This window comes from Pimelobacter sp. 30-1, from assembly GCF_018831735.1.
GTDB lineage: Bacteria > Actinomycetota > Actinomycetes > Propionibacteriales > Nocardioidaceae > Nocardioides.
Map to the genome: position 1 here is coordinate 502915 of NZ_NHTS01000003.1, position 111403 is coordinate 614317.

Sequence of the window (111403 nt, forward strand, 5' to 3'; positions counted from 1 at the left end):
CCGTCTTGGCCGGGTCGTAGGCGTCGTCGCGCACGATGAGCTCGATCTTGCGGCCGTGCACACCGCCGTCGGCGTTGACCTTCTCGAAGTACGCCTGCATCCCCTTGGCGAAGTCGCCGTACGAGGCCCCGGGACCGCTGAGCGGTGCCGTCATCCCCAGCCGGATGACGTCGTTGGTCACGCCGACGTCGTCGGATCCGGCCTCCCCCCGGGCTCCACCGCACGCGGCGAGCACCAGCGCGGCCGCTGCCGCCATGAGCACGTTGGCTCTCCTCATCCTGCTTCTCCTTCTCGTGTTGCGTCGTGCATGGGTGGATTCGCTGTTTCGACGACGGACCGAGACGGGCGGTCGTCGAGGCGCCCTGCTCTGTGGCCTCGCCGGCCATCGGCCACGAGGGTGCGCATCCGCTCCGGCAGCCCGGCCAGGCCCGACGGGGCCAGCAGGAGCACGAGGACCAGGACCAGCCCGAACACCGCCTGGGGCCCGAGCGGCACCTCGTGGCCGCCGCCGACGGGGATCGCGATCTCGCGCAGGTGGACCTGCAGCAGGTGGACGGCGCCGGCGCCCAGGAAGGCGCCGGCCATCGAGCCGCTGCCGCCGAGCACGACCATCACCAGCAGGTGGATGCCGAGCAGCAGGCCGAAGCTGTCCGGGCTGACGAAGCCGACCGAGAGCGCGTAGAGGCCACCGGCGAGCCCGGCCAGCAGCGCGCTGACCAGGAAGGCCTGCATCTTGGCCCGGCGCAGGTTGATCCCGACGCCGCGCGCCGCGACCGGGCTGTCGTGGAGCGCACGCAGGGCCAGCCCCACCGACCCGCGGGTCACGTTCCAGGTGAGGCCCGCCGCGACCGCCGTGGCAGCCAGCACCAGCAGGTAGAGGTACTCGTCGTCTCCGAGCAGCGGCGTCGGCGACTCCGGCAGCCATACCGAGATGCCCTGCACCCCGCCGGTGAGTCCCTCGAAGTACTTGAGCAGGATCGGGACGACGATGGCGAAGGCGCCGGTCAGGATGACCAGGTAGACGCCGTCGAACCGGGCCGCCACCCCGCCGAGCAGCCATCCGACGGCGCCGGTGACGACGACCGCCACCGGCAGCGTGGCCAGCGCCGGCCAACCGTGGTCGGTGACCAGCACCGCGGTGGTGTAGCCGCCGAGCCCGAGCATCGTGCCCTGCGCCAGGCTGAGCTGGCCGCTCGTGCCGAGCAGCACCTGCAGCCCGAGGGCCGCGATCCCGAGCACCAGGACCTGGACGAGATCGGTCGGCGCGACCACCTGCGGCGCGAGCAGCGCCGCTGTCGCGACCGGGCACAGCGCGGCCGTCCTCGTCGTCAGGCCGAGGGAGCGGCCGGCGGCCGCCCCGACGAGCACCGCCACGGCGAGGACGACGAGTCCCGGGACCCACACGACGGCGTACAGGAGCGCGAAGGCGGCCGCGGTCGCCCCCGCGCCCGTGGCGCTCGCGAGGAGCATGCGATGCCGGCTCATACCTTGACCACCGCGACCTTTCCGAAGAGACCGCCTGGGCGGACCACGAGGACCAGCACCAGGACGAGGAGGGTGACGACCGTGCTGAGGTCGGTGCCGATGACCTCCACGCTGCTCGCGACTGCGTTGAGCAGACCGAGGAGCACACCGCAGGTGACCGCGCCGACGGGGCTCGTCATCCCGGCCAGCACGAGGGCCGCGAAGGAGAAGAGCAGCAGGGCGAAGGCCGTGCCCGGATCGAGCAGGAGCAGGCTCGCCGCGAGCATCGCGCCGATGGCGCCGACAGCGGAGGCCAGTCCCCAGCCGAGCGAGATCACCCGACGGTTGGAGATCCCCATCAGTGCGGACGCGGTGGGGTTGTCGACGACCGCGCGCATCGCGAGCCCGACGCGCGTCAGGCGGAACAGTGCGGAGAGCGCGGCCATGACGCCGGTCGCGACGACCAGGATGCCGATGCTGACCCAGCTGACCTGCGCGCCGAGGATCGTGACCGTCCCTGCGGGGAAGGGCGACGGGAACGCCCGCGGGCCGCCGGCCCACCAGTCGCGCTGGAGGCTGTTGAACAGCATGAAGAGGCCGATCGTCACGATCATGACCGTCAACGGCCGACCGGTCCCCGCCGGACGCACGAAGACGCGCTCGACGACCACGCCGAGGACGAAGGCGAGCACCACGGCCGCGAGCAGGCCCAGCCACAGCGCGAGTCCCGCGCCGACGATGAGCGACCAGGCGACGTACGTCGAGAAGGACGCCATCTCCGCCTGGGCGAAGTTGAGCACGCCCGTGGAGCGGTAGACCATGAGCAGGGAGAGGGCGACGAGGCCGTAGATCACGCCGATCGCGACGCCGTCGACGACCAGCTGCAGGCTGAGGCTCATGACCGGGCCCCCAGGTAGATCTCGCGGAGGGACTCGTCGTCGCCGATCTCCGCAGCGCTGCCGGAGACCCGGATCCTCCCCGCCTCCATGACGTGCGCCCGGGCGGCCACCGACAGCACGGCCGAGATGTCCTGCTCCACCACGAGTGCGGTGAGGTCGAGGTCCCGGCAGACCTGGCGGAGGGTCGCGTACACCTCGGCGACGATCTTGGGAGCCAGGCCGAGCGAGGGCTCGTCGAGCAGGAGCAGCTCCGGGCGAGCCATCAGCGCCCGCCCGATGACGAGCATCTGCTGCTCGCCACCGGACAGGGTGCGCGCCGCCTGGCCCGAGCGGGCGGCGAGCACCGGGTAGTAGTCGAGCACCTGGTCGAGCGCGGCCCGGTCGCCCGCGCCGCGCCGGCCCAGGCGGTAGGACCCCAGCTGCAGGTTCTCCGCGACCGTGAGTCCGCCGAACACCTCGCGGCCCTCCGGGACGGAGACGATGCCGGCTCGGGCGATGCGGTCGGGCGACCAGTCGTGGACGGCACGGCCGTCCCAGACGACGGTGCCGCCGATCGGGCGCACCAGCCCGTTGATCGCCTTGACGACGCTGGACTTGCCGGCGCCGTTGGCGCCGAGCAGGGCGACGACCTCTCCCCGGGCGCAGTCCAGGTCGACGCCGCCGACCGCGGCCACGGCGCCGTAGGACACGGTGACCTCACGCAGCTCAAGCACGGCCGCCTCCCGCGGGTACGCCGAGGTAGGCCTCGATCACGCGCGCGTCCTCACGGATCTGGGCAGGCGTGCCCGTCGCCAGTGGACGCCCCGAGTCGAGGACGTTGATGCGATCGCTGATCGCCATCACCAGGGGCATGTGGTGCTCCACGAGCAGCACCGACATGGCGAGGTCGGCGCGCAGGCCGAGGATGAACGCACCCAGGCCGTCGAGCTCGTGATGGGTCAGCCCGGCCGCCGGCTCGTCGAGCAGCAGCAGCGCAGGGCGGCCGACGAGAGCGCGGCCGATGTCGACGCGCTTCTGCACTCCGTAGGGCAGCGTGGTCACGGGGACGTCCCACAGCTCGGTCATCGAGAGCCGCTCCGCGATCTCGCGCGCCGAGGTGCGCGCGGCGCGGTCCACTCCGGCGCCCCGTCGCACCCGCAGCGCGGCGGCGACCAGGCCGCACCGGTCCACCGCGTGGTGACCCACCATGAGCGTCTCGCCCACCGTCATCGAGGCGAAGAGCTCGAGCCCCTGGTAGGTGCGCCCGATGCCGAGCCCGGGGACGGCGTGCGCCGGAAGGGCGAGCACGTCCCGGCCCCGGAAGCGGACCGCGCCGGCCTGGGGCCGCACGATCCGGGTGATCACGTTGAAGGCGGTCGACTTGCCGGCCCCGTTGGGGCCGATGAGCGAGACGACCTCGCCCTCCCCCACGGTGATCGTCAGCCCGTCGAGCGCCCGGACGCCGCCGAAGCGGACCTCCACGCCGGATACGTCGAGCATCCGTCCTCCTTGATGGCCTCTTGGTCAGTTTGTTGACTCTAAAGTCATTCTTTGATGTGATCGAAACCATATGAACGACTTTGAAGTCTGTCAACGCTCGGCGTCACCGACGCCGGCCTTCCCCCGAGGAGCCCGGATGCGCGTCTTCACCACCCCACCCGTCGAATCGATCACCTTCGGAGCCGGAGCACTGGACGCGCTGCCGGCCGTGCTCGACGGCCTCGGCGCCGCCCGGCCCCTGGTCGTGATGTCGGGGTCGTTGGCGCGCGGCGAGATCGGCGCGCGCCTCCGCACCCTCCTCGGCGACCGGTCGGCCGCCGTGGTCGACGACGTCCCCCAGCACGTCCCGCGCTCCGCGGTGGTCGCCGCCGCGCGGACCGCGCGGACGCAGGGCGCGGACAGCGTCGTGAGCCTTGGCGGCGGGACCTCCATCGACTGCGCCAAGGCCGTGGCGCTGTGCCTCTCGGCGGGCATCGACGACCCCGAAGCGCTCGACGGCTACCGCGCCCGCCGCGAGGCCGACGGGACGACGACCCTCCCCCGCGACCTCACGACCGCGGTTCCGCACGTCGCCGTCCCGACCACGCTCTCGGGTGCCGAGCTGACCGACATCATCGGCATCACCGACGACGCCACCCGGGCCAAGCACATCTACCGCTTTCGCGCGCTCGCACCTAGGTCCGTCGTCCTGGACCCGGAGGTGGCCGCGCAGACGCCACCCTGGCTGTGGGCGGCGTCCGGCGTCAGGGCGCTCGACCACGCGGTCGAGAGCATGCTGGCGACGGGGAGCATGCCGTTCGTCGACGCGCTGGCCGCCCGCGCGATCCGGCTCCTGGACGAGAACCTGCCCCGCAGCGTCGCGGATCCGGGCGACCTCGACGCCCGCTCGGCCTGCCTCCAGGCCGCCTGGCTCGCGATCTACGGCATCACGAACACGGGCGCGGGCCTCTCGCACGCCGTCGGCCACCAGCTCGCCACCCGGTTCGACCTGCTGCACGGGGTCTCGTCGGCGATCATGCTGCCGCGCGTGATGGCGTTCAACGCCGCAGCGACGCGGCCCGGCCTCGCACAGGTGGCCGCCGCGTTCGGCCGCCCCGATGACGGAGCGGAGTCGATCGCGCCCGGTCTCGTCGCCGAGCTCATCGCCCGGCTCCCCGTGCCCACGCGCATCTCCGAGGCCGGCGGCAGCCGGGCCCCCTTCGCGGAGATGGCGGCCGAGATCGCCGGCGACATCTCCATGGCCGGCAACGCCCGCCAGGTCACGGAGTCCGACATCGTCGGCCTCCTCGAGTCCGCCTGGTGAGCCGCCCTGCGCCGCTCACGCGTAGTCGGCGTGCACCGTCCGGCTCGCACCGTCGACCGTGACCGATCCCCCGTGGGGGAGGATCCACTGCGGCCGGGTGTGGCCGAACGGGACGCCGACGCACACGACCGCCTCCGGGTTGTAGCGGGCGACGAGGTCGACGACCACGTCGCGCTGCTCGGCCCGGAGGCGCGCCCGCTCGGCCGGGTCGGGACGTCGTACGAAGTCGGAGACGGGCGGCCGGGCCAGGAGCACGGCGTCGGCAGCGGCGAGGAGTCCGCGCTCGCCGAGGTTGCGGATGATCCAGCCGACCTCGCGGGCCGGCATCAGCTCCTCGGACGTCTCGAGCAGGAGCACGCCGCCATCCAGGGCGCTGGGCGCAGCGGTGAACCGGCCGGCCGCGAGCACCCACTCGAGGACCTCGACGCACCCGCCCCAGGTGGGGCCGGTGACCTCGCGGGCCGGGCCCGCCCAGTGCCAGGGCTCGGTGGGCTCGCGGTCGCCGTACTCGGTGAGGGCGAGGGGGTCGTTCCAGTCCTTGCCGACGTCCTCGGACTCCCCCGGGTCGGTGATCTCCAGCCGGCCACCGTCGACGAGCGCGGCCCGCAGGGACGCCGTGTGCTCGGGGTCGAGGTCCGGACCCGGCCCGACATGAACCTGCGTGGAACCCCCGTAGAAGCTGGCGATTCCCTGCGACCACAGCCACTGGTGCAGGTTGGTGTTGTCGCTCGTGCCCAGGAACGGCTTGGGGTCGCGGCGTACCGCGTCGGCGTCGAGGTGCGGGATCACCGTGATCTGGTCGTCGCCGCCGATCGTCGCGATCACCGACCGGATGTCCGGGTCGGCGAACGCCGCATTGAGATCGGCCGCCCGCTCCTCCGCCGTCGCCCCCAGCTTGCGGGTGGTCGGGTACTCCACCGGCACCAGCCCGGTCACCTCGGCCAGCCGCCGCATCGCCTGCTCGTGGACCTCGGGGGCGACCGCCGGCGCCGCGAAGGACGGCGACAGGACGGCGATCCGGTCGCCGGGGCGGGCCTTGGGTGGGTGCACGAGGTCACGAGACATGACGCCAGCAGACCACGCCCCGGCGGACCGGCGCACCCGAGTTCTTGCCACCCTGCCTAGGGTTCAGGCATGTCGCAGCCCCCCGAGGTCGTCACGTACGACGGCCTGCCCGCTGCCGCCGGCGGCGCCCACTCCCTGCGCACCAAGCGGCCCGCCCAGGCCCTCGACCGCGTCCAGACCTTCCTCGACGCCTGCACCGCTCCCCTCGGCGCACCCACCTGGGGCTTCCAGGTCGCCGCCGGTGGCACGCCCGACGAGACCGCGCGCCTCGTTGCCGCCGCCACCGACTCCCTCGGCGGCCCACGCCAGCGCTCCCGCACCCACACCACCTGGAACGTCCGGCCCGACAACGTCGAGGCTGCGTTGGTGGTTCTCGACAGCGCGGGCACCGCCGTGACGGCCTACGGCGGCGCGCTGGCGGCGCTCACGCTGAGCGTCGCTGTGGACCTGGTCGACCCGGCCGACGGGACGCCGTACGCGGGGGTGGGGGCGGACGCCTACGGCGGCTTCGCCGTCGACGGCTACGGGCGGCTGCTCGGGCAGTCCGGCGTACGGGCGACCGTGGGGACCTCGGCGTCCTCACTGTCGCTGTGGCTCAACCTGCCGGGTGACTCACGGCTCGAGGCCGGGGCGCGGCACGTGCAGGACAACCTGTCGTTCAAGCTGTCCGGCAAGCACTGGCGGCGGTGGGTGCCGACGCGGGCGGGTGACGGGTGGCGGTCGGTGAAGCTGTCGTCGCCGCTGTCAGGCGGGAACGCCTGAGCCGTCCTCCTCCGCGCTCTTGCTGACGCTCCACAGCACCTCGAAGAAGTTCCGCTGCATCTCGGCGTACTCCTCGCTCTCGATGACCATCGCGAACGTCTCCCGCGCCGACGACAGGTTGACCACCTGGTGCTCGCCGATCACCGCGGTCATCGTGAACTCGTACTCCGGTGGCGCGTGCTTGACGACGCGGTAGTCGGCGGCGCTCGTGAGCCAGCCCTGGGGCCAGTCGTGGTCGCGGGTGCGGACGACGCGCAGGACCAGCTCGCGCTCACGCCGGCCGGCGATGTACTCCTCCATCGCGGCCTCCCCCGGGACGCTCATCAGGTCCCGCATCGAGAGGATCCCGCGGATGGGCGACGTCCACTCCAGCGTCTCGAACAGCGCGGCCCGGATGCCCGCCGCTCCCTCCAGGTAGCGGACCTTGGGCCGCGACCGGCTGGCCGAGAACAGCGCCCGCAGCTGCGGTACGACGTCGTCCAGGACGCGACGCCGGTTCGCCCACTCGTCGAGCAGGTGCTCGGGATCGTTGGCGACGAGGTGGCTCTGCGTGCGCAGGTCCTCGCTGTCGCTGGGACCTGACTCGACCCGTCCGATCAGGCCGCGGGCCTGCAGCCGGCGGGCGATGTCGTAGCCGCTGGTCCGGCTGACGTGGGCCTCGCGCGCGGCCTCGGCGACCGTCGTCCTGCCTCGGCGGAGGACGGCGAGGTAGAAGTGCGCGTCCTTCGGATCGAGGCCGGCTTCGACCAATTGCTGCCACATTTCGGGGATCTCCCTTGTTGTCGAAAAGCGTCGACACAGTTGCCGTAGACCGGTCTCGGCAAGCGGCCCTAGCGTCCGGTGACGTAGCCCACATCGCCGTTGACGGTCGCCTCAGTGTCGACTTCCGGCGACATAGTTAGCAAGGGATGTGTCCAACATGGTGAACGACCGTCTACCCCTCGTCCGGGTGGCCGCCGTCCAGGCAGCACCGGTCTTCCTCGACCGCGACGCGACGCTCGACAAGGTCGAGTCGCTCGTCGCCGAGGCCGCTGCCGGAGGCGCCGAGCTGGTGGTGTTCGGCGAGAGCTTCGTGTCCGGCTTCCCCATCTGGGGCTCGGTGCTGCCGCCGGTCGACCAGCACGAGCTGCACCAGCGGCTGGTCGAGTCCTCGATCACCGTGCCGGGACCGCACGCGCGGCGGCTCGGCGAGATCGCGGCCCGGCACGACGTCGTCCTGTCGGTCGGCGTCAACGAGCGGGCCGCGCACAGCCTCGGCCAGGTGTTCAACGCCAACCTGGTCTTCGATCGGACGGGCGCGCTGGTCAACCACCGGCGCAAGCTGGTCGGGACCTGGCACGAGCGCCTCACCTGGTCGCACGGCGACGCCCACGGCCTCGAGCCGATCGAGCTCGACGGCTGGTTCCTCGGCGCGTTGATCTGCGGCGAGAACACCAACACGCTCGCGAAGTACACCCTCCTCGCCCAGGGCGAGCGGCTGCACATCGCGACGTACCCGCCCGCCTGGCCGTTCGACCAGCGCACCGACGCACCGGAGTACGACCTCGCCGAGAGCATCCGGCTGCGCAGTGCGGCGCACAGCTTCGAGGGCAAGGTGTTCACGGTCGTGGCCGCCACCGTGCTCGACCAGGAGGCGGTCGACGCCGTCGCCCAGGGGGACGAGCGCGTCGAGAAGCTGCTGTGGGCCACGCCCACGGTGTCGATGGTCGTCGGCCCGCGTGGCGAGATCGTCGCCGGCCCGCCCGAGAATTCCGAGGGCATCGTCACCGCGACGGTGGACCTCAACGAGGAGATCATCCTCAAGCGCGCGCACGACATCGTCGGTACGTACAACCGCTTCGACATCTTCGACGTGCGCGTCGACAAGCGCCGTCGTCCCGCCATCACCACGATCGAGGACGATGCTCCTGCCGCTGCCGGCGCCCGCACTGCTGACGAGGAGGTGGGCCGCGATGTCCTCTGACGCCGAGATCCGCGAGACCGACCCGGTCCTCGCCCGCGAGGACGACCCCGAGTACCGCGCCAACGGCCGCAAGGCCCTGCGGGCCGCGATCGGCGGCTTCTTCGTCGACATGTACGACGTGTACCTGCCCGTCATCGCCCTCGCCCCGGCCATCGCCTACTTCATCCCGGACCACGCGTCGAAGACCCAGGCGGCCACCCTCACCGCCCTGATCTTCGCGGTCTCCCTGGTCGGCCGGCCGATCGGCTCGATCATCTTCGGCGTGCTCGGCGACCGCGTCGGGCGCCGCCGTACGACGGTGTGGGTGGCGGCCGGATTCACCGTCTGCACGGGCCTCATCGCCCTCCTGCCTGGCTACGCGACCGCCGGCTGGTGGGCCGCCGGGGCCCTGATTCTGCTCCGCCTGGTCGACGGCGTCTTCCTCGGCGGCGAGTACACCGCGGCCAACCCGCTGGCGATGGAGTACGCCCCGCGCCACCTGCGCGGGCTCTACGGCGCGCTGCTCAACATCGGCTATCCGGCGGCGCTGGGCTTCATGACCTTGCTGACCATGCTCATCCTCAAGCTGATGCCGTCCGGCGACGCCGATGCGGCGTACAGCGTGTGGGGATGGCGGATCCCCTTCGCCGTGGGCTTCGTGCTGTCCCTGATGGTGTTCCTGCACTACCTGCGCTCCGTTCCCGAGTCGGAGCTGTGGGCGGCGAGCGAGAACAGCACCACGAACCCGCTGCGTGCCCTGCTGAGCGGCCAGAACCTGCGGAACTTCGGGGTCGCCTTCGTGACGTCGACCGGCGCGTGGCTGATCCTCGACGGCACGATCGGCGTCTTCGCCGGTCACTTCAAGAAGCTCGGCACCGACCACGACGTCGTCAACACGACCGTCCTCGTGTCGGCCGTCGTCGGCATGGCGCTGTTCCCGCTGATCGGAGCGGCCGGCCAGCACTTCGGACGCCGGCACGTGATGATGGCGATCGCCCTGTTCAACCTGGTCCCCGGCACCATCGCCTTCGGCCTGGCCATCGGCGGCTTCGAGTCGTCGCTGACGGTCATCGCGGGCGCCGCCGTCGCGATCGTCGGCGGGCTCAGCGTGTTCGCGATGATCACCGCCTACATCATGGAGATGTTCCCGACCGAGGTGCGTTCCTCGGGGTACGGCATCGCCTACAGCCTCCCGAGCGTGATCCCGGCGTTCTACCCATACTACATGCTCTGGCTCGGCGGAGTGATGAGCTACGACTTCACGCCGCTGGTGATCCTGGTGGCCGGTGGGGTGTTCCTGCTCGCGGGGTCGTACATCAGCAAGGACCTGCGCCATGTCGACCTGTGAGTCGTCCCCTGGTCTGGTCTCGCCGGCGCGGCTGCCCTTCGGGGTGGCCGTGCTCGGCGGGCCGACCACGGTCCTCGACGTCCTCGGCCGGCGGATCGTCTGCGACCCGACGTTCGACCCGCCCACGGACTACGGCTACCTCCAGAAGACCGCGGGGCCTGCTGTCGGGCTGGATGCGGTCGGTGCTGTCGATGTGGTGCTGGTCAGCCACGACCTGCACCCGGACAACCTGGACCTCTCTGGACGGTCGTTCGCGCTCTCTGCTGGTTCGGTGCTCGCGCCTCCGTCTGCCGCTCGGCGACTCGGAGGTCCGGCAGTCGGCCTGGACGCCTGGTCGACCTGGACCAGCCCCGACGGCGTCCTGTCCGTGACCGCCGTACCCGCCCGCCACGGCCCCGCCGACGGCGAGGTGGGCGAGGACGGATTCGTGAACTGCGAGGTCTCCGGCTTCGTCGTCACCGCCGCCGGAGCGCCCACCGTCTACGTCAGCGGCGACAACGCCTCCCTCGAGATCGTGCTCGAGATCCGAGAGCGGCTCGGCTCCCCCGACGTCGCCGTCCTCTTCGCCGGCGCCGCCTCCGTCCCCGCCAAGTTCCGCGGCCGCCCCCTCACCCTCACCGCCGACCGCGCCGCCGCGGCCGCCGAGATCCTCGGGAGCCCGCACGTCGTGGTTGCGCACCAGGAAGGGTGGGCGCACTTCCGGGACGACGCTTCGGCGACGTACCGGGCGTTTGATGGGGTGGGGATTGCTGGGCGGTTGTGTCAGGCGAGGCTCGGAACGTGGTGCTCGGCTGCTCCTTGATTCCTGGTGTCGGACGCGGTGGCCGTGTCCGCCGTCTACTCGTGGATCGGACAGAGCACCTCCGCCAGCCCACCGACCTCCCGTCGTACGCCGGCGTCACCACAGACCTCACAGGTCTGGGCGGCCCGGAACACCGCCGCGCCGATCAGCGCGCGGAACACCTCGCGATGACGCCGACTCGATGGCTGCGCGTCGTACACCAGGTGGCCGCCGTCCCGGCTGACGCGGAAGAGCCCGTAGTCCGGATCGACCAGCGCCAGTCGCTCATCGAGCTCCACCACGAGCGGCGCCCAGCCGTCGCCGCACCCGACGACATGCCCCGTGACGACCATCCGGTCAACGATCGTTCTGAGCCCTGCGGCTTCGGCAACCAATCCGAGAGAAGCGTCCATAAACAGACGGTATGCTGATTTCGAACGTCCTGCAACCGCCTTCGTCTCCACGATCGGCCGATCCCCGTATGTTGTCTCCGTGGCCAAACCGCGCACGATCACGCCTCGGCGCCATCTGGAGCACCCCGACCTCTTCGGCCGCCCCGGCAACCACACCTGGCTCCAGCCCACGACGCCCGAGGAGTACGCCGGCCTCAGAGCCGCCGAGATCCAGCACCACTTCGGGCTGGCCCTCGTCAACCGGCTGACCGAGCTCGGCGAGCCGAAGTCATGGCTCGAGGAGCAAGCCGGGCTCGCCACCGGGCGGATTAGCAAAGTGCTCCGGGGACACGCTCAACTGACCCTCCGCGACGTCGCGGCGGTCGAAGGCGTCGTCGGCCCGATCCTGGCTGGGCTCGAGGTGGCTCGGCAGCCAATCAAAGACCAAGGGCTTCGCGGACGCTTCACACGCGAACGCTAGCGGCGGTTTGAGGCGCCAGAGGACCTTCCGGTGAGTTACCAAGATCGAACCGCTCAGGTTGTGACATGGCTACCCGGGCGTGGGTGCCTCCTCTTCGGCCGGCCGAAGAACCCCGATCGCTGTGTCCATCCACTGCTTCCACGACCGGTTGATCCGCTCCGGGTACGGGGCATTATTTCCGTACTTATCATTGAGGAACTCCCGCATCGGAACCAGTGGGTGTTCGATCGCCGCCTTCTCGGCCAGAAGGCCGAGGAAGCTTGCGCCATACTTCTCACACGCACCCTCGAGCGCATGGAGGTCTTCGAGTTCGAGAACCTCCAGCGGAGCGCAGTCGCCCGCCTGGAGGACCTCGGCAGCCTTCAGGCGTTCGCGAAGCATTGTGAAGGTGATTGGGTTCCCCGCGAAACGAGACGTGACGACAACAACCGGGTGGAAGCGCCGCGGTCCTAACGCAGCGGCACGACCCGTGAGTGCTCGTTCGTCCCTACGGATGTTGTCGATGGTTGCCTGAACTTGCTTCGCCTTTTCCACGATGTCATCCAGGTCCTGCTCGAGAGCATCCTCTGAAACACCAGCGGCTGTCGCCAACTGGAAGCTCCGCGTCGTCACTTCGACGACTACCCACGAGTGCCCGTAGTCGACCGCCGCGTCAGCCACCTTCCCGCGCCGCCCGTATGCACGGCGTAGGGCATCGTCACGGAACAGACGCTCCTGTCCCGTCTGCCCTTCAATCGTCTCCAACGCATACAGCTCGTAGGTGTGCTCTACGGAGGCAGAGACGCGACGGACCGTTCTGCGGTCCCCACGCTGTTCGAGCTCGCGACGAACATCAAGCAAGGGCCACAGCCCGGTGGACCTGGTCACCACCCAAGACGGATGGATCACCGTGACGAAGTCACCCCACCGCACGGCCGGGAACCGGTCGAACGTCTTCGTCGACCACAACAGCCCCAATTTGTCGGCGTCGGCCCGTAGCTCCTTCTTCAGCACCTCCGGCGTCGCCGACACCAACCCAAGCGCAGCCTCCAGACGCTCTGACTCCCATCTCAGAGCATCGAAGTACTTCAGCGGCATAGTCGCGTCGCTACCTACACAACGAGCCCACATGACTGCGCAGACTGTCACTAGGTCATCAAGCGGAACACCAGTCGCGTCCAGGTAAGCGTCCTCGAAGCTGACGATGTCCGGATGACTGGCCATTTCACTTGGCAGCTCCCGCAAACACCGGTAATAGGCCGCCCACGCGGTCCGCCAATCCAGTGTGTTGTTGAACATCTGGTTCGCGACCATGTACGTGCCCATGCGGCCAGCACTCACCCCCACGACGACCTCGTCTTCAGCGACCCCCTCCACGTCAGCCCCGAGGTGTGACGCAATCCCGAGTAGCGCAATCACCAGAGGCCTTACATTCGCGTCAGCGGGAGGCGGCCCCTGCCGCTCGCAGTGTTCCAACGCGATCTTGATGAGAACAGTCAATGCCTGGGTCACGACAATGACGCGCCGCTCTTCCCGCATGAAGCGGCGCACTTTTGCCTGTACTGGGCCAAGGAGGTGTGTGTTGACGAACTCCTCATCGACGTCACACTGGGAGCCTCTTGGGTGATGCGCCTTCGCGATCCAACTGGAACACCACGCCACCGCGAGTTCCAGCGAAACGCTGCGGACCTGATCGACAATTGCCGACAGCGACAAGGTCTGACTGAACAGATCCTCGAACGTCAGGTACACCAACACGCGACCCAAGGGATTCAGCCTGGGTGTCGCAGGTCCCGGGACCATGAGACCGCTTTCTGTGCGGAACATCTGCTCGCTCTGATCACTGGCCCTTTGCGCAGGAACGGACCATGGCCCAAAGCGCGACAGGAGCATCGCGTCCAAGTCCTGGCCCGAGGCAGCCAGCACGCGCGCAACATCCTCAGGTGTACCAAAAATCCCACCAGTTCCCATCGCACCGCCTCTCGATTGCAATCATCACATCAGGCACGACCGACACCCGAGAATTCGCTTTGGGTCCATTCAGCCTAAGTTCAGACCACTATGCCTGCAGTCGACGCCGCCCGTTGGCGGCGGATAGACCATGTACCGTTCCGTCCCTGCGGGTGTGCTCGTCCGGTATCGCACGCGGCAGAGAGCGGCCGGCCGCGACGCGACGAGCGCGACCTTAATCCGGCAAGCGAACTTGACGGCGCCTCTTGGTGGCGACATGGTGGCGCCGTGCCAGACCCGACGCGCCCGGCCCCCCAAAAAATCCGGCGATGTGTTCACTCGACACGTCAGCCAGCAACGTCTTCGCGCGGGAGTCCTCACAGGAGTGGTTCTCATCGGCACCGCGGTTACGCTGACACCTTTTGCGTTAACGTGGTGGAGCGACGACCCCGCCTACGGGGCTTGGCAGATCGTGCTGCTGACGACCCTCACCAATATCGGTACCGCGCTGCTTCTTGCCGTGGTGATTTTCGTCCTACAGCGCCACTTCACTCGGGACGTGCGCGGAACCATCGTGGAAGCAGCGAAGGACGAGGTGACTACACAGACCCGTGGCTTGCGCGAAGAGACTGAACAGTTGCGGACGCGTCTGGAAGACCTCACGCGACAGTTCGGACAACAGATAGAGCAGCGTGACCAAGAGATCTACGACGTCGTCACTCGGGCGCGTGACGATGTCACATTCGATACGGTGGCGGAACTCTTCGAGGCGGTGCCGACGTCAGGGCGTTGTGGTTCGGATCGGTCGTGATTCCTGGTGGCCAAGATCTCTACGGCCCAAGTGTCCGTATCAGGTGGGCCGACCTGTCGAACGTGTGGCGCGGTGGCAACGTCTTTGACAACTACGACGGGGTGGCCTCACCGGCGATCCAGATCGAGTTGGAACAGCCAGCTGGTGATCGCGGGTCTTGGTCCCCAGCCGAAACGCTGTGGTTCCCGTGGCAGCGTCCTGACGAAGCCTGGAGCGCTCTCGCCGAAGCGATGGTGACGGCCGGCCATGGCCCGTTAGTGCGGCAGCTCGATCCAACAGTCGCGATGAGTCATCTGATCGACGCGTTGGAGGCGGCAATCAACGGGCGGCGCCATACTCCTGGCAGCTGGATGCGAGGCGCGCTCGAAGAATGGGTGACGAATGGTTGGGCCGTATCGGAGTACGGGCTCGACAGCCGGGACCACGGATCGATCCCGTCGCGGTCCTTTCCCGAGCACAACACCTCCGCGCTCCGCCGTGCGACCGGCGGCAAAAAGGACGGGTTTGATCCGGGGTGCCCGGCTGGTGTCGACGCGTACCTTTGGCGGCGCGCGCTGGACGCGGCGGGCAGCAGGCACTATCGCGCTGTACCCCTCCCAGCCACCGCTGATCGCGGACCCGTCCCCTTCACAACCCAGACGACTCCGCGAAGCCATCCGGACTGGCCGCCGAGTCGCCCGTAGTCTTGATTGGCCAGACGATTCCGTCTAGTTGCTCACTCGACGACTGTTCGCCGCCCGGGTGCTCTGCCGCGAGTGATGGGTCCCGACGCGAATTGACGCGCTCTCCGGTGGACGGGCTCCCAGGCGAGGCTCGTTTGCGACATTCGGGATCATGCATGGCCCGTCGCCTCCAACTGTGCCCGCGCGCGTCCGACGCCTACGAGCCGCCCTGGTTCATAGGCCAATAGGGTGGGGCTCGCGTATGCCGGTTAGGCGCCTGCGCGTCGGGCGTAGGACACTGGTGTGCGAGGAACCTCGATGACAATCGCCCCAAGATGAAGAAGCATCAACACGTTGTTCCGCGTGCCTATCTACGCGGATGGGCGGATCGCGATGACCACGTAGCGGTTCTCGATCGCGGGGCTACGGCGCCGAAGCGGCTCTCCGTGTCAAACAGCGCGGTGCGGAGCCGGTTCTACAACTTCGCCGACGCCGACGGCGCTGAGACGGATGTCGTCGAGAACTGGCTCGACAAGCACATCGAGGCGCCGGTCGGCGTGACCCTGAAGGCACTGCGCGCTGGTGCTGACATCGATGACGTAGACAAGTCGGCGGTCATCAACTTCACAGTTGCACAGCTGGTCCGCACCCCTACGGTGTTTGCGTTCATGAAGCACTTCGACGAACACCTCGGCGCGGTGTTCACGCTGATGGAGGCGGCTAGAGAAGGCGGTTTCGATCTCTTGAAGCTGTCCGACGCCGACCGTGACCGCTACCTGGCTATCGCGCGGGACGCCTGGGCGGCGCACCGGGCTGACAGCGATGCGCGGGCATCCAAGCTGCGAACGATGGTCCGCAAGCTCGACGAGGTATCTACACTGGTGACGTCGTGGCATTGGAGCGTCTTGACATCGTCGGAACCGACCCTCATTTCCGGGGATTCACCGGTGGCGACGCTGAATCCGAGCGGATACCACTGGTCGGGCCTCATTCCGGAAGGCTCGTCGCTGTGGATGCCACTGAGCCCCACTGTGCTTCTGGTCGCGGACCCAGTGAAGCCGCTCGGACGGGCGACGAGCGGGCTGAGTCCCGATTTAGCGGTCTTCGTTACCAGCGCCTTGGCGCGGCAGGCCGACCGTGCACTGTTCAACGCGCCTGGTCTGCCGTGGCCGGCCGGGCTGGCCTTCCCGGTTCAGAAGCCGACGCTGCCGCAGCCGAGCGTGACGTGGCGCAAGTCGACCGGGCCACCGACGTTCCCGGCGACCTATCCGCCTGTGGCGTCGGCGGCGGTTGAGGCGCTGCTCACGGAGCTGGGGGCGGTCGGCATTGTGGAGTGATGCGCCGCGTCCGGTGGACGCCATCGCCGACAGCGCAGGTCGGGTGCCATGGGCCGACCGGGCAGAGTCGTCCCTCGACGTCTGCGTCGCTACGACCACCCCACGGCTTCTTGTGCAGGCTAGCTATCCAGGCTTCTGGTCAAGCTTGTCTCCCGTTTCGAACGGATGAGCTCCTCGAACGCGCCGACGTAGTGACGAGTACGAGTAACCGAAGACAGCAGGACTGCGCCGATGGCACTGCCCGGCGCGGAGTTGCCAGTTGCGGGCCGATCAACCCACTCGGGGTACTCGAGACGCGGGTGCGGGTACACGTTTGGTCCGCCGCGTCGCCAACGAGCATGCGTTTCATCCGCTCGGAAGCCGGTCGCGACGAGTCTGAGGGCTTCCATGTTCTTCAAGACGACGTCATAGATGTCCGCTGCATCCGCGACGGTCAGCGCGTCAAGGACTACCGATGCGAGGTAGCTGGATCGGCGCATCTCGATCGAGCTAAAGGTCGTCTTCCCTGCAACCAGACGTTCGAACTGGATCTTCTCCTCTTCGTCAATTGCCCCGAATCCCAAGCCATCTTTGTCCTCGTCGTGACCGTCCAGCAGCCACTTCGCGACCTTCCTTAGAAACACGCGGGCAGCCCCGGCGTCCGTTCCCACGAGAACAGCCGCGGCGGGCAGGATCGCCGCCGCGAACTGGTCAGAGGGCGGGCGAGAGGCTCCCGGATGATGGTCAGCTAATGTCCGCACGGCAGCCGCCGCACGTTGCGCACGATCAACGCTTGGCTCAACGAGAGCCAGCAGACTGAAGATCTCGGTCAGTCGGCTACAGAAGGCCGGATACGTGAACACGTACCCGATATCCATGACGGTATTGGCAAGCCTTCGCGAGTCGTCGAGCATCGGCTCGACCTGATTCAGTAGTTCGGTTGCGGTAAGGCTGAAAAGGCGAAGGGCGGCCTCCGCGGTTGCGGTGTGCAGGTCGTCAACCTTGGTCAGCACTGGCTCCCACGCGGCGCGGTACAGATGAAGCGCGAGTAGCGCTCCAAGGTCCAAGCGGCGCGCTTTGCGTAACTCGTGGGACAACATCGCCGTCTCGATCGAGGCGCGAGCAAGCCGCTTGCCGGCGATCTCCGGGGCAAGCCATGAGCGGGTATGGCGCTCCAGCATTGGCTCAGTCACCTGGTGGCGGGCTATTGAGTTGATAATCGCTACGAGATCGTCTTGGACGGTCAGTTCAGCAAGACCAAGGGAAGGGTTCTGGCAGAGCCAGTCCGCGATCGTGACTCGATCCCAGACGTCGAAATCAGCGAGGCCGCGGGTCGCGCACGCGGCCTTAAACTCCTGCGCGTCAACCGCAGCACCCCCCTTTAGTATCCCGGTTGTCACGAGCACCGCGACGCGCGGCAGAGCGGTGTCGAAATTCGGATGTGACCGCGTGTTGTACTCACACTCCTCTAGCTGGGGCCGGACAGCTCTCCATTCGCTTAGGCCCAGGTTGCCAGCCTTGGACTGGATGGAGTACTGCCGCAACGTTTTCCCATCTGCGTCGAGGCGCTTCGCGATAACATCTTTCCCGAACTCGAATCCTCCGTGGATGAAGTGGATGTCAGTGAAGCCCTGCGACGCCAAGAGGGCGAGCAAAGGTGCGTCGAATTCGCGCTCAGTTAACGTCTCAAGGTAGTTCGTGACGACGGCGCGAAGCATTCCACTCCTTCCGCCTGCGCTCGAGAACTTCCTTGACCTGTGCTTCTTGCTCGGGGGTTGGGATTTTGCTTTGGAGTTTCTGCGCAGTGTCGGGATTCATGACGATGGTCAGATTGTGTTCGCCGTTCTCGTCGAACGAAATGTCGATGGTTTCGAGAGTCTCGATCATCACGTCGAAGATGTCTCGCCCTTCGGTGCTGATCGTTTGACCGGATGCATCACATATGTCGCTGATGTGAGCCAGGATGCCGTTTGTAAGTTGAGATCCGAATGCATCCGCCAGATCGAAGATCATCGTCAAAAAGGAATCGACGTCGCCCTGCAGGGCAACTTGCACATCGACGGTGAGTTCATGACTGGCCTTGATACTCCGGAGCAGGGGCGAGGCAAGGTCTTTCGTTTCCGGTGCGTGCTCCTCCGGACGAGGAAGGTCGCCGATGGGCTCGCGGCGGATCTCCGCGATAAGGGGGTGAAGTTCACGGCTCCAGATGTCAACCGCGTTGTCCATCCAAGCTGACGCTGCAGCGCCGTACTCATACGGAGAGGCCCACACTTCGGGATCGTTCACGGTTCTCCTCAGTGGTTTTGACCGAGGGTAGTCATATGTGCCGACACTAACTGCTGAAGGTCCGGTCGCTCTTGAAGCAGGGCCGCGACGGAGGCGCCACCCGACGTACTGCTCGCCCACGCCCTGCTTGGCCCTCCGAGACAGCTCGGGGTGTGATGCAATCTGGGGCGCAACGTTGTGTGCGGCCCTCGGCCGATGGAGGCCTTGAGGCCGCGGCGACAAGTCTCCTCGGGGAGGATGCCCGCCCAACGCAAACCGCCCCCGCCCTGCGTCTCCACAGGTCAGGGGCGGTTCAGGCCGTGGCAGGTAGTGGATTCGAACCACTGTAGGCTACGCCGGCTGATTTACAGTCAGCTCCCTTTGGCCGCTCGGGCAACCTGCCGGGCTGTCGTCCCGCACCCCTCCGACCCCCACGAGGACGGTCCTGAGTTGGCGCGCTGGCGACGACGCGAAACAATAGCGCAGCAGCCCCGCCCGACTGAAAACGTAGGTGACACCATGGCCGACTCGTCCTTCGACATCGTGAGCAAGATCGACCGCCAGGAGGTCGACAACGCCCTCGGGCAGGCGGCCCGGGAGATCGCGACGCGCTTCGACTTCAAGGGGACGGGGGCGACGATCGAGTGGAAGGGTGAGGACGCGATCGAGATCACCGCGTCCGCCGATGACCGGGCGAGTGCGGTGCTGAGCGTGTTCCAGGACAAGCTCATCAAGCGCGACCAGTCGCTCAAGATCCTCGATGCGTCGGAGCCGCGGCCGTCGGGGCAGCAGTCCAAGATCGCGATCGCGCTCAAGGAGGGCATCACCTCCGAGGACGCCAAGAAGATCGCCAAGCTGATCCGCGACGAGGGCCCCAAGGGCGTCAAGACGCAGGTCCAGGGCGACGAGCTGCGGGTGTCGTCCAAGAAGCGTGACGACCTGCAGGCCGTCATCGCGCTGGTCAAGGGTCAGGACTACGACTTCGCGGTGCAGTTCACCAACTACCGGTGAACGTCGACCGCCACCTCGCCGCGGCGATCGGCCTCGTCGTCGTCGCGGTGGGTCTGGTCGTGGGGGTCGGTGTCGCCTTCGCGTACGACGTGAGCTCGGCCCCGCGCCGGACCCCGCCCGCCGCAGCGACCCAGCCGGGAGGCCCGGCGGGCCCCGCGGTCACCGGCGCCGCGCCGGCCCAGCCCCAGCAGCAGGCACCGCAGGAGCAGCAGCGGCCCGACCCGTACCGCCCCGACGACGCCTGGGTGGCGCGGGTGGCGGGGGCGACGGGGATCCCGCCGCGCGCCCTGGAGGCGTACGCGCGGGCCCACCTGCGGGCGGCGGACGAGCAGCCCGGGTGCCGGGTGGCGTGGAACAGCCTGGCGGCGCTCGGGGGGATCGAGTCGCGGCACGGGAGCGTCAATGACGCCGTGCTCGGCGACGACGGCGTCCCTCGGCCGCCGATCCTGGGGCCGCGGCTGGATGGGAAGGCGTTCGCGGCGATCCGGGACACCGACGGTGGGGCGCTCGACGGGGACACCGAGTGGGACCGGGCGGTGGGGCCGTTGCAGTTCATCCCGTCGACGTGGGCCCGGTGGGCCGCCGACGGCAACGGGGACGGGATCGCCGACCCGCACCAGATCGACGACGCGGCGCTCGCGGCCGGCCGCTACCTGTGCGCTGCCGGCGACCTCAGCACGCCCGACGCGTGGCGCCGCGCGATCTTCAGCTTCAACCACTCCGACGCCTACGTCGCGGACATCGCCGCCCTCGCCAACCGGTACGCCGCCGAGGCGGGCTGAGCGCCCGGTCCGCGGAATCGCTGCGCCGGAGCGCGCGCCGAGGTGAGAATGTTCCCGGAGGAGGGACACTCTTGCGAGGCGCCGCGGTCCGGGCCGGCTGGCCGGCATTGACGCGTGAGGTCGTCGCCCAGGTGGCTGACCTGGTGGCGGCCGGTACGAGCGTGCTCCTGTGCGGCGCGGCCGGCATCGGCAAGTCGTACGCCGCCCAGCAGGTCGCCGCCGCCGTCCCCGGGTGCGTCTCCGTCCTGTGCACCCCCTCGGGCCACCGCGTCCCGCTGGGCGCGCTGCACGGCTGGTTGGCCGAGCTCGGCCTGGCCGACGCGACCGGCGGGCCGTCCGTGAGCCCGCTGGTGCTGGCCGGGCAGGTGACGCCCCAGGGACCCGCCGACGAGCCGGTCCTCGTCCACGTCGACGACATCGACCTGCTCGACCCGGCGAGCGCCGAGCTGCTGGCGCTGCTGTGCCGGCGCGGCGTGGTCCAGCTGCTGGCGACCCTGCGCTCCCCCGGCGGCGGCGCGTTGCCGAGGCCCCTGGCGCGGCTGCTGGTGGAGGACCAGGTGGTCCGGGTCGAGGTGGCGCCGCTGACGCCCAACGAGGTCGGCGAGCTGGTCCAGCTCGCGCTCGACGGGCCGGTGCACCACGAGACGATCCGGTTCCTGCACCGCACCACCGAGGGCAACAACCTCTTCCTGCGCGAGCTCGTCCGGGCCGGCGCCGCGCAGGCGACGTTCGTGCTCGAGAACGACGTCTGGCGCTGGCAGGCGTCGTCCGCCCCCGAGGCGCTGCAGCTGCCGGCGCTGTTCAGCGACGAGCTCGACGCGCTCTCCGACGCCGAGCGCGAGACGGTCGAGCTGGTCGCGCTCACCGAGCCCATCGCGATCGACGCGCTCGCGCTGGCGGTCGGCCCGGCCGTGGTGACCGGGCTGGTCCGCGCGGGGCTCCTGGTCGAGGTCGAGCAGCACGTCCGGACCCACCACCCGCTGTTCGCCGAGTCCGCCCGCGGCCGGATCGGGCCCTGGCAGCGCCGGCAGCTCTTCGAGCGGCTGCACGAGACCCTGCCCGACCCGCCCACCGGCGCCGGCGGAGGACTCCTTCGCTGGCTGGCCTGGGGTGCGGAGAGCGGCGCCAAGATCGCGGCGAGCACCTGGCTCGACGGCGCCCGTACGGCGGCCGGTGCCGGGGACCTGCCCTACGCCGAGGAGCTCGCCGGGCACGCCCTCGCCAGCACCCCGCTGTCAGCACGCGACCGGCTCGAGGCGCACACCCTGCGCGCCGAGGTACGCCGCTTCCGGGCCCAGCGCGCCGAGGCGATCGCCGACCTCGACGCGGCCGCGACCACGCTCCCCGGCGCGACCCACGAGGCCGACCCCGACTGGCTCGCCGGCCAGGTGATCGCCGCCGCACGGACCCGCGCCGACCTCCTCCAGTACGTCGACGACGACCCCGCCGCGGCCCTGACCGCCCTGACCGACGGCTACGCCACCGCCGCCCGGCTCGCGCCCGGCCACTCCGGCCTGGCCCAGCAGCGCCTGGAGACGATGACCCGGCAGGGCTGGGCCGGGCAGTGCGCCGCGCTCCGTACCGAGACGCCCCGGCTGCTGGCGGCCCTCACCGCAGAGGACGTGGAGGCCGTCTCCCCCGCCCTGCTCGCCCTCGCCTGGGAGGGCCGGACCACGACCCTGCGCGAACTGGCCCGGGCCGGGCTCCGCGCGCTCGCCGACGTCGCCACCGGGCCGTCCGCGGCCCGTCCGCACCTGGCCGTCGAGATCGTGTGCACGACCTTCTTCACCGACCTGTACGGCGGCGTCCCGGCCGACGAGGTCGAGGGCCCGGACAGCCTGGCGCAGCTCGTCCCCACGGCGATCGCCGAGGACATCGACACCGGGCTCCTCGCCGCGGGCGCCGGACGACGGCTGCTCGCGGAGGGCGCCTGGGCCGAGGCGGACCGGGTCCTCGGCGACGCGCTCGCCCTGCTGGAGCAGCGCGACCCCAGCGGCTTCGGCGCCTGGACGCTGGCCGCAGCGGCGCTCGCCGCGGCGGGAGTCGGCGACCTCGACCGGTCCGCGACGCTGGCGACCGCCGCCGCGGCGTCCCCCTCGCGCACGAGCCGCTCGCTCGCCCCCGACCTGCGCACGCTCCTGGCCCGCGCCCGGCTGATCGGCGACCCCGAGCGCGCCACCGCCGAGATCGCGGACCTCCGCGACTGGGCCCGCGAGCACGCCCACCACCTGACCGAGCTCGAGGCGCTCCACCTGCAGGCGGTCGCGGCCCCCACCACCGTGACCACCGCGGACGCGGCCCGCGCCACCGACCTCGCGACCGGCATGGAGGCGCCCGTCGCCCGCCACCTCGCCGACCACGTCACCGCCGTCGCCCACGGCGACGACGCCGTCGCGGGCGCCGCGACCCGGCGCCTGGCCGAGCACGGCCGCTGCCTCCCGGCCAGGGGCCGGGAGGCAGCGGTGCTGAGCCGTCGTGAGCGCGAGGTCGCCTCGCTGGTCGCCGGCGGCCTGAGCACCCCGGAGATCGCCGAGCGCCTGCACCTGTCGACCCGCACGGTCGAGAGCCACATCGCCCGGATCTTCACCAAGCTCGGCATCAACCGCCGCGCCCAGGTCCGCGATCTCCTCGGCTAGGACGCAGGGCTCACCGCACGTTCATCACCGCACCACAGGCCGGAGCCTTGCCGCGCGGCTGGTACGCCACCGACACCAGGTACGGCGCCTGCGCCGCCCGGAAGCGGGCCGTGCCCTTGCCGCGGCTCGTCCCGGCCTTCGCGACCACCTTGCGGCCGTCGTACCGGACCACGAGTCGGCCCGCGCCCGACACCAGTCGCCCGTTGCGGCCGAGCACCCGCGCGTCGACCCGGTAGCCGCCGCCGGCCTCGGCCCGCAGCGCGCCGCGGATCGTGCACGAGGGACGCCCGCGACGGACGTCGACGATGACGACGTCGCTCTCCGCCACGGTGTACGGCGACCCCGCCGCCGGCGTGTAGCGCGCGACGATCCGGTGCCGGCCGGGCGAGAGCTTGCGCAGCACCACGCCGCCGTAGCCGTACCGGGAGACGGGCGAGGCCTTGCCGAGCGCCTTGCCGTTGTCGAAGTACTGCACGCCGCCGCGCGGCACCTCCACCCCGGCGTCCGGACGCGAGACGAGCGCCCGGATGTGCAGGTCCTGGCCGACGAACAGCGGCCGCGGGCCGGTGATGAGGGTGACGGTGGCTCGTCGCTCGGCGACCTTCTGGGCGAGCGGGGCGCTGGCCGCGGCGTCGTACCGCTCGTCGCCGAGGTAGCGCGCGAGCACGGTGTGCCCGCCGGCCGCGAGCGCCGCGGTCGTGACGCGCACCCGGCCGTCGGGGCCGAGCGCGACGGGCGCGTCCAGGGGGACGCCGTCGATCTCCAGGCTGACCTGCCCGGTCGGCGTCGCGGTCGCCGGGCGGACCGGGTCGACCTGGACGACGAACGTCAGCGGCGCCCCGGCCGGGGCCGGGTTGCGGTCACTGGTGAGCCGGACCGTGGTCGTACCGGGGTTGACGACCTGGTCGAGGAACGCGCTGCTGGCGTCGTACCTGTCGTCGTCGCCGAGGTAGACCGCGTGCACCCGGTGCGTCCCGACCGGCAGCTCGTCGGTGGTCAGCCGGGCGGTGCCGCGGTGGTCGAGGGCGACCGGGCCGCCGAGGGCCTGCGCCCCGGCGTAGAGCTGCACCTCGCCCGTCGGTACGCCGGCCCCGGCGGCGCTGGAGCGCACCGCCACGTCCAGGACGACGTCCTCCCCGGCCACGACCGGGTTGTAGGCGGAGGTCAGCTCGACGGTGACGTCGCCGCGGTTGACGACGACCGCCCGCGCCGGGCTGGTGGCGTCGGCGAACTCTGCGTCGCCGGAGTACACCGCGGTGATCTGGTGCGTCCCGACCGGGATCCGGGTGGTGACCAGGCGGGCCTGGCCCGCGCTGTCGATCGCCACCGGCTCGTCGAGCAGCGTGCCGTCGGCCTCGAACCGGACCGTGCCGGTGGGCGTGCCCCGGCTGGGGTCGCGCCGGGCGACGAGCGCGGTCAGCGTGGTCTCCTCGCCGCGCACCACCGGGTCCAGCGGTACGCCGAGCGCCACGTCGGTGCCGCCGCGGGCGACGGTGAGGCCGGCCTCGCTGGACGACGGGAGGAAGTCGCCGGCCGGCGCGTACGCCGCCTCGACCCGGTACTCCCCTGCCGGCAGGCCGCCGCCGAACACCGTCGCGGACCCGCCGCTCAGCGTCGCGGTGCCGAGCGTCGTGACGACACCGGTGTCGACGGAGCGGGCGCGCAGCGTGACGGTGCCGGTGGCCGGCCCGTCGGCGTTCGACTCGGGCGTCACGGTGACGTCGTAGCGGGCGGTCTGCCGGTTGACGACGGTCGGCAGGTCGACCTGGACCGTGGTCCGGAAGCGCTGGGTGTAGTCGATGACGACCCGGCCGTCGCCGGAGGCCGAGGTGCTCCAGGCCGAGACCAGCTCGGCGAGCGCAGGCTCGTGGAAGCTGCGGCCACCGCCGCCGCCTCCGCCGCCGCCACCGCCAGTACGGCCGCCGCCGCCACCGGAGCCGCCCGGGTAGCCGCCCCCACCGCCGCCACCGCCGCCTGCTCCGGTGCTGCTGCCGGCGTTGCCGCCGGTCCCGCCGCCGGGGCCGCCCGCGGCACCCGCGGTGCCGCCGCCCGACGTACCGTCGCCGCCGCCGTCAGACCCGTTCTGGTCCGCGCCGCCGCCGGTCCCGCCGGCGCCGTTGAAGCCGCCCTTGCCGCCACCGCCGGCACCACCGCCGGCGACCGCGACGACCGCGTCGTCGAGCACGAGCGCAGTGGCGCCGCCGCCGCCCGCACCGGCACCGCCGGAGGTCACCGTGATCGAGGAGCCGGTGTTGCCCCAGCCGCCCGAACCGAACGGCGACGGCCCGCCGCCGCCCGGCTCGTCCTTCTCGCCGCCGGCGTCGCGGCCCGCCGCGCCGACCAGCACCCGGAGGACGTCGCCCTCCTCGACCGCCACGCGTACCTTGCCGACCGCTCCGCGGCCGCCGGAGCCCCCGGACTTGCCGCCGTTGCCGCCGGAGGCGCCGCGCAGCTCGACCGTCAGCTCGTTGACGCCCGAGGGCACCACGAACTCCTGCGGTCCGCCGCTGTAGCCCATCTCGACGTGGCCCTGCGCGGCCTGCGCCGGCGGCGCCGCCACGGTCGCCACGGCGACCAGGCCCGATCCCATCACCGTGACGGCGACCAGCCCGGCCAGCCGCCTCTTGCCCGTGTCTCGGAGCACGTTCTTTCCCTCCCGTTGCCCACCTCGGCCTGCCAGCATCGGGGGAACGGGCGCGCGAGCGCTTCCGTAGGGACTACGTAAAAGTCACCACGCAGCGCGCAGGAGATCGAGCACCGCAGGGGCGTCGACCGGCCCCGGGTTCGGGTACGGCGCCGCCGCCACCCGGTCCGCGACCGCGGCCAGGCCGTCGGCGGGGACGCCGAGGTCGCGCAGCCGGCGCGGGCCGTCGTACGACGCGGCGAGGGCGGCGATCGCCGCCGCCGGGTCTGCCCCGGTGATCGCGGTGAGCCGTTCGACCGCGGTCGGTGCGAACGGCAGGTTGTGCCGCACCACGTGCGCCAGCAGCAGGGTGTGCAACGGCGCGTGCGGCAGGTCGAAGGTGCCGCCGAGGGCGTGCGCGAGCTGGTGGTGCAGGCCCATCGGGACCGTGGCCAGGCAGGTGCCGGCGAGCCACGCTCCCTGCTGGAGCGCCGCGCGTGCGGGGCGGTCGCCGGGCTCGGCGAGCACCTGCGGCAGGGCGTCGAGGAGCAGCCGCGCCGACTCGGTCGCCAGCGCGTCGCTGACCGCGGTGGAGGTCGCGGCCCAGAGCGCCTCGACGGCGTGGGCGAGCGCGTTGACGGCGCTGGTCAGGGTGAGCCCGACCGGCAGGGCGAGCGTGAGGTCGACGTCGTAGACGACGGTGCGCGGCAGCAGGGAGGGATCGCGCCGGGTCCGCTTGACGCCGTCCTCCGTCTCGCCGAGGACGGGGGTGACCTCGGAGCCGGCGTAGGTGGTGGGCATCGTGAGGTGGGGCAGGCCGGTGCGGGCGACGAGCGCCTTGCCGAGTCCCACCGCGGAGCCGCCGCCGATGGTCACCACCGCGTCGGCACGGGACGCCTCGACGAGCGCCAGGGCCTCCTCGGTCACCGCGACCGGCGTGTGCACGACCGGCCGGTCGAAGCGGGCGACCGCGCGCTCGCCCAGCGCGGCCGCCAGCTCGTCGGCCGCGGGGGCCGCGGAGCGGGTCGCGACGACCAGCACGCGCTGCGCGTCGTACCGGGTGAGCTCGTCGGGCAGGGCGTGCCGGGCGCCCGCCCCGAGCAGCACCCGGGACGGCGAGGTCTCGTGGACGACCACCATGACCCGACCGTATCGGCCATGATGCGGCCATGAACCCCGCGGCTGAGATCAGCATCGACGCGCCCCTGCCGACCGTCTGGGCGGTCATGCTCGACACCGCGCGCTACGGCGAGTGGAACCCCTTCGTCGAGCGCGCCGAGACCGCCGTACCGGCCGCGGTGGGCAACCCGATCGTGCTCCACGTCGTGTGGGCCAACGGCAAGCGCACCCGCTCGCCGGAGCGGATCACCGCGCTCGACGGGCCCACCACCGATCCCGCCACCGGTACGACGACCGCGCTGATGTCGTACGTCTACGAGGGCGTGCCGGCCCGGCTGGGCCTGGTCCGGGGGGTGCGCCACCAGCGGCTCACCCAGGAGCCGGGCGGGCCCACGACGTACGCGACGGTCGAGGAGTTCCGCGGCCCGCTCGTCGCCCTCGCGGGACCCGGGCGGGTGGCGGACGGCTTCCGCCGGCACGCCGAGGGGCTCAAGCGGCGGGCGGAGGCGGAGGCGGCTTCGCCCCCGGCGGGATGAGCTCGTCGGAGTTCTTCGCCGCCCAGAGCGCGAACCCGAACACCGCCGCCCCGCACAGGATGTCGGTCACCACGTGCGCCTGGCGCCACCAGACCATGCTGGTCGCGCCCGGCGCGAGGTAGTGCCCGATCCCGATCAGGCCCGAGATCGAGTAGCCGGTGAGCGCGATCGCCGCCGAGGTGATGTGCCGCCGGAACCACAGCAGCAGGCCCACCGCCCCGAACGCGGTGAACACGAACCACCCCACCGCGACCAGGGTCGCCGAGGGCGCGGGCACGGCTGCGTCGGGGCCGGGCACCGGGTAGTCGTCGTAGTTGACGTAGTTGTCGACGTAGTGGACGACCGACACCAGCACCGCGACCCCGAGCAGCCAGCACAGCACGCGGGTCGCTCGGAGATAGCTCACCCGAACAGGTTAGGCGGAGACCCCTCCCAAGAACGGCACCGACGCCGCGCCCGTCGTCGGGCTCAGCCACACCCGGCTGCCGAGCTCGAGGTCCAGGGCCCGCGCGTGCGCCCGCGAGAGGACGACGAGCGCCGGCTCGGACTGCCCTTCGACGTCCACGGTCAGCCGCACCTCGAAGCCCACGCGCAGCGCGCGCTGCACGACGCCGGCCGCCGAGCCGGGCACACCGGGCTCGACCGCGACCTCGATGTCGTGCGGGCGGAGCCGGAGGGGGCCGAGCTGGGTGACGGCGCCGAGGAAGCCCATGACGAAGTCGTTGGCGGGCTCGTCGTAGAGCTGGTCGGGGCTGCCGATCTGCTCGATGCGGCCCTCGTTGATGACGACGATCTCGTCGGCGACCTCGAGGGCCTCCTCCTGGTCGTGGGTGACGAAGACGGTAGTCACGTGGACGTCGTCGTGGAGGCGGCGCAGCCAGTCGCGCAGCTCCTTGCGGACCTTGGCGTCGAGCGCGCCGAAGGGCTCGTCGAGGAGGAGCACCGAGGGCTCCACCGCGAGGGCCCGGGCCAGGGCGAGGCGCTGGCGCTGGCCGCCGGAGAGCTGCGAGGGCAGCCGGTGGGCGAACTGGGAGAGGTGGACGAGCTCGAGGAGCTCGGCGACCTTCTCCTTGACCTCGGCCTTGGGGCGCTTGCGGATCTCCAGGCCGAACGCGACGTTCTTGGCGACCGTCATGTGCTTGAAGACGGCGTAGTGCTGGAACACGAAGCCGACGTTCCGCTTCTGGGGCGGCAGCTTCGTGGCGTCGACGCCCTCGATCTCGACCGAGCCGGAGTCGGCGGTCTCGAGGCCGGCGATGATGCGCAGCAGCGTGGACTTGCCGCCGCCGCTGGGGCCGAGGAGGGCGGTCAGCTGGCCGGTGGGCAGGGACACGTTGATGTCGTCGAGGGCGACGAAGTCGCCGTAGCGCTTGCCGACACCGCGTACTTCGATGCTCATGAGTGGTCTTCCTTGCGGATGAGCGACACCACGACGAGGGCCAGCACGGAGGCCAGCACGAGGACGAACGCGGCGGCGTACGCCGTGGGCTCCTCGAAGTTGGTGTAGCGGTTCTGGATGAGGATGGTGGCGGTCTCGCCCCGCAGGGCCGCGCCGGGGCTGACGATCTTGACCGCACCGAACTCGCCGAGCGAACGGGCCAGGCTGAGCACGACGCCGTACACGACGGCCCACTTGATGCTGGGCAGCGTGATCCGGCGGAAGATCTGCCAGCCGTTGGCGCCGAGGCTGCTCGCGGCGAGCTCGGAGTCGATGCCGACCTCTTCGAGCACCGGGACGACTTCTCGGATGACCAGGGGCAGGCTGACGAACGCGGTCGCCATGATCATGCCGGGCGTCGAGCCGATGATGAAGATGCCTGCCGACTCCAGCGCACCGCCGAACCAGCCCTGACCGCTGCTGTAGGCCAGCACCAGCGCGAGACCGACGACGACCGGGGAGACCGACATCGGCAGGTCGATGAGGACCGAGACGATCCGCCGGCCCGGGAAGCTGTAGCGGGTCAGGAGCAGCGAGATGCCGACGCCGAAGACGGTGTTGATGAGCACCGCCCAGAAGGCACAGGTCGCCGTCAGGCTGAACGCGTACGTCACGGTCGGGTCCTGGAGCCGCTCGAGGAAGGCGCTGAAGCCGCCCTCGGCACCGCGCTCCACGGGAGCGAAGGTCCGCGAGGTGACCTCCCACAGCGGCCACACGACGAGCACCGCGAGGTAGGCGATGACGAAGAACCGCAGGGCGTAGGTCACCGGCCCCTTGCGGGCCCGGATCTGTCGGGTGTCAGCCACGGCGCGCCACCCTCCGTGCCACGAGGTCGAGCACGACGATCGTCACGATCGCCACCAGGAGCAGCAGGACGGCGACCGCCGCCGCACCGGCCTGGTTGTCACCCTCGATGAACTTGAGGATCTTCAGCGACGCGACCTCGGTCTGGTACGGCGTGTTGCCCGAGATGAGGACCAGCGAGCCGAACTCGCTGATCGCGCGCGCGAAACCGAGGGACGAGCCCGCCGTGATCGCCGGCACCAGGCTCGGCAGGATGATCCGCCGGAACGTGGTGAGCCGGGACGCGCCGAGCGAGGCGGCTGCCTCCTCGACGTCGGCGTCGAGCTCGATGAGCACCGGCTGCACGGTCCGGACGACGAACGGCAGCGTCACGAACAGCAGCGCCAGGAAGATGCCCTGACGGGTGTTCACGATGTTGATGCCGACCGGGCTCTCCGGGCCGTAGAGCGTGAGCAGGACGAGGCCCGCGACGATCGTCGGCAGCGCGAACGGGATGTCGATGACGACGTCCAGGATCCGCTTGCCGAAGAACTGGTCCCGGACGAGCACCCACGCCACGACGGTGCCGATCACCGCGTTGACCACGGTCACCAGCGCCGCCTCGACGACGGTCAGGCGCAGCGCGGCGAAGGTCTGTGCGTCGGTCAGCGTGTTCCAGAAGGCACCCCAGCCGCCGGCCGCGGCGGCCCCCACCACCGCCGCGAGCGGGAGCAGCACCAGGACGCTGAACCAGACGAGGGCGACACCCAGCCCGATCCCCGAGGTCGGGGTCAGGCGGAACAGCCCACTGGACCGGCGCGTCGGGCGCGCCGGTCCAGTGGGTGCGACGAGTGTGTCCGTCACTGCTTGGTCGCTTCGGCGTACAGCTTGTCGAAGCGGAGCTTGGCGCCGTCCTTGCCGAACCACTCGGCGTTGATCGCCGACCAGCCGCCGAGGTCCTCGGCCGTGCTGAGCGAGGACGGGGTCGGGAACGGGTTGCTCGGGTCGTTCGCCCCCTCGACGCTCACGCCGGAGATGTCGACGTCACCGACCGGGCGGAAGCCCTTCTGCACGAAGGCGAGCTGGCCCTTGTCGCTGAGGATGAAGTCCAGCCAGTCCTTGGCGACCGGGTCGGAGTCCTTGAGGACGGCGCCCGGGTTCTCGATCAGGAACGAGTGCTGGGGAAGGATGTAGTCGAGGTTCTCACCGTTCTGCTTCGCGAGGATGGCCTCGTTCTCGTAGGTGAGGAGCACGTTGCCGACGCCCTTCTTGAACGACTCGGTCGCCTCACGGCCGCTGGCCGCCCAGGTGGTGACGTTCTTGAAGACCTTCTCGAGGAAGGCGTCGGCCTCCTTCTCGGTGGCGCCCTGCGACTTGGCGTAGGTGTAGAGCGCGAGGACGTTCCACTTGGCCGAGCCGGAGCTGGCCGGGTCCGGGGTCACGATCTTGACGTCGGAGCGGGTCAGGTCGCTCCAGTCCTTGATGCCGAGGGGGTTGCCCTTCTGCACTGCGATGACGGCGACCGACTGCGAGACGATGCCCTTGTTCGGGCCCGCGTTCCAGTCGTCGGCGACGAGGCCGGCGTCGACCAGGCGGGTCATGTCGGGCTCCAGGGAGAAGACGACGTAGTCGACGTCCTTGCCCTTGGTGTCCGCGACCTTGCGGCTCTGGTCGCCGGAGGCGCCGTAGGAGCCGGAGAACGTGACGTCCTTGCCGGCCTCGGTCTTCTCGAACTCCGTCGCGGCGGCCTTGTTGGCGGCCTCCGGCACGGCGAACCCGACGATGTTGATGGTCTTTCCGTCGTCCTTGCCACCGGCGGCGGAGCTGCAGGCGCCGAACGCCAGCACGCCCACGAGCCCCACGGCAACGGCCTTGATCGATCGCTTCATCGCACCCATTCCTTGCTTCGGCCCGGCGTCTCGGGTGCCGGGAACCATTTAAATCAGATCGAAACAATACACATTAGTGAGTTACTGAACCTGCTCGTTAGACAAATCGACGAGGAGAGGTGACCGAGCCCACAGGGCTCCCGGGGCCTCCGCGGTGCCCATCTGGCGGCACCGCCTCCGTCCGCGCACGCGGGCGGACTATCGTGGTGAGGCCGCGCCGACCGGGCGGCCAGGCGCGAACTGGACAGGTGTCCACCAAAAGTGGAACGTGTTCTAGATTGGCTCTAGACTCGCTGCACCTGTCGCTGCCGTCATTGACGCGGCCGACGCGTAGTCGAGAGAAGTGGAGCAGGTGTGAGCCAGACCAAGCAGGTCAAGCAGCTGGACCGGGTGATCATCCGGTTCGCCGGGGACTCCGGTGACGGCATGCAGCTGACCGGTGACCGGTTCACCCAGGAGTCGGCCGTCTTCGGCAACGACCTGGTGACGCTGCCCAACTTCCCCGCCGAGATCCGGGCGCCCCAGGGCACCATCCCGGGCGTCTCGTCGTTCCAGATCCACTTCGCCGACCACGACATCCTCACCGCGGGCGACCGGCCCGACGTACTGGTGGCGATGAACCCGGCGGCCCTCAAGGCCAACCTGGGCGACCTGCCCAAGGGCGCGACGATCATCGTGGACACCCACGACTTCACCAAGCGCAACCTCGACAAGGCCGGCTACACCTCGAACCCGCTCGACAAGCTGGGCGAGGTCGACGACATCCTGGCCGGCTTCCAGGTCCAGCCCGTCGACCTGACCGGCATCACCGTCGAGGCGGTCAAGGAGTTCGGCCTCTCCCGCAAGGACGCCGCCCGCGCCAAGAACATGTTCGCGCTCGGCCTGCTGTCGTGGATGTACGGCCGCCCGACCGAGCCGACGGTCGCCTTCCTCGAGAAGAAGTTCGCCAAGGTCGCCGACATCCTCGGCGCCAACCTCGCCGCCTTCAAGGCCGGCTGGAACTACGGCGAGACGACCGAGACCTTCGTCGTCCAGTACGAGATCAAGCCGGCCAAGATGCGCGCGGGCACCTACCGCAACATCACCGGCAACCTGGCGCTGTCCTACGGCCTCGTCGCCGCCGGCGTCCGCTCCGAGCTGCCGGTGTTCCTGGGCTCCTACCCGATCACCCCGGCCTCCGACATCCTCCACGAGCTGAGCAAGCACAAGGGCTTCGGCGTCACCACGCTCCAGGCCGAGGACGAGATCGCCGGCATCGGCGCCGCGATCGGCGCCGCCTTCGCCGGCCAGCTCGCCGTCACCACCACCTCGGGCCCGGGCATCGCGCTCAAGTCCGAGGCGATCGGCCTGGCCGTGATGACCGAGCTGCCGCTCCTGGTCGTCAACGTCCAGCGCGGCGGTCCCTCGACCGGTCTGCCCACCAAGACCGAGCAGGCCGACCTGCTCCAGGCCATGTACGGCCGCAACGGCGAGGCGCCCGTCCCGATCGTCGCGCCGCAGTCGCCCGGCGACTGCTTCGCCGCGGCCGTCGAGGCCGCGCGGATCGCGATCACCTACCGCACGCCGGTCTTCCTGCTCTCCGACGGCTACCTCGCCAACGGCTCCGAGCCCTGGGAGATCCCCTCGATCGACGAGCTGCCCAAGATCGACGCGAACTTCGCCACCGAGCTCAACCACGACGACGAGTTCTGGCCCTACCTGCGCGACGAGGAGACGCTGGCCCGCCCCTGGGCGATCCCCGGCACCGCCGGCCTCGAGCACCGCATCGGCGGTCTCGAGAAGGGCGAGGGCCACGGCAACATCTCCTACGACCCGGCCAACCACGACAAGATGGTCCGGATCCGCCAGGAGAAGGTGCAGCGCATCGCCGACTCCCTGCCGCCGCTCGAGGTCGACGACCCGTCGGGCGAGGCCAAGGTCCTCGTCATCGGCTGGGGCTCGACGTACGGCCCGATCGGCGCCGCGTGCCGCCGGGTCCGCCGGGCCGGCTACAACGTCGCCCAGGTCCACCTGCGCCACCTCAACCCGTTCCCGAAGGACCTCGGCGAGATCCTCAAGCGCTACGACAAGGTGCTGGTCCCCGAGATGAACCTCGGCCAGCTCTCCCGCCTGCTGCGCGCGGAGTACCTCGTCGACGCGATCGGCTACAACCACGTCTACGGCCTCCCGCTCAAGGCCGCCGAGCTGGCCGAGGCCGTCGGCGCGCTGGTCGGCCAGGCCGAGGGTCGCGACGTCGACCTCGGCGAACACGGAACCAACGCCCCTGCTGACCACGAGGAGGCTCCGGCCCGATGACGACCATCGACCTCGGAAACCCGTCCCTGCGCTCCGGCACCGAGCTGGTGCCCTCGCTCGGCGAGGGTGAGACCCAGACCGGCAAGGACTTCTCCAGCGACCAGGAGGTGCGCTGGTGCCCCGGCTGCGGTGACTACGCCGTCCTCAAGGCCGTCCAGTCCTTCCTGCCCGACCTGGGCCTGCGCCGCGAGAACATCGTGTTCGTCTCGGGCATCGGCTGCTCCAGCCGCTTCCCGTACTACCTCGACACCTACGGCATGCACTCGATCCACGGCCGCGCGCCGTCGATCGCGACCGGCATCGCCACCGCCCGCGAGGACCTCTCGGTCTGGGTCGTCACCGGCGACGGCGACGCGCTGTCCATCGGTGGCAACCACCTCATCCACGCGCTGCGCCGCAACGTGAACATGACGATCCTGCTGTTCAACAACCGGATCTACGGCCTCACCAAGGGTCAGTACTCCCCCACCTCCGAGACCGGCAAGGTCACCAAGTCCACCCCCGTGGGCTCGATCGACCACCCGTTCAACCCGGTCTCGCTCGCGCTCGGCGCCGAGGCGTCGTTCGTCGCGCGCACCATCGACTCCGACCGCAAGCACCTCACCGGCGTCCTCGCCGCGGCCGCCGCCCACCGCGGCACCTCGCTCGTCGAGATCTACCAGAACTGCCCGATCTTCAACGACGGCGCGTTCGACGCGATCAAGGACAACGACACCAAGGCCCACGCGATCATCCCGCTGGTCCACGGTGAGCCGATCACCTTCGGCACCCGCGACGAGACCACCGGCCTGGGCGACAAGGCCCTGGTCCGCGCCGCCGGCGGCGTCGAGGTCGCCGACACGGCCGCCGTGCCCGCCGACGCCATCCTCGTCCACGACGCCCACGACCCGGACCCGTCGACGGCGTTCGCGATCTCCCGTCTGACCGACGCGGGCTACCTCAACCGCAGCCCGATCGGCATCTTCCGCCAGGTCGACCGCCCGACGTACGACGACCAGGCGCGCGCCCAGGTCGCCGACGCGGTCGCCAAGGTCCAGGGCACCCCCGAGGACCGGCTCGCCGCGCTCATCAACGGCGGCGACACCTGGACGATCGACTGACGTTCCCGCACCCGCACGCACGAAGGGCCCCGCCGATCCGGCGGGGCCCTTCGTCGTCGTGCTCAGGCGAGGATCAGTAGCAGATGATCTTGCCGAGGGTGACGTTGGTCTTCGCGTAGCCGCCGCTCGGCTTGAGGACCAGGCGCCACTTGCTGCCGCACTTGCCACGGAACTTGAACTTGAACTTGCCCGTGGTGGCGTTGGTCCGCTGCTTCTGCGCGACGGTCCACTTGTGGGCGCCCTTGTTCTTGCGCTGCAGGATGATCTTCTTGCCCTTGTAGGTCACCGCGTTGCCCTTGGCGTAGAACCGACCCGTGTTGCGGATCTCGCCTGCCTGGAGGTTGGCGACCTGGTGCTTCGGCGCGGCGGCGGCACGGTCGGCCACGCCGGTCGCGGCCTGGCTGGGCGCCATCGTCAGACCGAGCATGGCCGCGGTGAACGCCGCGACGAAGGCGGTGATGATGCGAGTGATGCGCATGGGTGGAACTCCCCCTCGAGATTGGGATGGTGCAGGTGGACTAGAGGTTTCGTGCCCACCGCACGCGTCCCGAAACCTGGGGCGTCGTAAGGTCGGCACGTGCCCGACCAGCGACGCGGGCTCCTCCTCGGGTTCTCGGCCTACCTGATCTGGGGGGCCTTCCCGCTCTACTGGCCGCTGCTCGCCCCGTCCGGACCGGTCGAGATCCTCGCCCACCGGATCGTCTGGTCGCTGCTGGTGATGGGCGTCCTCCTCCTCGCCCTCCGCCGTACGGCGGCCCTGCGCGCGGTCCTGCGCGAGCGTCGTACGGCGGCGCTGCTGGGGGTCGCCGCCGTCACCATCACGATCAACTGGGGCACCTACATCTACGGCGTCAACAGCGACCGCGTGGTCGAGACGTCGCTCGGCTACTTCATCAACCCGCTGGTGACGGTGCTGCTCGGGGTGCTCGTGCTCGGCGAGCGGCTGCGCCGGCCGCAGTGGGTGGCGCTGACGATCGGGTTCGTCGCGGTCGTGGTGCTGACCGTCGACTACGGGCGGCCGCCGGTGATCGCGCTGGTGCTGGCGTTCTCGTTCGGCACCTACGGGCTGGCCAAGAAGTCGGCGGACGTGGGGGCCATCGAGAGCCTGACCTTCGAGACCGCGGTGATCGCGCCGTTCGCGCTGGGCTACCTGGTGTGGCTGGGGGCGGCGGGCGAGGGGCACTTCCTGGGCGAGGGGGCCGGGCACGTGGCGCTGCTGGTGGCGAGCGGGGTGGTGACGGCCGTCCCGCTGCTGTGCTTCGGCGCTGCCGCGACCCGGGTCTCGATGACGACGCTGGGGCTGCTGCAGTACCTCACCCCGACGCTGCAGTTCGCGCTCGGCGTGACCCTGCTCGGCGAGCACATGCCGCCGGGACGCTGGGTGGGCTTCGCGCTGGTCTGGCTGGCGCTGGCGATCTTCACCGCCGAGGCGCTGCGCCACCACCGGCGCCAGCTCGCGCTGGCCGCGGAGTGCACGGCGCTCTAGGAGGGCCGCGCTGGAAGGCCTCGTACGACGGCGGCGGGGTGCGCGCCACCGCCGTACGAGGCGATCGGGGGCGACCCTAGGCGGGTCGCTCGAGCCGGCCGAACCCGCTGCGGTGGAACACCAGCGGGTGGGCGGCGTCGTGCTGGGCGCCGTGCTCGACCGCGCGCACGCGCAGCAGGACGAGCACGTGGTCGCCGGCCTCGACCTCGCGGTAGAGGCTGCAGGTGAACCGGACCAGGCCCTCGTCGAGGGTGAGGGCGCCGCCCTCCCCCACGCTGAGCCGGACGCCGTCGAAGCGCGCCTCGACGGGCCCGGAGAGCTGGCGGCAGACGGCGTCGTGGTGGTCGGCGAGGACCGTGACGCCGTACTGCTCGGCGCGGCGCAGGTCCGGCCAGGTCTTGGACGAGGTCGCCACCGACACCGAGACCAGCGGCGGGTCGAGGCTCACCGAGGTGAACGAGCTCGCGGCCAGCCCCACCGGGCGTCCGTCGACCTCGGCGGCGAGGGCGACGACGCCGGTCGGGAACACCCCGAAGGCCTGGCGCAGGGCTGCCGGATCGAGGTCCTGATTCGTCGCCAACACGGTCATGACAACAAAGTTAACCGGACTAGTAGGATTTCACGAGGGCGGAGCGGCTCGGTTCGGCCGAGCCCGTGACAGGCGGGGCCTGTCACGCTGGATGAGGCGGCTCAGGCCGAGCGGACGGCGACCACGTCGGCGAACGCCTCGAGCGCCGACCGTACGGCGCCCGCGGGCAGCGCCTCGAGCAGCTGCTTGGCCTCCTGGGCCCGGGCGACGACGTAGGCCTGCGCCTCGGCCATGGCCGGGTGCTTGCGGAGCAGGTCGAGCGCCTCGGCGTGGAGCTCGCCGTCGGCGGCGAGGTCGGTGCGCTCGGGGTCGAGCAGCTCGAGGAGGCGGGCGTCGGCCGGGTCGGTCGAGGCGCGGGCCATGAGGACGGGGAGGGTCGGGACACCCTCCTTGAGGTCGGTGCCCGGGGTCTTGCCGGACTCCTCGGTCTCGGAGGCGATGTCGAGGATGTCGTCGGAGAGCTGGAAGGCGGTGCCGACGAGCTCGCCGTAGGCGGTGAGCGCCTCGACGACCTCGGGCGCGGCGCCGGAGAAGCGGGCGCCGTAGTGGGCCGAGGTGGCGATGAGCGAGCCGGTCTTGCCGGCCACCACGTCGAGGTAGTGGGCCAGCGCGTCCTCGCCGGGGCCGGGCTTCACGGTCTCGAGGATCTGGCCCTCGACGAGCCGGGTGAACGTCTCGGCCTGGATCTTGACCGCCTCGGGACCGAGCTCGGCGGTCAGCTCGGAGGACTTGGCGAACAGGAAGTCGCCGGTCAGGATCGCGACCAGGTTGTCGTAGCGCGCGTTGGCCGAGTCCTCGCCGCGACGCAGCGCGGCCTCGTCCATGACGTCGTCGTGGTAGAGCGAGCCGACGTGGGTGATCTCGACGACGCAGGCCGCGGTGAGCACCTCGGGCGCCTCGGGCCGCGGGCCGGCCTCGGCGGCGAGCAGCACGAGCAGCGGCCGGAAGCGCTTGCCGCCCGCGGCCAGGAGGTGGCGCGCCGCCTCGGTGACGTACGTCGTGCGGCTGGCCGCATGGCCGTAGAGCGCTTCCTCGACGGTCGCCATCCGCACCCTCAGCCGGTCGGCGAGGGCGGGGTCGTCGATCGGCAGGGCCAGGTCGGCGGGACGCGCAGCGGAGGTCACCTGATGAAGTCTCCCGCACTGGTGACCAGATCGAGAACCGGGCCCGGCAGGATGCCGAGTGTGAGAGTCGCCACGAGGCACACCACGATCGTCCCGGAGGTCAGCAGCGAGGACCGGGTGACCGTGCCCGCGCCGTCCGGGTGGGGGTCGGTGAAGAACATCAGCCGGATGTGGCGCACGTAGAACGTGATCGCCACGATGCTGCACGCGATGGCCACCAGGACCACCGGCCAGGCCCCCGCGGACATGGCCGAGGTGAAGACCGCCCACTTGCCGATGAAGCCCGCGGTGAGCGGGATGCCCGCCATCGAGAGCAGGAAGAAGGCGAAGGCGCCGGCCACCAGCGGTGAGGTCCGGCCCAGCCCGGCCCACCGGTCGTACGCCGTCGCCTCGCCGCCCGCGTCGCGCACCAGCGTGACGATGGCGAAGGCGCCGATCATCGCGAAGCCGTAGGTGGTCAGGTAGAAGAGCACGCCCTCGAGCGAGGTGTACTGGCCCTCGGCCAGCTCGCCCGCGCTCTGCACGCCGAGCACGCCGACGAGCAGGAAGCCGGTGTGGGCCACCGAGGAGTAGGCGAGCATCCGCTTGACGTCGCTCTGGACGATGGCCAGGACCGCGCCGAGGACCATCGAGGCGATCGCGATCACCCAGAGCATCGGCTGCCAGCTCCAGCGCTCGCCGCCGAAGGCGACGTACATGAGGCGGAGCAGGGCGCCGAACGCGGCGACCTTGGTGCCGGCCGCCATGAACGCGGTGACCGCGGTCGGGGCGCCCTGGTAGACGTCCGGGGTCCAGGCCTGGAAGGGCGCGGCGCCGACCTTGAAGAGCAGGCCGACCGCGAGCAGGCCGATGCCGGCCAGCAGCAGGACGTGGTTGTCCGCGCCCGCGCGGACCGCCTCGTTGATCCCGGCGAAGGTCACCGAGCCGGCGTAGCCGTAGACCAGCGCGGCGCCGTAGAGGAAGAAGCCGGAGGCGAAGGCGCCGAGGAGGAAGTACTTCATCGCCGCCTCCTGGCTCAGCAGGCGCCGGCGCCGGGCCAGGCCGCAGAGCAGGTAGAGCGGCAGCGAGAGGATCTCGAGCGCGACGAACATGGTGAGCAGGTCGCCGGAGGCCGGGAACATCAGCATGCCGCCGACCGCGAACAGCAGCAGCGGGTAGACCTCGGTGTGGTCGAGACCGCGGGTGGACGCCTCGCGCTCCCCCTCGGTGCCGGGCAGCGCCGCCGCCTGGCCGGTGAAGGCGGACACGCCGCCCTCGAGCCGCTGCTCCGCGAAGAGCGCGACACCGCCGAGGGCGAAGACCAGGATCAGCGCCCAGAGGTAGATCGTCGGGCCGTCGACCACGATGCTGCCCATCGCACCGACCAGGCCGCGCCCGGTCGCGCCGGCCGCGCCGGTGTGCTCCTCGAGGTTGGCGCCGACGAGCACCGTGGTGACCAGGGCGCCCACGACGACGAGCGCGGCGAGCACGATCTGGGGCAGGCGGCGCAGGCCGCGCGGCACGAACGCCTCGATCGCCACGCCCACGCAGGCGCCGCCGAGGACGATGAGGAGCGGCAGCAGCTCGACGTACTCGAGCTCGGGCTTCACGAACTCCATCAGTGCGCCTCCTCGGTCTCGTTGTCGGCATGCTGGACCGTGGGCGCCGGATCATGGACGCCCACCTGCTCCATCAGGTCGCCCACCATCGGGTTGCTCACGTCGAGCAGCGGCGCCGGGTAGAACCCGAAGAAGACCAGCGCCACCATCAGCGGGGCGACCGCGGCGATCTCGCGCACGCCGAGGTCCTTGGTGCCCTCGACCTCGGGCGGGGTCGGTCCGGTCATCGTGCGCTGGTACATCCACAACACGTAGATCGCGGCGAGGACGACGGCGGTGATCGCGATCGCGCCGACGTACCAGGCGTACTGGAAGGCGCTCATGAGCACCAGGAACTCGCTGATGAACGGCGAGAGCCCGGGCAGGCCGAGCGTGGCCAGGCCGGCGACGAGGAAGAGCCCGGCGAGCACCGGGGTGACCTTCTCGATGCCGCCCATCCGGCTGATGAGCGGGGTGCCGCGGCGCTCGGCGAGGTAGCCCGCGACCAGGAAGAGCGCGGCCGTGCCGAGGCCGTGGTTGACCATGTAGAGGATCGCGCCGGAGTTGCCCTGGGTGGTCATCGTGAAGATGCCGAGCGTGATCAGGCCGAAGTGGCTCAGCGAGGTCAGACCGATGAGCCGGAAGACGTCGTCCTGGCCGATCGCGACGAGCGCGCCGTAGACGATCGAGATCAGCGCGAGGGTGATCACCAGGGGCGTCGCCCACTGGGACGCCTCGGGGAAGATCCCGAGGCAGAAGCGCATCATCCCGAACGTGCCGATCTTGTCGAGGATGCACACGAGCAGCACGCCGGTGCCGGGCGTGGCCTTCTCGGTGGTGTCGGCGAGCCAGGTGTGCAGCGGGAACAGCGGCGCCTTGATCGCGAACGCGATGAAGAAGCCGAAGAACAGCCAGCGCCCCGGGCCGGTCGCGATGTCGAGCTGCTGCAGGTCCGAGAGCAGGTACGACGGCGTGCCCTGCTGGGCCGAGACGACGTAGAGGCCGATCACGGAGGCGAGCAGGATCAGGCCGCCGGCCAGCTGGAACATGAGGAACTTGAGCGCCGCCCCGCCCCGGCCCGCGCGGCCGAAGCCGCCGACCAGGAAGTAGGCGGGGATCAGCGTCGCCTCGAACACGACGTAGAACAGGAAGACGTCGGTCGCGCAGAAGACCGCGAGCGAGAGGCCCTCGAGCGCCAGCGTCCAGGCGAAGAAGGCGCGCGCACCGGCGCTGCCCTCGGCGTCCGCCTTGAACCACTCGGCACCCAGCACCAGCGGGACGAGCAGGACGGTCAGCAGCACCAGCAGCAGGGCCAGGCCGTCGACCCCGAACGCGTAGTGGACGCCGAAGGCCTCGATCCACTCGTGCTCCTCGCGCAGCTGCATGCCGCCGTCGAGCTTGTAGGAGGCCGCGACGACCACACCGATGACGAGGGTCGCGAGCGCGACGCCGAGGCCGGTGACCTTGACCAGGTGGCGCGGCAGCAGCGCGACCGCCACCGCACCCGCGATCGGGAGCCAGACGAGCAGGCTGAGGATCGGGAAGTCGTTCACAGGTTCACCGCCACCAGGGTCAGGACGAGGACAACGGCGCCGCCGAGGATGCCGAGCGCGTAGGACCGCACGTAGCCGTTCTGGAGCCGGCGCAGCAGCTCACCGGTGCCGGCGAGCACGGTGGCGCCGCCGGTGAAGAGTCCGTCGACGAGCGTCCGGTCGCCGGCCACGAGGCTGCGGACGCCGGCCTTGCCGGGCGCGACCACGAGCGTGTCGTTGATCGCGTCGCCGTAGAGGTCGGCACGAGCGGCGCGGGTGGCGAACGAGACGTCGGCCGGCGCGGTGCGCGGTACGTCGCGCTGCCCGACCAGGAACCAGGCCAGGGCCACACCGACGAGCACCACGGCGACCGTGATGAGCGTCAGCACGATGACCGGCAGCGGGGGCTCGGCGTGCTCGGCGTGGCCGACGACCGGGCTGAGCCAGTCGACGATCCAGTTGCCGGCGAGCATCAGGCCGCCGAGGGCCGACAGCGCGGCGAGGACCATCAGCGGGATGGTCATCGTCAGCGGGCTCTCGTGGGGGTGGACGCCCTTGTCCCAGCGCTTCTTGGTGAAGAAGGTCATCAGCATCATCCGGGTCATGTAGAAGCCGGTGATGCCCGCGCCGAGGAGCGCGCAGATGCCCACGATCGGGTTCTCGGTGAGCGCGACCTCGATGATCTTGTCCTTGGACCAGAAGCCCGCGAACGGCGGGATGCCGATGATCGCCAGGAAGCCGAGCGCGAACGTCGCGAACGTGATGGGCAGCGCCTTCTGCAGCGCGCCGTAGTGGCGCATGTCGACGTCGTCGTCCATCGCGTGCATCACCGAGCCGGCCCCGAGGAACATGTTGGCCTTGAAGAAGCCGTGGGTCAGCAGGTGGAAGATCGCGAAGGCGTAGCCCGCGACGCCGAGACCGGCGCCGAGCATCATGTAGCCGATCTGGCTCATCGTGGAGCCGGCCAGGCCCTTCTTGATGTCGTCCTTGGCGCACCCGATGATCGCGCCCCACAGGAGCGTCACCGTCGCCACGATCACCACGACCGTCTGGGCGGTCGGGGCGAGCTCGAAGATGAAGTTGGAGCGGGTGACGAGGTAGACGCCGGCGGTGACCATGGTCGCCGCGTGGATGAGCGCGGAGACCGGGGTCGGGCCCTCCATGGCGTCCAGGAGCCAGGCCTGGAGAGGGACCTGGGCGGACTTGCCGCAGGCGCCGATGAGCAGCAGGACACCGACCCAGTTGAGCGTCGTCTCGGTGGCGCCGCCGCTCAGCTCGCTGATGCCGCTGAAGCTGGTCGTGCCGAAGGTGACGAACATCAGGAAGATCGCCAGGCCCAGGCCCATGTCGCCGACCCGGTTGATGACGAACGCCTTCTTGGCCGCCGCGGCCGCCGAGGGCTTGTGCTGCCAGAAGCCGATGAGGAGGTACGACGCGAGGCCGACGCCCTCCCAGCCGAGGAAGAGACCGACGTAGTTCTCGGAGAGGATCAGCATGAGCATCGCCGCGACGAACAGGTTCAGGTAGGCGAAGAACCTGCGCCGGCGCGGGTCGTGCGCCATGTAGCCGATCGAGTAGACGTGGATCAGCGAGCCCACGCCGGTGATCAGCAGCAGGAAGAGCGCCGACAGCGGGTCGTAGAGCAGGTCGAGCCCGACGTCGAGGCCACCGGCCTGGATCCAGTCGTAGAGGTGCTGGCTGATCTGGCGCTCACCCTCGTCGCGCCCGAGCAGGTTGACGAAGAGCACCAGGCTGAGCACGAACGACCCTGCGGACGTCGCCGTACCGAGCAGGTGACCCCACTTGTCGGTACGACGGCCGCCGAGCAGCAGCACCGCGGCGCCGAGCAGCGGCAGCGCGATGATCAGCCAGAGCAGGTTGAAGGGACCGCTCGCATCGGTCGGAGCGACCACCGGGACATGGGTCTCGGTGGCCGCGAGGGACAGCGCGGAGAGTGCGTTCACTGGCCAGGACCTCTCAGAACTTCAGCAGGCTCGCGTCGTCGACCGAGGCCGAGCGACGAGTCCGGAAGATGGTCATGATGATCGCGAGGCCGACCACCACCTCGGCTGCGGCGACGACCATGACGAAGAACGCCGCGACCTGGCCGTCGAGATTGCCGTGCTGGCGGGCGAACGCGACGAAGGCGAGGTTGCAGGCGTTGAGCATGAGCTCGACGCACATGAACACCACGATCGCGTTGCGGCGGGTGAGCACCCCGATCGAGCCGATCGTGAAGAGGATGGCGCTCAGGACGACGTACTCAGTCATCGGACTCCTCCTTGGCCTCGTCGCTGTCGGCCTCGTCGACACCGAGCTGCGACTTGATCGCCTCGATGTCGGTCAGGCCGGTCGCCTGCATGGTGCCGCGGGCCGCGAGCACCCGTGAGACCGACGCCGGCGCCGGGCTGCCGTCGGGCAGCAGCGCCGGGGTGTCGACCGCGTTGTGGCGGGCGTAGACGCCCGGCGGAGGCAGCGGGCCGAGGTGGGCACCGGTCTCGCCGTAGGCCCGGATCCGCTCGGCGGCCAGGTCGGCCTGGGTCTTGCGGGGGGTGAGCCGCTCGCGGTGAGCCAGGACCATCGCGCCGACCGCGGCGGTGATGAGCAGGGCGCTGGTGGCCTCGAAGATGAAGACGTAGCGCGAGAAGAGCAGGTCGGCGAGCGCCTGGACGTTGCCGCCCCGGTTGGCCTCGTCGAGCCCTGCGGAGCTGGTGAAGGTCAGCTGGGTGAGCGCGACGACGAGCGTCACCACGAACACCAGACCGACGAACCAGGCGAGCGCGCGCTGGCCCTTGATCGTCTCGACCAGCGAGTCGGAGGCATCGACGCCGACCAGCATGAGCACGAACAGGAAGAGCATCAGGATCGCGCCGGTGTAGACGATGATCTGGACCGCGAAGAGGAACGGCGCCTCGAGCACGGCGTAGAGCACCGCGAGGCTGATCATCACGACCGCCAGCAGCAGCGCGGCGCGCACGGCCTTGCGGACGAACAGCAGGCCCAGCGCGGCGACCACCATGATCGGCGCGAGCACCCAGAACGCGATCACGACCGGTCCTCCTTGAACTCGCCCCGGTAGTAGTCCTCGTCGGTGCCGAGGAGCATCGGGTGCGGCGGCTGGTCCATGCCGGGCAGCAGCGGGGCGAGCAGGTCGGACTTCTCGTAGATCAGGCTGGCCCGGCTGTCGTCGGCGAGCTCGTACTCGTTGGTCATCGTGAGCGCCCGCGTGGGGCACGCCTCGATGCAGAGCCCGCACAGGATGCAGCGCAGGTAGTTGATCTGGTAGGTCCGGCCGTAGCGCTCACCGGCGCTGTAGCGCTGGGAGTTCCCGTCGGCATCGGGGGTGTCGACGTTCTCGGCACCCTCGACGTAGATCGCGTCGGCCGGGCAGGCCCAGGCGCACAGCTCGCAGCCGACGCACTTCTCCAGGCCGTCGGGCCAGCGGTTGAGCTGGTGCCGGCCGTGGAAGCGCGGTGCCGTGGGCAGCTTCTCCTTGGGGTACTGCTCGGTGACGACCTTGCGGAACATCGTCCGGAAGGTGACGCCGAACCCGGCCACCGGGTCCCACAGCTGCTCCTTGAGCGTGGGGCCCTGCTGGCTCTGGTCCGTGGGCTTGTCAGCCATTGCTCACCTCTCGGTCGGCCTCGGAGCGGAACACCAACGGCGCGGCGGCGCCGCGGACCGCTCCGCCCGCGGGCATCGGCGGCACCGGGAAGCCGCCGGTGCGAGGCGCGGCGCTCGTCGGCGCCACCTCGTCGGCGTCCTTCTCGGGCAGGAAGAACGTGAGCAGCAGGACCGCCAGCAGCACGCCGATCACGATCAGCCAGAACTGCGGGTTGCTGCCGAAGCCCTCGTCGAAGACGCCCTCGTTGCGGGCGACCCGCATCGTGGCGACGGCGACGATCCAGACCAGCGAGATCGGGATGAGGCGCTTCCAGCCGAACGCCATGAACTGGTCGTAGCGCAGCCGCGGCAGCGAGCCGCGCAGCCAGATGAAGATGAAGATGAAGAACAGGACCTTGCCGAAGAACCACAGCACCGGCCAGTAGCCCTCGTTGGCGCCGGCCCAGAACTCGTCGATCCAGAACGGCGCGCGCCAGCCGCCGAGGAAGAGCGTGGTCGCCAGCGCCGAGACCGTCGCCATGTTGATGTACTCGGCGAGGAAGAAGAGCGCGAACTTGAGGCTGGAGTACTCGGTGTGGAAGCCGCCGACCAGCTCGCCCTCGGCCTCGGGAAGGTCGAACGGCGCCCGGTTGGTCTCACCGACCATCGCGATCGAGTAGATGATGAACGACGGCAGCAGGATCAGGCCGAACCACAGGTTGTCCTGGGCGGCCACGATGTCGCTGGTCGACATCGAGCCGGCGTACATGAAGACGGCGACCAGGGCCAGGCCCATGGCGACCTCGTAGGAGATCATCTGGGCGCTGGAGCGCAGCCCGCCGAGGAGCGAGTACGTCGACCCGCTCGACCAGCCGCCGAGCACGATGCCGTAGATGCCGATCGAGGCGATCGCCATCACGAAGAGCACCGCGACCGGCATGTCGGTGAGCTGGAGCGGCGTCTGGTGCCCGAAGAAGTTCACCTCGGGCCCGAACGGGATGACGCTGAAGGTCACGAACGCCGGCACCACCACGATGACGGGCGCGAGCACGAAGACCACCTTGTCGGCGGCCTTGGGGATCAGGTCCTCCTTGAAGGCCAGCTTGACGCCGTCGGCCAACGACTGCAGCAGGCCGAAGGGGCCGTGCACGTTGGGGCCGATCCGGTGCTGCATCCGGGCCACGACCCGGCGCTCCCACCAGATGTTGAAGAGCGTCAGCAAGACCAGGATCACGAAGATCAGCAGCGCCTTGAGCCCGATCACCCACCAGGGATCGTTGCCGAACGCGCTCAGCGCGTCGCTCATCCGTGCACCCCTTCCGCTCCGGAGACGGTGACCCCGGTACCCGGGGAGGCCAGGTCGGCCAGGACGCCGTTGCCGACCGAGTTGGCCGGCACCCAGACGGTGCCGGCGACCAGGTCGTCGCAGATCTCGGCGGGCAGCGTCATCGACCCGCGGTCACCGGTGAGGGTGACGGTGGGCCCGAACTCGTCGTACAGGGCCGGTGGCACCAGGGCGACCGGCGTACGGGCGGTCGCCTTGAGGTACTTGTCGCCGTCCTGGAGCGAGCCGTTGTCGAGCAGCTGCTTCCAGGTCGACAGCGCCGTGCCGGAGGCCGGGCCGGACGCCGCGACCGTCGGGGCCGCGGCGCGGGCGCCGTCCCACAGGCCGAGCTGGGCCATCTCGGTACGGACCTCGTCGACGGTGCGGAAGCCCAGGGGGGCGCCCAGCTCGTCGGCGATGCCGGACAGTGCGCGCAGCTCGGGCAGCGAGGCCGGGTTGTGCAGCGCGGCCGCCCACGGGCGGACCCGCCCCTCCCAGTTGACGAACGTGCCGGACTTGTCGGTGGTCGGGGCGACGGGGAAGACCACGTCGGCCGCATCGGTGACCTCGGTACGCCGCAGGTCGAGCGCGACCACGAAGCCGGCCGCCGCGACGGCCGCCCGGGTGGCGGCCGGATCGGCGGTGTCGTCGGGGTCGACCCCGGCGACGACCAAGCCGCTCAGCTCACCGGCGACCAGTGCGGCGACGATCGCGTCGGCGTCGCGGCCGGGCGTCTCGGGCAGGCCGGCGACGCCCCAGGCGGTGGCGACGTCGACCCGGGCGCCGGCGTCGGCGACCGGACGGCCGCCGGGCAGCAGGGTCGGCAGGCAACCGGCCTCGATCGCACCGCGGTCACCCGCGCGGCGCGGCACCCAGGCCAGCCGGGCGCCGGTGGCCGCGGCCACCTCGGCGGCGGCGCTGAGCGCACCGGGGACGACGGCGAGCCGCTCCCCCACGAGCAGGACGCTGGTGGCGTCGAGCTCGCCGGCCAGCGCGCGCAGTGCGGCGGGCTCGTCGCCCGGCACGGTCGGGACCAGGCGGCCCGCGACCTTGTCGAGGCCGCGGGTGGTGAAGGGCGCGAGCGCGACCACCTCGGTGCCCCCCGCACGCACGGACTTGCGCAGGCGCAGGAAGATCGCGCCGGCCTCGTCCTCGGGCTCCAGGCCCACGAGCACGACCTTGGCGGCGGACTCGAGGTCGGCGTACGTGACGGCGCCGGACTCGGGCCCGGTCAGCACGACGTGGCTGGCCAGGAAGTCGGTCTCCTCGGCCGAGAGCGGCCGGGCGCGGAAGTCGATGTCGTTGGTGCCGAGCGCGACCCGGGCGAGCTTGGCGTAGGCGAAGGCGTCCTCGGCGGTGAGCCGGCCGCCGGTCAGCACGCCGACCCCGGCGCCGGCCTTGGCCTCGGCCAGGCCGCGGGCGGCGACCGCGAAGGCCTCGGGCCAGGACGCGGGCCGCAGGCTGCCGTCGTCGTCGCGGACCTGGGGGTAGGTGATCCGGTCGTCGGCCTGGGCGTAGGCGAAGGCGAACCGGTCCTTGTCGGTGATCCACTCCTCGTTGACCGCCGGGTCGTCACCGGACTGGCGGCGCAGGACCTTGCCGCGGCGGTGGTCGACCCGGATCGCGGAGCCACAGGCGTCGTGCTCGGCCACGCCCGGCGTGGAGACCAGGTCGAAGGGCCGGGAGCGGAAGCGGTACTGCTCGGAGGTCAGCGCGCCGACGGGGCAGATCTGGATGACGTTGCCCGCGAAGTACGACAGGAAGGGCGCGTCCTCGGCGATGCCGATCTGCTGCTGGGCACCGCGCTCGACGAGCGCGATGAACGGGTCGCCCGCGATCTCGTCGGCGAAGCGGGTGCAGCGCTGGCACACGATGCAGCGCTCACGGTCGAGCAGCACCGTGGGCGAGAGGTTGATCGGCTTGGGGAAGGTCCGCTTGACGCCGCGGTTGCGGTCGTCGGAGAAGCGCGACTCACCCTGGCCGTTGGACATCGCCTGGTTCTGGAGGGGGCACTCGCCGCCCTTGTCGCAGACCGGGCAGTCAAGCGGGTGGTTGATGAGGAGCAGCTCCATCACGCCCTGCTGCGCCTTGTCGGCGACCGGGCTGCTGACCTGGGTGTTGACCACCATGCCCTCGGCGACCGGCAGCGTGCACGAGGCCTGGGGCTTGGGGAAGCCGCGCCCGTTGCCCGCGTCCGGTACGTCGACCAGGCACTGCCGGCAGGCACCGACGGGCGCGAGCAGCGGGTGGTCGCAGAAGCGCGGCACCTGGACGCCGACCTGCTCGGCGGCGCGGATCACCAGCGTGTCCTTGGGGACGCTGACCTGGATGCCGTCGATGGTGACGGTGACCAGGTCGGTCTTCTCGATCTCGGGGGCGCTCATGCCGTCACCTCCTGGCCGGCCCAGGCCGTCGACGTCGCGGGGTCGAAGGGGCACCCGCCGTGGCTCAGGTGGGCGAGGTACTCGTCGCGGAAGTACTGGATCGAGCTGGAGATCGGGCTCGTCGCGCCGTCGCCCAGCGCGCAGAACGAGCGGCCCAGGATGTTGTCGCACTGGTCGAGCAGCTGGTCGAGGTCGGCCTCGGCGCCCTGACCGTTCTCGAGCCGGGTCAGCGCCTGCACCAGCCACCAGGTGCCCTCGCGGCACGGGGTGCACTTGCCGCAGGACTCGTGCTTGTAGAACTCCGTCCAGCGCAGCACCGCCCGCACCACGCAGACGGTGTCGTCGAAGATCTGGAGCGCGCGGGTGCCGAGCATGGAGCCGGCCGCGCCGACGCCCTCGAAGTCGAGCGGCACGTCGAGGTGCTCGGCGGTCAGCAGCGGCGTGCTGGAGCCGCCCGGCGTCCAGAACTTGAGCTGGTGGCCCTCGCGGACGCCGCCGGCCAGGTCGAGCAGCTCGCGCAGCGTGATGCCGAGCGGCGCCTCGTACTGACCGGGCTTCTGCACGTGGCCCGAGAGCGAGAAGATGCCGTGGCCCTTGGACTTCTCGGTGCCCATCGCACCGAACCAGGCCGCGCCGTTCTTGACGATGGCGGGCACCGAGGCGATCGACTCGACGTTGTTGATGACGGTCGGGCTGGCGTAGAGACCGGCCACGGCGGGGAACGGCGGGCGCAGTCGGGGCTGGCCACGGCGGCCCTCGAGGCCCTCGAGGAGCGCGGTCTCCTCGCCGCAGATGTAGGCACCGGCGCCGGCGTGGACGACGACGTCGAGGTCGTAGCCCGAGCCGTGGATGTTCTTGCCGAGGTGGCCCGCGGCATAGGCCTCGGCCACCGCCGCCTGCACCCGGCGGATCACGTGGACGACCTCGCCGCGGATGTAGATGAACGCCTTGTTGGCGCGGATGGCGTAGGAGCTGATGATCACGCCCTCGACGAGCACGTGCGGGTTGCCCATCATCAGCGGGATGTCCTTGCAGGTACCCGGCTCGGACTCGTCGGCGTTGACGACGAGGTACTTGGGCTTGGGGTTGTCCTGCGGGATGAAGGACCACTTCATGCCGGTCGGGAAGCCGGCGCCGCCGCGGCCGCGCAGGCCGCTGTCCTTGACCGTGGCGATGACGTCGTCGGGGCTCTGGCCGAACGCGACGTCGAGGGCGGTGTAGCCGCCCTTGGCGGCGTAGGCGGCGAGCTTCCAGCCCTGCTCGGCGTCCCAGGTGTCCGTGAGGACCGGGGTCAGCACGTCGCTCACGCGTCACCGTCCTTGTGTGCGGCCTCGACGGCCGGCAGCGCGGCCGGGTCGGGGGCGGTCCACCCGCGCTCACGGGCGATCTGGAGGCCGGCCAGGGACGCAGGGCCCGCGGTGGGTCCCTCGTCGGCGCGGCCGTCGGGGAAGCCGGCGAGCACGCGCTCGGCCTCGCGCCAGGTGCAGAGCCGCGGCCCGCGGGTCGAGCTCACCTCGTGACCGGCGCGCAGCGCCTCGACCACCTGGACCGCCGACTCGGGGGTCTGGTTGTCCATGAACTCCCAGTTGACCATCATCACCGGCGCGTAGTCGCAGGCGGCGTTGCACTCGATGTGCTCGAGGCTGACGGTGCGGGAGTCGCCCTGGCGCTGGACGGCGACCTCGTCGTTGCCGATCTCGAGGTGCTCCTTGAGCCGCTCGAAGATCGCGTCGCCGCCCATCACCGCGCACAGGGTGTTGGTGCAGACGCCGACGTGGAAGTCACCGACGCCGTGGCGCTTGTACATCGTGTAGAACGTCGCGACGCCGTTGACCTCGGCCGCGCTGATCTCGAGGATCGCGGCGCAGGCCTCGATGCCCTCGGGGGTGATCCGGCCCTGGGCCGACTGCACCAGGTGCAGCATCGGCAGCAGGCCCGAGCGCGGCTCGGGGTAGCGGGCCGCGATCTCGCGCAGCTCGGCGATCGTCTTGTCGTCGAGGGGCTGGGTGCTCATCGGTCGACGCCTCCCATGACCGGGTCGATGCTCGCGATGGCGACGATGACGTCGGCGATCTGGCCGCCCTCGCTCATCACGCCCATCGCCTGGAGGTTGTTGAACGACGGGTCGCGGAAGTGCGCCCGGAAGGGACGGGTGCCGCCGTCGGAGACGACGTGCGCCCCGAGCTCGCCGCGTGGCGACTCGACCGGCACGTAGGCCTGGCCGGCCGGCACCCGGAAGCCCTCGGTGACCAGCTTGAAGTGGTGGATCAGCGCCTCCATCGACTCCCCCATGATGTGGCGGATGTGGTCGAGGCTGTTGCCCATCCCGTCGCTGCCGATGGAGAGCTGGCTAGGCCAGGCGATCTTCTTGTCGCCCACCATCACCGGCGCGCCCTCGAGCCGGGCCAGTCGGTCGGCGGCCTGCTCGACGATCCGCAGCGACTCCCACATCTCGTTGAGGCGCACCCGGAACCGGCCGTAGGAGTCGGCGGTGTCCCAGGTCTGCACGTCGAAGTCGTAGGTCTCGTAGCCGCTGTAGGGCTGGGCCTTGCGCAGGTCGAAGCCGTAGCCGGTGCTGCGCAGGACCGGGCCGGTGAGGCCCAGCGCCATGCAGCCCTCGAGGTCGAGGTGGCCGACGTTCTCGAGGCGGGCCTTGAAGATCGGGTTCGCGTTGCACAGGGCGGCGTACTCGGGGAGGCGCTTCTTCATCAGCGCGACGAAGTCGCGGATCTGGTCGAGCGCACCCGGCGGCATGTCCTGGGCGACGCCACCGGGACGGATGAACGCGTGGTTCATGCGCAGGCCGGTGATGAGCTCGAAGAGGTCGAGCACCAGCTCGCGCTCGCGGAAGCCGATCGTCATCACGGTCAGGGCGCCGATCTCCATGCCACCGGTGGCGATGCACACCAGGTGGGAGGAGATCCGGTTGAGCTCCATGAGCAGGACCCGCATGACCTGGGCCTTCTCGGGGATCTCGTCCTCGATGTCGAGCAGCCGCTCGACGCCCAGCACGTAGGTCATCTCGTTGTAGAACGGCGAGAGGTAGTCCATCCGGGTGCAGAACGTGACGCCCTGCGTCCAGGAGCGGAACTCCATGTTCTTCTCGATGCCGGTGTGCAGGTAGCCGATGCCGCAGCGGGCCTCGGTGACCGTCTCACCCTCGATCTCGAGGATCAGCCGGAGCACGCCGTGCGTCGACGGGTGCTGCGGGCCCATGTTGACGACGACGCGCTCGGCGGCGTCGTTGTCGCCCATGCCGGCCGCGATCTCGTCCCAGTCCTGGCCCGAGACGGTGAAGACCTTGCCGTCCGCGGTGTCGGCGCCGTCGGCGTAGAAGTCCTGGTCGGTGCTCATCAGTGGTAGCTCCTCCGCTGGTCCGGCGGCGGGACGGTCGCGCCCTTGTACTCGACGGGGATGCCGCCGAGGGGGTAGTCCTTGCGCTGCGGGTGGCCCGGCCAGTCGTCGGGCATCAGGATCCGGGTCAGGGCCGGGTGACCGTCGAACTGGAGCCCGAACATGTCCCAGGTCTCGCGCTCGTGCCAGTCGGCCGCCGGGTAGATCGGCACCAGGCTCGGCACGTGCGGGTCGCTGTCGGGCGCGGCCACCTCGACCCGGATCCGGCGGTTCCAGGTGAAGGACATCAGGTGGTAGACCGCGTGCAGCTCACGACCGGTGTCGCCCGGGTAGTGCACGCCGCTGACGCCGGAGAGCAGCTCGAAGCGCAGGTCCGGGTCGTCGCGGAGCTTCTGGGCGACCTCGAGCAGGTGCTCGCGGCGCACGTGGAAGGTGATCTCGCCGCGGTGGATGACCACCTGCTCGATCAGCGGGTCGAGCCGGTCGGCCACCCCGTCGAACCAGCCGCCGTAGGGCCGCTGCGCGGCACCGGGCAGGACCACGGGGGCAACCAGGCCGCCGTACCCGCTGGTGTCGCCGGAGCCCTCGACCCCGAACATGCCGCGCCGCTCACCGACCGCGCGGACCTCGACCTCGACCTCGGCCGGGGTCGCCTCGGCCTCGGCGGGAACGTTCTCGTCGCTCATCGCAGCAGTCCTCGCTGGTCACCGGTCGGCAGCGCCACCAGCGCCTCGGCCTCGAGCTCGCGGATCTTGGCCGCGCGGTTCGCGCCGAAGGGGGTGTCGTGCTGGACCTTGTCGTGGAGCTTGAGGATCGCGTCAATCAGCATCTCCGGCCGCGGCGGGCAGCCGGGCAGGTACATGTCGACCGGAACGACGTGGTCGACGCCCTGGACGATCGCGTAGTTGTTGAACATGCCGCCGCTGCTCGCGCACACGCCCATCGCCAGCACCCACTTGGGCTCGGCCATCTGGTCGTAGATCTGGCGCAGGACGGGCGCCATCTTCTGACTCACCCGGCCCGCGACGATCATCAGGTCGGCCTGGCGCGGGCTGGCCCGGAAGACCTCCATGCCGAAGCGCGCGAGGTCGTACTTGGGCCCACCGCTGGTCATCATCTCGATCGCGCAGCAGGCCAGGCCGAACGTCGCCGGCCAGAAGCTGGCCTTGCGCATGTAGCCGGCCAACCCCTCGACCGTGCTCAGCAGGACTCCGCTCGGGAGCTTCTCCTCGATGCCCATGGGTCAGTCCCAGTCCAATCCGCCGCGGCGCCACACATAGGCGTACGCGACAAAGACGGTGGCGATGAACAGGACCATCTCGATCAGCCCGAACCAGGACATCGCGTCGAAGCGGACGGCCCAGGGGTAGAGGAAGATGATCTCGATGTCGAAGACGATGAAGAGCATCGCGGTGATGTAGTACTTCACCGGGAAGCGGCCGCTCAACGCCTGCGGCGTCGGCTCGATGCCGCACTCGTAGGAGTCGGACTTGGCGCGGTTGTAGCGCCGCGGCCCCACCATCGTGCTCATGGCGACCGATCCGACCGCGAACAACGCGGCCAGGGCCGCCAGGACGAGCACCGGCGTGTAGAGCTCCATGAGCCTCCCTCTCGTGATCTTGTGAACAGAATCACTAGTGGCGTGGAACACATACTGCCACCCCGGAACGGGCCCGTCACAGGGGGGTGGGCAATGCCACACCCGCCCCGCCTGTCACCTCGAAAACCGCGCCTGACCTGGGGATTTAGCGCACGAGAGGGTTGCGAAAATCAGCCCCCGCCGAAGTAGCAGGGTTCGCCCCTCGAAGTCGCAGGTTTGAGCCTTCGAGGTTGCAGGTCGGGTCGGATTCAGGCCTCGTCGGGTCGGCTGACGTGGGCGAGCCAGGCGTCCGGGAAGAGCTGGCGCGGGAACAGGAAGCGGCCGCGGGTCACCTCGTCCTTGCACGACACGTACGCCGGCGCGACCCGCGGCGCGCTCAGCCGGCTCCAGGGGTACGCGCAGACCGCGTGTGGGTGCACGATCCGGAGCCCGGCCTCGCTCGCCTCGGCCGCGGCCGGCAGGCCGGGCGGGAAGTCGGCCGCGAGCTGCCGGGCGATCCGCCGCCACTGCCGGCCGATCACGACGACCTGGAGGACGACGTACAGCGCCAGGACCGCGACGAAGTCCGTCTCGAGCAGGTAAGCGACCGCCGCTGCACCGATCAAGCCACCGACCAGGATCAGCGCGGCGTACGTGCGCACGCAGAGGAGCGCCGCCGCGCGGGCGTACGCCTTCGACTCGGCCGCGGTGGGGGTCCAGTCGGCGCGGAGGGCCTGCATGGGCGCGAGCGTAGGGGGCCCGGCGGGCTCTGTCAGGCGGTCGCCCGGTGCATCGCCACGATGCCGCCCGAGAGGTTGCGCCACTGCGGCTTCTGCCAGCCCGCCTCTCCGATCAGGTCCGCGAGGCCGCGCTGGTCGGGCCAGGCGCGGATGGACTCGGCGAGGTAGACGTAGGCGTCCGGGGCCGAGGAGATGGTGCGGGCGACGGCGGGGAGCGCCTTCATCAGGTACTCGATGTAGACGGTGCGCCACGGCGACCACGTCGGGTGGCTGAACTCGCACACGACCAGGCGGCCGCCGGGCTTGGTGACCCGGCGCATCTCGGCGAGGCCGGCGAGGGGGTCGACGATATTGCGCAGGCCGAACGAGATCGTGACGGCGTCGAAGGTCGCGTCGCGGAAGGGCAGCTTGGTGCCGTCGCCGGCGGTGAAGGGCAGGTGCGGCAGCTGCTTCTTGCCGACCTGGAGCATGCCGATCGAGAAGTCGCACGGTACGACGTCCGCCCCGGCGTCGCGGAAGGGCTGGCTGGAGGTGCCGGTACCGGCCGCGAGGTCGAGCACCCGGTCGCCGTACGACGGGTCGACGGCGGCGAGGACCTCGCGTCGCCAGCGGCGGTCCTGCCCGAACGAGAGGATGTCGTTGGTCAGGTCATAGCGCCGCGCGACAGTGTCGAACATCCGTCGAACGTCGGCGGGCTGCTTGTCGAGCTCTGCACGGGCCACCGCGGCAGCCTAGCCGCGTGAAATCGCGCGCAACCAACCGGCCGCCTGCAGCGTCTACCTGAGCATGAAGACAAAGCTGCGCATCGCTCGCCGGATCACGGTCGTCACCGTGATCGCGGCGCTCTGCTCCGTCCTGGCGTACGGCGTCGGTTGGGCCGTGCGCGGCGAGAAGCTCCCGTGGGAGCACTCCCCCCAGGCCGACGGCCCCACGCGGGTCCACCAGCCCGGCGCTCAGGCCACCGACCAGCCCGGCACCCGGCCGATCGGCAACCCGGCGGCCGAGCCGAGCGACACCCCCAGCGACACCCCGAGCGACGAGCCCGGCGACGAGCCGAGCAAGACCCCGAGCAAGGACCCCGGTCCCCCGCCGGCCGGTCCGGCGCTGTTCTCGCCCGGCGACACCGGCCCCCAGGTGCGCGAGATCCAGGCCCGGCTCAAGCAGATCGACTGGTTCAGCGGCGACGTCACCGACAAGTACGGCCCGGTCACGACCGAGGCGGTGCGCGGCTTCCAGGCCAAGCGCGGCTTCGAGGTCACCGGCAAGGTCGACCGGCGCACGCTCGACCGGCTCGAGGCGATGACCCGCGAGCCCACCCGGGCCGAGCTGACGAACCAGCCGCCGCCGAGCACCGGCGGCAACACGCCCGGCCCGCTCGACGCACGCTGCCAGACCGGGCGCGTGCTGTGCATCGACAAGTCGAGCCGCACGCTGCGCTGGGTGGTCGACGGGACGGTCCGCAAGACCGTCGACGTCCGGTTCGGCTCGGCCGAGCTGCCGACCCGCGAGGGCGTGTTCGCGATCCAGCGCAAGAGCCGCGACCACGTCTCGACGCTGTACCACACGTCCATGCCCTACGCGATGTTCTTCTCCGGCGGGCAGGCCGTGCACTACTCCCCCGACTTCGCGGCGCACGGCTACAACGGCGCCTCGCACGGGTGCGTCAACGTCCGCGACCAGGGCGCGGTGGCGTGGCTGTTCGACCAGGTCGCGCTGGGCGACAAGGTCGTCATCTACTGGAGCTGAGGGCGCCGGGGGCTAGGCGTCGGCGCCGGTCTTCTCCAGGACGAGGTCGAGGTAGTGCGCGATCTCGTCCGGCGTCAGGCCCGAGGCGTAGACGTCGTAGGTGAGGCCGCCGCGCTCGGCACGGCACTCGGTCTGATAGCTGCCGGGCGGGATGTCGCCCTCGACCGGCATCCCGGTGGTCGGGTCGGTCGGCTGCTGCCAGGCGACGGCGCAGCGGTGGCCGCCGACCTCGCGCAGCTCGTAGTGGCCGCCGCCGTTCTGGCTGATCTCGAACGGGCCGTTCGGGATGACCAGGCCGGTGGGGCCGCCGGTCACGGTCACCGCGATCTGGGCCGGGGCGCTCTGCGCGGTGGCCTGGGCCATCGCCTTGACGTCGATGTAGGCGCGGACCTCGGAGGGACCGTAGATCGACCCGAGGTTGCTCGTCGCCTTGGTGTCGCCGTCGGAGGCGGCGTTCGCGATCTGCTCGATCGCCTTGATGTCCTCGGGGTTGGTGGTGCCGGCGTCCTTGGCCGTGATCTTGGACAGCGCGACCATCCGGTCGTCGAGCCGGTCCGGGAGCTTCGGCAGGTCACCGGCGGAGGCCGCTGCGCCCGGGTCCTCGGAGACCTTGGGCAGGCCGACGGCGAAGCCGACGGCTCCGCCGAGCAGGAGGACGCCCGTGACGGCGCCGGCGATGGTGGATCGAGCGATCGGCATCGGGCCATCATGCCCGGTCCACCTGAGAACGAGCCGAACGGGTCAGAGGTCGGTGCCGTCGGCCAGCCGGCGGTACTCCAGGCCCGCGCCCTCGAGGAAGCGGCCGAACTGCAGGTCGACGATGCCGAGCCCCTCGGGCGAGAACACCCGGTCGTGGATGGCGACATTGCGCGCGGCGCCGAGCCCGCGGGCGAACTCGACGCCCTCGCTCACCCGCATCCACGGGGCGCACACGGGGGCCAGCAGCACGTCCACCGGTACGCCGGGCCCGGTCAGCGCGTCGCCCGGGTGGAACACCGTGGTGTCCCCCACGTCGAGCAGGTAGCCGCTGTTGTCGAAGCGCGGCAGCTCGGGGTGGATGACCGCGTGCAGCTCGCCGACCGCGCGGACGCCGATGGTCCCGATCGACCAGGTCTCCTCGGGCCGTACGACGTGCACCCGCTCGGCGACGTCGGGCGCCACGTCGCGGATCTGGGCCGCCACGGCCGAGATGGTGTAGATCGGCGCGTCGGTCGCGCGCAGGTTGTCGGGGTGGAAGTGGTCGACGTGCTCATGGGTGATGAGCACCGCGTCGACGCCCTCGACGGACTCGCGCTGGCTCCAGACGCCGGGGTCGAGGACCACGGTGGTGCCCTCGTGCTCGATCCGTACTGCCGAGTGGCCGAACTTCGTCAGTCGCATGGGACCAACGGTAGTCCGCTCCCGATCAGCCGGTCTGGTGGTGCACGAAGCACCACCGCCAGTCCTCGCCCGGCTCGACCGAGCGCATGACCGGGTGCTGGGTCTCGCGGAAGTGCGCCGTGGCGTGCCGGCTCGGCGAGGAGTCGCAGCAGCCGACCTCACCGCAGGACAGGCACATCCGCAGGGCGACCCAGCGGGTGCCCTCGACGAGGCAGTCGGCGCACGCGAGCTCGGCGGGCGGGTCGAGGAGGGGCGCCTGGGCGAGGTGCTCGCAGCCGTCGCGCGCGGGGGCCCTGGCGGTGGTGCGCAGCTCGGCGCGGGCGGCCTCGGCGGCGTCCAGCATGGACTCCTCGACGTCGAGCATGGCGAGCACCTCGCTCACGATCTCGGAGGGCACCGAGCCCGTCGAGCGGATCTCGAGCACCCGGCGGCGCTCGGCCTCGATCATGTCGCCGCGCCAGCGCGAGTAGAGGTCGCTCGGGCTCTCCTCGCCCTCGGTCGTGCCGAGCCGCTCCCACGCGGCGAAGTTGCGCTGCTCGATGCGCTGGATGATTAGCTCGCGGACGTGGTGCGGGTCGTCGGTGTCGGCGGCGAGCTCGTCGAGGCGGTGGATGCCCGCCTTGGCGGCCTGCTGGAGCAGCGTGGCGCGAGCCAGGGCGTCGTCGTGCGGGTCGGGCGAGGGCACCCGCAGCCTGCGGGCGACCCAGGGCAGCGTCATGCCCTGGCCGAGCAGGGTGCCGGCCACGACGGTGAACGCGATGATGAGCAGCACCTCGCGGTGCTCGGTGTGCTCGGGCACCGTGAAGGCGGCCGCCAGGGTGACCACGCCGCGCATCCCGGCCCAGCCGATGAGGAACGAGTAGCGCCACGAGGCCTTCTCGCCGGTGACCGGGTCCGGTCCCGGGCGCAGCAGCAGGTAGCGCGAGGCGAACACCCACACCAGCCGCAGCACGACGACCGCGACGAACGCGGCGGCGCACGCGGCGACGATCGTGCCGACGCCGAACTCGCTGTCGCCGACCTCGCCGAGCAGCCAGTCGGCCTGGAGGCCGATGAGCAGGAAGACGGTGTTCTCGAGGACGTACGCCAGCGTGCGCCAGTTGGTCCGCTCGGCGATCCGCGACGGCGCCGTCTGCAGCACCGGAGCGACGTGGCCGAGCAGCAGGCCCGCCACGACGACGGCGACCACGCCGGAGGCGTGGAACTCCTCGGCCACGATGTACGCCGCGAAGGGGATCACCAGCGAGATGGCGGTGTCGAGCAGGGGGTCGGTGACCTTCTTGCGCAGGAAGCCGACGATGACGAACGCCAGGCCGCCCACGAGCACGCCACCGCCCGCGGCGATCACGAAGTCGCCACCCACCTGCCACGCGGTCACCGTGGTGCCGAGCGCCGCAACGGCCGTGCGGAGGGCGACGAGGGCGCTCGCGTCGTTGAGCAGCGACTCGCCCTCGAGGATGGTGACGATCCGCCGGGGCAGGCCGATCCGCCGTCCGATCGCGGTCGCCGCGACCGCGTCCGGCGGCGCGACCACCGCGCCGATGGCGAGCGCGAGGGGCCAGCCGATCTCCGGGATCACCACCCGTACGACGGCCGCGACACCGAACGTCGTGAACGCCACGAGCCCCACCGACAGCAGCAGGATCGGCCGCCGGTTGGCGTTGAAGTCGACGAGCGAGGTGTTGACCGCCGCCGAGTAGAGCAGCGGCGGCAGCAGGCCCAGCAGCACGACCTCGGGCTCCAGCCGGATCTCCGGCACCCCGGGCACGTACGACGCCGCGACGCCCACGACCACCAGCGTCAGCGGGGCGGGCACCTCGAAGCGCTCGGAGATCGCCGTCACCGTCAGCACGGTGATGGCGATCGCCACGAGCAGGAAGGCGATCTCCATGGGCGGTGTCTCCTCAGTCGGTCCCGGGAAGGTCCGCGGCCAGGCCGCGGATGCGGGCGTCGAGGTCCCGGCGGCCGGTCCGGGAGACCACCGCCTCGACGACCTCGATACCACCGTTGGGCATGGCGAGCGCCTGGTCGAGCTCGGGCCGCGAGGTGACCCGCAGGTGCGGGACCCGCGCCGCCGCGCACAGCCCGGACAGGTCGGTGCCGTGGGGCGTGCCGAAGAGCCGCTCGAACGACGCCGCGTGCGCGGGCGCGCCCTGCTCCAGCATCGAGAAGATCGCTCCCCCGTCGTCGTTGGGGACGACGATCGTCAGGTCGGGGCGCGGCTCCTCGGGGCCGAGCACCAGACCGGTCTGGTCGTGCAGGAACGTCAGGTCGCCCATCAGGGCGAGGTTGCGGGTGGATCCGGAGCGGCCGAGCGCGGCGCCGACGGCGGTGCTGATGGTGCCGTCGATCCCGGCCAGGCCACGGTTGGCGATCACCTTGCGGCGGGTGCCGACGGCCGGCGGGCGGACCATGACGTCGAGGTCGCGGACCGGGCTGGACGCGCCGACCACGAGCAGTCCGCCTGCGGGGAGCGCGGCGTGCGTGACCCCCGCGACGTCGTACGGCGTGAGGGCGGGCTCCGCGGCCAGCAGCCGGTCGATCCGCAGCCCGAGCTCGCGGTCGGCCGCCCGCCAGGCGTCGAGCCAGGCCGGGTCGTCGGGCTCGTCGCCGGCCCAGGAGGGCGCGGTGACCGGGACCGACCCGGCGGGCCGCACCGGCCAGGCACCGCGACCCGCGACGACGAGCACCTCGACGTCGCCGCGCTCCAGGAGCAGGGTCACCGGCCGCGACAGCGTGGGCCGCCCGAACACCACGACCCGCTCGATCCGGCGGCCGAGGCCGGTGCCGAGCAGCAGGCGGTAGGTCCGCAGCGCGTGGTCACCGGTCCGGGCACCGCTGGTCGGCTCGGCCAGGAGCGGCCAGCCCGCGGCCTCGGCGAGCTGACGGGCGGGCGGGCCGGCGTCGTCGCCGGCGACCACGACGGTGCGCGGTCCGCGCGGGAGCAGGGTCGCCGGACCGGACGGCCGGCGCGACGGGGCGGACACGACAGGGGCGGCGAGCGGCGGGGCCGGCACCGGGGCGTCGGGCACGAGCGGCGCGTCAAGCTGGACGTTGAGGTGCACGACCTCGTCCCACCCGGCGGCGACGGCGTCGAGCTCGGCGACCGTGGCGACGTCCCGGGTGATCACGAACGGGCTGAAGATGCCGACCTGGTCGGTGGTCTGGTTGGCGCCGGTGCCGCGCAGCCGGGCGGGCCGGTCGGCCGAGACGACGACGAGGCCGACGCCGGAGTGCACTGCCTCCAGGACGGCGGGGTGCAGGTTGGCGACGGCGGTCCCCGACGTGGTGAGCACGGCGGCGCGCGCGCCCGAGCGGGTCAGCCCGAGGGCGAGGAAGCCGCCGGTGCGCTCGTCGATGCGCGTGTGGAGCCGCGGTCCGCCGTCCTGCTGGGACGCGGCCCAGAGCGCCAGCGCGAGCGGAGCGTTGCGCGAGCCGGGGGCGACGACCACCTCGGTGACGCCGGCCCGGCCGAGCCAGGCGACGAGCGCGTCCGCGAGCTCGGCAGCGGACGAGGCGGAGGAGGTGGTCATGACCCCAGATCCTCGCGCAGAGCGCGCACCTCGGCGAGCCGGGCCTCCCAGTGCGCGAGCCGGTCGGGGGCCGCGCCCAGCAGGCCGACCTGCTGGACGTCGACCTTGGGACGTCGTACGGGCAGCGCGCCGTCGACCGGCAGCAGCGGCTCGGCGACCACGTCGGCGGTCAGGAGCTGCACCGTGGCCAGGCCGCAGGCGTAGGGCAGCTCGGGCAGCGCCGCCGCCAGCGCGACGCCGGCGGCGATGCCGACGGAGGTCTCCAGCGCGCTCGACACGACCACCGGGAGGCCGATCCGCTCGGCGATCTCGAGGCAGGCCCGGACCCCGCCGAGCGGCTGCACCTTGAGCACCGCGATGTCGGCCGCCTCCAGGTCGCGCACCCGGTAGGGGTCCTCGGCGCGGCGGATCGACTCGTCCGCCGCGATCGGTACGGCGACGCGGCGGCGCACCAGCGCCAGGTCCTCGACGCTCGCGACCGGCTGCTCGGCGTACTCCAGGCCGCCGGCGGCCCGGTCGAGCCGTCCGATCGCGGCGACCGCTTCGTCGACCGACCAGGCGCCGTTGGCGTCGATCCGGATGTGTCCGTCGGGCCCGAGCGCGTCGCGGACCGCCTCGACCCGCGCCTCGTCGTCGGCCGTGCTCTGGCCGGGCTCGGCGACCTTGACCTTGGCGGTCCGGCAGCCACCGGCGCGCACGATCGCGTGCGCCCGCTCGGGGTCGACCGCCGGGACGGTCACGTTGACGGGGACCCGGTCGCGCAGGGGGGCCGGCCAGTCACCGGCGGCCGCCTCCTCCGCGCAGCGCAGCCAGGGCTCGGCGACGTCGGCGGGGTACTCCAAGAACGGGCTCCACTCCCCCCAGCCGCCCGGCCCGCGCAGCAGCGCCGCCTCGCGGACGGTGATCCCGCGGAAGCGGGTGCGCATCGGGATCGCGACGACCTTCACCGGCCCGCCTCCTCGACGGCCGCACGGAGCAGCGCCTGGCGGTCGGGCTTGCCGTTGGCCAGCAGCGGGATCGCGTCGAGCCGGACCACCTGGCGCGGCGCCCACGCCCGCGCGTGCGCCGCGGCGACCCAGTCGCGCAGGTCGTCGAGCCCCGGCGGGCCGACCACGAACGCGACGACGCGGTTGCCCCACTCCGGGTCCGGTACGCCGAGCACCTCGGCCGCGCTCACCTCGGGGTGCGCGCGCAGCCGCTCGGCCACGGCCGGGCCGGGCACGTTGAGCCCGCCGGTGACGATGACGTCGTCGACCCGGCCGATCACCACCAGGTGACCGTCGTCGTCGATCCGGCCCGCGTCGGAGGTGCGGAACCAGCCGTCGACGAGGACCTCGCGGGTCAGCTCGGGCTGCCCGGCGTACGCGGTGAAGAGCGTGGGTCCGGCCAGCCGGATCCGGCCGCCCTCGCCCAGTGCCACGGCGACGCCGTCGAGCGGCAGGCCGTCGTACACGCAGCCGCCGGCGGTCTCCGCCGACCCGTACGTCGCCACCACCCGCACGCCCGCCTCGGCCGCCCGCGCCCGCAGCCCCGCCCCGATCGGTCCGCCGCCGAGCAGCACGGTGTGCGCCCGCCGCAGTGCGACCGCGTCGACGGGATCGTCGAGCATCCGGGTCAGCTGGGTCGGCACCAGCGACACGAACCAGTCCTCACCGTCGGGCCAGCCGTCGCGCTCCAGCAGCGTCGGGGGGTGCCCCGCGACGAGCGAGCGGGCGAGCACCTGGACCCCGGCGACATAGGTCGGCGGCAGCGCCAGCACCCACGGTCCGCTCGCCCCGAGCCGGGCCGCGGAGGCCCGCACCGAGGCCAGCACGGCCGCGCGGGAGAGCAGCACGCGTTTCGGCGTACCGGTCGATCCGGAGGTCTCCACGACCAGCCCGGAGGCGTCGCCGGGGGGCGGGTCGAGGAGCCAGCGGCGCAGCCGGTCGACGACCTCACCGGGCTCGCCGCGCGCCGTCCAGAAATCCACCTGACAGACGCTATCGCCCAGGCGGAGAATCTCCCCGATGAGCACTCCCGTCTCGGGCCGGGGCGCGAGCATGCCTGCTGCCCTCCGCCGCCTGATCCCGCCCACGCCGCTGTCGCGGCGCCTCGCCGTCCAGTCGGTGCTGTTCTCGACCGGCGACGGCGCGTTCAACACCGGCAGCGCGGTCTTCCTCACCCAGGTGGTCGGCCTGTCCGCCGGCAAGGTCGGCCTGGCGATCACCATCGCGGGCGTCGCGGAGTTCCTGCTCGCCTACCCCGCCGGCCGCATCGTCGACCGGTTCGGTCCCAAGCGGATGTGGGCCCTGAGCAACCTGGGGCGCGTCGCGTGCTTCCTGGCGCTGCCGTTCGTCGGCTCCTTCCTCGAGTACGTCGCCGTGGCCGTCGCGTTCGCTGCCTTCGAGTCCGCCGCGACCGCGGCCCGCAACGCCTACGTCCTCGACGTGCTGCCGACCAAGGAGCGGGTCGAGACGCAGGCCTACATGTACTCCTCGCTCAACGTCGGCTTCACGCTCGGCGCGATCATCGGCGGTGTCGCGCTCGCCTTCGACAGCCTCACCGTGATCCGCTGGACGCCGGTGTTCACCGCGGTCCTGCTGCTGGCCAACGCCTACTGGATCACCCGGCTGCCCGATGCGCCCCACGACCTGCGGGTCGCGAGCGGCGAGGCGCGGGTGCGGCCCGAGGGGCCGGGGCCGATGCGCAACCCGGGCTGGATCCTGACCAGCTTCTTCCTCGGCACGCTGTGGACCAACCAGGTGCTGCTCAACATCGTGATCCCGCTGTGGCTGGTCGAGGCGACCGATGCGCCGCACGTGCTGCTCGCCTGGCTGTTCGCGACCAACACGGTGCTGTGCATCTTCCTGCCGGCGTACACGGCGCGGGGGGTGCGGACCCTGCGCGACGGCATGCGCGCGATCTGGATCTCCTCGGCGTTCTTCGTGGTCTCCTGCCTGATCACGATGGTCACCCACTCGACGGTGGGCCTGATCACCGTGCTGCTGGTCTGGGTCGGGCACGTCACCGTGACCGGTGCCGAGGTCGCGGTCTCGGCGGCCGGCTGGTCGTTCCAGGCCGAGCTGATGGACCCGCGGCGGCGCGGCGAGTACCAGGGCGTCAAGGAGATCTTCGGCGCCCTCGGCGGCCGCTGGGCGCCGGCGCTCTACACCTTCCTCGCCCTGGAGTGGGGCGCCGAGGGCTGGCTCGTCATCGGTGGGATCATCGTCCTCGCGACGGTCGGCATGGGACCGTCGGTCCGCATGGCGCACTCCTTCGCGCAGCGGAACTGGACCCACGAGCACGAGGAGGTCGCCGCGTGAGGTGGCTCGTACGCCTCGCCGGACCGACGCCCCTCGTTCGCCGGCTGTCCACCCAGTCGGTGCTGTCCGCCTTCGGCGACGGGGTGTTCCTCACCGGCAGCGCGGTCTTCTTCACCCAGATCGTCGGGCTGAGCGCGGCCCAGGTGGGCCTGGGCCTGAGCATCGCGGGGGCCGTGACGTTCGCGCTCGCCGTACCGCTGGGCAAGCTCGGCGACCGGTACGGCGCCAAGCGGGTCTGGGCGATCTCCTCGCTGGTCGAGGCGCTGCTCTACCTCGCCTGGCTGGCGATCGGCGGGCTCGGCGCCTTCATCCTGATGATGATCGTGCTCGAGAACGTCTCCTCCGCGAGCCGCTCGGCCCGCAACGCCTACCGCTTCGACGTCTTCCCCCGCGAGGAGCGGGTGGCGTCCAACGCCTACTTCCGCGCCGCCCGCAACGTCGGCTACACCTTCGGCGCCCTGCTCGCCGGACTCGCACTGGCGACCAACGACGACACCATGATCCGCGCCGTCCCGCTCGTCACCGCCGGGCTGCTGGTGCTCAACGCGGTCCTCGTCGCCCGCCTGCCCGCCGCGATCCACCACACCGAGGAGGCGCCCCTGGAGGCGGTCCTCGAGGAGGCCGGCGACAAGCGCAGCGCCCTGCGCAACAAGGGGTACGTCGCGATGTCGGTCTGCGGCGGCGTCCTCGGCACCCACCAGGTGCTCCTCAACGTCGTCATCCCCCTGTGGCTCGTCTCCGAGACCGACGCCCCGCGGGTGCTGCTCGCCTGGCTGTTCGGCACCAACACCGTGATGGCGGTCCTGCTCCAGGTCGCCGCCGCCCGCGGCATCACCACCGTCGCCGACTCGCTGCGCGCCCAGCGCCGCGGTGCGTACTTCTTCGTGCTCTCCTGCGGCATCGTGCTCGTCACCCACGACACCGTCGGCTGGGTGACGATCCTGCTCGTGTGGATCGGTCACGTCACCGTGACCGGCGCCGAGCTCTTCCAGTCCGCCGGCGAGTGGGGGCTGCAGGCCGAGCTCTCCGACCCGGCCCGGCGCGGGGAGTACCAGGGCGTCTCGCAGCTCGGCTACACCCTCGGCACGGTCTGGGCCCCCGCGGCGTACACCTTCCTGGCGATGGAGTGGGGCACCCCCGGCTGGATCGTCATCGCCACGATCGTCGCCGTCGCGGCCGTCGCCATCCATCCCGCCGCACGCGCCGCCGAGCGGCACCTGACCCGGATGGGCGTCGACACCGCGCAACCTGCTTGAATCGAGCGTTATGGCTACTGCTGCCCACTGGATCTCCGGCGCCCGGCTCCGCACCCTCCCCGCCGCGATCGCGCCCGTGCTCGCCGGCACCGCCGTCGCGGCGTACGCCGACGAGCTGGTCTGGTGGAAGGCGCTGCTGGCACTCGTGGTCAGCCTCGCGCTCCAGGTGGGCGTCAACTACGCCAACGACTACTCCGACGGCATCCGCGGCACCGACGACGAGCGCGTCGGCCCCCTCCGCCTGGTCGGCTCCGGCCTCGCGACCCCGGCCGCCGTGAAGCGGGCGGCCTTCCTGTCCTTCGGCGTCGCCGCCGTGGCCGGCCTGGTCCTCGCCGCGACCACCTCGTGGTGGCTCGTGCTCGTGGGCGCGATCAGCGTCGTCGCCGCCTGGTACTACACCGGCGGCTCGAAGCCCTACGGCTACCTCGGGCTCGGCGAGGTCATGGTGTTCGTCTTCTTCGGCCTCGTCGCCGTCGTCGGCACCACCTGGGTGCAGACCACCGCCTGGGGCACCCCCGGCTGGGCCTCGCTCGCGGCCGGCGCCGGCGTCGGCGCCCTGGCCTGCGCGATCCTCGTCGCCAACAACCTGCGCGACATCCCCACCGACACGGTGGCGGGCAAGATGACCCTCGCGGTCCGGCTGGGCGACCGTCGTACCCGGGTGTTCTACGGGGTCCTCGTCGCCCTCGCCGCCGTCGCCCTCGTCGCCGTCGCCGCCCTCACCACCTGGTGGGCGCTGCTCGGGCTGGGCTTCCTGCTCCCCGCCGGCACGGCCGCGCGGACGGTCCTGGGCGGCGCCCAGGGCCCGGGACTGATCCCGGTGCTGCAGAAGACCGGGGTCGCCGAGCTGGTCTGGGCGCTCCTGGCGGGCGTCGGGCTCGTCGTCGGCGCCGCCTGAGCGGTCACTGACCCGGCTCAGCAAGGCAGCGGCGGGAACCTCGATCCAGGAGGCGCAGGGCGCGAGGAACGAGCAACCGGAGCCGACGAAGGCCGAGGTTCGCGCTCGCGCCGACCGTTGGCCGCCGGACGACCCCGTCCGGCTCACGCCTCGACCGCGGCGCGGCAGCGCGGCGCGACGCAGGAGCGACGCGCTCGCGCCCTCTGGCTCAGTCCTCGTCTTCCTTGGCCCGCAGGTTCTCGTAGCGCTCGGAGATCCGTCCGGCGCGCCCCTCGACCTTGGCCGCGAAGGCGTTGCGCTGCCGCTCCAGCAGGACGTACGACGCGACGCCGCTGATGATGAAGGCGATCACCGCCACCCAGACGAGCGTCACGGAGTCGGCCACGGCGTACCAGACGCCGAACACGATGCAGAACGCGCCGACGAACAGTCCCAGCCGCAGACCGGTGTAGATCCAGAACTCCTTCACCCCACCAGGGTAGGTCGCGGGCCGCCGGCGACGGACATCGGGACTCCGCGTCCATCGCTACCGGGGGGCGCCTACCCTGGAGGGGTGAAGCTCCTGCTCGTCGTCCTCGTGTTCGCAGCCGCGACCTACCTGGCGGTGCGCTGGATGCAGGACCGCGGGCACGGCGGTACGCCGACGCCCCGCGGTCCGAGCAAGCCGCGGCCGCCGGCTCGCCCGGTGGCGCCGGACGACGACGAGTCGTTCCTGCGCGACCTCGAGCGCAAGCGCCGCCAGGAGCGGCGTCAGCAGCAGCAACAGCCGCCCGACGGCCCCGACGCCTGAGCGCTAGCCGCGGAGCGGGATCGAGTTCGGCGCCGGGAACGGGGTCTGGTCGACGATCCGCTCGGCGGCGTACGAGTGCTGGCTCGTGGTCGAGAAGTAGTTGATCCCGATGAAGTTGAACCACAGCGTGGCCAGGCCGATGATCGCCAGCATGGCGGCCTTGCGGCCCTTCCAGCCGGCCGTGGCGCGGGCGTGCAGGTAGCCGGCGTAGACGACCCAGGTGATGAACGCCCAGACCTCCTTGGGGTCCCAGTTCCAGTAGCGGGACCAGGCCTCGTGTGCCCAGATCGGGCCGGTGATGAGGACCGCGAAGGTCCACACCGGGAAGGCGAAGGCGTGCACGCGGTAGGCGAGGCGGTCGAGCGCGTCGAGCTGGGGCACCCGCGCCAGCCAGCCGCTGAGCTCGCGGTCGGCGGCCCGGGCGCGACGCTCGGCGCGCATCCGGACCAGGTACATGATCGAGGCGATGCCGCCGAGGGTGAAGGCGCCGGTGGCGATGATCGCGGAGATCACGTGGATGACCAGCCACGGCGAGTTGAGCGCCTCGGTCAGCGGCGCGACCTCGTCGTGCAGCCAGATCACGGCGGTCATCAAGGTGGCCACGAGGAAGGCCACGACGAGCGGGCCCATCCAGTTGAGGGCGAGCTTCTTGTAGAGGACGACGTAGAGCAGCGCCACGACGAAGGTGCCCGAGAGGGTGAACTCGTACATGTTGCCCCACGGGACCCGGTTGGGGTCCGCGGCCATGCCGCGGCCCAGCAGGGACACGAAGTGGATGGCGCAGCCGAGGGCGGTCAGCAGGTAGCCCAGGCGGCCCAGGAAGGCCACCCGCTGGGCGTGCCCGGCGGACTCCTCGATGACCTCGCTGCCGGCGCCGCCGGCCGCGACGAGCTCGCGGTCGCGCGCCGGCTGGCGCAGCGAGGCCCACTCGGCGAGGTGTACGAGAAGGGCGATGAAGTAGACGAGTCCGGCCATCGCGACGGCCTGGTTGCTCAGCGTCTCCCACGCGGTGTTGCTCACTTGGCCGCCTCCTGCAGCTGGTCCACCAGTGCGGCGAGGACCTCGTCCATCTCGCCGTTGCCTGAGCGATCGAGCACGGCGATCTCGACGAGGGTGCCGCCGGTTCCGTTCATTGTGCCTTCTGCGTCGCCGGCGTCCGGCCCCGCCCCCGTGGGCGCCGGGGCGGGGACCGCCCGGACCCAGACGCGGCGCGGCCGGAGGAAGAGCGAGGCGCACAGGCCGATCAGCGCCAGGATGACGCCGCCCAGGGCGATCTCCTTGCCGGGCGTCTGGCTGATCTGCACCCGGATCCAGGGGTCGACCCGGTCGAAGGTGACCGTGCCGAGGCCGTCGGGCAGCTTGACCGTGTCGCCGACCTGGAGGTCGACGCGGAACGGCTTGCCGTCCTTCTTCTTGACCTGGGTGGCCTTGGACTTGTCGAGGACGTAGACCGACTGCGAGGCACCCGTGTCGAGGCCGAGGTCGCCGGTCCAGGCGAGCATCGACACCGTCGGCAGCAGGTCGTCGCCGAAGACGGTGACCGGGTTGCCGTCGATCATCTCGAAGGTTGGGTAGAAGAGTCCGTCGAGGCCGATCTGGCCGGGCTTGGCGGTCGGCGCCTTGATCACGCCGTACGACAGGAAGCTGGCGTCCTGGGGCAGGAAGACCGTCGGTCCGGTGTAGGCGATCTTGCCCTCGCCGTCGCGCACCGTGATCACCGGCGCGTAGCCGTGGCCGATGAGGAAGACGTCGGTGCCGTCGAGCTCGAGGGGGTGGTTGACCCGCAGGTCGTACTTCTTCGCCGGGCCGTCGCCCACGTGGTAGGTCAGCCCGGCCTCGAACTCGCGGGCCTGACCGGCGCGCGGACCCGACTTGAGCCAGTCGACGGAGAACTTGTCGACCGAGAAGCGGAAGTTCTGCATCTGGCTCTGGCGGAACAGGCTGCCGGGCTTGAAGTCGTCGTACTGGGTGAGGTTGTTGCTGAACGTGGTGCCCTCGACCAGGATCACGCCGCCCTGGTAGCCCCACAGCCCGCCCATGCCGACGCCGGCCATGACGATCAGCAGCGAGAGGTGGAAGACCAGGTTGCCCGCCTCGCGCAGGTAGCCGCGCTCCGCGGCGACGTAGTCGTCGCCCTCGGCCGCCGGGCGCACCCGGTGGCGCCGGCCCAGCAGGGTGCGCGCCCGGGCCAGCACCTCGTCGGCCGACTCGTCGGTGCGGTACGTCATGTGCACGGGCAGCCGGGTCAGGTGACGAGGCGCGGCCGGGGGCTTGGCCCGCATCGCGCGGTAGTAGACGAGCAGCCGCGGCACGATGCAGCCGACCAGCGAGATGACCAGCAGCAGGTAGACCGCCGAGAACCACGGCGAGCTGTAGACCCCGAAGAGGTCGAGCTTCTCGTAGTACGGCGTCAGCTTGGGGTGCTCGCTCTTCCAGCGGGTGACGGCGAGCGAGTCGACGTCGTCCTGCGGGATGACCGAGCCGGGGATCGCCGCGAGCGCCAGCAGGAGCAGCAGCATCAGCGCGGTGCGCATCGAGGTGATCTGGCGCCACATCCACCGCACGAGCTCGCGTGCGGTCAGCTCGCCGGGACGGCGCTCAGCGGTCTTGGACTTGCTCACACGATGACCTCGAAGTTCTGGACCAGCTGCAGCTGCAGCCACTGCACGAGGTAGGTCCACCAGCCGGTCACCATGAGGATGCCGATGAGGACCAGGAAGCCGCCGCCGATCCGCATCACCCACTTCTGGTGACGGCGGACGAAGCCGGTCAGGCGCAGCGTCCGGCGGTAGGCGAGCCCCGCGATGATGAAGGGGATCCCGAGCCCGAGCGCGTAGAACAGCGACAGCAGCGCGCCGCGCATGGCCGTCGCGTCGGTGTAGGTGAGCCCGATGATCGCGCCGTACGTCGGCCCGACGCACGGCGTCCAGCCGATCGCGAAGAGCGCGCCGATGAGCGGTGCGGCGCCGAGGCCGACCGAGGGGATCTTGTGGATCCGCACGTCGCGCTGGAGCCACGGCAGCGCACCGGCGAACACCAGGCCGAGCACGATGAGGAGGGCGCCGAGCCCGATCTGGATCTCGGTGTCCCAGCGGCGCAGCCACGGGCCGAGCGAGCCGAAGGCCGCGCCCATGAGCACGAAGACGACCGCGAAGCCGAGGACGAAGAGGATCGAGCCGAGCAGCATCCGGCCGCGGCGCCGGGAGGCCTCGCCGGAGGCGAGGTCGGCGCCGGACAGGCCGGTCGCGTAGGAGAGGTAGCCCGGCAGCAGCGGGAGCACGCAGGGCGAGAAGAAGGAGACCAGGCCGGCGATCATCGCGACCGGCACGGCGAGGCCGAGGGAGCCGGCGAAGACCTGCTCCTGGAACCAATCACCCATCGGTCTCCGCCAGGGTGTCCTCGACGACCGTGGTCAGCGTGCTCTTGGACGGGATCGGCCCGTTGATGAGCGCCGCCACCCGGCCCTCGCGGTCGAGGACGAGCGTCGCCGGCGGTGCGTACGGCGCGTAGCGGCCCATCTTGAGCAGCGTCTCGCTGCCCGGGTCGTAGAGCGAGGGGTAGTCGACGCCGCGGTCGCGCTCGAAGGCCTCGGCCGTCTCGGGCGCGAGGTCGCGGATGTTGATGCCGAGGAAGGAGACGTTGTCCTTGCCCAGCTCCTTCTCCGCCTCGACGAGCATCGGCATCTCGGCCCGGCACGGTCCGCAGCCGGACCACCAGACGTTGATCACGACGACCTTGCCGCGCAGGTCGGTGATGTCGAGCGGCTCCCCCTGCACCGTCGTACCGCTGAAGGCGAGCGGCTTCTCGCGGTCGTCCTTGGCGACCTCGACCACCTGGCCGTCGCCCTTGACGAAGTTGAGGTCGCCGGTGCCGTCGATCTTGGAGCACGCGGAGGCGAGCAGGACCATGCCGACGAGCAGCAGGGCGCGGACCGGGCGGGGGAAGCGGGTCATGCCGGCGGGGTCCCCTCGGGTTTGTTCTCCTCGGGCGCGTCACCGGCCGAGAACGGCGCGGCGATGTCGCCGGTCGGGATCAGGTCGATGGCCGGCTCGGCGTAGGCGACCTCGACGAGCTGGTCGCCGGCGAAGCCCAGCGAGGTGATCGAGCACAGCGTGCACTGGCGCTTGCGCGGGTCGTGCAGGAACGAGCGCCCCTCGACGCTGAGCCGGGTGGTCCAGATCGGGAGCTGGTGGGAGACCAGCACCGCCTCGTGGCCCTCGGCGGCGCGCCGGGCGTCGTGGACGGCGGCCATCATCCGCGCCACGATCACCTTGTAGGGCTCCCCCCACGACGGCTTGAGCGGGTTGTAGAGGTGGCGCCACAGCAGCGGGTTGCGCAACGCGTTGTTGCCCTTGCCGAAGGTCATCCCCTCGAACCGGTTCTCCGACTCGATGACCCGCGGCTCGAGGCCGACCTCGAGGCCGAGCGCGGCAGCCAGCGGCGCGGCCGTCTCCTGCGCGCGCTCGAGGGGCGAGGAGCGGATCACGGTGATGTCGTTGCCCCGGAGGTGCTCGGCGACCCGGTCGGCCATCGCCCGGCCGCGCACCGAGAGGTGGAAGCCGTCGCGGCGGCCGTAGAGGATGCCCTCGGGGTTGTGGACCTCGCCGTGGCGGACCAGGTGGACGATCGTGTCGGGCGTGCTCATCGGGCGGCTCCGGTCCCACCGGCGGCCGCGGCGGCGGCGCGGGCGGCGGAGGGCAGTGCGTCGAGGACGTGCTGGACCGCGCGGTCGTCGTGGGAGGACGAGACGAACCAGGCCTCGTACGCCGACGGCGGCAGGTGGACGCCCTGGTCGAGCATCGCGTGGAAGAAGGCACCGTAGGCGGCGGCGTCGGTGCGCTGGGCCTCGGCGTAGTTCGTGACCGGAGCGTCGGTGAGGAACACCGAGAACATCGAGCCGGTCGACTGGATCACGTGCGGCAGACCCGCGGCGCCGAACGTCTCGGCGACGCCGGCGCGCAGCGCGTCGGCGACGACCCCGATCCGGGCGTAGACCGCGTCGTCGGCAGCGGTGAGCGTGGCCAGGCCGGCTGCGGTGGCGACCGGGTTCCCGGAGAGGGTGCCGGCCTGGTAGACCGGACCCTCGGGTGCCAGGTGGGCCATCACGTCGGCGCGGCCGCCGAACGCCGCGGCCGGGAAGCCGCCGCCCATCACCTTGCCGAAGGTCATCAGGTCGGGCACCCAGCCCTCGACGGCGCCGTCGGTGCCCCACTGGCCCGCCCGGGAGACCCGGAAGCCGGTCATCACCTCGTCGCTGACGAACAGCGCGCCGTGGGCCCGGCAGGTCTCGGCGAGGAACTTGTTGAAGCCCGGCGCCGGCGGGACCACGCCCATGTTGCCCGGCGCGGCCTCGGTGATCAGGCAGGCGATCCGGTCGCCGTGCTCGGCGAAGGCCGCGGTGACGGCGGCGGGGTCGTTGTAGGGCAGCACGAGCGTGAGCTCGGTGGAGCTGGCCGGCACGCCCGGCGTACCGGGGAGCGAGAAGGTGGTCAGCCCCGAGCCCGCCGCGGCGAGCAGCGAGTCGACGTGACCGTGGTAGCAGCCGGCGAACTTCACGACCACGTCGCGGCCGGTGAAGCCGCGGGCGAGCCGGATGGCCGACATGGTCGCCTCGGTGCCCGAGGAGACCAGGCGCAGGCGCTCGACGGGAGTGCGGGCCACGATCGCCTCGACGAGGGCCACCTCGCCCTCGGTCGGCGTCCCGTACGACGACCCGCGGGCCGCCGCGGTCTGGACCGCCTCGACCACCGCCGGGTGGGCGTGGCCGAGCAGCATCGGGCCCCAGGAGCAGATCAGGTCGACGTAGGTGTTGCCGTCGACGTCGGTGAGCCAGGGCCCGGTGGCCTCCCGGATGAAGCGGGGCGTGCCCCCGACGGCGTTGAACGCGCGGACCGGGGAGTTGACGCCGCCCGGCGTCACGGCACGGGCTCGGGCGAAGAGCGCCTCGGAGCCGGAGGTCAGTGGTGCGGGCACCGCGCCATTGTCGCCGATGGGCCCTAACGGGCCCGCACCGCGGTCCGTCTTGGACACCCGTCCATATCACGTGGCTCACGTTGTCTGACGGAACATGTGACACCCGTAACGTCGGTGTGTCACGATTCGTTGGCCAAGTGTCGCGTCGTACAGCGGACCCGCACTGAGGGTTCGCGGCACGTCTGCGGCTCACAGGTGGGCGCTGAGGGAGCGGCTCACGCGAGACGGCCACTGGCCATGGGGAGAGAAACACGACATGACGAGGAAGCGTCTGGGTCGGCTGCAACGCGCCGCCACCATCATTCCGCTCGCTCTGCTGTCGGCAGCCTGGACCGCGTCGGTCGCCGGGATCGGTGGCGTCAGCGCCCCGGTCGCCGCCGCCGAGACGCCGGGCCAGGTCACCGACGGGACCAGCGTTCCCGAGGAGTCCATCGAGGACCCGGCGAGCCTGTCCGACCCGGCGACGGTCGAGGGCATCGACGACGGCAACGAGGCGGGCATCGTCTCGGCCGCGTCCACCAACGCGATCCCGGCGGCCGCCCTCGCGGCGTACCAGCGGGCCGAGACGGTGATCAACTCCGCCGACAAGACCTGCAACATCACCTGGCAGCTCATCGCCGCCATCGGCCGCGTCGAGTCCGACCACGGCCGCGTCGGGGGCAACGTCCTCAACGACGACGGTGTGGCCACCCCGGGTGTCTTCGGCCCCGCGCTCAACGGCCGCAAGAACACCAAGGCGATCTCCGACACCGACGCCGGCGTCTACGACAACGACCCGCAGTGGGACCGCGCCGTCGGCCCGATGCAGTTCATCCCGTCGACCTGGCAGGTCGTCGGTGTCGACGCCGACGACGACGGCCGCCGCGACCCGCAGGACATCGACGACGCCGCGCTCGCCGCCGCCGTCTACCTCTGCTCCGGTGACGGCGACCTGTCGACCGTCGTCGGCCAGCGCGCCGCGGTCTACCGCTACAACCACAGCCAGGCCTACGTCGACCTGGTCCTCAAGATCATGAACGCCTACCTCGAGGGCGACTTCACGTCCGTCCCGAACAACTCCACGGCCGCGGGCTACATCGTCCCCGAGCCGCCGAGCTTCGGCGTCAACGGTCCCAAGAACATCAAGCCGGGCAAGAACGGCTCCAAGGGCGGTGGCAACGGCTCCAGCAACGGTGGCACCGACACGCCCGGCACGCCGACGAACCCGACCAACCCCGGCAACCCGGGCAACCCCGGGAACCCGGGTAACCCCGGCAACCCGCCGACGAAGCCCACCCCGCCCAAGACCCCGCTCGACCCGGTGGTCGAGGGCGTCGACGAGGGCGTCGGCGCGGTCACCTCGGGTCTGATCAGCGGCGTCCTGGGCCTGCTCACCAAGCAGGAGGCGGCCGACGCGTGCCGCGCCCAGTACCCCAAGCTGACCCAGACCGTGCAGCTGCTCGGTTGCCTCGTGAGCTACGGACTCAAGACCCCGTAGCCCACCCCCGCACGACGTGCGAGAGCCCTGGACCCACCCCCCGGTCCGGGGCTCTCGTCTTTTTTCCCGTCGGGGCCCGGGTCAGCGCCGCAGGAGCCGCGCGGCCTCGGTCGCCCAGTAGGTCAGGATCATGTCCGCCCCGGCCCGCCGGATCGAGGTCAGCGTCTCGAGGATCGCCGGCTCCCGGTCGATCCAGCCGTTGGCCGCGGCGGCCTCGACCATGGAGTACTCCCCCGAGATGTTGTACGCCGCCACGGGCACGCCGAGCTCACCGGCGGCGTCGGCGACCTGGCGCAGCACGTCGAGGTAGGCCAGGGCCGGCTTGACCATGACGATGTCGGCGCCCTCCTCGAGGTCGAGCAGCATCTCCCGGACGCCCTCGCGGGCGTTGCGCCGTCCGTCCTGCTGGTAGGTACGGCGGTCGCCCTGGAGCGCGCTGTCGACTGCCTCGCGGAAGGGCCCGTAGAAGGCGGAGGCGTACTTGGCCGAGTAGGCGAGGATCCCGGTGTCGGTGAAACCGGCCTCGTCGAGCGCGTCCCGCACCACCGCGACCTGGCCGTCCATCATCCCGCTGGGTCCGACCAGCGCGGCGCCGGCCTGGGCCTGGACGACCGCCATCTCGGCGTACCGGGCGAGGGTGGCGTCGTTGTCGACCCGCCCCGCGGCGTCGAGGACCCCGCAGTGCCCGTGGTCGGTGAACTCGTCGAGGCACAGGTCGCTCATCACGACCAGCGCGTCGCCGACCTCGGCCGCGACATCGGCCAGCGCGACGTTGAGGATGCCCTCGGGATCGGTCGCGCCGGAGCCGATCGCGTCCTTGGTCTCCGGTACGCCGAACAGCATGATCCCGCGCAGCCCCGCCTCCGCCGCCTCGGCCGCCGCCTTGCGCAGCGAGTCGCGTGAGTGCTGGACCACGCCCGGCATCGAGCTGATCGGGACCGGCTCGGTGGCGCCCTCGCGGACGAAGGCGGGGAGCACCAGCTGGCTCGGGAGCAGGGTGGTCTCGGCGACGAGGTCCCGCATCGCCGCCGTGGTCCGGAGCCGGCGGGGACGGACGACGGGACGCAGGAAGTCGCTCATGGGTCCGAGTCTAGGAGCGCCCGCCGCCGCCTCGAAAAGCCGCCGGCCCGGCCCGCACGTGGCGGGACCGGGCCGGTCGGAGGTGCGCTCAGGCCTTGCGGCGCCGCGCGGACGGCTTGCGGTCGCTCGGCTTGGTGACCGGCTCGCCGGCCTCCAGCAGGGCGGCGCGGCGGTCCGCACCGAAGCCGGCGAGGGCCTCGACGAGCAGCTCGACGTCCGGCTTCGGGGCCAGGACGTCGACCCGCAGGCCGTGCTCCTCGGCGGTCTTGGCCGTGGCGGGCCCGATCACCGCGATGATCGTCGACGGGTGCGGCTTGCCGGCGATGCCGACGAGGTTGCGCACGGTCGAGGACGACGTGAAGACGACGGCGTCGAACTTGCCGGTCTTGATCGCGTCGCGGGTCGGCGCCGGCGGCGGGGCCGCGCGGACGGTGCGGTAGGCGGTGACGTCGTCGCACTCCCAGCCGAGGTCGATCAGGCCGGCGACGAGGTTCTCGGTGGCGATGTCGGCGCGCGGGAGGAAGACCCGGTTGATCGGGTCGAGCACCTCGTCGTACTCCGGCCACACCTCGAGGAGACCGGCGGCGGACTGCTCGCCCGAGGGGACGAGGTCGGCGCGCAGGCCCCAGTCGGCGATCGCCTGGGCGGTCTTGTCGCCGACCGCGGCGATCTTGAGGCCGGAGAAGGCACGGGCGTCGAGGCCGTACTCCTCGAACTTCTCGCGCACCGCCTTGACCGCGTTGACCGAGGTGAAGGCGATCCACTCGTAGCGGCCCTCGACCAGGCCGCGCACGGCCTTGTCCATCTGCTGCGGGTTGCGGGGCGGCTCGACGGAGATCGTGGGGACCTCCTCGGGGACGCCGCCGAACTCGCGGATCCGGTCGGAGAGCGAGGCGGACTGCTCCTTGGTGCGGGGCACCAGGACGCGCCAGCCGAAGATCGGCTTGGTCTCGAACCACGAGAGCTTCTCGCGCAGGTCGACCACGGCGCCGATGACGATGATCGCCGGCGGGGCGATCCGGGCGGCGCGGGCGTCGGCGGCGATGTGCTCCAGCGTGGAGGTGATCGTCTGCTGCTCGGTGGTGGTGCCGACCCGGGTCATCGCGACCGGGGTCTGCGGCGAGCGGCCGATGGCGATGAGCTGCTTGGCGATGTCGCCGATCTGGCCGACGGCCGAGAGCAGGACGAGGGTCGGGGTGTCGGCGTACCGGCTCCAGTCGACCTTGTCGCCGCAGGTGACCACGGCCATCTCGCGGTGGTCCTTGGTGGTCAGCGGGATACCGGCGTACGCCGGGACCGCGGCCACCGAGGAGACGCCGGGGACGACCTCGAAGCCGAGGTTGGCCTTGGCGACCGCCTGGGCCTCCTCGGGCCCGGAGGCGTAGAGGAACGGGTCCCCGCCGAGCAGCCGGACCACGCGCAGGCCGCGCTTGGCCTGCTTGACGACGACCTTGGCGCGGGCGGCGTGGGTCAGCGGCTGGCCGTCCTCGCCGAAGCCGCCGTCGACCAGCTCGGCCTCGACCGGCTCGGCGAGCGTCTCGCCCGGGGCGGGAACGCGTGCCTGGGCGGCCCGGTTGCGGATCACCCGGACGAGGTCGGCGTGGCCGGCCTCCTCGGTGATGACGACGTCGGCGTCCTCGATGAGCTTCACGGCCCGCACCGTCAGCAGGTCGGGGTCACCGGGACCGGTGCCGACGAAGGCGACCCCTCCGGGCTGGGCGGCCTGGGGAGCGGCGGGAGTCGGGGCAGCCTTCTTGGCTGCGGTGGCTCGCGTCATGCGTTGTGCACCTCTGCAGATCGTGCGGACGGGTGGGAAGTCGAGTCAGGGGTGGCCATCAGCTCGGCGGCGCCGTCGGCCAGCATCTCGGCGGCCAGGGCCTCGCCGAGCGCGGTCCCGGCGGCGGGCCAGCCGGCCGGGTCGTCGCCGAGCGGAGCGGAGGCGGAGCGGCGGACCGAGAGCCCGCCGTCGGGGGTCAGGACGACGGCCCGCAGCCACAGCTCGGGACCGTCCTCACCCTCGGCGAGGTCGGCCAGCGCGCCGATGGGTGCCGCGCAGCCGCCTTCGAGCACGGCCATCACGGTGCGCTCGGCGTGGATCGCGGCCCGGGTCGCCGGGTCGTCGAGGACGGCGACGGCGGCGAGCGTCGCGGCGTCGCCGCTGCGGCACTCGACGGCGAGCGCGCCCTGCCCGGGGGCGGGGAGCACCTGGAGCGGGTCGAGCACCTCGGTGACGTCCTCGAGCCGGTCGAGCCGGGCCAGGCCGGCCCGGGCGAGCACGACGGCGTCGAGGACGCCCTCGCGGACCCGGCCGATCCGGGTGTCGACGTTGCCGCGCAGGCCGTGCAGCTCGACACCGAGGCCGAGCGCCTCGATCTGGGCGACGCGGCGCGGGGAGCCGGTCCCGACCTTGCTGCCCGGGGGCAGCTCGCCGAGGGTGAGCCCGTCGCGGGCGACCACGACGTCACGCGGGTCCTCGCGCGGCGGGACCGCGGCGAGGGTGATCCCCTCGGTCGGGTAGGTCGGCAGGTCCTTGAGCGAGTGCACGGCGACGTCGACCTCGCCGGCGAGCAGCGCGTCGCGCAGCGCGCTGACGAAGACGCCCGTCGAGGGTGCGCCGACCAGCGAGGTGCCGGCCGCCTGGCTGCGGTCGCCGTCGGTGGTGATCTCGACCAGCACGGTCTCGACACCGAGCCGCTCGGTGAGAGCGGCGGCGATGTGACCGGACTGGGTGGTGGCGAGCGCGCTGCGGCGGGTGCCGATGCGAAGGGTCATGAGGTGCCCTCCTCGACGTTGACCGGACGGGTGACGGCGTCGACCGCCTCGGGGTCGAGCGCGAAGAGCTCGGCGAGCGCGGCGGCGTACGAGACGGCGCCCTGCTCGTTGGCGAGCTCCTTGACCCGGACGGTCGGCTCGTGGAGCAGCTTGTCCGCGACCCGGCGCACGGTGTGGCGGATCTCGGCGCGGGTGGCCTCGTCGAGCTCGGGCAGCCGGGCGTCGAGGCGGGTCATCTCGGCGTCGACGACCGAGGTGGCCATCGAGCGGAGCGCGACCACGGTCGGCGTGACGCTGGCCTGGCGGCGCGCCGCGAGGAAGGCGGTGACCTCCTCGCCGAGGATCCGGCGGACCTCCTGGACCTCGCGGCCGGTCGGGCCGCCGTGGAGCACCTCGGCGAGCTCGGCCAGGCCGATCCGGCTCACGCCGGGCAGGTCGATGACGTCGAGCGCGATGTCGTGGGGCAGGGCGAGGTCGATGAGCGCCAGCGGCCGGGTGGCACCGGCGCGGGCCGCCTCGAGCTGGGCGCGGTCGATGACCGTGCCCGACGAGCCGGTGCAGCTGATGACGACGTCGGCGCGGCCGAGCTCCTCGCTCAGGTCGGCGAGCCGGACGGCCTGACCGGCGTACTGGACGGCGAGGCGGACCGCGCGGTCGACCGACCGGTTGACGATCGAGAGGTGCCCGGCGCCGAGGCGCTGGGCGGTCGCGGTGGCCAGGCCGGCCATCGCGCCGGCGCCCACCACGACGACGTACTTGCCCTCGAGGGGACCGACGGTCTGGGCGGTCTCGTCGAGCGCGGCGCTGACCAGGGTCGGGGCGACCTGGTCGATCTCGGTCTCGGCGCGGGTCCGCTTGCCGACGCGCAGCGCCTGCTGGAAGAGCGAGTTGAGGGCGGGCCCGACGGTGCCGAGCTCCTGGCCGCGGCGCAGCGCGTCGCGGGTCTGGCCGAGGATCTGACCCTCGCCGACCGCCATCGAGTCGAGGCCCGCGGCGACCTGGAAGAGGTGCGAGATCGCACCGTCGTCGTAGTGCACGTAGAGGTGCGGGAGCATCGCCTCGGTGGTGCCGCCGGCGCGCTCGACGAGCAACCGCGAGAGCTGCTCGATGCTGCCGTGGAAGCGCTCGACCTCGGTGTAGATCTCGAGCCGGTTGCAGGTGGCGATGACGGTCGCCTCGGTGACGTGCTCGCACGCCGCCGCGTCGGCCATCAGCTTGTGGACGCCGTCGTCGTCGAGCGCGACCTGCTCGAGCAGCGCGACCGGCGCGGAGTTGTGGGAGATCCCCACGACCAGCACGCTCATGCGACACCTCCCTCGGCCGCGTCGGCGGCCTCGACCGGCTCGGCCGGACCGGCCGGCTCGGCGACGCCACCGTTGGCCTTGCGCTGCTCGTGGTAGGCGAGGATCTGGAGCTCGATCGACAGGTCCACCTTGCGGACGTCGACCCCCTCGGGCACCGCCACGACGGCCGGGGCGAAATTCAGGATGCTGGTGATGCCGATCGCGACCATCCGGTCGGCGACGTCCTGGGCGGCGTGCGCCGGCGTCGCGATGACGCCGATCGCGACGTCGTGCTCGCGGACGATCTCCTCGAGGTCGGCGAAGGGCCGGACGGCGATGTCGGCGACGGTGCGCCCGACGAGCGCCGGGTCGGCGTCGAGCAGCGCGACGACCCGGAAGCCGCGGCTGCGGAAGCCGGAGTAGTTGGCCAGGGCGTGCCCCAGGTTTCCGATGCCGACGATGACGACGGGCCAGTCCTGGGTCACCCCGATCTCACGGGCGATCTGGTAGCGGAGGTAGTCGACGTCGTACCCGACGCCTCGGGTGCCGTAGCTGCCGAGGTAGGACAGGTCCTTGCGCAGCTTGGCGGAATTGACGCCCGCAGCGGTCGCGAGATCCTCGCTCGAACAGGTGCGAATGCCGTTGTCGGCCAGCGCCGTCAGCGCCCGCAGGTAGACGGGCAGCCGGGCGACCGTGGCCTCCGGGATCACCCGGGCGGCATCCGTCGAACTCCGTGTGGTCACAGCTCCGCTTTCCAGCCGGACCCAACCGATCATCGGGGCCCGGCTCGATCACTGTAGGAGTTTGTGAACGTGAGAACAAAATGCGCGGGAGCGCAACTCGACAGACGTCAGGTCGGTCACATCGGGCGGGGGGCGGGAGCCTCCTCGCCGCGGTGCTCGACCGGCCAGACCACGAACCGGTAGGCCAGGAAGTTGAGCACCAGGCTGCAGACGATCGAGGCGAGCTTGGCCGCCCAGATCCGTACGTCGTCCGCGGCCATCCCCCCGAGCGTCACCTCCGGCCCGCGCTCCAGGACCCACAGCCAGCCGTGGATGAGCAGCGGCTGCGCGACCCACATGACGAGCCCGGTCGAGGCGACGAACAGGACCGCGTGGCGCAGCGTGAGCCGCTCGGCGCGGAACGTGAACAGCCCGTTGACCACGAAGCTGAAGACCATGCCGGCGCTGCTGGAGACGAAGTTGGCGAGCGTGATCCCGAGGCTGCCGTGCAGCAGCACGAACACCACGGTGTCGATCGCGGTGTTGCAGACCCCGACCGCCGCGAACCGTACGGCGGTCGCGCGGTGCCCGCGGTCGCTCAGCGTCCCGCTCCCCGCGAGCTCGTCGCGTCGCGCGCGACCATGGCCAGCGTGTAGAGCGGCCGGTCCTGGGTCTCGATGTAGACGCGTCCGAGATAGCTGCCGATCACGCCCATCATGATCAGCTGGATGCCGCTGAGCATGAACATGCCGACCCCGAGGAACGCCCAGCCGGGCACCGACTCGTCGGGCTTGAAGACGCGGACGAAGAGCACGTAGCAGCCGAGCAGCAGGCTGAACGCCGAGATCGCGAACCCGAAGCGCGAGATCATCTTGAGCGGCGTCGTGGAGAAGCCGAGGATGCCGCTGGCGGCGAAGTTGAGCATCTTGCGCAGCGGGTAGCCGGTCTCGCCGGCGTGCCGCTCGTCGCGGTCGAAGAGCAGCGCCTCCTGCCGGAAGCCGACGTGGGCGACGATGCCGCGCAGGAAGCGGTCGTGCTCGCGGTAGCGCGCCACCTCGGCGACCACCTGGGCGTCCATCAGCCGGAAGTCGCCGACGTTGCGCGGGATCTCGATCGACGCCAGCCGGTCGAGCACCCAGTAGAAGCCCCACGCGGTGGCCCGCTTGAACGGCGTGTCCTTGCGGGTGCGCCGCTGGGCGTAGACGACGTCGACGCCGGTCTCCCAGCGCTCGATCATCTCGATGCTCACCCGCGGCGGGTCCTGGAGGTCGGTGTCCATCACGATCACCGCGTCGGCGTCACCGGCCTCGGCGACCAGGTCGAGCCCGGCGGTCACCGCGAGCTGGTGGCCGAAGTTGCGGGAGAACTGGACGACGCTCACCCGCGGGTCCTGCGCGCGCAGCTCGACGAGCCGCTCGAGGGAGGCGTCGCGGGAGCCGTCGTCGACGTACACGAACTCGAACTCGAGGTCCGGCCGCTTCTCGGTCGCCTCGACCAGCGCCGCGTGGAAGACGCCGATGTTCTCCTCCTCGTTGTAGACGGGGAGGACGTAGGCGATCCGGCGGGGGCCGGAGGGGGTGTCGCTCTCGTGCATGGGTTCGAACCTAGCCCTAGATGATCGCCGCGCCGACGAGCACCACCACGACGAGCGCCGTGGCGGCGCTGAGCAGCACCTGGAACCGGCCGAGCCAGCGCTCGACCCCCGCATCGTGGGCGGCGGGGGCACCGCCCGCCGCACCGGCGAGGACCGGCGTACCGGCCCGGGCGAGCTGGCGCTCGCGCAGGAACGAGGCGCCCGCGATCGCGAGCATCGGCGCCGCCGTCGTCCAGTAACGGCCGCCGGCGATGTGCACGAACGGCTGGATCAGCAGGCCGCCGAGCGCCACCTTGGTCAGGACGTCGAGCACCCGCGCCTCGATGCTGCGCCGGGCCTGGAAGAGCAGCGAGACGGCGCCGAGCAGGACCATCGGCGCGTACAGCGCCCAGGTGACGATGTCGGCACCCAGCTCGCCGGCCCGGCCGAAGGCGCCGCGTCCCTCGGGCGGGGCGAGGTAGCCGGTGAAGTTGGTGGGCTGCAGGGCGTAGGCGCCCAGGTTGTGCACGACCTGGTCGAGGTAGTGGGGCGCGGTGATGTCACGGGTGGCGTAGTCGGACATCACCTTGAGCGTGTCGACCTCGCTGGTGTCGGTCGCGCGGCCGAGCTCGCGGGCGTAGCGCAGCGGCCGGAACCACAGGGTGCTGTCGGGGTCGCAGGGGCCGAAGCAGACCTCCTTGCGGTCGCCGAACGTGTTCGCCATGACGGTCGGCACGGTGGTCGTCGTGATCACCCGGCCGTCGAGCGTGGCGGAGGCGAAGATCGACCACGGCGCCAGGAGCACCAGGAAGACGAAGCCGGCCAGGCCGGCCGCCCCGAGCGCGCGCAGGCGTACCCGCCCGCGCAGCAGCAGCACCGCGGCGACGAGGGTGAGCACGCCGAGCGCGGCCAGGAGCACCGACGTGCTCGAGCGCAGGTAGAGGACCGCGATGGCGAGCAGGCCGAGCACGAGGCCCTCACGCAGCGAGGGTGCCTCGCCGTCGCGCAGCCCGCGGAACATCGTGTACAGGTGGGCGACCAGCAGGACCAGGAGCAGGCCGGCGCACAGGTCGCCCCAGGCGCCGTACGTGAAGACCACCCAGCTGGGGATCAGCCCCGGGATGACCGCCAGCACGCAGGCCCAGCCGGGACCGATCCGGCGCGCGACGACGCGCAGCACGGCGATGAACAGCAACAGCGTGACCAGGCCGAGGTAGCCGCGCACGAGCCACATGGGCGCGTCCGGGAAGAGCAGGTAGACGGGCGCCACCAGGATCGGCATGCCCGGCATGAACCAGCCCGAGGCCACCACGTTGCGCTCGAGCTCGGCGGTGTCGGGCGAGGTGAAGCCGAAGACGTCGCGCAGCGCGTTGGACAGCGCCATGCCGCCGTTGAGGTACGCCGACTCGTCGCCGTGCGGCTCCGCGCCCATGACGAGCGGGAAGATCAGGATCTTGAGGACCACGTGGGCGACCACCAGCCAGCCGAGGAGCACCTCGGGGCGGGGCAGCCAGGCGGGCCGGGCGGCCGGGAGCATCCGGATCACCGCGACGCCTCCTTCCGGGGCCAGCGCTTCGTCGCCTTCGGGTCGCTGCAGATCGGGTCGTCCTTGGCGACGGCCACCACCGGGAGGTCGAGGGTGAACTCGCCGCGCACGAGGGTCTCGGCGCTGGTGTGGGGCAGCTCGGCGACGAGCGCGCGCACGGTCGTGGGCCCCTTCGTCAGCACCACCCGGACGGCGTCGCCGTCGTCCTCGCGCTCGCTCTCGGTGTAGCCGACCGCGGTGAACGCGGCGACGATGCGGGCGAGCGCCTCGTCCCGGTCGACGAGGTCGTACTGACCGAACAGGTCGCGGCGCGGACCCTCCGGCGTCGTGACGTCGCCGTCGCGCCGGATCTGGTGGGGCAGGTCCAGCCGGGCGCCGTCCGGGAGCGGGAAGCACCCGGTGGCCAGCGCGTCGGGCGGCAGCAGCGGCCGGTAGTTGTTCGTCGGGTCGGCGCGCCCGAAGTCGTGGCTGAGCAGGAGGAGCACGACCACGGCGACAGCGACGGCGAGCCCCGCGAACCGGCGGGCACGCGGAGACAGCAGAGGAGACACACCCATGGTGCGCCCGAGGATACGTTCACCCCTGCAGCGCGCGGCGGAGCCGGTCCGGGCTCACCCTCCAGAAGTCGTGCTGGCGTCCGTCGACGAAGGTCACCGGGATCTCGTGGGCGAACCGCTCGGCGAGCTCGGGATCGTCGTCGATCGAGACCTCGGTGTAGCTCTCCCCCAGCTCGGCGCACACCGCCTCGATCACCGCGCGGGCGTCGTCGCAGAGGTGGCAGCCCGGCCGGCCGTAGAGCGTGACGCGGGGGGTGGCGGCGTTCACTCGAGGATCCCGAGCGCCTTGCGCCGCTCCTGGCCGCGCAGCTGACCCTTGCGGATCTTGCCGGTGACCGTGCGCGGGAGCGTCTCGACGACCTCGACCCGGCCCGGCCGCTTGTACGGCGCCAGCTGCTCCTCGGCCGCCGCGCGGACCGCCGCGACCACCGACCCGGCGTCGGCCGCCGGGTCCTCGGCGACGACATAGGCGACCACCGCCTCGCCGGTCTGGTCGTCGGGCGTGCCGAGCACCGCGGCCTGGCGCACCTCGGCGACCTCGCCGAGCACCGCCTCGACCTCGCTCGGGTAGACGTTGAAGCCGGAGACGATGATGAGCTCCTTGACCCGGTCGACCAGGAAGAGGTCGCCGTCGGCGTCGAGGAAGCCCACGTCGCCCGTCGACCACCACCCGTCGGCGCCCGGACCGTCGGCCCCCTCGGGCCAGTAGCCGCTGAACAGGTTGCGCCCGCGGATCTGGATCTCGCCCGGGTCGTCGGCGGCCGAGCCCTCGACGGGGGTGCCCTCGTCGTCGACCAGGCGCAGCTCGATGCCGTCGAGCGCGGCGCCCACCGAGCCGGGCTTCACGGCGGCCGAGCGGAGCGTGCTGGTGACGACCGGCGAGGCCTCGGTCAGGCCGTAGCCCTGGTGCACGGGCACCCGGACGGCGGCGCTGAACTCCTCGACGGTCTCGGCGGGGAGCGGCGCGGAGCCGGACAGGATCATCCGCACCGGGCCGAGCCGCTCGGCGAGCGCGTCGACGTCGCGCCAGGCGGCGAACACCGGCGGCGCCACGGGGACGACGCTGCACGCCTCGTCCTCGATCAGGTCGAGGGTGCCCTCGGGGTCGAAGCGGTCGGTCAGCACGAGCTTGGCCCGGTGCCGGATCACGCCGCCGAGCACGGCGCCGAGGCCGTAGACGTGGAAGAGCGGCAGCACGCCGAGCACCACGTCGTCGGAGTGGATCATCGGCGGCTCGACCGTGGCGACCTGCTCGACGTTGGCCAGCAGGGCGCGGTGGGTCAGCATCGCCGCGCGCGGCAGGCCGGAGGTGCCGCTGGTGTAGAGCAGGACCGCGAGCTTCTCGGGATCGGGCAGCGGCGGCACCGGGCGGGCCTCCTCGGCCCGCAGGTCGTCGTACCCGAGCTCGTCGGGGGCGGACGGCGCGCCCACCACGACCAGCCGGGGCAGCGGGCGGGACTCGTCGCGCGCCGCGGCCGTGACCTCGCTGCGGCCCGTGGCCGTGCGTACCGGCTCGGCCGTCTGGTCGTCGACGACGACCAGGCGCGCGCCGCAGTCGACGAGCATCCCGGCCAGCTCGACGACCGTGGAGCCCGGGTTGACCGGGACGGCGACCGCCTGCGCCCGCAGCACCCCGAGGTAGGTCGTCACGAACTCCAGCCGGTTGCCCAGCACGATCATCACCCGGTGCCCGGCGACCACGCCGGCCGTCCCGAGCCCGGTCGCGACCCGGCTGACCTCGTCGTCCAGCTCGGCCCAGGTCAGCCCCCGGCCGCCGGCCTCGACCACGGCGAGCCGGTCGGGGTGATCGGCTGCGGCCGCCGCGACGAGGGCGGCCACGTCGGGCGGGGCGAGGACGTCCGGCTGCGACATAGGGGGATCCTACGCGCGGCCCGCAGGGCCCTCCGGCGCACTAGGCTGCGCCCATGGTCCCGCCTGCCGACCGGCCCCGCCGGCTCAACCTCCAGCAGCGCTCGGCGCTGGCCGGAGAGGCCGCGGCCGCCGCCGCCGAGGTCGAGAACGCGCTGCGCCACCCGGCCGACGCCCGTGCCGCGGCGTTCTTCGACGTCGACAACACGGTGATGCAGGGCGCGAGCATCTTCCACCTCGCCCGCGGGCTCTACCGGCGCAAGTTCTTCACCACCCGCGACATCCTCGGAGCGGCCTACAAGCAGGCGTACTTCCGCTTCGTCGGCGTCGAGGACCCCGAGCACGTCGCCGAGGCGCGCAACTCCGCCCTCGCCTTCATCGCCGGCCACACGGTCCAGGAGATCGAGGAGGTCGGCGAGGAGATCTTCGACGAGGCGATGGCCCACCGGATCTGGCCCGGCACCCGCGCGCTCGCCCAGATGCACCTCGACGAGGGCCAGCGGGTCTGGCTGGTGACCGCCGCGCCGATCGAGATCGCCAACCTGATCGCGCGCCGGCTCGGCCTGACCGGCGCCCTGGGCACCGTCGCCGAGCACGTCGACGGGGTCTACACCGGCCAGCTCGTCGGCGACATGCTCCACGGGCCCGCCAAGGCGGTCGCGGTCCAGGCGATCGCCGACCGCGAGGGGCTCGACCTGGCCCGGTGCTCGGCCTACAGCGACTCCTACAACGACCTGCCGATGCTGAGCCTGGTCGGCGACCCCTGCGCGATCAACCCCGACGCCAAGCTCCGCGCCCACGCCCGGGCCCAGGGCTGGCGGATCCGCGACTACCGGACCGGCCGCAAGGCCGCCCGGGCCGGCCTCATCGCGGGCTCGGCCGCCGCCGGGGCCGCGGTGACCGGGGCACTGGTCCGCCGCCAGGTCCGCCGGCACCGCTGAGGGACCGTCGGGCGCCCGTGAAACGGTTTCGTCCATTCGGGTACCACAGCGCAAGGCTCTGCCTTAGGATCCCGTTCGGGGGATAAAGGGAGGGGACCGGGCATGACCTGGCAGCACAACGACGTCGCGCGAGGGCTGGAGGCCCTGCGTGCGGCTGTGCTCGCTGCCCTCACCCCTGAGCCCGCCCTCGCGCTCGCCGGTACCGGCGGCCCCGCGCGGGCGTCGTACCGGTCGGTGGACCGGGGCGACCACTGGCTGCTCAGCGAGGCGCACGCCGAGAGCGACACCGACGAGCGGCCGACCGAGGGCGGCTACGGCGACGCCACGCTCGCCGCGTCCTCCGAGGACTCCCCCGAGGCCCGTGAGCGGCTGATCGCGCTGGTCGAGCTGGCCCGCGGCGGCGACGCCGAGGCATTCGGGATGCTCTACGACCACTACCAGCCGTCGGTCTACCGGTTCCTCTACTACCGGACCCGCTCCGTGGTGGTCGCCGAGGACCTGTGCTCCGAGACCTTCTTCCGGGCGCTGCGCAACATGTCGTCCTTCCGCTGGCAGGGCAAGGACTTCGGCGCCTGGCTGATGACCATCGCCCGCAACCTCGCGACGGACCACTTCAAGGCGGGCCGGACCCGCCTGGAGATGACCACCGAGGACATGGGTCAGCACGACGACGCGACCGAGGGCCCCGAGAACGCCGTCCTCGCGACGCTCACCAACGAGATCCTGCTCGAGTCGCTCACCAAGCTCCCCAACGAGCAGCGCGACTGCCTCATCATGCGCTTCCTCCAGGGCATGAGCATCGCCGAGACCGCGGCCGCCCTCGGCCGCAGCGACGGCGCGATCAAGCAGCTCCAGCTCCGCGGCGTGCGCAACCTCGCCAAGCTGATGCCGGAGGGTCTGCGATGACCGCCCGTCACGTAGTCCGGACGGACTATTGCGCCATGTCCGTTCGGACCGTAACCAGCGGGACCCTCGATTCGTTGGATGTTCGTAACGACCCGACTCGAGGACGGACATGGTGATGCGGGGCAATGCCGGGGCACGGGGCGCGGAGGAGTTCGACGCGCTCATCTCGGGGAGGGCTGGCGACCATGAGGCGTACGCCGACCTGCTCGAGCTCGTCGCGTCGCTGCGCGAGGTGCCTCCCGTCGAGGCCCGTCCCGACTTCGTCTCCTCGCTGCGCACCCAGCTCGTCGCGGCCGCCGAGCGTGAGCCGGCCCGCGCCGACGAGGCGCTCGCCGTCCGGCTGACCCCGCGCCAGCGCCGCGGCGCCCGCGAGCGCCGCGTGGCCGCCCTGGTCGGCGGCTTCGCCGTCGTCGCCGCGACCGGCTCGATGGCGATGGCCTCCCAGGACGCCCTGCCCGGCGACGTGCTCTACCCGGTCAAGCGCGCGATCGAGAACGCCCAGACCAACCTCCAGGGCAACGGCGCCTCCAAGGCCGAGACCCTCATCGCGCACGCCGAGTCGCGCCTGACCGAGGTCCAGAAGCTCACCGCGCGCGGGGCCGACGAGGACGCCGTCTCCAGCACGCTCCAGGACTTCACCGACCAGGCCAAGCAGGCCTCCGAGCTCGCGCTCGACGACTACGCCACGACCGGCAAGCCCGACCGGATCGCCGACCTGCGCAAGTTCGCCCGCAGCAGCATGGACATCCTCGCGACGCTCGGTCCCGACGTACCGACCTCGAGCCGGTCGATCCTGATCACCGCCACCCAGACGATCCGCCAGATCGACGCCGCCGCCTGGGAGGCCTGCCCGACCTGCGCTGACGGCGCGGTCACCGAGGTCCCCGACTTCGCGACCCTCCCGCTGAGCAACCTGCTCAGCGGCGACGCGGCCGGCACCGCCTCGGTCTCGCAGGTCGGCCCGACCGGCAAGCCGACGAAGCCGGCCCAGAAGCCCGGCTCCACCCCGACGACCACGCCGCCGACCGGCGGCACCACGACGCCGCCGACCGCGCCGGTCGACGTACCGTCGGACAAGCCGACGAGCGACGGCCTCCTGCCCGACCTCCTCGGGCCGATCATCAACGGCGGCAAGAAGCCCCCGGCCAACGGTGGCGGCAGCACGCCGACCGCCCCCTCGAGCACGCTCCCGCTGCTCGACGGCGTGACCAGCCTGCTCGGCGGGCTGCTCGGCACCACCAAGTAGCCCACCGACCCGCCCGCGTCCCGACCAGGGGCGTGCGAGGGTGGGCTCGATGAGCGACTCCTTGCGCCGGATGCTGGCCGGTGAGTGGTACCTGGACGACGACCACCTGCGCGCCCGGCGGCACCGCTGCCGGCTCGCCCTCGAAGCGATCGACGCGCTCGGCGCCGCGGAGGACGAGCACCGCAGCCGCCTGCTGGCGGACCTCCTGGGCCAGGTCGGACGCGACGTGCGGATCGAGCCGACCTTCCGGTGCAGCTATGGCGCGCACATCCGGCTCGGCGACCGGGTGTTCGTCAACCACGATGCGATCTTCATGGACGACGCACCGATCACCGTCGGCGACGACGTCCGCCTCGGCCCCCGGGTCCAGCTGCTGACGGCCCAGCACCCCGTCGACGACCCCGGACGACGCCGCGCCGGCTGGGAGCGCGCGCTCCCCATCACCCTCGGCGCCAACGCCTGGCTCGGCGGGGGCGTGATCGTGCTGCCCGGCGTCACCGTCGGGGCCGACGCCGTGGTCGGCGCGGGCAGCGTCGTGACGCGTGACGTGGCACCGGGCGCGGTCGTCGTCGGCAACCCCGCCCGTCAGCGTCAGCGTCAGCGGAAGACGGACTCCCGCTCGCGCAGCAGGTTGTAGAGCGTGTGCTGGATGGTCTCGCGGACCTGGTCGGTCACGTTGAAGACCAGCATCGGATCCTCGGCCGCGCCGGCGTCGTACTCGTCGGTGCGGATCGGCTCGCCGAACTCGAGCAGCCACTTCGACGGCAGCGGCACCAGGCCGAGCGGGCCGAGCAGCGGGAAGAACGGCGTGATCGGGATGTACGGGACGCCGAGCAGGCGGGCCAGCGAGGGGATGTTGCCGACGAGGGGGTAGATCTCCTCGGCGCCCACGACCGACAGCGGGACGATCGGTACGCCGGTGCGCAGCGCCGCCGAGACGAAGCCGCCGCGGCCGAAGCGCTGGAGCTTGTAGCGGTCCGAGAACGGCTTGCCGATGCCCTTGAAGCCCTCGGGCCACACGCCGACGAGCTTGCCGTCGCTGAGCATCCGCTCGGCGTCCTCGTTGCAGGCCAGGGTGGCGCCGCCCTTGCGGGCCAGGCTGCCGACGACGGGGAGCCGGAAGACCAGGTCCGCGCCGAGCGGGCGCAGGTGGCGGCCGGTCTGGTCGTGGATCGAGACCATGGTCATCAGGCCGTCGACCGGGATCGTGCCGGAGTGGTTCGAGACGACCAGGGCGCCGCCCTCGGCCGGGATGTTCTCGACGCCGCGGACCTCGATCCGGAACCACTTCTGGGCGACCGGGCGCAGCGCGGCCATGAAGAAGCGCTCGGTGACCTCGGCGTCGAAGCCGTACTCGTCGACGACGTACTCACCGGTCAGGCGGCGGCGCAGGAACGCCAGGAAGCGGGCCAGCTGGGGCTCCCACTGGTCGCCGAAGAGCTCCTTGCTGGCGTGCTGGAAGGCGGCGAGCCAGTCGCCGACCGGGATCCCCGCCAGCGGGCTGAGGCCGCGCTCCTCGGTGCGTGCCGCGGCCCCCGCCACCGGCTCCGGTACGGCGGGCGCGTCGTTCACCGGCGCGGTCTCGATGACCGGCGTCTCGGCCGCGGGGTCGGGCTGGGGCGGGGACGGCGTCCCCGTGGCGGGCTTCTTGGCCGCCGGCGCCTTGCGGGCGGGCGCGCCGGTCTTGGGCGCCAGCCCGCGCGCGGCGGCGGAGGGACGCTTGCCGGTGCCGCGGCCGGGCTGGCCGCGGGTACCGATCGGGATGATCTCGGCGTCACCCATGGGGGCCTCCGGCGACCGTGAGCTGGACGGGACGGTCGTCCTCGACCGGGGGCAGGCGCTCGGCCAGCGCGCCCAGCACCCGTTCGGCACGACGGCCGCCGGGCGGCAGCGCGGCCGCGAACTCGTTGAAGGCGGCGGCGGTGTCGTAGCGCGGCTCGAAGCCGAGCTCGGTGCGCATCCGGGTGGTGTCGACGCCGCGACCGTAGGTCAGGAAGGCGACCAGCTCGGGCGAGAGATCGGCGACGCGCGCCGACTTGAGCGCCGAGCCGAGGCCGCCGAAGGCGAAGCCGGGGACCGGGGCGCTGGTCCGCCCGGCGCGGCGCAGCGCCTGGGAGAGCATCAGCAGGCCGTCGCCGGCGATGTTGAAGGTGCCGCCGGGGTCCTCGTGGACGGCGTGGCGCAGCACCCGGTTGAGGTCGCTCTCGTGGAGGAACTGCAACCGCGGGTCGAAGCCGAGCACCGTCGGGATCACCGGCAGCCGGAAGTACGACGTCAGGGGGCTGACCACCCGCGGGCCGATCACGTTGGCGCAGCGCAGCAGGGTCACCGACACGTCGGGACGACGGCGCGCGAAGCCGCGGACGTACTGCTCGACCTCGGCGACGTCCTTGGCGTACCCGGTGCGGGCAGGGCGCCGCGGCTCCATGTCCTCGGTGAACATGGCGGGATCGCGGCTGCTGGCGCCGTAGGCGATCGTCGAGGACTTCACCACGAGCGAGCGCAGACCCTCGGCCTTCTGGCACGCCGCGAGGAGCTGCATCGTCCCGATGACGTTGAGCTCTTTCATGGTGCCGCGGGCACCAGCGGATCCCGGGGTCGCGATCACGCTCATGTGGACGACGGTGTCGACGTCCTCCTTAGCGATGACCTTGGCGATGACCGGGTTGCGGATGTCCGCGCGCACGAAGGTGACGTCGCCGAGATCACCCCGTGGCGGGATGACGTCGACGCCGATCACCCGGTCGATGCCGGGGTCGGTCGCGAGCGTGCGAGCCAGCGTGCGGCCGAGGTCGCGGGAGACCCCGGTGACCAGGACCGTGCGTCCGGTGCCCATTCCACCGACTCCTCGGATCAGGCCGGTGCGCAGCTGCGCACCGGCACGGCGAGAACGCCCCGAGCGCCCGGCTTACTTGCCGAGCTTGCGACGCTGAACGCGCGTCTTCTTCAGCAGCTTGCGGTGCTTCTTCTTCGCCATGCGCTTGCGGCGCTTCTTGATGACAGAACCCACGTGGAACCTCTCCAGATCGCCGAACGAGGCCGCTCGGCGGACGTACGTCGCACCGGGTAGACCCCGGAGCACCGGGTCAGCCTATCCGGCAGCGCGTGACCGCGGTGAATCAGCGCAGGAGATGGGACGAAGATCGCACCGCCGCCCGGGGCGGTCGGCGTACTCGCGGCGGCGCTCAGCCGGCGGAGTAGAAGGACTTGCGGAGGTACTCGTCCACGTCGTGCTCGGTGACGCGGAACGACCGGCCGACGCGGACCGCCGGGAGGTCGCCGTTGTGGACCAGGCGGTAGACGGTCATCTTCGACACCCTCATGACCGAGGCGACCTCGGCGATGGTGAGGAACTTCGGGTCCGGGAGGGACTCGGTGCGCTCGCGCGACGGAGGAGCCATGACCAACCAGCTTTCTGCGCGTCCGTCACCGCCTTCCCCAGCTGTGAACCCTGCGGACGCCTCGTGAGTGAGAGTAGAGCCAGATGTGACTGATGGGGAAGAGATTCATCAGTGAAACTTTTGGGGATCCGGCGTGTCGCCTTGACCGAACCCCGATCTCATCAGCCGTCCCTCCACCGTGCCACCGCCGTGGACCGCACGCAAACGCCTCGCTCCGGCCGTCGCCCGAGACTCTTGTCGTACATGCATGTTCGACTTATGATCCTGAACATCGCTGTTCGACTTAGGAGTACCGATGACCCACGCGCCCGCCCCGGCCGCCTCCGGCCACGACCCCCACCCGGGCACCGAGCCCGATCCGCGCCGGTGGGGCACCCTCGCCCTGCTCGGCACCGCCCAGCTCATGCTGATCGTCGACGTCACCGTCGTCGCGGTCGCGCTCCCCCACGTCGGCGCCGACCTGGACCTCTCCCGCGCCGCGACCACCTGGGTGGTCAGCGCCTACACGCTCGCCTTCGGCGGCCTCATGCTGCTCGGCGGCCGGGTCACCGACCTGGTCGGCTCCCGCCCGGTCGTGCTGACCGGGCTCGCCCTCTTCACCGCCGCCTCGCTGACCGCGGGGCTGGCCGGCTCCCCCGAGCTGCTCGTCGGCAGCCGGGTCGCCCAGGGTGTCGGCGCCGCACTGCTCTCCCCCGCCGCCCTGTCCGCCCTGCTCCACCTCTTCCACGGCGAGGAGCGGCACCGGGCGCTCGGCGTGTGGTCCGCGCTGGGCGGCGGCGGAGCCGCGCTCGGTGTCCTGCTCGGCGGGATCCTCACCGCGGGCCCCGGCTGGCCGTGGGTGTTCTTCGTCAACGTCCCCATCGGGCTGGTCGTCGCGGTCGGGCTCGCCCGCCGCCTCCCCTCCGGTACGACGACCGCGCCGGCCGCGCCCACCCCGCCCACCGCCCCCGCCCGCCTCGACCTCCTCGGCGCCGCCCTGGTCACCGCCGCCACCGGCACCGCGATCTACGCCCTCATCGGCGCCGGCGACCACGGCTGGGTCAGCGGCCGCACCCTCGGCCTGCTCGCCGCAGCGGTCGCCCTCTACGTGCTCTTCGGCCTGCGCCAGCGCACCGCCCGCTCCCCCCTGATGGACCTGCGCCTGCTCACCCGCCGCCCGGTCGCCTCCGGCACCTTCCTCATCGTCTCGGCGACCGCGCTCATGGTGGCCGGCTTCTTCCTCGGCACCTTCTACCTTCAGCACCACGCCGGTCGTGGCGCGCTCGCGACCGGCCTGTTCTTCCTCCCGGTCGCGCTCGCCACCATCGTCGGCGCCACCGCCGGGGGCCACCTGATCCAGCGCCTCGGCGCCCGGGCCCTGGCCACGGTGGGCTTCGTGGTCGCGGGGGCCGGGTTCGCCGTACCGGCGCTGGCCGAGGGCACCACCGCCGTCGTCGCCGGCACCACCGGCGCGGCCCTCGGGCTCGGGGTCCTCTTCGTCGCGGCGTCCGCGACCGCGCTCGGCCACGTCGCGCCCCACGAGTCGGGGATCGTGTCCGGGATCGTCAGCACCTTCCACGAGTTCGGCGCCTCGCTCGGCGCCGCGGTGATCTCCAGCGTCGCCGCGGCCAGCATCGCCGGGAGCACCTCCGACGGGTTCGTGCACGGCTTCGCCGTCGCGGCCGGCGTCGCCGGTGCCGCCGCGCTCGTCTCGCTCGCGTCGGTCCCGGGACGTGCCCGGTGAGCGCGCGGCAGGTACGCCGGTTCGCCCGGCACTACGGCGAGATGGTCGCCGCCATGCTCCTCGGCATGCTCGTCCTCTGGCCGGTCTGGATGCTCGCCACCAGCGCGGCCGCGGACGGCTCCTGGCTGCGCTCGGCCACGGTCGAGACGCTCGTGATGGCCACCACGATGGCGGTCCCGATGGCCGCCTGGATGAGGTTCCGCGGTCACCGCTGGGCGCCCGTCGTCGAGATGTGCGCGGTGATGTACGCCGGCTTCGCGGTCGCCGTCCCCCTCCACTGGGCCGGCGTCCTCGGGGACGGCGGCCTGATGGCGGTCGGCCACGTGGCGATGTTCGTCCTCATGCTGGCCGCGATGGCCTGGCGCTGGGAGGAGTACGCCGGGTGCCACCGCCGGGGCCCTACGATCACTGCATCGTGACCACCCGACCGCTCCGTGCCGACGCGCGCCGCAACGTGGAGGCGATCCTCGACGCCGCCACCGCGTGCCTCGCGCGCGACCCCGACGCCAGCATCAACGACATCGCCAAGGCCGCCGGCGTGGGCCGGGTGACGCTCTACGGCCACTTCGAGTCGCGCGCGGTCCTGGTCGCGGCGGTCGTCGCGCGGGCGATGGCCGAGGCGGAGGCCTCGCTGCGCGGCCTCGACCTGAGCGGCGACCCCGCCGCGGCGATGGTCCGCCTGATCGACGCGACCTGGCAGACCACCCTCCGGTACGGCGCCCTGGTGGTCGCCGCCGAGAAGAGCATGCCCGTCGCCGAGATGGCCGCCGCCCACGGCGAGCCGCGCGAACGGGCCCGCCGCCTCATCGAGCACGGCCGCGCGGCCGGCCGGTTCCGTACCGACCTGCCCGTCTCGTGGCTCGTCACCACGATGCACAGCGTCACCCACGCCGCCGCCACCTCCGTGTACGACGGCGAGCTGGCCGCCGACGAGGCCGCCCGGGCGATCGCGGCGACCATGCTCGGCCTGCTCACCCCGCCCGGCGAGGTGGTCCCCGACGTCGATGTCCTGCGCCGCGTGGGATGATCGGGACGTGTCGACCCCGCTGATCTCCTCGCAGCTGCGGTGGTGGCGCGCCTGACGGCGGCCGCCCCCTCGACACACCTCTCTCACCGGCCGCCCACGGGCGGCCGTCGTGCTTCACGGCCCGTGGTGGCCGCCCGTGGGCCCTCTCTCCAGGAGCACCCATGACCCGACGACTCTCCCTCCTCACCCCCAGCGGACGCCTCACGCTCGGCAACCTGCTCGGCGCCCTGCGTCCCATGCGCGCGGGCCAGGACTCTGCGGAGTGCTTCTACGGCATCTCCGACCTGCACGCCCTCACCACCCCGCGCGACGCCGCGACGCTGCGCACCGCGATCACCGAGCAGAGCACGCTGCTCCTCGCCGTGGGCCTCGACCGCAGCACGCTCTTCCGGCAGAGCCGGGTGCCGGCGCACACCGAGCTGTCCTTCCTGCTGGAGTGCGTCGCCACCACCGGCGAGCTCGGCCGAATGACCCAGTTCAAGGAGAAGTCCCGCCGCCACGAGACGGTCCGCTGCTCGCTCTTCACCTACCCGGTGCTGATGGCCGCGGACATCCTGCTCTACCGCCCCGAGCAGGTCCCGGTCGGCGACGACCAGCGCCAGCACATCGAGCTCACCCGGGACATCGCGCTGCGCTTCAACGCCACCTACGGCGAGGTCTTCGCCATCCCCGAGATCACCGTCCCTCCCGCCGGCGCCCGCGTCATGGACCTGGCCGAGCCGACCCGCAAGATGAGCAAGTCCGGGCCCGACGCGGGCTCGATCGCGCTGCTCGACCCGCCCGACGTCGTGCGGCGCAAGGTCGCGCGCGCGGTCACCGACTCCGACACCGGCCCGGCCTCGGTGCGCGCCGACCGCGACGCCAAGCCGGGCGTGACCAACCTGATCGAGATCCTCACCGCGTGCGGAGGATCCGCGGACGGCATCGCCACCTACGGCGCCCTCAAGGCGGCCGTCACCGACGCCGTGGTCGCCGAGCTGGCCCCGATCCAGGCCCGGTACGCCGAGCTGGCGGCCGATCCGGCGTACGTCCAGGAGGTCTTCGAGCGCGGCGCCGAGCACTGCCGCGCGGTCACCGCGCCGGTCCTGAGCGCGGCCCGGGAGGCGGTCGGGCTCTGAGTTCGGAGAGTGTCGGCGGCCGCTGGCAGACTTCGCGGAATGACGTTCCAGGCACTGCTCCTCGACCTGGACGACACCCTGGTGGACCACCGCGGTGCGGCCGACCGCGCCCTGCGCGCCTGGCTGAGCGGCCTCGGGCTGGCCGAGACTCCCGCCGAGCTCGAGGCCCACGCCGAGCGCTGGTGCGTGCTGGAGAACCGGCACTACGAGCGCGCCCAGCGCCGCGAGATCACCTACACCGAGCAGCGCCGGGTGCGCATCCGCGAGTTCCTCCCGTCGTGGAACCTCGCCGACGACGCGCTCGCCGACGACGTGTTCGCAGGCTTCCTCGCCTGCTACCAGGCGGCGCAGCGCGCCTTCGACGACGCCGCGGCGGCCATCGAGCGCGCCCGGGCCGCCGGACTGCGGGTCGGCATCCTCACCAACGGCGAGCTGACCATCCAGACCGACAAGCTGCGCCGGACCGGCCTGCTGCGCAGCGACGTCCCGGTGTTCGCCTCGTCCGAGCTGCCCGCCGCCAAGCCGGACCCGCGCGCCTTCCTCACCGCCTGCGCGGCCCTCGGCGTCGCGCCCGCCGCGACGCTCATGGTCGGCGACTCGCTGCGCAACGACGTCGTCGGCGCGCAGCGGGCAGGGCTGACGGCGCTGCTGCTGGACCGGCGCGGACGGCGCGCTCGGCCTGCCGCCGAGGTCGCGACGGTGCGCGGCCTCGGGGCGCTCCCGGTCTAGCTGCCGAGCTCGTGCGAGCGGTCGCGCGCGGCCTCGAGCGCGGCGAGGAACGCCGCCCGCACCCGGTGCACCTCCAGCTCGCGCAGCGCCGCGGCCGTCGTACCGCCGGGCGAGGTGACCTGCTCGCGCAGCACCGCCGGGTGCTCGCCGGTCTCGCGCAGCATCGCGGCCGAGCCGACGAGGGTCTGCACGACGAGCTCGTGGGCGACGGTGCGCGGCAGTCCGAGGTGGACGCCCGCCTCGATCATCGACTCCACGACGAAGAAGAAGTAGGCCGGACCCGAGCCGCTGATCGCGGTGACCGCGTCCTGCTGCTTCTCCGGGACCTGGACGACCCGGCCGACCGACGCCATGAGCTGCTCGGCCTCGGCCAGGTGGCTGTCGTCGCAGTGGGTGCCGGGCGAGATCGCGGCCATGCCCTCGTCGACGAGTGCGGGCGTGTTCGGCATGACCCGGACGACGGCGACGCCCTCGGGCACGCGCGACTCGACGAAGCCGGTGGTGATGCCGGCGGCGAGCGAGACGAGGAGCTGGCCGGGCTTGAGCGCCGGACCCAGCTCGGCGAGCACGTCGGCCATGTCCTGCGGCTTGACCACGAGGAGGACGGTGTCGGCCTCGGCGGCCGCGCCGACCTGGTCGACCACGCTGACGCCGTACTTCTCGGCGAGCTCGGCGGCGCGCTCCGGTCGCTTCTCGACCACCACGAGCCGGTCGGCGCTCCGGCCGGCCCGGATCAGGCCGGACAGCAGGGTCTCCCCCATCACGCCGGCGCCGATGACAGCGGTGCGCTTCTCGCTCACGGTCTGCTCGCTCACTTCCTGGGGATCAAGGACGTCAGCAACAGTGACAGGTTCGCGGGACGCTCCGCCAGTTGGGCGGCCAGGTAGCCGTACCAGTCCGGGCCGTACGGCAGCAGCACCCGCACCTGCTCCCCCGTGCCGGCCAGCCGCTGCTGCTCGGCCGGGCGGACGCCGTAGCGCAGCTGGAGCTCGTACGTCGCCGGCGCGCGCCCGTAGCGACTGGCCAGTGCCACCGCGATCTCCAGCAGCCGTGGGTCGTGGGTCGCCACGACGGGGTAGCCGGCGCCGCCGAGCAGCACCTTGAGGCAGCGCACGTAGGCCTTGTCGGCCTCGGCCGAGTCGACACCCCGGACCAGCCGCACCCGGCTCCCTGGTCCGGCCAGCGCGCGGCAGTCGTCCTCCGTGCGCGGGAGCGCCGCGTCCAGCACCACGCCCACACCGGGGAAGTCCGCGCGCAGCGCCGCGACCAGCGCGATCCGCGCGTCGGCGTCGGCACCGGCATCGGTATCGGCGTCGGTGGCGCCGACCGTCACGGTGGTCCCGGCTCCGGCCGCGGTGCGGCAGATCTTGCGGGCCTCGTCGAGCGGGACCACGCCGATGGTGAGGTCCGTGCCGGTCGCGAGGCCGGCGTCGGCGAGCCGGTCGATCAGCGTGCGGTACTCGGCGACCGCGGAGCCCGCGGGCGCACCCAGCCGCTCGACGCCCACCGCGAAGCCGGCGGTCCGGACCTCCGCGACCGCCCGCACCGCGTCGTCGACCCGGTCGCCGGGCACGAAGGTACGCACGATCCGACGGCCCAGGACGCTGCGCGACAGCAGCATCAGGGAGTCCCGGACCGGCCGCATGTCCCTAAACTACGGGGGTTCCGGTCGCTCCCGTCAGTCGGTACGACGTCGCAGGGTCACCGCGCCCAGTGCGAGCGCCGCGATCGCGAACGCCACCACGATCCCCACGTCCCGCCAGACCTGGCCGGTGCTCGACGTGGTCGCGAGCTGCTCCATCGCGTCGACGGCATAGGTCAGCGGCAGCACGCCGGCGATCGCCTCCAGCACCGGCGGCAGGTGGTCACGCGGCAGGATCAGCCCGCACAGCAGGATCTGGGGCACCACGACGGCCGGCAGGAACTGCACGGCCTGGAACTCCGTGCGGGCGAAGGCCGACACGAACAGCCCGAGCGCCGTACCGAGCACGGCGTCGGCGACCCCCACGACGATGAGCAGCACGACCGGTCCGTCGACGTCGAGGTCGAGGAGCCCGGCCGCGACCCCCGACGCGAGCGCGGCCTGCACGGCGGCGACCGCGCCGAAGGCGAGCGCGTAGCCGCAGAGGAAGTCGAGCCGGCCCATCGGCAGCGTGAAGAGCCGCTCCAGCGTGCCGCTCGACCGCTCCCGCAGGGTGGTGATGCTCGTGACCAGGAACATCACGAAGAACGGGAAGATCGCCAGCAGGGCCGGGCCGATCCGGTCGAAGACGAGCGGCGTGGAGTCGAAGATCCACCACAGCAGCACCTGGAGCAGGCACGGCAGCACCAGCAGCATCGCCAGCGTGCGGTGGTCGCGGCGCAGCTGGGTGAGCACGCGGACCGCGATCGCCAGCGTCACCCGCGGCGTCACGAGCGGTCCTCCCCGCCCTCGACCAGCGCCAGGAAGGCGGTCTCGACGTCGGGTGCGCCCTGCTGCTCCTTGATGGCGGACGGCGCGCCCTGCGCGATGATCCGTCCCTCGCGCATGAGCAGCAGGTCGTCGCAGCGCTCGGCCTCGTCCATCACGTGGCTCGACACGAGGACGGCGGTCCCGGCCGCCGCGATCCGGTGGAAGAGCGCCCAGAGGTCGCGCCGCAGCACGGGATCGAGCCCGACGGTCGGCTCGTCGAGCACCAGCAGCTCGGGGCTGCCGAGCAGCGCCACGGCCAGACCGACCCGGGAGCGCTGGCCGCCGCTGAGCCGGCCGACGACCTGGTCGCGGTGACCACCGAGGTCGACGGACGCGGCGGCCTGGTCGGCCGCGGCGGGTCCGATCCCCAGCACCCGCGCGAAGAAGCGGAGGTTCTCGAGGACCGTCAGGTCGTCGTACACGCTGGAGGACTGGGTCTGGTAGCCCACCCGGTCGCGCAGCGGCGGACTGCCGGCCGGCGCGCCGAGCACGGTCACCGTCCCGCCCGCGACGCGCTGCACGCCGACGATGCTGCGCAGGAGCGTGGACTTCCCGCACCCCGACGGGCCCAGGAGCCCCGTCACCCCGGGGCCGATCGTCAGGTCGAGGCCGTCGAGCACCACCCGTCCACCGCGGACGACGCGCAGGCCGGCGACCTCGACCGCGCTCACGGCTGGTCGCCCCCGGGCTCGGCCTCAGCCGGTACGACGGTGAGGTGCTCCACCGCGAACTCCAGCGACTCGCGCAGGTCGGCCTCGCGCTCCTCGCGCGTCGCGCAGCGGCGGGTGTTGATCTCCAGCACGACCTCGCCGGCGAAGCCCGTCGTCGCCAGGTGCCGCAGGAACGCCGCCGCCCCGATGTCACCGCGCCCCGGCACGAGGTGCTCGTCCTTGGCCGAGTCGGTGCCGTCGGTGAGGTGGATGTGCCGCAGCCGCCGGCCCAGCCGCTCGGCCATCGCGACCGGGTCGGACTGCGCGATCGCAGCGTGGGACAGGTCGATCGTGGTGTTGGCGTACTCCTCCTCGGAGGGATCCCAGCTCGGGAGGTACATCTCCATCCGGCGCTTGGACGCCCGCCAGGGGTACATGTTCTCGACCGCGAACGCGATGCCCGACGACTCCTCCAGCGCGGCGATGCCGTTGACGAAGTCCCGCGCGTACTCGCGCTGCCAGCGGAACGGCGGGTGCACCACGACCACCTCGGCGCCCACCGCCTTGGCCATCGCGGCCGAGCGCTCGAGCTTGCCCCACGGCTCCACCCCCCAGACCCGCTGCGTGAACAGCAGACAGGGCGCGTGGATCGCGGAGATCGGCAGGTCGTGGTGGTCGGAGAGCTGGCGCACCGCATCGGTCTGCTGGGACAGCGCGTCGATGCCGACCATCACCTCGACGGCCTCGTAGCCGACGGAGGCGGCGTAGGCGAACGCGTGCGCGGTCGACTCGGGGTAGACCGAGCTGGTGGACAGGCCGATCCTCGGCCGACCTCCCGGTCCGCCTGCCGATCGCCCCGCCCCGGAGGTCATGGCTCGTCGGTGACGCTGAGCTTGTCGAGCCGCTCGAGGATGACGCCCTCCCGCAGCGCCCAGGGGCAGATCTCGAGCTCGTGCAGGTCGAAGATGTCCATGCAGGCCTCGGCGACCAGCGCCCCCGGCACGATCTGGTGGGTGCGGCTCGGCGAGACCCCGGGCAGCGCGGCGAGCTCCTCGGACGTCATCGCCACCAGCTTGGGGATCCACTGCCGCAGCTCGCTCAGCGGCAGCGTCCGCGGCACCAGCGGCCCGTCCTGGGACGGCGCCGCCCCACAGATCCGGGCGAGCGAGCGGAACGTCTTGGAGGTGGCCGACGCGCGGTGCGTCGTACCGGCGCGCAGGAGGTGACCCGCATCGCGCGCGATGTCGGCCCGGATCCGCCGCCGGATCTGCCGCAGCGCCTCGTCGTCCGGCTGCTCGGCGAACTCCGCCCGCGCCAGCCGCGCCGCCCCCAGCGGCAGCGACCACGCCACATCAGGACGCTCGTCCGAACCCGCCGCGATCTCGAGCGAACCGCCACCGATGTCGAACACCGCCAGCCGCCCGGCCGACCAGCCGAACCAGCGTCGTACGGCCAGGAAGGTCAGGCGCGCCTCGTCCTCCCCCGGCAGCACCTCGATCCGCACCCCGGTCTCGGCCTCGACGTGCGCCAGCACGTCCTCGGCGTTGCCCGCGTCGCGCACCGCCGAGGTGGCGAACGACAGCATCTCCTCGCAGCCCTTCTCCTCGGCGACCACCAGCGCCTGCGCGGTGAACGCGGTCAGCGCGGCGATCCCCGTCGGGGACACGTCACCGTTGTCGTCGAGGTGCTCAGCGAGCCGCAACGGCTCCTTGTAGGAGTACGCCGGCAGCGGCGCGGCCCCGCCGTGGGCGTCGACCACGAGCAGATGACCGGTGTTCGAACCGATGTCGAGCACGCCCAGACGCATGTCCCCAACGGTACTAGCCGGACGGCCCGAGCACGTCGTCGCTCCGCTCCGCCGCGCTGCCGCGCGCGCCGTCGAGGTCGGCGACGGCGCGCGACCGACCGGCGGCAAGACGCCGCCGCGGCCGCAACCCCGCTCCCGTCGGCTCCGGTCGCTCCTTCGTCGCTCCCTCCGCCTCCTCGCCCGGCGTTCCGGCCGCAGCCGGCCCGCCACTACAGTTGCCCAGTGCCCGAGGTCTCGCTCGACTTCCCCCGTGCGTGGGTGGAGTTCACCAATCCCGCCGACGAGACAGAAGTCCTTCGCTGCGACCTCACCTGGCTCACGTCGTCCTTCACCTGCATCTTCGGCAGCGGCTGCGCCGGCATCTACGCCGACTCCCCCGACGTCGGCTGCTGCACCCTGGGCGCCCACTTCGCCGACAAGGACGACGAGAAGCGCGTCGCCGGCTTCGTCGACCAGCTCACCCCCGAGCACTGGCAGTTCCACCCCGGACGCCCCGTCAAGCGCAAGGACTGGGTCGAGAAGGACGAGGACGGCGAGCGCAAGACCCGCATGCACGAGGTCGACGGGCAGCGCTCCTGCGTGTTCGCCAACCGCCCCGACTTCGCCGCCGGATCCGGCTGCGCGCTGCACGGCCTCGCGCTCGAGCTTGGGCGCAACCCGCTCGAGACCAAGCCCGACGTGTGCTGGCAGCTGCCGATCCGCCGTACCTTCCGCGAGGTCGAGCGCATGGACGGGACGTCGTACGTCGAGGTGACGATCACCGAGTACGACCGGCGCGGCTGGGGTGCCGGCGGCCACGACCTCGACTGGTACTGCTCCGGCAACACCGAGGCCCACGTGGGCGTCGAGCCGGTCTACGTCACCAACGAGGCCGAGCTCGTGGCGCTCATGGGCCAGGAGGCGTACGACGCACTGGTGGTCCACTGCGAGGCCCACCTGCGCTCGCGCTCGGCCCTCGCGCTGCACCCCGCAGACCCGCACTGACGGGCGATTCGCGTCCTTCCGGGACGTGACGACCACCTCTCGACGTCAAGAGACAACGACCCCGATTCGTCGGAGGTCTGCTCGCATGCTCAGAATGTCTGGCATGCGCCTCGACCATCTCTCCTACGCGGCAGGTCCCGACGGACTCGAGAGCACGGCGACCCGCCTGGGCACCGCGATCGGCCGTGAATTCGTCGACGGCGGTGTGCACCCCCGCTTCGGCACGCGCAACATGATCCTGCCGCTGACCGACGGCACCTACCTTGAGGTCGTCGAGGCACTCGACCACCCCGCCTCCGACAAGGCGCCCTTCGGCCAGGCCGTCAAGGCCCGCTCCGCGCTGGGCGGCGGCTGGCTCGGCTGGGCGGTCGCGGTCCCCGACATCACCGTCGTCGAGGAGCGCCTCGGCCGCCCCGCCGTCCCGGGCTCGCGGCACCGCCCCGACGGCACCGAGCTGCGCTGGAAGCAGATCGGCATCAACGGCCTCATCGCCGACCCGCAGCTGCCGTTCTTCCTCCAGTGGGACATCCCGTCCGACCTGCACCCGTCCACCGGCGCCGACGGCACCGTGTCCCTGGCCGGCATCGAGATCGCCGGTGACCCCCAGCGGGTCAGCGAGTGGCTCGGCGAGACCGTCGAGGCCCCGCTCGAGGACGTCAAGGTCGAGTGGGTCGCCCCGCACGGCACGCCCGGCATCCTCGCCGCCCAGGTGCTGACGCCGAACGGCATCGTCCGCATCTGATGCAGCTCCGGGGCACCATCCCCAGCCCCAACATCTGGCACCACACGGCGACGTACGAGCTGGAGAACCGCGCCGCCGACCCCGACGGCCGGCTCTGGTCGGCGATGCAGGCACGCGCCGACTGGTCCGGCCGGACCGTCCTCGACCTCGGCTGCGGCACCGGCTTCCACCTGCCCCGCTTCGCCGAGACCGCCGCCCGCGTCGTCGGCGTCGAGCCGCACCCGGGACTGGTCAAGCTCGCCGGCCGCCGCCTGCGCACCCGCGGCACCACCGGCGTCGAGGTCGTGCGCGGCACGGCCCAGGAGATCCCCCTGCCCGACGCCTCGGTCGACGTCGTCCACGCCCGCTGGGCCTACTTCTTCGGCCCCGGCTGCGAGCCCGGCCTCGTCGAGCTCGACCGCGTCGTACGACGGGGCGGGGTCGCGCTGATCATCGACAACGACGGCTCCCGCTCGACCTTCGGCGACTGGTTCCGCCGCGGCTACCCCCACCTGGAGCCGCCCGAGGCGATCGAGCGCTTCTGGAGCATCCGCGGCTGGGAGCTCGACCGGGTCGACATGGGCTGGCGGTTCGCGACGCGCGCGGACCTCGAGGCCGTCGTACGGATCGAGTTCACGCCCGAGGTCGCCGACCAGCTGCTGCGTGAGCACACCGGCGTCGAGGTCGACTACGCCGTCAACCTCTGGTCGAAGAGGTTCTGACCTCCAGCCGCGGCTCGAGCAGCACCCCGGGCGCCACCGTGTGCCCCGGAGCCAGCAGCGCCCGCAGCGCGGCGACGAGCTGGACCGCGACCTCCTCGAGCGGCTGGCGTACGGACGTCAGCCCCATCACCTGGGCGACCTGCGAGTCGTCGAAGCCGACGACCGCGACGTCCCGCCCCGGCGCGAGGCCGCGCTCGGTGAGCGTGTGCAGGACGCCGACCGCGAGCGTGTCCGAGGCGCAGACGAAGGCGGTGGGCCCTCCGGCGTCGAGCAGCGCCGCGGCCGCCTGACGACCGGCGTCGACGGTGTCGTCGACCGCGGCCTCCAGGCCGATCGTCGACAGTCCGTGCGCCGCCATCGTGCGGTGCCAGCCCGCGCGCCGGTCCTCGCCGATCCGGGAGCCGGGCTGCCAGCCGATCCAGGCGATCCGCTCGTGGCCGTGCTCGCGCAGGTGCTCGGTCGCCGCCTGGACGCCGGCCGCGCCGTCGACGTCGACCCACGGGTGGGTCGCGCCGGCGTCGTCCCAGGGGCGGCCGAACGCGACGAACGGCGCCCGGCGCAGGGTCAGCCCGACGGTCTGCGGGTTGCCGAGATAGGTGTCGGTGACGACGAAGGCGTCGACCGCGGTGGAGCGGAGCAGGTCGTCGTACCCGCCGAGGGGGTCGGGCTGCTCGCCCTCCTCGACGCGACCGCCCGAGAACAGCAGGACGTGGTAGCCGGCCTCGCGCGAGGCCTCGACCAGTGCATGCACGAACCGGTCGGTGGTCGCGCTCGCGGTGAACTCCTGCACCGGCACCAGGCGCATCCCGATCAGGTGCGAGGAGCGGGTGCGCAGGTGGCGTGCCGCCTGGTTGGGCGTGTAGTCGAGCACCTCGATGGCCTCGCGCACCCGGGCCAGGGTGTCCGCGCGGAGCAGGTCGGGGTTGTTGATCGCGTTCGACACGGTCTGCCGGGACACACCCGCCCGCTCGGCCACGTCCGCGAGGGTCGCCGGCGTCCGCGAGCTGTCCACAGGCCCGATTCTTCCATGCCGTTCTCCACAGCCACCGCGCGCCAGGAGGGTTCCGTCGGCACCCTGCTCTACTGTCGTGCCCATGGCTGGTTCGAAAACACGTTCGACTTACCGCTGCGGCGAGTGCGGCTGGACGACGGCGAAGTGGGTGGGCCGCTGCGGCGAGTGCCAGGCCTGGGGCTCGGTGTCCGAGGTCGCGGTCGCCACGGCCGGTCTCTCGAGCCGGACGACGGCCGCTCCGGTGACCCAGGCCGCCGTACCGATCGGGCAGGTCTCGGCCGACCGCGCGGTGCACCACCCCTCGGGCGTGCCCGAGCTCGACCGGGTCCTGGGCGGCGGACTGGTGCCCGGCGCGGCCGTGCTGCTCGCCGGCGAGCCCGGCGTCGGCAAGTCGACATTGCTGCTCGAGGTCGCCGCGCGGACGGCGGCCGGCTCCCGGCGCACCCTCTACGTCACCGGCGAGGAGTCCGCGGCTCAGGTCCGGCTGCGCGCCGACCGCACCAACGCGCTCGAGGACCAGCTCTACCTCGCCGCCGAGACCGACCTGGGTGCGGTGCTGACCCACATCGAGGAGGTCCGCCCGGCCACGGTCGTGATCGACTCGGTCCAGACGATCAGCGCCTCCGGCGTCGAGGGCGTCCCCGGTGGGGTGACCCAGGTCAAGGAGGTCGCCCAGGCGCTGGTCCGCATGGCCAAGAGCCGCGACATCACCATCGTGATGATCGGCCACGTCACCAAGGACGGCGGCATCGCCGGTCCCCGCGTGCTGGAGCACCTGGTCGACGTCGTCCTGCACTTCGAGGGCGACCGCAACTCCCGCTTCCGGATGCTCCGTGCGGTCAAGAACCGCTTCGGTCCGGTCGACGAGGTCGGCTGCTTCGACCTCGGCCCCGACGGCATCCGCGCCGTCGACGACCCGACCGGCATCTTCGTCGAGCGGCACCACGGCCGGGTGCCCGGCACCTGCATCGCGGTCTCGATGGAGGGGCGGCGCCCGATCCTCGCCGAGGTCCAGGGCCTGGTCACGCTCTCCCCCAACGAGCGGCCACGGCGGACGACCTCGGGCATCGACAGCTCGCGCCTGGCCATGGTGCTCGCGGTCCTCCAGCAGCACTGCGGCGTCCGGCTCCACCAGCACGACGTCTTCGCCTCCACCGTCGGCGGCGCCCGGCTCACCGATCCGGGCGGGGACCTCGCGCTCGCGGTGGCGGTCGCCTCGGCCCACTTCGTCTCCGCGCCTCCGGCCGGCGTGGTCGCGATGGGCGAGATCGGGCTGTCCGGCGAGCTGCGCCGGGTCCGCGACCTGCCGCAGCGGCTGGCCGAGGCGGCGCGACTCGGTTTCGCGCTGGCGATCGTGCCGGCCGACCCCGGCGCGGCCCAGGGCGTACGCCGCCCCGCGACCGACCGGATGATCGACGGGATGCAGGTGATCGAGGCCCCGGACGTCATCAGCGCGCTGCGGCTGCTCAACCTCGACCGCCGTACGAAGCACGCTCTGGAGGTGATCGACGGGAACGAATAGCCGACTTCTCGACCCCCAAACCGAATATCGACGGGCTGATCTCCCCGGGTCGCCGATAAGGTACGAGCGACACGCCCACCAGGGTGCGCGCCGCCACCGGCGGCCAACGATGAGGAGGAGCGCGCGTGGTCACGTCGGCCGATCCCCGACTCCGCGAGGCTCTCGCGTCGATCGCTCCGGGCACGCCCCTGCGCGACGGACTCGAGCGGATCCTCCGCGGCCGCACCGGAGCGCTCATCGTGCTCGGCAAGGACAAGCTGGTCGACAGCCTCTGCACCGGCGGCTTCGAGCTCGACGTCCCGTTCACCGCCACCGGGCTGCGCGAGCTGGCCAAGATGGACGGCGCGATCATCGTCGACGCCGGCGTCGGCCGGATCGTCCGGGCCGCGGTCCACCTGATGCCCGACCAGAGCATCCCCTCCGAGGAGACCGGTACCCGGCACCGCACGGCCGACCGCGTCGCCAAGCAGACCGGCCACCCGGTGATCTCGGTGTCGCAGTCGATGCAGATCATCGCGGCGTACGTCGGCGACACCCGCCACGTGCTCGAGGACTCCGGCCAGATCCTCTCCCGCGCCAACCAGGCGCTGGCGACCCTGGAGCGCTACAAGCTCCGCCTGGACGAGGTCTCCAGCACGCTCTCCGCCCTGGAGATCGAGGACCTGGTCACCGTCCGCGACGTCGCCGTGGTCGCCCAGCGCCTCGAGATGGTCACCCGGATCGCCCGCGAGATCGAGGACTACGTCCTCGAGCTCGGCACCGACGGCCGCCTGCTCGCCCTCCAGCTCGAAGAGCTCGTCACCGGCGTCGACACCGAGCGCGAGCTCGTGATCCGCGACTACGTCCCGTCCCGCCGCCGCAGCCGCGACCCCCTCGAGCTGCTCGGCAAGCTCGAGCTGCTCTCCGCCACCGACCTCGTCGACCCCTCCGCGGTCGCCAAGGTCCTCGGCATCGGCACCGGCGAGCACCTCGACGGCGCGGTCGCCCCGCGCGGCTACCGCCTGCTCACCAAGGTTCCCCGCCTGCCCGCCAACGTCGTCGAGGGCCTGGTCGACCACTTCGGCACGCTCCAGAAGCTGCTCTCCGCCGGCATCGACGACCTCCAGGCCGTCGAGGGGGTCGGCGAGCTCCGCGCCCGCAGCGTCCGCGAGGGCCTGAGCCGGCTCGCCGAGTCGACCATCCTCGAGCGCTACGTCTGACCCGAGCCCGGCTCAGGGTCGCGCCGCGCCGCGCTCCGCAGCGCGGCTTGGCCGTGACCAGCCGGTCGGCGCCTAGTTGACCGGCGTCTTGGACTTCTTCGGCTTCTTCTTCGCCTTCGTCGACGTCGCGTCGTCGCTCGGCGTGACGTGAACCGTCGCGGCGACCGGCTTGCCGAGGCTGAACTCCGCCTCCGCCGGCTCGCCGCCGAGCGCGGCGGCCGCGATCGTGAAGTCGCCGGGCATCGCCCAGCCGGCGCCGGCCGTGCAGCCCTCGGTGGACTTGCGGGTCTCCGCCCAGGTCAGCTGGACGATGGTCGCCACCTGGCGCCGGACCACGACCGACTGGCGCGGTACCGCGCGCGGGCACTGCTGGGTGCTCCAGACGCCGGACCGGCCCTGACCGATCCGGACGGTCAGGCTCTTCGGGCCGATCTCCCAGGTGCAGGCCTCGGCGGTCCGGGTCTGCAGCGACAGCTGCAGCGCCACGTCGCGCCCGGCGACGGCGCCCGCGGCGACCGACGGGGTGACCAGGACGTCCGAGGCGGAGCAGTTGCCCTGGGGCGGGGCGAGCGTGGGGGTGGTCGGCGTGGTGGGGCCGGTCGGCGTACCGCCGCTCGCGCCACCGGACGCACCGCCGGTGGGCTCGTCGGCGCCCTTGCCGCTGCCGCCCTTCTTGTCGCCGTCCTGGCCGGCGGTCACCGTCTCGGTCGCGGCGACCCCGTTGCCGGCCTGCTCGGCCGTGTCGGCGTCGCCGGATGATCCGTCGCTCCCGGCGGTGAGCCAGCGCGCGATGATGAACACCAGCGCGAACGCGACGCCGAGCACGAACGCGCGGCGCCGCCAGTACACCGACGGCGGGAGCGGTCCCCGCGCGGTGCTCCGGCCGCCGGCAGGGCTCGGGCGACGCGGGGAGGACATGGTTCAGACGGTAGTCAGCCGGACGCCGCCCGCCGGGCTGACCCGCCGAGGTGGGCCGGAGTGAACGGCACATCACAGCAGGCCACAATGGTTCCCACGATGGATCCCACGATGACGAGCACCCTGGTCGAGCCGATCCTGTGCTGGTACGACGAGCACGCGCGCGACCTCCCGTGGCGCCGCCCCGAGGCGACCCCCTGGTCCGTGCTCGTCAGCGAGTTCATGCTGCAGCAGACACCCGTCGTCCGCGTCCTGCCCATCCACGAGGCCTGGCTGACCCGCTGGCCGACACCGGCCGCGCTCGCCGCGGAGTCCTCGGGCGAGGCGGTCCGGGCCTGGGGCCGGCTGGGGTACCCGCGCCGCGCGCTGCGCCTCCACGCCGCCGCGACGGCGATCACCGCGGACCACGGCGGCGAGGTCCCCAGCGAGTACGACGCGCTGCTCGCCCTCCCCGGCGTCGGGGACTACACGGCGGCCGCGGTCGCCGCCTTCGCCTACGGACGCCGCCAGGTGGTGCTCGACACCAACGTCCGCCGCGTGCTGGCGCGCACCGTGACCGGTGTTGAGTTCCCGCCGCGCTCGGTGACCCGCGCGGAGCGCGACCTCGGCGCGGACCTGCTCCCCGAGGACGCCCCGACCGCCGCGACCTGGTCGGTCGCGGTGATGGAGCTCGGCGCCCTCGTCTGCACCGCGGACCGCCCCCGCTGCGCGAGCTGCCCCGTCACGGACACGTGCGCCTGGCAGGCCGCCGGCGCCCCGGCGTACGACGGACCGCCGCGCCCCGTGCAGACCTACGCCGGTACCGACCGGCAGTGCCGCGGCCGGCTCCTCGCCGTGCTGCGGGACGAGCCCGGCCCGGTCCCCCGGGACCGCCTCGACGCGGCCTGGGACGACATCGTCCAGCGCGAGCGCGCGCTGGCCTCGCTGATCGCCGACGGCCTGGTCGTCGCCCAGGACGACGGCCGCTACCGACTTCCCTGAGTCCCGGCGGCGATCGCGGCCACCGCGTCCGCGAGGTCGGCGACGGACTGCGCCAGCGGGGCCGCGTTCGGCTCGACCTCCAGCGGCAGGTCGAGCAGCATCCCCATCATCGCGACGTCGAGCAGGTTCGCCGCCCGGCCCGCGACCGCCTCGGGACAGCCCGCGGCGACGAGCCACGCGGCGAGCGCCGACAGCCAGGCCTGGTTGGAGCGCCGGACCATGCCGGCGTACGGCTCCCGCCCGAACACCCCGAGCGCCGCCGCCTCCAGGTAGAGCCGCTGGCAGCGCTCCAGCTGCCCCTCGGTGGACGCCGCCCACAGCACCAGGACGGCCTCGCGTACCGACGCCGCCCCCGGCAGCAACCGCAGGTGCGCGATCGAGCGCTCGTTGGACGTACCGAGCACACTCGCGACCAGGTCGTCCTTGCCGGCGAAGTGGTAGAGCAGCATCCGGTCGCTGGTCCCCAGCGCGGCCGCCAGCGGCCGCAGGCTGAGCCCGATCAGTCCGTGCTCGAGGACGTAGTCCGTCGCTGCCTCGGCCAGCTCGCCGCGCCGGTCCCGGCTCGCGCCCTCCGCTGCGGCTCCGTCGACCATGCGGCCCAATGTAGCAGGTGCTACATTGGGTGATGTGGCACCTGCTACATAACCCCCCAGGAGGAGCCATGGTGATCGCCTGGTCGCTGCTGCTCACCGCGATCGGCGTGGAGGTCGCGGCGAGCGCCGCCCTCCCCCGTACCGACAGCTTCCGCAACCCGCTGTGGACGGTGCTGGTCCTGGGCGGCTACGCGCTGTCGATCTGGCTACTCGCGCTGGTCGTCAAGGATCTCCCCGTGTCCATCGCGTACGCCGTGTGGGCCGGCCTCGGCACGGCCGGGATGGCGGTCGTCGGCGTCCTCTTCCTCGACGAGCGCCTGGACGCGCTCAAGGCCGGCGCCCTCGCACTGATCGTGCTCGGGGTCGTCCTGCTCAACCTGGCCGGCTCCACGCACTGATCCGGGCCGGCCCGGGCCCGCTCCCGCACGCCGCCGACAAACGCAACGACCCGGCCCGCACGAGGCGGACCGGGTCGGAAGCGTTCGGCTCAGGCCGACTCGGACGAGGCGGAGGCGGCGGAACCGGGGTCCTCCGGCAGGTCGCCGGCACCCGCACCCGCGGCGCTGTCGGCGACCGTCTCGAGCGGCGGCA

General features: G+C 71.9%; 112 protein-coding genes and 1 tRNA gene (2 of these 113 running past the window's edge). 37 read left to right on the forward strand and 76 right to left on the reverse strand.

All coding sequences use genetic code 11. The features are described from left to right. The 5 genes in view from CCO04_RS07810 to CCO04_RS07830 are tightly spaced (at most 11 nt apart) and all read right to left on the reverse strand, a layout consistent with a single transcriptional unit that may run on beyond the window. Nucleotides 1-277, reverse strand: the 5' end (the start) of a protein-coding gene (locus tag CCO04_RS07810; RefSeq protein ID WP_215813531.1) for an ABC transporter substrate-binding protein. It extends 890 nt beyond the left edge of the window; the window shows 277 of its 1167 coding nt (coding positions 1-277); the start codon lies at nt 275-277; its stop codon lies off the left edge, out of view. After that, nucleotides 274-1470, reverse strand: coding sequence for a branched-chain amino acid ABC transporter permease (locus tag CCO04_RS07815; RefSeq protein ID WP_215813532.1), 1197 nt, complete (start codon nt 1468-1470; stop codon nt 274-276). The genes CCO04_RS07810 and CCO04_RS07815 overlap by 4 nt, the downstream gene beginning before the upstream one ends. Nucleotides 1471-1481: 11 nt before the next feature. After that, entirely contained in the window at nt 1482-2363 is an 882-nt protein-coding gene (locus CCO04_RS07820) for a branched-chain amino acid ABC transporter permease (RefSeq protein WP_215813533.1), read from the reverse strand. Next, nucleotides 2360-3076 carry an ABC transporter ATP-binding protein gene (locus CCO04_RS07825; protein WP_151582050.1) on the reverse strand — a complete coding sequence of 239 codons (717 nt, stop codon included), beginning with the start codon at nt 3074-3076 and terminating at the stop codon, nt 2360-2362. The genes CCO04_RS07820 and CCO04_RS07825 overlap by 4 nt, the downstream gene beginning before the upstream one ends. Beyond that, nucleotides 3069-3842: an ABC transporter ATP-binding protein gene (locus CCO04_RS07830; RefSeq protein ID WP_215813534.1), complete on the reverse strand. Its 774-nt coding sequence runs from the start codon at nt 3840-3842 to the stop codon at nt 3069-3071. The genes CCO04_RS07825 and CCO04_RS07830 overlap by 8 nt, the downstream gene beginning before the upstream one ends. A gap of 136 nt (nt 3843-3978) precedes the next feature. Between CCO04_RS07830 and CCO04_RS07835 the strand changes: the two genes are divergently transcribed. Beyond that, entirely contained in the window at nt 3979-5145 is a 1167-nt protein-coding gene (locus CCO04_RS07835; RefSeq protein WP_215813535.1) for an iron-containing alcohol dehydrogenase, read from the forward strand. Between the two features lie 15 nt (nt 5146-5160). Here CCO04_RS07835 and CCO04_RS07840 read toward each other — a convergent pair whose 3' ends face one another. Further along, nucleotides 5161-6210, reverse strand: coding sequence for a S66 peptidase family protein (locus CCO04_RS07840; protein ID WP_215813536.1), 1050 nt, complete (start codon nt 6208-6210; stop codon nt 5161-5163). Between the two features lie 69 nt (nt 6211-6279). Between CCO04_RS07840 and CCO04_RS07845 the strand changes: the two genes are divergently transcribed. After that, entirely contained in the window at nt 6280-6972 is a 693-nt protein-coding gene (locus CCO04_RS07845; protein ID WP_215813537.1) for a hypothetical protein, read from the forward strand. On the opposite strand, the gene CCO04_RS07850 is transcribed toward CCO04_RS07845, so the two are convergent. After that, complete coding sequence (locus tag CCO04_RS07850; protein WP_215813538.1) at nt 6955-7734, reverse strand: TrmB family transcriptional regulator; 780 nt, start codon at nt 7732-7734, stop codon at nt 6955-6957. The genes CCO04_RS07845 and CCO04_RS07850 overlap by 18 nt on opposite strands. A 157-nt stretch (nt 7735-7891) precedes the next feature. Between CCO04_RS07850 and CCO04_RS07855 the strand changes: the two genes are divergently transcribed. The 3 genes from CCO04_RS07855 to CCO04_RS07865 are packed head-to-tail and all read left to right on the forward strand — an operon-like array spanning nt 7892 to nt 11064. Beyond that, nucleotides 7892-8935, forward strand: coding sequence for a carbon-nitrogen hydrolase family protein (locus CCO04_RS07855; protein ID WP_215813539.1), 1044 nt, complete (start codon nt 7892-7894; stop codon nt 8933-8935). Continuing rightward, nucleotides 8925-10262, forward strand: a complete 1338-nt coding sequence (locus CCO04_RS07860; protein ID WP_215813540.1) for an MFS transporter — start codon at nt 8925-8927, stop codon at nt 10260-10262. The genes CCO04_RS07855 and CCO04_RS07860 overlap by 11 nt, the downstream gene beginning before the upstream one ends. After that, on the forward strand, nt 10249-11064 hold the full coding sequence (locus CCO04_RS07865) for an MBL fold metallo-hydrolase (RefSeq protein ID WP_215813541.1): 816 nt from the start codon (nt 10249-10251) through the stop codon (nt 11062-11064). The genes CCO04_RS07860 and CCO04_RS07865 overlap by 14 nt, the downstream gene beginning before the upstream one ends. 35 nt (nt 11065-11099) lie before the next feature. Here the strand turns inward: CCO04_RS07865 and CCO04_RS07870 are convergent, their stop codons facing one another. After that, complete coding sequence (locus CCO04_RS07870) at nt 11100-11456, reverse strand: hypothetical protein (RefSeq protein ID WP_215813542.1); 357 nt, start codon at nt 11454-11456, stop codon at nt 11100-11102. Nucleotides 11457-11535: 79 nt separating this feature from the next. Here CCO04_RS07870 and CCO04_RS07875 point away from each other — a divergent pair, with 79 nt between their 5' ends. Continuing rightward, a complete protein-coding gene (locus tag CCO04_RS07875) occupies nt 11536-11916 on the forward strand; it encodes a hypothetical protein (RefSeq protein WP_215813543.1) in 381 nt (126 codons plus the stop codon). A gap of 69 nt (nt 11917-11985) precedes the next feature. Here CCO04_RS07875 and CCO04_RS07880 read toward each other — a convergent pair whose 3' ends face one another. Further along, nucleotides 11986-13653 (reverse strand): hypothetical protein, encoded by a 1668-nt coding sequence (locus CCO04_RS07880; RefSeq protein WP_215813544.1) that lies wholly within the window; start codon nt 13651-13653, stop codon nt 11986-11988. Nucleotides 13654-13996: 343 nt separating this feature from the next. Here CCO04_RS07880 and CCO04_RS07885 point away from each other — a divergent pair, with 343 nt between their 5' ends. Together CCO04_RS07885 and CCO04_RS07890 are read left to right on the forward strand one after the other, a co-directional pair. Further along, complete coding sequence (locus tag CCO04_RS07885) at nt 13997-14656, forward strand: hypothetical protein (RefSeq protein WP_215813545.1); 660 nt, start codon at nt 13997-13999, stop codon at nt 14654-14656. A 997-nt stretch (nt 14657-15653) separates the two neighbouring features. Beyond that, on the forward strand, nt 15654-16655 hold the full coding sequence (locus CCO04_RS07890) for a DUF4238 domain-containing protein (protein WP_215813546.1): 1002 nt from the start codon (nt 15654-15656) through the stop codon (nt 16653-16655). Nucleotides 16656-16774: 119 nt separating this feature from the next. Here CCO04_RS07890 and CCO04_RS07895 read toward each other — a convergent pair whose 3' ends face one another. From CCO04_RS07895 to CCO04_RS07905, 3 genes are all read right to left on the reverse strand, one after another. Next, nucleotides 16775-18352 (reverse strand): hypothetical protein, encoded by a 1578-nt coding sequence (locus CCO04_RS07895; RefSeq protein WP_215813547.1) that lies wholly within the window; start codon nt 18350-18352, stop codon nt 16775-16777. Further along, a complete protein-coding gene (locus CCO04_RS07900; protein ID WP_215813548.1) occupies nt 18321-18920 on the reverse strand; it encodes a phage major capsid protein in 600 nt (199 codons plus the stop codon). Before CCO04_RS07900 ends, CCO04_RS07895 begins: the two co-directional genes overlap by 32 nt. 300 nt (nt 18921-19220) lie before the next feature. Further along, nucleotides 19221-19302 (reverse strand) — tRNA-Tyr (locus tag CCO04_RS07905). 116 nt (nt 19303-19418) lie between these two features. On the opposite strand from CCO04_RS07905, the gene CCO04_RS07910 reads away from it, so the two are divergent. The 3 genes from CCO04_RS07910 (at nt 19419) to CCO04_RS07920 (ending at nt 23328) form a co-directional block, all read left to right on the forward strand. Continuing rightward, nucleotides 19419-19910, forward strand: a complete 492-nt coding sequence (locus CCO04_RS07910) for a YajQ family cyclic di-GMP-binding protein (RefSeq protein ID WP_038676781.1) — start codon at nt 19419-19421, stop codon at nt 19908-19910. Beyond that, nucleotides 19907-20692, forward strand: a complete 786-nt coding sequence (locus CCO04_RS29690) for a lytic murein transglycosylase (RefSeq protein WP_215813549.1) — start codon at nt 19907-19909, stop codon at nt 20690-20692. The genes CCO04_RS07910 and CCO04_RS29690 overlap by 4 nt, the downstream gene beginning before the upstream one ends. Nucleotides 20693-20763: 71 nt before the next feature. After that, entirely contained in the window at nt 20764-23328 is a 2565-nt protein-coding gene (locus CCO04_RS07920) for a helix-turn-helix transcriptional regulator (RefSeq protein ID WP_215813550.1), read from the forward strand. Between the two features lie 10 nt (nt 23329-23338). Here CCO04_RS07920 and CCO04_RS07925 read toward each other — a convergent pair whose 3' ends face one another. Continuing rightward, the gene (locus tag CCO04_RS07925) at nt 23339-25972 is read right to left on the reverse strand and encodes an Ig-like domain-containing protein (protein WP_215813551.1); all 2634 of its coding nucleotides are present in this window, start codon (nt 25970-25972) and stop codon (nt 23339-23341) included. 84 nt (nt 25973-26056) lie between these two features. Beyond that, a complete protein-coding gene (locus CCO04_RS07930; RefSeq protein WP_215813552.1) occupies nt 26057-27091 on the reverse strand; it encodes a maleylacetate reductase in 1035 nt (344 codons plus the stop codon). Between the two features lie 29 nt (nt 27092-27120). On the opposite strand from CCO04_RS07930, the gene CCO04_RS07935 reads away from it, so the two are divergent. After that, on the forward strand, nt 27121-27606 hold the full coding sequence (locus CCO04_RS07935; RefSeq protein ID WP_215813553.1) for an SRPBCC domain-containing protein: 486 nt from the start codon (nt 27121-27123) through the stop codon (nt 27604-27606). Here the strand turns inward: CCO04_RS07935 and CCO04_RS07940 are convergent. Genes CCO04_RS07940 through CCO04_RS07960 form a run of 5 tightly spaced genes read right to left on the reverse strand, consistent with a single transcriptional unit; the run spans nt 27560 to nt 31716 of the window. Next, nucleotides 27560-28012, reverse strand: coding sequence for a hypothetical protein (locus CCO04_RS07940; protein ID WP_215813554.1), 453 nt, complete (start codon nt 28010-28012; stop codon nt 27560-27562). The two genes, CCO04_RS07935 and CCO04_RS07940, sit on opposite strands and share 47 nt — an antisense overlap. Before the next feature lie 9 nt (nt 28013-28021). Further along, a complete protein-coding gene (locus tag CCO04_RS07945; protein WP_215813555.1) occupies nt 28022-29005 on the reverse strand; it encodes a sulfate/molybdate ABC transporter ATP-binding protein in 984 nt (327 codons plus the stop codon). After that, a complete protein-coding gene (locus CCO04_RS07950; RefSeq protein WP_308281152.1) occupies nt 29002-29850 on the reverse strand; it encodes a sulfate ABC transporter permease subunit in 849 nt (282 codons plus the stop codon). The genes CCO04_RS07945 and CCO04_RS07950 overlap by 4 nt, the downstream gene beginning before the upstream one ends. Then, nucleotides 29843-30691 carry a sulfate ABC transporter permease subunit CysT gene (gene cysT / locus CCO04_RS07955; RefSeq protein ID WP_215813556.1) on the reverse strand — a complete coding sequence of 283 codons (849 nt, stop codon included), beginning with the start codon at nt 30689-30691 and terminating at the stop codon, nt 29843-29845. The genes CCO04_RS07950 and cysT overlap by 8 nt, the downstream gene beginning before the upstream one ends. Then, the gene (locus CCO04_RS07960; protein WP_215813557.1) at nt 30688-31716 is read right to left on the reverse strand and encodes an extracellular solute-binding protein; all 1029 of its coding nucleotides are present in this window, start codon (nt 31714-31716) and stop codon (nt 30688-30690) included. Before CCO04_RS07960 ends, cysT begins: the two co-directional genes overlap by 4 nt. A gap of 354 nt (nt 31717-32070) precedes the next feature. Between CCO04_RS07960 and CCO04_RS07965 the strand changes: the two genes are divergently transcribed. Both CCO04_RS07965 and CCO04_RS07970 read left to right on the forward strand, forming a co-directional pair. Further along, entirely contained in the window at nt 32071-34011 is a 1941-nt protein-coding gene (locus CCO04_RS07965; protein WP_215813558.1) for a 2-oxoacid:acceptor oxidoreductase subunit alpha, read from the forward strand. Continuing rightward, nucleotides 34008-35111, forward strand: a complete 1104-nt coding sequence (locus tag CCO04_RS07970; RefSeq protein ID WP_215813559.1) for a 2-oxoacid:ferredoxin oxidoreductase subunit beta — start codon at nt 34008-34010, stop codon at nt 35109-35111. Before CCO04_RS07965 ends, CCO04_RS07970 begins: the two co-directional genes overlap by 4 nt. A 73-nt stretch (nt 35112-35184) precedes the next feature. On the opposite strand, the gene CCO04_RS07975 is transcribed toward CCO04_RS07970, so the two are convergent. Next, nucleotides 35185-35589, reverse strand: a complete 405-nt coding sequence (locus CCO04_RS07975; protein WP_215813560.1) for a hypothetical protein — start codon at nt 35587-35589, stop codon at nt 35185-35187. A gap of 99 nt (nt 35590-35688) precedes the next feature. Between CCO04_RS07975 and rarD the strand changes: the two genes are divergently transcribed. Then, nucleotides 35689-36597 carry an EamA family transporter RarD gene (gene rarD / locus CCO04_RS07980; protein ID WP_215813561.1) on the forward strand — a complete coding sequence of 303 codons (909 nt, stop codon included), beginning with the start codon at nt 35689-35691 and terminating at the stop codon, nt 36595-36597. Nucleotides 36598-36673: 76 nt separating this feature from the next. Here rarD and CCO04_RS07985 read toward each other — a convergent pair whose 3' ends face one another. From CCO04_RS07985 to CCO04_RS08070, 18 genes are all read right to left on the reverse strand, one after another. Then, nucleotides 36674-37186 (reverse strand): flavin reductase family protein, encoded by a 513-nt coding sequence (locus tag CCO04_RS07985; RefSeq protein WP_215813562.1) that lies wholly within the window; start codon nt 37184-37186, stop codon nt 36674-36676. A gap of 101 nt (nt 37187-37287) precedes the next feature. Next, nucleotides 37288-38310 (reverse strand): polyprenyl synthetase family protein, encoded by a 1023-nt coding sequence (locus CCO04_RS07990; RefSeq protein WP_257753675.1) that lies wholly within the window; start codon nt 38308-38310, stop codon nt 37288-37290. Further along, entirely contained in the window at nt 38307-39908 is a 1602-nt protein-coding gene (gene nuoN / locus CCO04_RS07995; RefSeq protein ID WP_215813563.1) for an NADH-quinone oxidoreductase subunit NuoN, read from the reverse strand. Before nuoN ends, CCO04_RS07990 begins: the two co-directional genes overlap by 4 nt. Beyond that, nucleotides 39908-41440: an NADH-quinone oxidoreductase subunit M gene (locus CCO04_RS08000; protein WP_215813564.1), complete on the reverse strand. Its 1533-nt coding sequence runs from the start codon at nt 41438-41440 to the stop codon at nt 39908-39910. Before CCO04_RS08000 ends, nuoN begins: the two co-directional genes overlap by 1 nt. Continuing rightward, entirely contained in the window at nt 41437-43332 is a 1896-nt protein-coding gene (nuoL, locus tag CCO04_RS08005) for an NADH-quinone oxidoreductase subunit L (RefSeq protein ID WP_215813907.1), read from the reverse strand. The genes CCO04_RS08000 and nuoL overlap by 4 nt, the downstream gene beginning before the upstream one ends. A gap of 64 nt (nt 43333-43396) precedes the next feature. Next, nucleotides 43397-43690, reverse strand: coding sequence for an NADH-quinone oxidoreductase subunit NuoK (nuoK, locus tag CCO04_RS08010; RefSeq protein WP_028657221.1), 294 nt, complete (start codon nt 43688-43690; stop codon nt 43397-43399). Beyond that, nucleotides 43683-44468 carry an NADH-quinone oxidoreductase subunit J gene (locus tag CCO04_RS08015; RefSeq protein WP_215813565.1) on the reverse strand — a complete coding sequence of 262 codons (786 nt, stop codon included), beginning with the start codon at nt 44466-44468 and terminating at the stop codon, nt 43683-43685. The genes nuoK and CCO04_RS08015 overlap by 8 nt, the downstream gene beginning before the upstream one ends. Further along, on the reverse strand, nt 44465-45043 hold the full coding sequence (gene nuoI, locus CCO04_RS08020; protein ID WP_215813566.1) for an NADH-quinone oxidoreductase subunit NuoI: 579 nt from the start codon (nt 45041-45043) through the stop codon (nt 44465-44467). Before nuoI ends, CCO04_RS08015 begins: the two co-directional genes overlap by 4 nt. Continuing rightward, nucleotides 45036-46328: an NADH-quinone oxidoreductase subunit NuoH gene (gene nuoH, locus CCO04_RS08025; RefSeq protein WP_215813567.1), complete on the reverse strand. Its 1293-nt coding sequence runs from the start codon at nt 46326-46328 to the stop codon at nt 45036-45038. The genes nuoI and nuoH overlap by 8 nt, the downstream gene beginning before the upstream one ends. Next, nucleotides 46325-48730, reverse strand: coding sequence for an NADH-quinone oxidoreductase subunit G (locus CCO04_RS08030; protein ID WP_215813568.1), 2406 nt, complete (start codon nt 48728-48730; stop codon nt 46325-46327). Before CCO04_RS08030 ends, nuoH begins: the two co-directional genes overlap by 4 nt. Next, nucleotides 48727-50037, reverse strand: a complete 1311-nt coding sequence (nuoF, locus tag CCO04_RS08035) for an NADH-quinone oxidoreductase subunit NuoF (protein WP_215813569.1) — start codon at nt 50035-50037, stop codon at nt 48727-48729. The genes CCO04_RS08030 and nuoF overlap by 4 nt, the downstream gene beginning before the upstream one ends. Further along, on the reverse strand, nt 50034-50744 hold the full coding sequence (gene nuoE / locus CCO04_RS08040; RefSeq protein WP_215813570.1) for an NADH-quinone oxidoreductase subunit NuoE: 711 nt from the start codon (nt 50742-50744) through the stop codon (nt 50034-50036). Before nuoE ends, nuoF begins: the two co-directional genes overlap by 4 nt. Then, nucleotides 50741-52084: an NADH-quinone oxidoreductase subunit D gene (locus tag CCO04_RS08045; RefSeq protein ID WP_215813571.1), complete on the reverse strand. Its 1344-nt coding sequence runs from the start codon at nt 52082-52084 to the stop codon at nt 50741-50743. Before CCO04_RS08045 ends, nuoE begins: the two co-directional genes overlap by 4 nt. Beyond that, nucleotides 52084-52770, reverse strand: coding sequence for an NADH-quinone oxidoreductase subunit C (locus CCO04_RS08050; protein WP_215813572.1), 687 nt, complete (start codon nt 52768-52770; stop codon nt 52084-52086). Before CCO04_RS08050 ends, CCO04_RS08045 begins: the two co-directional genes overlap by 1 nt. Then, nucleotides 52767-53324 (reverse strand): NADH-quinone oxidoreductase subunit B family protein, encoded by a 558-nt coding sequence (locus tag CCO04_RS08055; RefSeq protein ID WP_215813573.1) that lies wholly within the window; start codon nt 53322-53324, stop codon nt 52767-52769. The genes CCO04_RS08050 and CCO04_RS08055 overlap by 4 nt, the downstream gene beginning before the upstream one ends. 3 nt (nt 53325-53327) lie before the next feature. After that, nucleotides 53328-53684: an NADH-quinone oxidoreductase subunit A gene (locus CCO04_RS08060; protein ID WP_215813574.1), complete on the reverse strand. Its 357-nt coding sequence runs from the start codon at nt 53682-53684 to the stop codon at nt 53328-53330. Between the two features lie 248 nt (nt 53685-53932). Beyond that, nucleotides 53933-54403, reverse strand: coding sequence for a hypothetical protein (locus tag CCO04_RS08065; protein ID WP_215813575.1), 471 nt, complete (start codon nt 54401-54403; stop codon nt 53933-53935). A 32-nt stretch (nt 54404-54435) separates the two neighbouring features. After that, nucleotides 54436-55125, reverse strand: a complete 690-nt coding sequence (locus CCO04_RS08070; protein WP_215813576.1) for a demethylmenaquinone methyltransferase — start codon at nt 55123-55125, stop codon at nt 54436-54438. A 64-nt stretch (nt 55126-55189) separates the two neighbouring features. Here CCO04_RS08070 and CCO04_RS08075 point away from each other — a divergent pair, with 64 nt between their 5' ends. After that, nucleotides 55190-56149: a L,D-transpeptidase family protein gene (locus CCO04_RS08075; protein WP_215813578.1), complete on the forward strand. Its 960-nt coding sequence runs from the start codon at nt 55190-55192 to the stop codon at nt 56147-56149. A 12-nt stretch (nt 56150-56161) separates the two neighbouring features. On the opposite strand, the gene CCO04_RS08080 is transcribed toward CCO04_RS08075, so the two are convergent. From CCO04_RS08080 to CCO04_RS08105, 6 genes are read right to left on the reverse strand one after another with little or no spacing between them, the layout of a single operon-like run. After that, entirely contained in the window at nt 56162-56848 is a 687-nt protein-coding gene (locus CCO04_RS08080) for a hypothetical protein (RefSeq protein WP_215813579.1), read from the reverse strand. Nucleotides 56849-56890: 42 nt separating this feature from the next. Beyond that, nucleotides 56891-57529: an MBL fold metallo-hydrolase gene (locus CCO04_RS08085; RefSeq protein ID WP_215813580.1), complete on the reverse strand. Its 639-nt coding sequence runs from the start codon at nt 57527-57529 to the stop codon at nt 56891-56893. A 25-nt stretch (nt 57530-57554) separates the two neighbouring features. Continuing rightward, nucleotides 57555-59420 carry a Na+/H+ antiporter gene (locus tag CCO04_RS08090; protein ID WP_215813581.1) on the reverse strand — a complete coding sequence of 622 codons (1866 nt, stop codon included), beginning with the start codon at nt 59418-59420 and terminating at the stop codon, nt 57555-57557. Nucleotides 59421-59433: 13 nt separating this feature from the next. Beyond that, on the reverse strand, nt 59434-61062 hold the full coding sequence (gene menD / locus CCO04_RS08095) for a 2-succinyl-5-enolpyruvyl-6-hydroxy-3-cyclohexene-1-carboxylic-acid synthase (protein ID WP_215813582.1): 1629 nt from the start codon (nt 61060-61062) through the stop codon (nt 59434-59436). Next, a complete protein-coding gene (locus CCO04_RS08100; protein ID WP_215813583.1) occupies nt 61059-62009 on the reverse strand; it encodes an o-succinylbenzoate synthase in 951 nt (316 codons plus the stop codon). The genes menD and CCO04_RS08100 overlap by 4 nt, the downstream gene beginning before the upstream one ends. Continuing rightward, nucleotides 62006-63031, reverse strand: a complete 1026-nt coding sequence (locus CCO04_RS08105) for an AMP-binding protein (RefSeq protein WP_308281153.1) — start codon at nt 63029-63031, stop codon at nt 62006-62008. Before CCO04_RS08105 ends, CCO04_RS08100 begins: the two co-directional genes overlap by 4 nt. Nucleotides 63032-63068: 37 nt before the next feature. Between CCO04_RS08105 and CCO04_RS08110 the strand changes: the two genes are divergently transcribed. From CCO04_RS08110 to CCO04_RS08120, 3 genes are read left to right on the forward strand one after another with little or no spacing between them, the layout of a single operon-like run. Further along, nucleotides 63069-64364: an MFS transporter gene (locus CCO04_RS08110; RefSeq protein WP_252372846.1), complete on the forward strand. Its 1296-nt coding sequence runs from the start codon at nt 63069-63071 to the stop codon at nt 64362-64364. Next, on the forward strand, nt 64361-65620 hold the full coding sequence (locus CCO04_RS08115; RefSeq protein WP_215813585.1) for an MFS transporter: 1260 nt from the start codon (nt 64361-64363) through the stop codon (nt 65618-65620). Before CCO04_RS08110 ends, CCO04_RS08115 begins: the two co-directional genes overlap by 4 nt. Nucleotides 65621-65630: 10 nt before the next feature. Continuing rightward, complete coding sequence (locus CCO04_RS08120) at nt 65631-66518, forward strand: 1,4-dihydroxy-2-naphthoate polyprenyltransferase (RefSeq protein WP_215813586.1); 888 nt, start codon at nt 65631-65633, stop codon at nt 66516-66518. Nucleotides 66519-66726: 208 nt separating this feature from the next. Here the strand turns inward: CCO04_RS08120 and CCO04_RS08125 are convergent, their stop codons facing one another. After that, nucleotides 66727-66987 (reverse strand): DUF4229 domain-containing protein, encoded by a 261-nt coding sequence (locus CCO04_RS08125; protein WP_215813587.1) that lies wholly within the window; start codon nt 66985-66987, stop codon nt 66727-66729. 84 nt (nt 66988-67071) lie between these two features. On the opposite strand from CCO04_RS08125, the gene CCO04_RS08130 reads away from it, so the two are divergent. After that, nucleotides 67072-67308, forward strand: coding sequence for a hypothetical protein (locus tag CCO04_RS08130; protein WP_215813588.1), 237 nt, complete (start codon nt 67072-67074; stop codon nt 67306-67308). Nucleotides 67309-67311: 3 nt separating this feature from the next. Here CCO04_RS08130 and ccsB read toward each other — a convergent pair whose 3' ends face one another. From ccsB to hemL, 6 genes are read right to left on the reverse strand one after another with little or no spacing between them, the layout of a single operon-like run. After that, nucleotides 67312-68328 carry a c-type cytochrome biogenesis protein CcsB gene (ccsB, locus tag CCO04_RS08135; protein ID WP_215813589.1) on the reverse strand — a complete coding sequence of 339 codons (1017 nt, stop codon included), beginning with the start codon at nt 68326-68328 and terminating at the stop codon, nt 67312-67314. Then, nucleotides 68325-69929, reverse strand: a complete 1605-nt coding sequence (locus CCO04_RS08140) for a cytochrome c biogenesis protein ResB (RefSeq protein ID WP_308281154.1) — start codon at nt 69927-69929, stop codon at nt 68325-68327. The genes ccsB and CCO04_RS08140 overlap by 4 nt, the downstream gene beginning before the upstream one ends. Further along, nucleotides 69926-70687, reverse strand: a complete 762-nt coding sequence (locus tag CCO04_RS08145; RefSeq protein ID WP_215813590.1) for a cytochrome c biogenesis CcdA family protein — start codon at nt 70685-70687, stop codon at nt 69926-69928. The genes CCO04_RS08140 and CCO04_RS08145 overlap by 4 nt, the downstream gene beginning before the upstream one ends. After that, nucleotides 70680-71261 (reverse strand): TlpA disulfide reductase family protein, encoded by a 582-nt coding sequence (locus CCO04_RS08150; protein ID WP_215813591.1) that lies wholly within the window; start codon nt 71259-71261, stop codon nt 70680-70682. Before CCO04_RS08150 ends, CCO04_RS08145 begins: the two co-directional genes overlap by 8 nt. Further along, a complete protein-coding gene (locus tag CCO04_RS08155; RefSeq protein ID WP_215813592.1) occupies nt 71258-71953 on the reverse strand; it encodes a histidine phosphatase family protein in 696 nt (231 codons plus the stop codon). Before CCO04_RS08155 ends, CCO04_RS08150 begins: the two co-directional genes overlap by 4 nt. Further along, nucleotides 71950-73281: a glutamate-1-semialdehyde 2,1-aminomutase gene (hemL, locus tag CCO04_RS08160; RefSeq protein WP_308281155.1), complete on the reverse strand. Its 1332-nt coding sequence runs from the start codon at nt 73279-73281 to the stop codon at nt 71950-71952. The genes CCO04_RS08155 and hemL overlap by 4 nt, the downstream gene beginning before the upstream one ends. A gap of 256 nt (nt 73282-73537) precedes the next feature. On the opposite strand from hemL, the gene CCO04_RS08165 reads away from it, so the two are divergent. Then, complete coding sequence (locus tag CCO04_RS08165; protein ID WP_215813593.1) at nt 73538-74758, forward strand: lytic transglycosylase domain-containing protein; 1221 nt, start codon at nt 73538-73540, stop codon at nt 74756-74758. Between the two features lie 81 nt (nt 74759-74839). Here CCO04_RS08165 and hemB read toward each other — a convergent pair whose 3' ends face one another. The 11 genes from hemB to CCO04_RS08220 all read right to left on the reverse strand — a co-directional run bounded on the left by hemB (nt 74840) and on the right by CCO04_RS08220 (nt 86163). After that, nucleotides 74840-75838 carry a porphobilinogen synthase gene (gene hemB, locus CCO04_RS08170; protein ID WP_215813594.1) on the reverse strand — a complete coding sequence of 333 codons (999 nt, stop codon included), beginning with the start codon at nt 75836-75838 and terminating at the stop codon, nt 74840-74842. Between the two features lie 88 nt (nt 75839-75926). Beyond that, nucleotides 75927-77615 (reverse strand): uroporphyrinogen-III synthase, encoded by a 1689-nt coding sequence (locus CCO04_RS08175; RefSeq protein WP_215813595.1) that lies wholly within the window; start codon nt 77613-77615, stop codon nt 75927-75929. Beyond that, the gene (gene hemC, locus CCO04_RS08180; RefSeq protein ID WP_215813596.1) at nt 77612-78610 is read right to left on the reverse strand and encodes a hydroxymethylbilane synthase; all 999 of its coding nucleotides are present in this window, start codon (nt 78608-78610) and stop codon (nt 77612-77614) included. Before hemC ends, CCO04_RS08175 begins: the two co-directional genes overlap by 4 nt. Then, nucleotides 78607-79914 (reverse strand): glutamyl-tRNA reductase, encoded by a 1308-nt coding sequence (locus tag CCO04_RS08185; RefSeq protein ID WP_215813597.1) that lies wholly within the window; start codon nt 79912-79914, stop codon nt 78607-78609. The genes hemC and CCO04_RS08185 overlap by 4 nt, the downstream gene beginning before the upstream one ends. Beyond that, nucleotides 79911-80669: a redox-sensing transcriptional repressor Rex gene (locus CCO04_RS08190; RefSeq protein WP_215813598.1), complete on the reverse strand. Its 759-nt coding sequence runs from the start codon at nt 80667-80669 to the stop codon at nt 79911-79913. The genes CCO04_RS08185 and CCO04_RS08190 overlap by 4 nt, the downstream gene beginning before the upstream one ends. Before the next feature lie 83 nt (nt 80670-80752). Next, entirely contained in the window at nt 80753-81217 is a 465-nt protein-coding gene (locus CCO04_RS08195; RefSeq protein WP_215813911.1) for a GtrA family protein, read from the reverse strand. Further along, a complete protein-coding gene (locus tag CCO04_RS08200) occupies nt 81214-82209 on the reverse strand; it encodes a glycosyltransferase family 2 protein (RefSeq protein WP_215813599.1) in 996 nt (331 codons plus the stop codon). The genes CCO04_RS08195 and CCO04_RS08200 overlap by 4 nt, the downstream gene beginning before the upstream one ends. A 16-nt stretch (nt 82210-82225) precedes the next feature. Further along, the gene (locus CCO04_RS08205) at nt 82226-83734 is read right to left on the reverse strand and encodes a hypothetical protein (protein WP_215813600.1); all 1509 of its coding nucleotides are present in this window, start codon (nt 83732-83734) and stop codon (nt 82226-82228) included. After that, on the reverse strand, nt 83731-84291 hold the full coding sequence (locus tag CCO04_RS08210) for a hypothetical protein (protein WP_215813601.1): 561 nt from the start codon (nt 84289-84291) through the stop codon (nt 83731-83733). The genes CCO04_RS08205 and CCO04_RS08210 overlap by 4 nt, the downstream gene beginning before the upstream one ends. A gap of 19 nt (nt 84292-84310) precedes the next feature. Beyond that, on the reverse strand, nt 84311-84559 hold the full coding sequence (locus CCO04_RS08215) for a glutaredoxin family protein (RefSeq protein WP_215813602.1): 249 nt from the start codon (nt 84557-84559) through the stop codon (nt 84311-84313). Further along, nucleotides 84556-86163 carry a class I adenylate-forming enzyme family protein gene (locus CCO04_RS08220; RefSeq protein ID WP_215813603.1) on the reverse strand — a complete coding sequence of 536 codons (1608 nt, stop codon included), beginning with the start codon at nt 86161-86163 and terminating at the stop codon, nt 84556-84558. The genes CCO04_RS08215 and CCO04_RS08220 overlap by 4 nt, the downstream gene beginning before the upstream one ends. A gap of 53 nt (nt 86164-86216) precedes the next feature. Here CCO04_RS08220 and CCO04_RS08225 point away from each other — a divergent pair, with 53 nt between their 5' ends. The 4 genes from CCO04_RS08225 (at nt 86217) to CCO04_RS08240 (ending at nt 89890) form a co-directional block, all read left to right on the forward strand. Beyond that, complete coding sequence (locus CCO04_RS08225) at nt 86217-87101, forward strand: HAD family phosphatase (RefSeq protein ID WP_215813604.1); 885 nt, start codon at nt 86217-86219, stop codon at nt 87099-87101. A gap of 102 nt (nt 87102-87203) precedes the next feature. Next, nucleotides 87204-88007 (forward strand): sigma-70 family RNA polymerase sigma factor, encoded by an 804-nt coding sequence (locus CCO04_RS08230; protein ID WP_215813605.1) that lies wholly within the window; start codon nt 87204-87206, stop codon nt 88005-88007. 109 nt (nt 88008-88116) lie between these two features. Then, nucleotides 88117-89253, forward strand: a complete 1137-nt coding sequence (locus CCO04_RS08235) for a DUF5667 domain-containing protein (protein WP_215813606.1) — start codon at nt 88117-88119, stop codon at nt 89251-89253. Nucleotides 89254-89302: 49 nt separating this feature from the next. Then, nucleotides 89303-89890 (forward strand): sugar O-acetyltransferase, encoded by a 588-nt coding sequence (locus tag CCO04_RS08240; protein WP_215813607.1) that lies wholly within the window; start codon nt 89303-89305, stop codon nt 89888-89890. Here CCO04_RS08240 and CCO04_RS08245 read toward each other — a convergent pair. From CCO04_RS08245 to CCO04_RS08260, 4 genes are all read right to left on the reverse strand, one after another. Next, a complete protein-coding gene (locus CCO04_RS08245) occupies nt 89851-91035 on the reverse strand; it encodes a lysophospholipid acyltransferase family protein (protein ID WP_215813608.1) in 1185 nt (394 codons plus the stop codon). The genes CCO04_RS08240 and CCO04_RS08245 overlap by 40 nt on opposite strands. Further along, nucleotides 91028-92089, reverse strand: a complete 1062-nt coding sequence (locus tag CCO04_RS08250; RefSeq protein WP_215813609.1) for an NAD-dependent epimerase/dehydratase family protein — start codon at nt 92087-92089, stop codon at nt 91028-91030. Before CCO04_RS08250 ends, CCO04_RS08245 begins: the two co-directional genes overlap by 8 nt. Before the next feature lie 72 nt (nt 92090-92161). Then, nucleotides 92162-92263, reverse strand: a complete 102-nt coding sequence (locus CCO04_RS08255; protein ID WP_008356322.1) for a 30S ribosomal protein bS22 — start codon at nt 92261-92263, stop codon at nt 92162-92164. 175 nt (nt 92264-92438) lie between these two features. Then, a complete protein-coding gene (locus tag CCO04_RS08260) occupies nt 92439-92654 on the reverse strand; it encodes a helix-turn-helix domain-containing protein (RefSeq protein ID WP_038676689.1) in 216 nt (71 codons plus the stop codon). Between the two features lie 295 nt (nt 92655-92949). Between CCO04_RS08260 and CCO04_RS08265 the strand changes: the two genes are divergently transcribed. The 5 genes from CCO04_RS08265 (at nt 92950) to CCO04_RS08285 (ending at nt 97251) form a co-directional block, all read left to right on the forward strand. After that, complete coding sequence (locus CCO04_RS08265; protein WP_215813610.1) at nt 92950-94377, forward strand: MFS transporter; 1428 nt, start codon at nt 92950-92952, stop codon at nt 94375-94377. After that, nucleotides 94374-94796, forward strand: a complete 423-nt coding sequence (locus tag CCO04_RS08270) for a hypothetical protein (RefSeq protein WP_215813611.1) — start codon at nt 94374-94376, stop codon at nt 94794-94796. Before CCO04_RS08265 ends, CCO04_RS08270 begins: the two co-directional genes overlap by 4 nt. Further along, nucleotides 94793-95404 carry a TetR/AcrR family transcriptional regulator gene (locus CCO04_RS08275; RefSeq protein ID WP_215813612.1) on the forward strand — a complete coding sequence of 204 codons (612 nt, stop codon included), beginning with the start codon at nt 94793-94795 and terminating at the stop codon, nt 95402-95404. Before CCO04_RS08270 ends, CCO04_RS08275 begins: the two co-directional genes overlap by 4 nt. Nucleotides 95405-95565: 161 nt before the next feature. Further along, on the forward strand, nt 95566-96522 hold the full coding sequence (trpS, locus tag CCO04_RS08280) for a tryptophan--tRNA ligase (RefSeq protein WP_215813613.1): 957 nt from the start codon (nt 95566-95568) through the stop codon (nt 96520-96522). Between the two features lie 39 nt (nt 96523-96561). After that, nucleotides 96562-97251 carry an HAD family hydrolase gene (locus tag CCO04_RS08285; protein ID WP_215813614.1) on the forward strand — a complete coding sequence of 230 codons (690 nt, stop codon included), beginning with the start codon at nt 96562-96564 and terminating at the stop codon, nt 97249-97251. Here CCO04_RS08285 and proC read toward each other — a convergent pair. From proC to CCO04_RS08315, 6 genes are read right to left on the reverse strand one after another with little or no spacing between them, the layout of a single operon-like run. Next, nucleotides 97248-98066: a pyrroline-5-carboxylate reductase gene (gene proC / locus CCO04_RS08290; RefSeq protein WP_257759281.1), complete on the reverse strand. Its 819-nt coding sequence runs from the start codon at nt 98064-98066 to the stop codon at nt 97248-97250. The two genes, CCO04_RS08285 and proC, sit on opposite strands and share 4 nt — an antisense overlap. Further along, the gene (locus CCO04_RS08295) at nt 98063-98896 is read right to left on the reverse strand and encodes a proline dehydrogenase family protein (RefSeq protein ID WP_215813615.1); all 834 of its coding nucleotides are present in this window, start codon (nt 98894-98896) and stop codon (nt 98063-98065) included. The genes proC and CCO04_RS08295 overlap by 4 nt, the downstream gene beginning before the upstream one ends. Nucleotides 98897-98929: 33 nt before the next feature. Next, entirely contained in the window at nt 98930-99664 is a 735-nt protein-coding gene (locus tag CCO04_RS08300; protein ID WP_215813616.1) for an ABC transporter permease, read from the reverse strand. Beyond that, nucleotides 99661-100374 carry an ABC transporter ATP-binding protein gene (locus CCO04_RS08305; RefSeq protein ID WP_215813617.1) on the reverse strand — a complete coding sequence of 238 codons (714 nt, stop codon included), beginning with the start codon at nt 100372-100374 and terminating at the stop codon, nt 99661-99663. The genes CCO04_RS08300 and CCO04_RS08305 overlap by 4 nt, the downstream gene beginning before the upstream one ends. Further along, nucleotides 100371-101225: a sugar phosphate isomerase/epimerase gene (locus tag CCO04_RS08310; RefSeq protein WP_215813618.1), complete on the reverse strand. Its 855-nt coding sequence runs from the start codon at nt 101223-101225 to the stop codon at nt 100371-100373. Before CCO04_RS08310 ends, CCO04_RS08305 begins: the two co-directional genes overlap by 4 nt. Next, nucleotides 101222-102160: a Ppx/GppA phosphatase family protein gene (locus CCO04_RS08315; protein WP_215813619.1), complete on the reverse strand. Its 939-nt coding sequence runs from the start codon at nt 102158-102160 to the stop codon at nt 101222-101224. Before CCO04_RS08315 ends, CCO04_RS08310 begins: the two co-directional genes overlap by 4 nt. Before the next feature lie 222 nt (nt 102161-102382). Here CCO04_RS08315 and CCO04_RS08320 point away from each other — a divergent pair, with 222 nt between their 5' ends. The 3 genes from CCO04_RS08320 (at nt 102383) to CCO04_RS08330 (ending at nt 104587) form a co-directional block, all read left to right on the forward strand. Continuing rightward, complete coding sequence (locus tag CCO04_RS08320) at nt 102383-103144, forward strand: hypothetical protein (RefSeq protein WP_215813620.1); 762 nt, start codon at nt 102383-102385, stop codon at nt 103142-103144. A 103-nt stretch (nt 103145-103247) separates the two neighbouring features. Beyond that, nucleotides 103248-103886, forward strand: coding sequence for a VOC family protein (locus CCO04_RS08325; protein ID WP_215813621.1), 639 nt, complete (start codon nt 103248-103250; stop codon nt 103884-103886). Beyond that, on the forward strand, nt 103886-104587 hold the full coding sequence (locus CCO04_RS08330) for a class I SAM-dependent methyltransferase (RefSeq protein ID WP_215813622.1): 702 nt from the start codon (nt 103886-103888) through the stop codon (nt 104585-104587). Before CCO04_RS08325 ends, CCO04_RS08330 begins: the two co-directional genes overlap by 1 nt. On the opposite strand, the gene CCO04_RS08335 is transcribed toward CCO04_RS08330, so the two are convergent. Next, nucleotides 104562-105599 (reverse strand): LacI family DNA-binding transcriptional regulator, encoded by a 1038-nt coding sequence (locus tag CCO04_RS08335; RefSeq protein ID WP_308281156.1) that lies wholly within the window; start codon nt 105597-105599, stop codon nt 104562-104564. The two genes, CCO04_RS08330 and CCO04_RS08335, sit on opposite strands and share 26 nt — an antisense overlap. Before the next feature lie 82 nt (nt 105600-105681). Between CCO04_RS08335 and radA the strand changes: the two genes are divergently transcribed. Together radA and disA are read left to right on the forward strand one after the other, a co-directional pair. Further along, the gene (gene radA, locus CCO04_RS08340; protein WP_215813624.1) at nt 105682-107121 is read left to right on the forward strand and encodes a DNA repair protein RadA; all 1440 of its coding nucleotides are present in this window, start codon (nt 105682-105684) and stop codon (nt 107119-107121) included. A 125-nt stretch (nt 107122-107246) separates the two neighbouring features. Then, nucleotides 107247-108320, forward strand: coding sequence for a DNA integrity scanning diadenylate cyclase DisA (disA, locus tag CCO04_RS08345; RefSeq protein WP_215813625.1), 1074 nt, complete (start codon nt 107247-107249; stop codon nt 108318-108320). Between the two features lie 72 nt (nt 108321-108392). On the opposite strand, the gene CCO04_RS08350 is transcribed toward disA, so the two are convergent. Beyond that, on the reverse strand, nt 108393-109238 hold the full coding sequence (locus CCO04_RS08350) for a hypothetical protein (protein ID WP_215813626.1): 846 nt from the start codon (nt 109236-109238) through the stop codon (nt 108393-108395). A 111-nt stretch (nt 109239-109349) separates the two neighbouring features. Here CCO04_RS08350 and CCO04_RS08355 point away from each other — a divergent pair, with 111 nt between their 5' ends. After that, nucleotides 109350-110219: an A/G-specific adenine glycosylase gene (locus tag CCO04_RS08355; protein ID WP_215813627.1), complete on the forward strand. Its 870-nt coding sequence runs from the start codon at nt 109350-109352 to the stop codon at nt 110217-110219. Here the strand turns inward: CCO04_RS08355 and CCO04_RS08360 are convergent. Then, nucleotides 110204-110812 carry a TetR/AcrR family transcriptional regulator gene (locus CCO04_RS08360; protein WP_215813628.1) on the reverse strand — a complete coding sequence of 203 codons (609 nt, stop codon included), beginning with the start codon at nt 110810-110812 and terminating at the stop codon, nt 110204-110206. The two genes, CCO04_RS08355 and CCO04_RS08360, sit on opposite strands and share 16 nt — an antisense overlap. Nucleotides 110813-110880: 68 nt before the next feature. On the opposite strand from CCO04_RS08360, the gene CCO04_RS08365 reads away from it, so the two are divergent. Then, on the forward strand, nt 110881-111210 hold the full coding sequence (locus tag CCO04_RS08365; RefSeq protein ID WP_252372847.1) for a multidrug efflux SMR transporter: 330 nt from the start codon (nt 110881-110883) through the stop codon (nt 111208-111210). Nucleotides 111211-111299: 89 nt separating this feature from the next. On the opposite strand, the gene CCO04_RS08370 is transcribed toward CCO04_RS08365, so the two are convergent. Further along, nucleotides 111300-111403: the final stretch of an ATP-dependent Clp protease ATP-binding subunit gene (locus CCO04_RS08370; protein WP_215813629.1), read on the reverse strand. 2479 nt of this gene lie beyond the right edge of the window; 104 of the gene's 2583 nt are visible here — the last part of the coding sequence; the start codon falls outside the window, past its right edge; its stop codon occupies nt 111300-111302.

What these genes read in the sequence shown, in the direction of transcription:
- CCO04_RS07815 (WP_215813532.1), bottom strand. Translation starts at nt 1,470, where the DNA reads ATGCTCCTCGCGAGCGCCACGGGCGCGGGGGCGACCGCGGCCGCCTTC.
- CCO04_RS07820 (WP_215813533.1), bottom strand. Translation starts at nt 2,363, where the DNA reads ATGAGCCTCAGCCTGCAGCTGGTCGTCGACGGCGTCGCGATCGGCGTG.
- CCO04_RS07830 (WP_215813534.1), bottom strand. Translation starts at nt 3,842, where the DNA reads ATGCTCGACGTATCCGGCGTGGAGGTCCGCTTCGGCGGCGTCCGGGCG.
- CCO04_RS07835 (WP_215813535.1), top strand. Translation starts at nt 3,979, where the DNA reads ATGCGCGTCTTCACCACCCCACCCGTCGAATCGATCACCTTCGGAGCC.
- CCO04_RS07840 (WP_215813536.1), bottom strand. Translation starts at nt 6,210, where the DNA reads ATGTCTCGTGACCTCGTGCACCCACCCAAGGCCCGCCCCGGCGACCGG.
- CCO04_RS07845 (WP_215813537.1), top strand. Translation starts at nt 6,280, where the DNA reads ATGTCGCAGCCCCCCGAGGTCGTCACGTACGACGGCCTGCCCGCTGCC.
- CCO04_RS07850 (WP_215813538.1), bottom strand. Translation starts at nt 7,734, where the DNA reads ATGTGGCAGCAATTGGTCGAAGCCGGCCTCGATCCGAAGGACGCGCAC.
- CCO04_RS07855 (WP_215813539.1), top strand. Translation starts at nt 7,892, where the DNA reads ATGGTGAACGACCGTCTACCCCTCGTCCGGGTGGCCGCCGTCCAGGCA.
- CCO04_RS07860 (WP_215813540.1), top strand. Translation starts at nt 8,925, where the DNA reads ATGTCCTCTGACGCCGAGATCCGCGAGACCGACCCGGTCCTCGCCCGC.
- CCO04_RS07865 (WP_215813541.1), top strand. Translation starts at nt 10,249, where the DNA reads ATGTCGACCTGTGAGTCGTCCCCTGGTCTGGTCTCGCCGGCGCGGCTG.
- CCO04_RS07870 (WP_215813542.1), bottom strand. Translation starts at nt 11,456, where the DNA reads ATGGACGCTTCTCTCGGATTGGTTGCCGAAGCCGCAGGGCTCAGAACG.
- CCO04_RS07885 (WP_215813545.1), top strand. Translation starts at nt 13,997, where the DNA reads ATGTACCGTTCCGTCCCTGCGGGTGTGCTCGTCCGGTATCGCACGCGG.
- CCO04_RS07890 (WP_215813546.1), top strand. Translation starts at nt 15,654, where the DNA reads ATGAAGAAGCATCAACACGTTGTTCCGCGTGCCTATCTACGCGGATGG.
- CCO04_RS07895 (WP_215813547.1), bottom strand. Translation starts at nt 18,352, where the DNA reads ATGCTTCGCGCCGTCGTCACGAACTACCTTGAGACGTTAACTGAGCGC.
- CCO04_RS07910 (WP_038676781.1), top strand. Translation starts at nt 19,419, where the DNA reads ATGGCCGACTCGTCCTTCGACATCGTGAGCAAGATCGACCGCCAGGAG.
- CCO04_RS07930 (WP_215813552.1), bottom strand. Translation starts at nt 27,091, where the DNA reads ATGGTGGTCGTCCACGAGACCTCGCCGTCCCGGGTGCTGCTCGGGGCG.
- CCO04_RS07935 (WP_215813553.1), top strand. Translation starts at nt 27,121, where the DNA reads ATGAACCCCGCGGCTGAGATCAGCATCGACGCGCCCCTGCCGACCGTC.
- CCO04_RS07945 (WP_215813555.1), bottom strand. Translation starts at nt 29,005, where the DNA reads ATGAGCATCGAAGTACGCGGTGTCGGCAAGCGCTACGGCGACTTCGTC.
- CCO04_RS07960 (WP_215813557.1), bottom strand. Translation starts at nt 31,716, where the DNA reads ATGAAGCGATCGATCAAGGCCGTTGCCGTGGGGCTCGTGGGCGTGCTG.
- CCO04_RS07970 (WP_215813559.1), top strand. Translation starts at nt 34,008, where the DNA reads ATGACGACCATCGACCTCGGAAACCCGTCCCTGCGCTCCGGCACCGAG.
- CCO04_RS07975 (WP_215813560.1), bottom strand. Translation starts at nt 35,589, where the DNA reads ATGCGCATCACTCGCATCATCACCGCCTTCGTCGCGGCGTTCACCGCG.
- CCO04_RS07985 (WP_215813562.1), bottom strand. Translation starts at nt 37,186, where the DNA reads ATGACCGTGTTGGCGACGAATCAGGACCTCGATCCGGCAGCCCTGCGC.
- nuoN (WP_215813563.1), bottom strand. Translation starts at nt 39,908, where the DNA reads ATGGAGTTCGTGAAGCCCGAGCTCGAGTACGTCGAGCTGCTGCCGCTC.
- nuoK (WP_028657221.1), bottom strand. Translation starts at nt 43,690, where the DNA reads ATGACTGAGTACGTCGTCCTGAGCGCCATCCTCTTCACGATCGGCTCG.
- nuoI (WP_215813566.1), bottom strand. Translation starts at nt 45,043, where the DNA reads ATGGCTGACAAGCCCACGGACCAGAGCCAGCAGGGCCCCACGCTCAAG.
- nuoH (WP_215813567.1), bottom strand. Translation starts at nt 46,328, where the DNA reads ATGAGCGACGCGCTGAGCGCGTTCGGCAACGATCCCTGGTGGGTGATC.
- CCO04_RS08030 (WP_215813568.1), bottom strand. Translation starts at nt 48,730, where the DNA reads ATGAGCGCCCCCGAGATCGAGAAGACCGACCTGGTCACCGTCACCATC.
- nuoE (WP_215813570.1), bottom strand. Translation starts at nt 50,744, where the DNA reads ATGAGCACCCAGCCCCTCGACGACAAGACGATCGCCGAGCTGCGCGAG.
- CCO04_RS08045 (WP_215813571.1), bottom strand. Translation starts at nt 52,084, where the DNA reads ATGAGCACCGACCAGGACTTCTACGCCGACGGCGCCGACACCGCGGAC.
- CCO04_RS08050 (WP_215813572.1), bottom strand. Translation starts at nt 52,770, where the DNA reads ATGAGCGACGAGAACGTTCCCGCCGAGGCCGAGGCGACCCCGGCCGAG.
- CCO04_RS08055 (WP_215813573.1), bottom strand. Translation starts at nt 53,324, where the DNA reads ATGGGCATCGAGGAGAAGCTCCCGAGCGGAGTCCTGCTGAGCACGGTC.
- CCO04_RS08060 (WP_215813574.1), bottom strand. Translation starts at nt 53,684, where the DNA reads ATGGAGCTCTACACGCCGGTGCTCGTCCTGGCGGCCCTGGCCGCGTTG.
- CCO04_RS08065 (WP_215813575.1), bottom strand. Translation starts at nt 54,403, where the DNA reads ATGCAGGCCCTCCGCGCCGACTGGACCCCCACCGCGGCCGAGTCGAAG.
- CCO04_RS08075 (WP_215813578.1), top strand. Translation starts at nt 55,190, where the DNA reads ATGAAGACAAAGCTGCGCATCGCTCGCCGGATCACGGTCGTCACCGTG.
- CCO04_RS08080 (WP_215813579.1), bottom strand. Translation starts at nt 56,848, where the DNA reads ATGCCGATCGCTCGATCCACCATCGCCGGCGCCGTCACGGGCGTCCTC.
- CCO04_RS08085 (WP_215813580.1), bottom strand. Translation starts at nt 57,529, where the DNA reads ATGCGACTGACGAAGTTCGGCCACTCGGCAGTACGGATCGAGCACGAG.
- CCO04_RS08090 (WP_215813581.1), bottom strand. Translation starts at nt 59,420, where the DNA reads ATGGAGATCGCCTTCCTGCTCGTGGCGATCGCCATCACCGTGCTGACG.
- menD (WP_215813582.1), bottom strand. Translation starts at nt 61,062, where the DNA reads ATGACCACCTCCTCCGCCTCGTCCGCTGCCGAGCTCGCGGACGCGCTC.
- CCO04_RS08110 (WP_252372846.1), top strand. Translation starts at nt 63,069, where the DNA reads ATGAGCACTCCCGTCTCGGGCCGGGGCGCGAGCATGCCTGCTGCCCTC.
- CCO04_RS08120 (WP_215813586.1), top strand. Translation starts at nt 65,631, where the DNA reads ATGGCTACTGCTGCCCACTGGATCTCCGGCGCCCGGCTCCGCACCCTC.
- CCO04_RS08145 (WP_215813590.1), bottom strand. Translation starts at nt 70,687, where the DNA reads ATGGGTGATTGGTTCCAGGAGCAGGTCTTCGCCGGCTCCCTCGGCCTC.
- CCO04_RS08150 (WP_215813591.1), bottom strand. Translation starts at nt 71,261, where the DNA reads ATGACCCGCTTCCCCCGCCCGGTCCGCGCCCTGCTGCTCGTCGGCATG.
- CCO04_RS08155 (WP_215813592.1), bottom strand. Translation starts at nt 71,953, where the DNA reads ATGAGCACGCCCGACACGATCGTCCACCTGGTCCGCCACGGCGAGGTC.
- CCO04_RS08165 (WP_215813593.1), top strand. Translation starts at nt 73,538, where the DNA reads ATGACGAGGAAGCGTCTGGGTCGGCTGCAACGCGCCGCCACCATCATT.
- hemB (WP_215813594.1), bottom strand. Translation starts at nt 75,838, where the DNA reads ATGAGCGACTTCCTGCGTCCCGTCGTCCGTCCCCGCCGGCTCCGGACC.
- CCO04_RS08175 (WP_215813595.1), bottom strand. Translation starts at nt 77,615, where the DNA reads ATGACGCGAGCCACCGCAGCCAAGAAGGCTGCCCCGACTCCCGCCGCT.
- hemC (WP_215813596.1), bottom strand. Translation starts at nt 78,610, where the DNA reads ATGACCCTTCGCATCGGCACCCGCCGCAGCGCGCTCGCCACCACCCAG.
- CCO04_RS08185 (WP_215813597.1), bottom strand. Translation starts at nt 79,914, where the DNA reads ATGAGCGTGCTGGTCGTGGGGATCTCCCACAACTCCGCGCCGGTCGCG.
- CCO04_RS08190 (WP_215813598.1), bottom strand. Translation starts at nt 80,669, where the DNA reads ATGATCGGTTGGGTCCGGCTGGAAAGCGGAGCTGTGACCACACGGAGT.
- CCO04_RS08200 (WP_215813599.1), bottom strand. Translation starts at nt 82,209, where the DNA reads ATGCACGAGAGCGACACCCCCTCCGGCCCCCGCCGGATCGCCTACGTC.
- CCO04_RS08210 (WP_215813601.1), bottom strand. Translation starts at nt 84,291, where the DNA reads ATGGGTGTGTCTCCTCTGCTGTCTCCGCGTGCCCGCCGGTTCGCGGGG.
- CCO04_RS08220 (WP_215813603.1), bottom strand. Translation starts at nt 86,163, where the DNA reads ATGTCGCAGCCGGACGTCCTCGCCCCGCCCGACGTGGCCGCCCTCGTC.
- CCO04_RS08225 (WP_215813604.1), top strand. Translation starts at nt 86,217, where the DNA reads ATGGTCCCGCCTGCCGACCGGCCCCGCCGGCTCAACCTCCAGCAGCGC.
- CCO04_RS08230 (WP_215813605.1), top strand. Translation starts at nt 87,204, where the DNA reads ATGACCTGGCAGCACAACGACGTCGCGCGAGGGCTGGAGGCCCTGCGT.
- CCO04_RS08235 (WP_215813606.1), top strand. Translation starts at nt 88,117, where the DNA reads ATGGTGATGCGGGGCAATGCCGGGGCACGGGGCGCGGAGGAGTTCGAC.
- CCO04_RS08240 (WP_215813607.1), top strand. Translation starts at nt 89,303, where the DNA reads ATGAGCGACTCCTTGCGCCGGATGCTGGCCGGTGAGTGGTACCTGGAC.
- CCO04_RS08245 (WP_215813608.1), bottom strand. Translation starts at nt 91,035, where the DNA reads ATGGGTGACGCCGAGATCATCCCGATCGGTACCCGCGGCCAGCCCGGC.
- CCO04_RS08250 (WP_215813609.1), bottom strand. Translation starts at nt 92,089, where the DNA reads ATGGGCACCGGACGCACGGTCCTGGTCACCGGGGTCTCCCGCGACCTC.
- CCO04_RS08260 (WP_038676689.1), bottom strand. Translation starts at nt 92,654, where the DNA reads ATGGCTCCTCCGTCGCGCGAGCGCACCGAGTCCCTCCCGGACCCGAAG.
- CCO04_RS08265 (WP_215813610.1), top strand. Translation starts at nt 92,950, where the DNA reads ATGACCCACGCGCCCGCCCCGGCCGCCTCCGGCCACGACCCCCACCCG.
- trpS (WP_215813613.1), top strand. Translation starts at nt 95,566, where the DNA reads ATGACCCGACGACTCTCCCTCCTCACCCCCAGCGGACGCCTCACGCTC.
- CCO04_RS08285 (WP_215813614.1), top strand. Translation starts at nt 96,562, where the DNA reads ATGACGTTCCAGGCACTGCTCCTCGACCTGGACGACACCCTGGTGGAC.
- CCO04_RS08295 (WP_215813615.1), bottom strand. Translation starts at nt 98,896, where the DNA reads ATGCGGCCGGTCCGGGACTCCCTGATGCTGCTGTCGCGCAGCGTCCTG.
- CCO04_RS08310 (WP_215813618.1), bottom strand. Translation starts at nt 101,225, where the DNA reads ATGACCTCCGGGGCGGGGCGATCGGCAGGCGGACCGGGAGGTCGGCCG.
- CCO04_RS08315 (WP_215813619.1), bottom strand. Translation starts at nt 102,160, where the DNA reads ATGCGTCTGGGCGTGCTCGACATCGGTTCGAACACCGGTCATCTGCTC.
- CCO04_RS08325 (WP_215813621.1), top strand. Translation starts at nt 103,248, where the DNA reads ATGCGCCTCGACCATCTCTCCTACGCGGCAGGTCCCGACGGACTCGAG.
- CCO04_RS08330 (WP_215813622.1), top strand. Translation starts at nt 103,886, where the DNA reads ATGCAGCTCCGGGGCACCATCCCCAGCCCCAACATCTGGCACCACACG.
- radA (WP_215813624.1), top strand. Translation starts at nt 105,682, where the DNA reads ATGGCTGGTTCGAAAACACGTTCGACTTACCGCTGCGGCGAGTGCGGC.
- CCO04_RS08350 (WP_215813626.1), bottom strand. Translation starts at nt 109,238, where the DNA reads ATGTCCTCCCCGCGTCGCCCGAGCCCTGCCGGCGGCCGGAGCACCGCG.
- CCO04_RS08355 (WP_215813627.1), top strand. Translation starts at nt 109,350, where the DNA reads ATGACGAGCACCCTGGTCGAGCCGATCCTGTGCTGGTACGACGAGCAC.
- CCO04_RS08360 (WP_215813628.1), bottom strand. Translation starts at nt 110,812, where the DNA reads ATGGTCGACGGAGCCGCAGCGGAGGGCGCGAGCCGGGACCGGCGCGGC.
- CCO04_RS08365 (WP_252372847.1), top strand. Translation starts at nt 110,881, where the DNA reads ATGGTGATCGCCTGGTCGCTGCTGCTCACCGCGATCGGCGTGGAGGTC.